Source organism: Amycolatopsis mongoliensis (assembly GCF_030285665.1).
GTDB classification, from domain to species: Bacteria; Actinomycetota; Actinomycetes; order Mycobacteriales; family Pseudonocardiaceae; genus Amycolatopsis; species Amycolatopsis mongoliensis.
On record NZ_CP127295.1, the window covers coordinates 4,550,562 to 4,663,091 of the forward strand.

The following is a 112,530-nucleotide window of genomic DNA, read 5'->3' on the forward strand; positions in this document are numbered from 1 at the left end:
CGCCGCGGTCGCGCCGGGCGACCGGGATCGCGGTCTCCGGCGGCGGCTTCGGCGTCCGGTCCACGAAGCACGTCGCCGCGTCCGGTGCGCCCACGCGTTTCTGGATCACCCGTACCACGTCGAGGATCCTGGTCGTCCCGCCGATGCGCAGGCGGACCTCGTCGCCCGGCACCACGGTGGTCGCGGGCTTGGCCGGCTTGTCGTTGACGCGCACGTGACCGCCCCGGCACGCCGCTGCGGCGTCCGGGCGGGTCTTGGTCAGCCGGACCGCCCAGAGCCAGCGGTCCACTCGGGTCGACTCCACAGTCGTCCATCATGGCCCATTCAGCGGAATCCTCGCGCAACCCCGGGAGGTTACTCGCGGGTATATGTCGACTTGTCTGCATCGCTGAGTTATAACCTGTTCTAATATACCTCAACGGTGAGGACCATCACATGCGTGACGAACCCGTATGGAGAACAGCTTCTGGCACAGTTTCCCGTCGTCTTTTCATTGCAGGAACTGGTTCTATCTTGGCGGCCACGGCCGTAGGGGGTCGGGCAGCCGCCGCGACGTCGTCCGCCACCATCGCGGACGCGGCCCGCGTGCCCGCGCTGGTGATCGGCTCGGGCTACGGCGGCTCGGTCGCCGCGCTGCGGCTCGCCCAGGCCGGCATCGACGTGCAGCTGGTCGAAATGGGCATGGCCTGGGACACGCCCGGCTCGGACGGCAAGATCTTCGCCAACACGACCAGCCCGGACCAGCGCTCCTTCTGGCTGCGCACCAGGACGAAGCAGCCGCTGTCCAACTTCCTCGGGTTCCCCATCGACAAGGACATCCCGAAGTACACCGGCATCCTCGACGCGGAGGAGTTCGGCGGGATCATCGTGTACCAGGGCCGCGGCGTCGGCGGCGGCTCGCTCGTCAACGGCGGCATGGCCGTCACGCCGAGGCGGGAGAACTTCGGCGCGATCCTCCCGACGGTCAACGCCGACGAGATGTACGGCACCTACTACCCGCGCGCCAACGCCGGGCTCGGCGTCGGGCTCGTCGACCCCGGCTGGTTCGACACCGCCGAGTGCTACCAGTACGCGCGGGTCGGCCGGAAGCAGGCGCAGCGGTCCGGGTTCCCGTTCGTCTTCGTCCCGGACGTCTACGACTGGAACTACATGCAGCAGGAGCAGGCCAACACGGTGCCGCGGTCGGCGCTGGCCGGGGAAATCCTGTACGGCAACAACTACGGCAAGAAGTCCCTGCAGAAGACCTACCTCCCGCTGATCAAGGCGACCGGCCGCGTCACCATCTCCCCGCTGCACCGGGTGACGTCGGTGACGCCCGCGTCCGGCGGCGGCTACACGGTCGTCATGGAGCAGCTCAACACCACGGGCGCGGTGACGGCGACGAAGTCCGTCACGGCGGACAAGGTGTTCTTCGCCGCGGGCAGCGTCGGCACGAGCAAGCTGCTGGTGAAGCTGAAGGCCACCGGCGCGCTGCCCAACCTGAACGGTGAGGTCGGCAAGAACTGGGGTGACAACGGGAACGTGATGGTCGGGCGGGCCAACCAGATCTGGGACCCGACCGGCAGCCTCCAGTCGTCCATCCCGTGCGGCGGCATCGACAACTGGGCGGCCGGCGGCGCGTTCGCGGAGGTCGCGCCGCTGCCGACCGGGATCGAGACGTGGGCGTCGTTCTACCTGTCCATCACGAAGAACCCGAACCGGGCCCAGTTCTCGTGGAACCCGGCGACGCAGAACGTGGACCTCAACTGGCAGACGGCGTGGAAGCAGCCGTCGATCGACATGGCGAAGTCCATCTTCGACAAGATCAACGCGAAGGAGGGGACGATCTACCGCACCGACCTCTTCGGCGTGTACAAGATCTGGGGCGACCACCTGACGTACCACCCGCTCGGCGGCGCGGTGCTCGGCAAGGCGACCGACAACTACGGCCGGCTGGCCGGGTACCAGGGCCTGTACGCGATCGACGGGTCTCTGATCCCGGGCAACACGAGCGTGAACCCGTTCGTGACGATCACGGCCCTGGCCGAGCGCAACATCGAAAAGATCATCGCCACCGACTTCTAGAGTCTGCCGCGGCTGTCGTGAGTGTTTAGGGCGGTTCTAACCGCCCTAAACACTCACGACCGGTGGGAGGGCAGGACGCAGACGGTGTCCAGGCCCAAGACGTGGTTCAGGCGGCCGAACGCCAGCCACGCGCCGAGGCTCATGCTCAGCTCGACGATCTCCTGCTGCGTGTACTGCGACGACATCCGCTTCCAGAAGTCCTCGTCCAGGTTGTGGTGGTCGGTCGCGTACCGCTCGGCGTACTCGGCGGCCAGGCGCGTGCGCTCGTCGAAGAGTTCCGTGGTGCGCCACTCCGACACGGCGTCCGCGAACTCCGGCTCGACCTTCACGCCGTCGCGCTCGGTGCGCCAGTCCAGGCAGAAGATGCACCCGTTGATCTGCGCGATCCGCAGCCGCGCGGCTTCGAACTCCCGCAGGCCGAGCGTCGTGTGCGCGTAGACCGCCAGCGAGAACTGCGACGCGGCGATCCCGATGCCGGGCACCATTTCGCCCCACACGTACCCGATCGGGTCCTTGCCCTCGGGGATGTCGATGTTCACGAGCGCCTCCTTCCGAGCTTGCCGGCTGCCGGGCGCAGCGGGACGTCGAGTGCGTCGTACAGGCCGGGTTCCGCCTCGGCCAGCCAGTCGATCGCGCCGACGAGCCGGCCGACGGCGGTCGCGTTGCCGCCCGCCGACCGGTTTTCGCCCTCGTCGCTCGCCTCGATCGTGACCTCGATGCGCGGCCGGCCTTCGATGATCACGCGGTGGGCGCCGTCGCCGCTGGGCGGCGTCGGCCAGTCCGGCGCGCACGACGGGTGGATGCGCGTGACGTGCTCGATGACGATCCGCGGCTCGCCGTCGACGATGCCCTGCACCTCGAACCGCACCGCGCCCTGCGTGCCCTTTTCGAACTCGCCCATCGTCCGCGTCGTCACGGTTTCCTCGAGCGGCCGCCGGTCGAGCGTCTCGCGGAGTTCGTCCACTTCGACGCCGAGGCCGCGCGCGATCAGCCGGACCTGCCCGCCCCAGACCATGGACGGGACGCCGGTCATGAGCATCGGCGGGTCGTAGTCCATCGGCTGGCCCATGCCGACGAGGTACCGCACGGAGTCGGGCTGCTCGTAGGTCGAGTAGTCGAAGATCTCCTGGCAGCGGAGGACGTCGACGTCCGTGCCGAGCCCGCTGATCAGCAGCGGCAGCACGTCGTTGCCCCAGCCGGGGTCGACGCCGGAGACGAACAGCGAGCCGCCGCCCTCCTTGATCGCCGCCAGCACCGGGTCGCGCAGTTCCGGGGGCGCGTTGCGCTGGTCGTAGAGCGGGTAGAGGGCCGGTGTCACGACGACCGCGCCCGTCCCGACCGCGCGGACGATGTCGGCGAGCGCGTCGTCGAACCGGACGTCACCCGAAGCGGCGTAAACGATCGCGCGCGGGCTCGCCGCCAGCATGGCGTCGACGTCGTCGGTGGCGGCGACGCCCAGATCGCCGATGCCCGCCAATGCGCCCGCGTCCTTGCCGACCTTCGCCGGGTCGTGGACGAGCACCGCGGAGAGCTCCAGCGCCGGATGGGCGTCGACGGCCCGGATTGCCGCACGGCCGACGTTGCCCGTGCCCCACACCACTGTGGCGATCATCTGCCCGAGTTTTCGCGGTCGGCCCGGGTCCCGGAAGCGATTCGTTCCGGCCAGCGGACCGCGCGGACGCGGGTAGCATGCAGTGCGTCCGAACGTCGTATCGGAGGGCCCCGCGATGTCGATCGATCCGAAACCCCGCAGCCGCACGGTGACCGACGGGATCGAGGCCGCGCCCGCCCGCGGCATGCTCCGCGCCGTCGGGATGGGGGACGGCGACTGGCGCAAGCCGATCATCGGCGTCGCCAGTTCGTGGAACGAGATCACGCCGTGCAACCTGTCGCTGGACCGGCTGGCGCAGGCGGCCAAGGAGGGCGTGCACGCGGGCGGTGGCTACCCGCTGCAGTTCGGCACGATCTCGGTGTCCGACGGCATCTCCATGGGCCACGACGGGATGCACTTCTCGCTCGTCTCCCGCGAGGTCATCGCCGACTCCGTCGAGACGGTCATGCAGGCCGAGCGGCTCGACGGCTCGATCCTGCTGGCCGGCTGCGACAAGTCGCTGCCGGGCATGCTCATGGCGGCCGCGCGGCTCGACCTGGCGTCGGTGTTCCTCTACGCCGGGACCATCGCCCCCGGCTGGGTGAAGCTCACCGACGGCACCGAGAAGGACGTCACGCTGATCGACGCCTTCGAGGCCGTCGGCGCGTGCCGGGCCGGCCGGCTCAAGACCGATGACCTCGACCGGATCGAACGCGCCATCTGCCCGGGTGAAGGCGCCTGCGGCGGCATGTACACGGCGAACACGATGGCGTCGGCGGCCGAGGCGATGGGGATGAGCATGCCGGGGTCGGCCGCGCCGCCGTCCGCGGACCGCCGCCGCGACCACTACGCGCACCTTTCGGGGGAAGCCGTGGTCGGGCTGCTCGAAAAGGGCATCACCGCGCGCGACATCCTCACGCGGGAGGCGTTCGAGAACGCGATCACCGTCATCATGGCTCTCGGCGGTTCGACGAACGCCGTGCTGCACCTGCTGGCCATCGCGCACGAGGCGAAGGTGGAGCTGACCCTCGACGACTTCAACCGCGTCGGCGACCGTGTCCCGCACCTGGGCGACCTGAAGCCGTTCGGCAAGTACGTCATGAACGACATCGACCGGCACGGCGGCATCCCGGTGCTGATGAAGGCGCTCCTGGACGAAGGCCTGATCCACGGCGACGCGCTCACCGTCACCGGCAAGACCGTCGCGGAGAACCTCGCCGAGCTGGACCCCGACCCGATCGACGGCGAGGTCCTGCGCACCCTGGACAACCCGCTGCACCCGACCGGCGGCATCACCATCCTGCGCGGCTCGCTCGCGCCGGAAGGCGCCGTCGTGAAGTCCGCGGGCTTCGACACTGCCAACTTCGAAGGCCCGGCGCGCGTCTTCGAGCGCGAGCAGGAGGCGATGGCGGCGCTGAACGAAGGCCGGATCGAGGCGGGCGACGTCGTCGTCATCCGCTACGAAGGCCCCAAGGGCGGCCCGGGCATGCGCGAGATGCTCGCGATCACCGCGGCGATCAAGGGCGCCGGGCTGGGCCGCGACGTCCTCCTGCTGACCGACGGGCGGTTCTCCGGCGGCACCACCGGCCTGTGCATCGGCCACGTCGCGCCCGAGGCCGTCGACGGCGGGCCGATCGCGTTCGTCCGGACCGGCGACCGGATCGCCGTCGACATCAAGGGCCGCAGCATCGACCTGCTGGTGGATGCCGCCGAGCTTGCGCGGCGGCGCGAAGGCTGGGAGCCGCTGCCGAACAAGTTCCCGGAAGGGGTGCTCGGCAAGTACGCGAAGCTGGTGCGGTCGTCGTCCTACGGCGCCGTCACAAGCTGAGCGAGCGCGCGTTTGTCGACCTTGCCCACGTCGGTGAGCGGCAGCGCGTCGGCGAAGTCCACGTTCGCCGGGACGTAGTGGTCCTGGCCGAAGGCTGCTCGGGCGTGGGCTTTCAGGTCGTCTTCGGTCACTTCGCTTCTGGTGACGACGACGGCGTGCAGCGTCTGGCCGTCTTCGGTGGCGATGCCGAAAACGGCCGCGCTCCGGACCGCCGGGTGCGTCTCGAGGGCGTGTTCGACGACGGTGGTCGGGACCTTCGTGCCGTGCTCGCCGACCACGACGACGTCGTCGGCGCGGTCGAGCAGGTAGAGGTAGCCCTCGTCGTCGAAGCGGCCGAGGTCGCCGGTGCGCAGCCAGCCGGCGCCGATCTCCGGGCCGCCGAGGTAACCGTCCATCATGGACAGTCCACGGACCTCGACCTCGCCGTCTTCGGTGATCCGCGCCTCCATGCCGGGCACGATCCGGCCGACCGAGCCGAGCCGCTCGGGGTGGCCGATCAGTTCGGCGGCGGAGATGCTCGCGATCATCGGGGCTTCGGTGAGGCCGTAGCCCTGCCCGACGACCGGGCCGAAGACGTCGAGGGCCTGGGCGAGCCGGTACGGCGCCAGCGGCGCGGCGCCGAGGGAGAGCGAGCGGACGCTGCCGAGGTCGGTGCGCTTGCGCGCCGGGTGGTCGAGGACGGCGGCCAGGCGCGGCGGGGTCAGCGAGAGCGTGTCGATGCGGTGCTCTTCGATGGCCCGGAGGACCGCGCCGGCGTCGAACCCGTCCTGGAGCACCACGGTGTCGTGGCGCAGGAGGGCGCCGAGCACGGTGGCGTTGCCGGTCATGTGCGTCATCGGCGCGACGAGCAGCGTGCGGCCGGGGCCGTCGGGATTCGGCTCGAAGATGTACGCCATGCCGTCGTAGATGCCGCTGTGGCGGATGAGCTTCGGGGTGCCGGTGGTGCCACCGGTGGGGAAGAGCAGGCTGACGGTTTCGGGCGGGTTCAGCGGCTCGGGCTCGCCGTCGAGATCGTCGAGGGTGCGGACGTCGCCGCCGGGCCAGTCCCGGGGGCGGTCGGTGACAACGGTGGTGACCCCGGCGGCTTTCACCGCCGCCGGCCGGTCCTGCTCCGGCGCCGAGGCCGGGACGAGGAGCACGGTCGCGCCGCGCAGGAGGGCGGCGAGCTGGACGAGCAGCGTCTCGGGCCGGTTGCGCAGGTCGACGGCCACGGTTCCGGTGTCGCCCAGCCCGGCGTGCAGCCGGCGCAGGCGGTCGCGGGCCTGGTGGTAGGTCGTGACGCCGTCGGAGTGGAACAGGGGACGATCGCCGCCGTCGTCGAGCGCGGCGAGCACTTTCGTCAGGAAGAAGCTCACCGCCGGGACGGTACTCAGTCCTGGTAAGAGAGCTTCGCGAGTTCCTCGTCGAAGTCGAACCAGCCGGTCTCGCTGCCGGCGGGGATGACGTCGTAGGTCCGGTCGAGGAAGGCGGCGATCTCCTTCGCGGGCGCCTCGAGCACGGCGGCGCCGTCGGGGGAGGTGAGCTCCACGACGACCAGGGCGGGGTCGCCGGCGGGCCCGACGCGGACGTCGCCGTCGCCGCAGCGGGCGAGCAGGCCGTCGGCGAGCAGATCGCGCCCGAAGAGCCACCGGACGGCGCTCGGGCCGGCGTGCAGCACCACGGCGACCGCGTAGGGGTCACGGGTGTCGTACTCCAGCTCGGCCGGCACCGGCCGCGGACCGGCCCCGAAGGTGCGCAGGGCGAAGTCGAAGCTGGCGCTGGTCACGCTGTGCGGGTCGGCCATGGGGACCGCCTTTGCTACTCGTCGGTTAACTTCGTCTGGTTCCAGAGATAACGCATCGTGAGGTCAACGCCCAGCGTTCCGAAAAACTTTCACGCTCTGGGGTGATCAAGAAGTGCCCCAGGTCACCGTCGGCGTGGCCGAACGGGCAGTTTCCTTACTCAGGGTAAACAGACGTCCTGGAGCCGGTGCATAAGTGCAGTCGCTACACCTTTGGAGCGGGTGCGCCATCGTGGCCGGTGTACGACTGGATCCACTGCGAAGCTGAAGTGACTCCACCTTCGTACTCGGTGCGCGACTGGGCCCGTCGCATGACTGCAGTGACTTCACTTTCGCAGTCGATCCACGACTGAAGTCGCTCCGACATGTGAGCCGGTGAGCGCCCAGGGCACTGGGAGCGCTGGGAGTCTCGGGGGCGCAGGGAGCCGCTGCGCGCCGGGAGTGCCGCGGCGCTGGGCGTGCGGGGCGTTGTGAGCCGCTGCGTGTTCGGAACGCCCGCCGGGGTTTGCCCTGACGCGAGGTCACCTTCGCTGCGCCAACCCTGCCACTCACATGTCGACGCCAGTCTTTCGGAGCCCTCGCGCCGCCGGATGGGTCCCGGTGCCGGAGTTGCACCGTCCGGGTGGGAAGCGCCACCGCACACCAGTCCGCGGGGCCGTCCAGCCGCGAACGCCTCGCATCAGCAGGGGTGATGTGGAGGGTGCCGGGCATGGGTGAGCGTGGGCGGCTACGGCTGCATCCGGACGAAGAGCCGGTGCCCGCGGCGAGCGCCGAGGAACTGCTCGGGCGCGTCGCGGCGGGGGACGAACCCGCCTTCGCGGCGCTGTACGACCTCGTCGCCGGGCCGGTGCTCGGGCTGGTGACGCGCGTGCTGCGCGACCACGCCCAGGCCGAGGAAGTGGCGCAGGAGGTGCTGGTGGAGGTGTGGCGCAAGGCCACGAGGTACGTCCCGGAGCGCGGCAGCGCGCTGTCGTGGGTGCTGACGATCGCCCACCGCCGGGCCGTGGACCGCGTGCGCTCGCACCAGGCCGTGCTCGACCGAGAGGAGCGGGTGGGCCGGATGGACGTGCGGCGGCCGTTCGACGAGGTCACCGAGTCCACTTTGGCCACTCTCGACCAGCAGCGGGTGCGGCAGTGCCTCGCCCAGCTCACCGATCTCCAGCGCGAGTCGATCGTGCTGGCCTACTACAACGGCTACACCTATCCCGAGGTCGCCGAGGTGCTGAAGGTGGCGCCCGGGACCGTGAAAACCCGCATCCGGGACGGTCTGATCCGGTTGCGTGACTGCCTGGGGGTGGATCGATGACCGCCGAGCTGCACACGCTGACCGGGGCCTACGCGCTGGATGCGGTGTCCGATGTGGAGCGTGCCGGGTTCGAACGGCACCTCGGGGAGTGCGCGGCGTGCCGCCAGGAGGTGGCGGAGCTGCGGGCGACCGGTGCCTTGCTGGGCGTGGCCGAGACCGTGGGGCCGCCACCGGAGCTGAGGGCGCTGGTGCTCGCCGGCGTCGCCCGCACCCGTCAGCTGCCGCCGCGGGTGGCGGCCTCCCGGAAGCCCTTGCGCGCCAAGGCTTTCGGGCTGCGCGTCGCCCTGCTCGGGGCCGCCGCGGCCGCCGTCGTCGCGGTCGGGGTCGGCGTCGTCACGACCTCCGCGCCGCCGGCTCCGGTCGACTCGGTGCTGTCCGCGCCGGACGCCACCGCGATCCAGGGCGCCGGCGAGGGCAGCGCGACGCTCGTCGTCTCCCGCAGCCGGAACCAGGCCGTCCTGCTCGCTTCCGGTCTGCCCGCGCTCGACGCCGGGCACGTCTACCAGGTGTGGATGATCCGCGCCGGCGAGGCGCGTTCGGCCGGGCTCCTGCAGCCTCGGATGCTGATGTCCGACATCCCGCCGGGCACCGACCGGATCGGGATCACCGTCGAGCCCGCGGGCGGCTCGCCCGGCCCGACGACCCCGGCGGTCACCCGGATCTCCCTGACCTAGTGCCACGACTGGAGAACCATGAGCACGTCAACGGCCGAACAGGCCTCGCCGGCGTCCGGCGAGGCGCCCGAGCCCCGGCTGCGCCGCCGGGTGGCCGCCCTCTTGGGCGTCCTGGCGCTCGCGGCGGCGCTGGCGGCGGGACACCTCGTCGCCGGCCTCGTCGGCATCAACGCCTCGCCCTACCTCGCGGTGGGCAACGGCGCCATCGACCTGACCCCGGTGGAGCTCAAGGACTTCGCCGTCCGCACCTTCGGCACGTACGACAAGCTCGTGCTGCTCGCGGGGATGGCCGTGGTCATGGTCGTCGTGGCGGCGGTGGCGGGGCTCCTCTCGCGCCGCACGCCGTGGCCGGGGCTCGTCGTGGTCACCGGGTTCGGCCTGGTCGGCCTCTTCGCCGTGTACGAACGGCCCGACCTCGACACGCCGGCGCTGCTCGCCCCGCTGGCGAGCCTGGTCGCGGGGGTCGCGGTGTTCGCCCTGCTGCACCGCCTGGCCCGGCGCGACGCCGCGCCGGATCCCGCCGAGGGCTCGTCGCGCCGGACGGTGCTGCTGGCCGGCGCCGGGGTGGTCGTCGGCGCCGGGGTCGCCGGGCTCGGCGGGCAGCTGCTCGCCGGCAGCCGGGACGCCGCGTCGTCGCGCGAGGCGGTCGGGCGGCTGGTCCCGGCCCGGACCGCCCCGATGATCCCCGCGGACGCCGACTTCGCGAAGCTGGGCACGCCGACCTTCGTCACGCGCAACGCCGACTTCTACCGCGTGGACACCGCGTTGTCCATCCCGCAGGTGCGGACCGAGGACTGGAGCCTGCGGCTGCACGGCATGGTGGACCGCGAAGTCCGCTACGGCTACGGCGACATCCGCAACCGGCCGCTCGTGGAACGCACGATCACGATGACGTGCGTCTCCAACGAGGTCGGCGGCACCTACGTGTCGACGGCGAACTTCCTCGGCGTCGACCTCGCGGACCTGCTCGAGGAGGCCGGGGTGCGCCCCGGCGCGGAGCAGCTCTTCTCGTCCAGTGTGGACGGCTGGACCTCCGGCAGCCCGGTCGCCGCGGCGATGGACCGCGGGCGCGGCGCCATGCTCGCCATCGGGATGAACGGCGAACCGCTGCCGATCGAACACGGTTTTCCGGCACGGCTGGTCATTCCCGGGTTGTACGGTTATGTGTCGGCCACGAAATGGGTGACCGACCTCGAAGTGACGACTTGGCAGGCTCGCCAGGCATATTGGCTGAAACGCGGGTGGAGCCGGGAAGCGTCGATCAAGACGGAATCGCGCATCGACACGCCGAAGGGGTTCGAAACCGTGCCCGGCGGAAAGGTGCGCGTCGCCGGGATCGCGTGGGCGCAGCACACCGGCATCGACCGGGTCGAAGTGCGGATGGACGACGGCCCGTGGCGCGAAGCCATGCTTTCGCGGCAGGTGAACCTCGAAACCTGGCGCATGTGGTGGATCGAGTTCGACGCCGCGCCCGGCGGTCACCAGGTCGTCTGCCGGGCCACCGACAGAAGCGGCTACACGCAGACCGACATGCGCGCCGGCACCGTTCCCGACGGCGCCACCGGGTGGCACAGCATCAATTTCACCGCCCAGTGACCCGCATCACCCGATCGGATGGCAATCCGATTCGAGTGCAGCCTCGAATGACCCGTAAGAAGAAGTTCACAGCCGCTTTATTGGAGTGATTTTCGTGACCAAGCTTCGTGTCGCCGGAATCGGTTTCGCCGCCGTGGCCGCACTTTCGCTGACCGCGTGCAGCGGCAGCGACACCGCTTCCTCCGGGAGCTCCAGCAGCGCCCCGGCGCCGGCTCCGTCGTCGTCGATGGCCGCGCCGTCGACCGACTCCGCCGCGTCCAACGGCGTGACCACCAACGCCGACGTCTTCGGCCCGGCCTGTTCGCAGCTGCCGCAGGGTTCCGCGCCCGGCTCGCTCGATTCGATGGGCCCGCAGCCGGTCGCGTCGGCCGCGTCGACGAACCCGCTGCTGACCAAGCTGGTGGCGGCCGTCAAGGCCACCAACCTGGTCGACACCCTCAACAGCCAGCAGGCCATCACGGTGTTCGCGCCGGCCGACCCGGCGTTCGCCGCGCTGGGCGACGCGAAGTTCAACGAGCTGGCGGGCAAGCCGGCCGAGCTGGCGCCGATCCTGCAGTACCACGTCGTGGGCAAGCGCTACGACGCCAAGGGCCTCGAGTCGGCCGGCACGCTGGAGTCGCTGAACACCGCCGGCGGCCCGCTGAAGATCGAGGGCTCGGGCGAGAACATGACCGTCAACGGCGCGAAGATCCTGTGCGGCAACATCCCCACGAAGAACGCCACGGTCTTCGTGATCGACAAGGTGCTGACGCCGGGCACCAACAAGTGAGGCTTATTCTGGTTAGGCCGCCGGGACCCGCCCGCACGCGGTTGATCAAGGCAGAAGTCCTGCGGCGGCCGACGGCTGAATAAGCCTCATCAGGTCAGGACTTCCGGCCGAGCTCGGGGGCGAGGCGTTCCGCGATGTCGGTGAGGATCTGCACGTAGTCTTCGTGATCGAAGGTGAACGGCAGGGCGAAAGCCACCTCGTCGACCTCGCGGAACGCCTCGTGTGCGTGCAGCCGCGCGGCGATCTCGGCCGAGCTGCCGACGAAGTCGGGGGAGAACAGCATCCGCGCCGGGCCCTGCGGTTCCGCGGTGCGGGGCAGCCGCTTCTCGGCGTACGCCTCGTATTTCGCGCGCTGCTCCGGCGTCGCGCTGTCGGTCGGGACGACGACCAGTCCCTGCGAAACGCGCGCCGCCTCGCCGGCCGGGTGGTGCTCGCGGAAGGCCCGGATGTGCGACAGCTGGATCTCGGCGAAGTCCCTGCTCTCGCCTTCGGCCTTGACCACGCTGCTGGTCAGGAAGTTCATCGCGTGCTTGCCGGCCCACTCGGCCGAACGCAGGCTCGCACCGCCGTACCACAGGCGGTCGCCGAGCCCGGGTGCCTGCGGCTGGACCCGGTCGGAGAAGACCTCGAAGCCTTCGGTGCCGCTGAAGCCGGTCGCCGGCTCGCCGCGCACGAAGTCCAGCAGCCGGCGTACGCGGTCGTAGGAGAAGTCCTCGGCGTCGGCGGTGTCCGGGTAGAGGGCCCGTTTGACCTCGTCGTAGCGCATCGGCGGGCCGACGCTGATCCCCGGGTTGAGCCGGCCGCCGGAGAGCAGGTCGACGGTGGCCAGGTCTTCGGCCAGCCGCAGCGGGTTCTCCCAGCCGAGCGGGATGACGGCGGTGCCGAGCTCGATCCGGCTGGTCCGCTGCGAAGCGGCGGCCAGCACGGCGACGGGCGAGGAGATGCCGTGCTGCAGGTGCCGGTGCCGCACCCAGGCGCTGTCGAACCCGAGCTGTTCGCCGAGCTCGATGATCCCGAGGGTCGACTCGTGGCCCCGCCGCGGGTCGGCGGGGTCGAACAGGCCGATGGTCAGGAAGCCGAGCTTCCGCAGTGGTCGAGACACGGGTCGATTCTGCCTCCGGCGGCGCGGGTGGCCGCGGGAGTTCCACCAGCTGGGCTCACGCCCGGTCGCGCAGGCGGTCCAGGCCGTCGAGGATGACGTCGAGGCCGAACTCGAACTCGGCCTGGTCGTCGCACCAGCCCAGCGTCGAGTGCGGGTCGTCGTGGGCGATCTCGCTGAGCATCCCCACCAGGTTCGGCAGCTGCCAGGCCAGGTCCACCGGCACGTCGGCCGACTGGCCGGCGCTCGGGTCGAACAGCTCCTGGCTGAACCCGAGCGCACGGCTGCCGAGCGCGTGCAGGGCGTGGTGGACCAGGTCGTAGGAGAACCCGCCGTCGCGCATCAGGCCGACCAGCGCGTCGTAGTAGCGCAGGACCGCGGTGCTCGTCGACGACCTCGTCTCGAACAGCTCCGGCGCCCAGCGGTGCCGGAGGAACACCTGGCGCGCGGTCAGGATCCGCTGCCGCACCGCTTCCTTCCACTCCGGGGACGGCTCGACGCGGGTGACGGCTTCGTTGATCTCCCCGGCGACGACGTCGACGATGCCGTCGAGCACGTCTTCCTTCTTGGCGACGTGGTAGTAGAGCGACATCGCTTCGGCGCCGAGCTCCTCGGCGAGGCGGCGCATCGTCAGCGCGCGCAGCCCGTGTTCGTCGGCGAGCTCGACCGCCGCCCGCAGGACGCGGTCGCGGCTGAGGGGGATCCGCGCGTCGGTGGTCACCCACAAGATCGTACAAGGTAAGGCGCCATTGACGTTCTTACGGTGTACGGCGTACCTTACGCAGTACGACTTACGGCGTAAGAATCGCGGTAGGCGACATGAAAGCCCTGGTCCAGCGCGTGTACGGCGCACCGGAGAGCCTGACCTTCGAAGACGTGCCCGATCCCGTGCCCGCCGCCGGAGAGGTGCTGGTCCGGGTGCGGGCGACCTCGGTCAACCCGTACGACTGGCACTTCATGAGAGGCGAGCCGTACGTCGCGCGGCTGATGCAGGGCGGCTTCGGCCTGCGCCGCCCGCGGGCCGGCATCCTCGGCTGCGACCTGGCCGGCCGGGTCGAGACGGCCGGCACGAGCTTCCGGCCCGGTGACGACGTCTACGCGCTGCTGCCGAACGGGGCCTACGCCGAGTACGTCTGCGTGCCCGAAGACCTGCTGGCGCCCATGCCGGCGAACCTCACCCACGAGCAGGCGGCGGCGATGCCGATGGCGGCCCTCACCGCGCTGGTCGCCCTGCGGGACGTGAAGGCCGGGCAGCGGGTGCTGGTCAACGGCGCGTCCGGTGGCGTCGGCACCTTCGCCGTCCAGCTGGCCAAGGCGCTCGGGGCCCGGGTCGATGCCGTCTGCAGCGCGGCCAACGCCGGCCTCGCCCGCTCGCTCGGCGCGGAGCACGTCGTCGACTACCGCTCGGAGGACTTCACGCGCAGTGGGCGTCGGTACGAGGTCCTGCTGGACATCGCGGGCAGCCGGTCGCTGCCGGCCTGCCGCCGGGTGGTGGACCGGAACGGCAGGTTCGTGGCCGTCGGCGGCCCGGCCGGACGCTGGCTGCAGCCGGCCGCGCACGCGTTCGGGGCACTGGCCGCCGGCCCGTTCGCCCGGAGGCGGGCCGTGCTCGCGGACGCGGTGGGCTGCCGGGACAAGAAGGCGGTGCTGGGTGAGCTGGCCGCTTTGGTGGAGCGTGGCGCGCTCACGCCGGTGATCGACCGGAGCTACCCGTTCGACGACCTGCGCACCGCGATCGCGTACCAGGAAGCCGGGCACACCAAGGGAAAGGTGGTCGTGACGCTGTGACGGTCCGGAAGGCGGCGGGTGCGCCGGCGCCTCCCGGTGTCGTCAGCCGTTGTGCGGGCAGGTGCCCCGATAGTCCGAAATGGACAGACTGGTGCCCGGGATCGGGCAGAGGAACTGTTCGTAGCGGGTGTCGTCGTCGATGAACCGCTTGAGCCAGGACAGGGTGTACTTCGCGATCGTCGTGTTCGGCGAGTTGGGGGCGAAGTGGCTGGCGCCGCGCAGTTCGAGGTACGCCTTGTCCACAGAGGACGGGAGGCTGGTGTAGAAGGGGATCGAGTGCGAGGCCACCGGGGCGACGGTGTCCGCCTCCGCCCCGACGACGAGCGTCGGCACGCGGACCGTCGACCAGGTCTTGGTCAGGTTCCAGCCGGTCGGCGGGATCGCGGCCTGCAGGGACGGCCGGGAGCGCGCGGCTTCGAGGGTGCCGCCCCGCCCATCGAGTGCCCGACGACGCCGGGCCGGCTGCTGTCGATGCGCGACCGGACACTGCTCTGCTGGGTGAGGTAGTCGAGCGAGGCCGGCAGCTGCCTGCCCCGGCTGTCGGGCTGGTCGCTCGTGGTCAGGGTGTCGATGGTGAAGACGACGAAGCCCTGCGACGCGAGCCGCGGGGCCCAGCCAGGCGATGCTCGACTGGAGAGCGGTGAAGCCGGGGGCGATCGAGATGGCCCCGAACGTGCCGGCGGTCGTGCCCGTCGGGTAGTGGATGGTGCCGCCGCCGAAGCCGGAGACGGCCAGCCGCGACACCGTGATGGTGCTGGTCGCGAAGCTGCCGCGGTCGGCCTCGATGCCGGCGGAAGAACGTCGTGCGCGAGATCCCGGGTTCGGCCGCCATCCGGCCGAGGTCGAGGCGGGTTCCGGCGAACAGCAGCTGCGCCGCGTGGCGGACGATGTCGTCGGTCGAGACGGTCACCCGCCCACCCTATCCGCAGGTCGCCGACGGTTACTTTGAAGTGCGTGCCGCCGCGCGGTTAGCGTGGTGCCGTGCGCGTAGACATCTGGTCCGATCTCGTCTGTCCCTGGTGCTATCTCGGCAAACGCCGCTTCGAGCGGGCGGTCGCCGAGCTCGGCGCCGACGTCGAGGTCGTGCACCACTCGTTCCAGCTCGACCCGTCGTTCCCGCGCGGGACGTCCCGGCCGACGCGCGAGGTGCTGTCCGAGAAGTACGGCCGGACGCTCGAAGAAGCCGACGCCATGGAAGCGCAGATGGAGCAGCGCGCGGCCGCCGACGGTCTCGAGTACCACCTCGACGGCGTCCACATGGGAAACACCGTCGACGGCCACCGCCTGGTGCACCTCGCCGGCGAGCGCGGGCTGGCCGACGCCGTCGTCGACCGGTTCTACCGCGCGCACTTCACCGAACGGCGGTCGCTGTTCGACCGCGACTCGCTGGTGGAGCTGGCCGCCGAAGCCGGGCTCGACGCCGCCGAGGCCCGCGCCGTGCTCGAGTCGGACGCCTACGAAGCCGAAGTCGCGGCGGACGGCGAACAGGCCCGGTCGCTCGGCGCGACCGGGGTCCCGTTCTTCGTGATCGACCAGCGGTTCGGCGTCGCCGGCGCGCAGTCGCCCGAGGTGTTCGCCCAGGTGCTGCGGCGCGCGGCGGACGTCAGCGGCGCCGCCGCCGGGTGAACCGCGAGCGGTCGGTCGCGACGCCGGCCAGGTGCAGGGCGACGCACAGCAGCCCGGCGGTGGTCAGCGTCCCGGTCGTGATGACCGGGCCGAGCCCGAACCCGGCGAGCTCCATGATCAGGGCGAGCCCGAAGAGCACGGCGGCGAGGATGGCGAGCATGACGCCTCGTTTCTGCGGCGGCAGGACCGAATGGTCCACGCCGCTGCGACGTTTGCGAAACCGGGGGATCCGGCTTGGTGGCCAGTAATTCCCCCGGCTCAGTGCGGTCAAACGAGAACTTCCGGGCGTGGCGGCGCCCCCCGTCTTCCACGGTACCGGCCGGCACCGACAGTTCCGCCGTGCCGGCGCGGTGCGGGAGGTCAGGCCGGTGGTGGCGCGGTGCTCGACCGGACGATCAGCTCCGTCGGCACCGTCACCGGCTCGCCCGCCTCCGCGCCCGTCTCGATCTCCGCCAGCAGCGCCGAAACCGCGTGGCGGCCGACCGCTTCGAACGACTGGCGGATCGTCGTCAGCGGGGGCCAGAAGCAGGCCGACTCCTCCATGTCGTCGAATCCCACCACGCTCACTTCGTCCGGCACCCGGCGTCCCGTTTCGTGCAGGGCCCGCAACAATCCCAGTGCCATCTGGTCGTTCGCCACGAACACCGCCGTCACCGCCGGGTCGGCCGCCAGCGCCAGCCCCGCCTGGTAGCCCGACGAGGGTGACCAGTCGCCGGTCAGCACCGGGGGGACGAACGCGCCCGCCAGCTCCAGCGTGGCCCGCCACGACTTCCGGCGGCGCTCGGCCGAGTAGGACTGCGGGGGCCCCGCGATGTGCCAGACCGTCTCGTGTCCCAGCTCCAGCAGGTGCCGGGTCGCCGTGGCGGCGCCGTCGGCCTGGTCGGTGTCGACCACCGGGTAGTCGTACCGGGCGCTCGAATCGATGACCACCACCGGAAGCCCGTGCGGCAGCTCGATTTCGCTCTGGTCGAGCTGGTGCTGCTCGATGAGGATGATGACGCCGTCGACGGCCTGCTCGTTCAGCTTGCTGAACGCCCCCGTCACCTCGCCCTGGGTCGGGCGCGTCACCGGCATCAGGATGATCGAAAACCCCTCCGGGACGACCGCCGCCGCGATGGCGTCGAGCGTGCGGCTGTTGCCGAACGTCGGCAGGGCCGAGATGATCACGCCGATGCTGCGGAACTTGCCGTTGCGCAACGCGCGCGCGGCGCTGTTGGGCCGGTAGCCGATCCGGCGCATCGCGGCGAGGACGCGCTCGCGGGTGGCGTCGTCCACGTTGGTCTTGCCGTTCGCCACGCGGGACACCGTCTGGCCGGACACGCCCGCCTCGCGCGCGACGTCCGCCATCGACGGTCCACGACGCGGGGATGCAGCGGTCACGGGAGTCTCCTTGGCGTCCTGGACATGTTTACGTCAACACGTTACCCTCCGACCGTCCATGTTGACGTAAACATCTCGCGATCCACCGGAGGGACGATGACGTCCACAGCGGCCCCGCCGGTCCCGGCGCCGCCCCGCCGGGCGACCCCGGCCCGCCGTTCGCGGCGGCAGTGGCGCGGCTGGCTCTTCGTCGCCCCGTTCGTCCTGGTCTTCGCGCTCACCTTCCTGGCGCCGATCATCTACGCGTTCGGCCTCAGCCTGTTCCGCGACCAGGCGTTCTTCGGCGGCACGGTGTTCGTCGGCGCCGACAACTACGCGCAGGTCCTGCGCGACGCGAAGTTCTGGGAGTCCTTCCTCCGGGTCCTGCTCTTCCTCGTCGTGCAGGTGCCGATCATGCTGCTGCTGGCGCTGGTCGCGGCGCTGGCCATCGACAGCGCCCGGCTGCACGCGGCCGGGTTCTTCCGGGTCGTGATCTTCCTGCCGTACGCCGTGCCCGCCGTGGTCGCCGCCCTGATGTGGGGCTTCATGTACGGCGACCACTTCGGCCTCGCGGCGGACCTCAACCACCTGCTCGGCACCGACGCCGTGAAGCCGCTGTCGGACCACTGGATGCTCGCCTCGATCGGCAACGTCGTCACCTGGGAGTTCGTGGGCTACAACATGCTCATCTTCTACTCGGCGTTGAAGGTGATCCCGAAGGAGCTGTACGAAGCGGCGTCGATCGACGGCGCCGGTGCGTTCCGCACGATCGCCAGCGTCAAGCTGCCCGCACTGCGCGGCTCGATCGTGATCGCGACGATCTTCTCGATCATCGGCAGCTTCCAGCTGTTCAACGAGCCGAACATCATGCGCACGCTGGCGCCGAACGTGATCGGCACCTTCTACACGCCGAACATGTACGCCTACAACCTCTCCTTCGGCGGCCAGCAGTACAACTACTCCGCCACGGTCGCGATCGTGATGGGCGTGATCACCGCGGTCATCGCCTACGTCGTGCAGCTGCGCGGCACCCGGAAGGGGATGTGACGTGGCCACGTTTTCGGTGACGCGCCCCAGCAAGTCGCGCGTGCTCACGGCGGTCATGGCGCTGTACCTGGTCTACACCCTGGTTCCGCTGGTGTGGCTGGTGATCAACGCGACCAAGACCCAGCCCGCGCTGTTCTCCTCGTCGGGGCTGGCGTTCGGCGGCCCGTTCGCGCTGTTCGACAACATCGGGCAGACGTTCACCTACGACGGCGGGATCTTCTTCCGCTGGCTCGGGAACACGGTGCTCTACGTCGTGGTCGGCGCCGGCGGGGCGACGATCCTCGCCACCGCGGCGGGCTACGGGCTGGCCAAGTACCGCTTCCCCGGCCGGCGGGCGGTCTTCGCCGTCGTCCTCGGCGCGGTGGCCGTGCCCGGCACCGCGCTCGCCGTGCCGACGTTCCTGCTGTTCAGCAAGCTCGGGCTGACCAACACGCCGCTGTCGGTCATCATCCCGTCGCTGATCAGCCCGTTCGGGCTCTACCTGATCTGGGTGTACGCCGCCGACGCGATCCCCGACGAGCTCCTGGAGGCGGCGCGGATCGACGGCGCGGGGGAGATCCGGATCTTCCTCACCGTGACGCTGCGCCAGCTGGTGCCCGGGATCGTCACGGTCGCGCTGTTCACGATGGTGCAGACCTGGAACAACTACTTCCTGCCGCTGATCATGCTCAGCGAACCGAAGTGGTACCCGCTGACCGTCGGGCTCAACCAGTGGAGCGCGCAGGCGAACGGCGCCGGCGCGCGCCCGATCTTCAACCTGGTGCTCACCGGGTCGCTGCTCACGATCATTCCCCTCGTCATCGCTTTCCTGCTCATGCAACGGTTCTGGCAATCGGGGCTGAGCGCGGGGAGCGTCAAGCAATGAGCCGTCACACCGTCGTGAAGGGACACTCGATGTCACGCATCCGCAGTCGCGCCAAGGCGTTCGCCGCCGTGGCGCTCGCCGCCGCCCTCGCGGTCGGCTGCTCGTCCGGGAGCCCGTCCGGACCCGCCGCCGCCACCGGCAGCCAGGACTCCGTCGACGCCGCGCTCAAGGCGGGCGGCACGATCACGTACTGGAGCTGGACCCCGTCGGCCAAGGACCAGGTCGCCGCGTTCGAGAAGGAATACCCGAACGTCAAGGTGAACTACGTCAACGCGGGGACGAACAAGGAGGAGTACACCAAGCTCCAGAACGCGATCAAGGCCGGCACCGGCGGGCCGGACGTCGTGCAGATCGAGTACTACGCGCTCCCGCAGTTCGCGCTGACCGATTCGCTGGTCAACCTCGACCAGTACGGCTTCGGCGCGTTCGAAAAGGACTTCAGCGCCTCGACGTGGTCGAGTGTTCGCGTGAACAACGGCACCTACGGCCTGCCGCAGGACTCCGGGCCGATGGCGCTGTTCTACAACAAGGAAGTCTTCGACAAGAACGGCATCGCCGTGCCGAAGACGTGGGACGAGTACCTCGCGGCGGCCAAGAAGCTGCACGCGGCCGACCCCACCAAGTACATCACCTCCGACACCGGTGACCCCGGGTTCGCGCTGAGCATGATCTGGCAGGCGGGCGGGCGCCCGTTCAGCGCCGACGGCCGCAACGTCAAGATCAACCTGGCCGACGCCGGTACCAAGAAGTGGACGTCGACCTGGGACCAGCTGATCCAGGGCAAGCTGCTCGCCCCGATCAAGGAGTGGTCCGACGACTGGTTCCGCGCGCTCGGCGACGGCACCATCTCCACCCTGGTCACCGGCGCCTGGATGCCCGGCAACTTCAAGTCCTCGGTCCCCGGCGGCGCCGGGAAGTGGGCCGTCGCGCCGATGCCGACCTACGACGGGCAGCCGGTCACCGCGGAGAACGGCGGCAGCACGCAGTCCGTGCTCAAGCAGAGCGGCAACCCGGCGCTGGCCGCGGCGTTCGTGCGCTGGCTCAACCACGGCAACGGCGTCAAGCCGTTCATCGAGAGCGGCGGCTTCCCGGCCACCACCGCCGACCTGACGTCGCCGGCGTTCGTCGACGAGGCCGTGCCGTACTTCGGCGGGCAGAAGATCAACCAGGTGCTGACCCAGGCGTCGAAGGACGTCGCGAAGGGCTGGACCTACCTGCCGTACCAGACCTACGCCAACAGCGTCTTCAGCGACACCGTCGGCAAGGCGTACCTCAACGGCACCGGGCTCGACGCCGGGCTGACGGCCTGGCAGCAGGCGCTCGTCGACTACGGCAACCAGCAGGGCTTCACGGTCAGCGCGGGTTGAGCGCGTGAGTGCCGACATCGAGGGCGACGCGGGCGAGGTGATCGGCCCGGTCCCGCGTCGCCTGTTCGGCTCGTTCGTCGAGCACATGGGCCGGGCCGTGTACACCGGGATCCACGAACCCGGTCACTCCACTTCGGACGAACGCGGTTTCCGCGGCGACGTGCTGGAGCTGGTCCGCGAGCTCGGGCCGACCGTGATCCGCTACCCCGGCGGGAACTTCGTCTCCGGCTACCGCTGGGAGGACGGCGTCGGGCCGGAGCGCCCGGTCCGGCTCGACCCCGCCTGGCACAGCGTGGAGTCCAACCGCTTCGGCCTGCACGAGTTCGTCGCGTGGGCCGAAGCCGCGGGTGCCGAGGTGATGTACGCCGTCAACCTCGGCACCCGCGGCATCCAGGAAGCCGCCGACGTCCTGGAGTACTGCAACCACCCCGGCGGCACGGAACTGAGCGAGCGGCGGCGCGCGAACGGCGCCGACCGCCCGTTCGGCTTCAAGCTGTGGTGCCTGGGCAACGAGATGGACGGCCCGTGGCAGATCGGCCACAAGACCGCCGACGAGTACGGCCGCCTCGCCGCGGAGACCGCCCGGGTCATGCGGATGATCGACCCGGGCGTCGAGCTCGTCGTCGCGGGCAGCTCCCACGCGGGGATGCCGACGTTCGGCTCGTGGGAGCGCACGGTGCTGCGCCACACCGCGGCGCTCGTCGACCACATCTCGCTGCACGCCTACTACCAGGAGCTGCACGGGGACACCGACAGCTACCTGGCCAGCTCGGCCGCGCTCGACCGCTACATCGGGACGACGGCCGGGATCATCGACGAGACCCTCGCCGAACTGGGGCTCGACAAGCGGATCGGGATCAGCGTCGACGAGTGGAACGTCTGGGACCTGCGCCGCTGGAACGAGGTCGACCAGGCGCGGCTCGCCGAGGGCGGCTGGCGGGAGCACCCGCGGATCATCGAGGACACCTACACGGTCACCGACGCCGTCGTCGTCGGCTCGCTGCTGAGTTCGCTGCTGCGCAACGTCGACCGGGTCACCATGGCGAACCAGGCCCAGCTGGTCAACGTCATCGCGCCGATCCGCACCGAACCCGGCGGCCCGGCGTGGCGGCAGCCGACGTTCCACCCGTTCCGCCAGGTCGCCACGCTGGCCGGCGGGGTGAGCCTGCGCCTGACCGTCGAAGGCGAGCGCCTGCGCACCGCGCAGCACGGCGAAGTCGACCTCGTCGACGTCGCCGCGACGGTCGAGGAATCCGGACGCGGCGCCGTGTTCCTCACCAACCGGGCCACGGCGTCGCCGACCGAAGTCCGGCTGCGCCTGCGCGGCGCGCGGTACGGCGTGTACGCCGCCGAAACCCTGACCACACCCGACGGCGGGACGCGGCACACCGTCAACACCGCCGACTCACAACCGGTCCGGCCGGTGCCCTTGCCCGGCGCCGCCGCGACGTCCGACCCAGGGGGGACGACCATCACCGTGACACTGCCACCCTTGTCCTGGACCGCGCTCCAGCTGTGCCCGGAGGCGGGCGGCCATGCCTGAGTTCGTGATCGGGGAGACCGACTTCCTGCTCGACGGCCGGCCGTTCCGGATCCTGTCCGGGGCGCTGCACTACTTCCGGGTGCACCCGGACCTGTGGGCCGACCGGATCGACAAGGCCCGGCGGATGGGCCTGAACACCATCGAGACGTACGTCCCGTGGAACGCGCACGCCCCCGAGCCCGGCACGTTCGACCTCTCCGGCGGGCTCGACCTCGACCGGTTCCTGCGGCTCGTCGCCGACGCCGGGATGCACGCGATCGTCCGGCCCGGCCCGTACATCTGCGCGGAGTGGGACAACGGCGGCCTGCCGGCGTGGCTGTTCCGCGATCCCTCGGTCGGGGTCCGCCGGTACGAGCCGCGCTACCTCGACGCGGTGCGCGAATACCTCGCGCGGGTCTACGAAGTCGTCGTCCCGCACCAGGTCGACCGCGGCGGGCCGGTGCTGCTGGTCCAGATCGAAAACGAGTACGGCGCGTTCGGCGACGACAAGCGGTACCTGCGGGCGCTGGCCGAGCACACCCGCGCGTGCGGGGTCACCGTGCCGCTGACCACGGTGGACCAGCCGACGCCGGAGATGCTCGAGGCGGGCAGCCTCGAGGGGCTGCACCGCACGGCGTCGTTCGGGTCGGGCACCGAGGCCCGGCTCGCGATCCTGCGGGCCCACCAGCCCACCGGGCCGCTGATGTGCAGCGAGTTCTGGAACGGCTGGTTCGACCACTGGGGTGCGCACCACCACACGACCTCGGCCGCGGACGCGGCGGCCGAGCTCGACGCGCTGCTCGCCGCGGGCGCGTCGGTCAACCTGTACATGTTCCACGGCGGCACCAACTTCGGGCTCACCAGCGGCGCGAACGACAAGGGCGTCTACCAGCCGCTCGTCACGTCGTACGACTACGACGCGCCGCTGGACGAAGCCGGGGACCCGACGCCGAAGTACCACGCCTTCCGCGACGTGATCGCCCGCTACCACAAGGTGCCGGATTCGGTGCCGCCGCCGGCCCGGCCCGCGCCGGCCCCCGAGTCGGTGCTGCGCGACCCCGTCCGGCTGCTCGACGCCCCGGACCGCTGGGGCACCTGGGAGTTCCACGAGGAACTGCCCGCGTTCGACGACCTGACGCCGATGCCGCGGCTCGCCCTGCTGCGCACGACCGTCTCGGGCGACCGGCCGGGCGTCCTGGCGTTCGGCGAGGTCCGCGACCGCGCGACGGTGTTCTTCGACGGCGATCCGGTGGGCACCCTGCTGCGGGAGCACCACGACCGCGCGCTCGCGCTGCCGCGGGCGCACGGCGAGCTGCTGGTGCTGGTCGAGGACCAGGGCCGGGTCGACTACGGCCCCCGGATCGGCGAGGCGAAAGGCATCATCGGCGGCGCGTCGCTGCACGGCGAGCCGCTCGCGGGCTGGGACGTGCTGCCGCTCGATCTCGACGCGTTGCCGGCGTTGCGGCCGGCGGCCCCGTCGGCGGTCACCGGCCCGGTCGCCGGGCCGGTGCTGCTGCGCGCCGAAGTCGAGGTGGACGCCTCCGCCGACCTCTTCCTCGACACCGGGGAGTGGGGCAAGGGCCTCGCGTGGCTCAACGGGTTCCCGCTCGGCCGGTACTGGCGGCGCGGGCCGCAGCGGACGCTGTACGTGCCGCGCCCGGTCGTCCGCGCGGGCGCCAACGAACTCGTCGTGCTCGAACTGGGCACGATGCTCGACCCGGCGGCCCGGTTCGTGCCGCGGCCGCTGCTGGGACACACCGAGGCCTGAGCAAGTCCCCACCGGAACGAAGGGCAGTTCGACGATGAACCTGCGGCGTTTCCTGACCGTCCTCGCGGTACCCCTGGCCGCGGCCGGGATCACCGTGGCACCGGCTTCCGCGGCCACCGCGGTGACCGTGAAGCCCGACCCCGCCTACCGCCAGCAGCCGTTCGAGGGCTGGGGCTCGAGCCTGGCGTGGATGGCCGAGGCGACCGGCGGCTACCCCGACGCGGTGCGGAACCGGCTGGCCGACCTGGTCTTCGGCGCCGACGGGCTGAACCTGAACATCGCCCGGTTCAACATCGGCGGCGGCAACGCCCCGGACGTCCCGGCGTACCTGCGTCCGGGCGGGGCCGTGCCGGGCTGGTGGAAGGCGCCGGCCGGGACCACCCGCGCCGACAAGGACTGGTGGACACCCGGCGACCCCGCCGAGTTCGATGCCGCCGCGGACCCGAACCAGCGCTGGTGGGTGGACCGCATCAAGAACCGCGTCACGAAGTGGGAGGCGTTCAGCAACTCGCCGCCGTACTTCCAGACCGTGTCGGGGTACGTCTCCGGCGGCTTCACCGCCACCGACGAGCAGCTGCGGCCCGACAAGATCGGCGACTTCACGGCGTACCTGGCGCAGGTGGTGCGCACCTTGGAGCGGGTGCACGGGATCCGGTTCTCGTCGGTGGACCCGCTGAACGAGCCGAACACGAACTACTGGAAGACGACGCTCGGCGCCGACGGGAACCCGGTCGGCGGGCGGCAGGAGGGGGCGCACGTCGGGCCGTCCGTCCAGTCGCAGCTGATCCCGGCGATGGCCGCGGCGCTGCCCGGGAAGGTGGTTTCCGCACCGGACGAAACCAACCCGGACATCTTCGCCGCGGACTGGGCGGGCTGGTCCGCCGCGGCGCGGTCGGCGGCGGGGCGGCTGAACGTGCACACCTACGGCACCGGCAACCGGCCGATCCCGCGTGACATCGCGAAAGGCGCGTCGAAGCCGCTGTGGATGAGCGAGGTCGGCGGTAGCTGGCTGGACCGGCAGGACTTCACCAGCATGGACCCGGGGCTCGGGCTGGCCGGCCAGATCACCGACGACCTGAGGCTGCTGGAACCGAGCGCGTGGGTGAGCTGGCAGCCGATCGAGGACTACGACAACATGAAGCCCGGCGGGGAGAGCGCGGCCGGGATGAACTGGGGCGAGATCCAGGTTCCTTTCGACTGCACGACTTCCGACTGTCCTATTCGGACGAACACGAAGTTCGACACGATGCGGAACTTCACCCACTACATCCGGCCGGGTGACCGGCTGATCGCGTCGAACGACACCGCTTCGACGGCCGCGATGCGCGGGGACGACCTGTCCTCGGTGGTCCACGTCAACCCGGGCACGGCGGAGCAGGACGTCACGCTGGACCTGTCCGGGTTCGGGTGCGTCCGGCCCGGCGCCTCGGTGACGCCGGTCGTCACCGACGTCACCGGTGCGCTTCGCCGCGGCAAGGCGGTCCGGGTGACGTCGGCCCACGCCACCCTGCGGGTCCCGGCGCGGTCGGTGACGACCTTCCTCGTCGACGGCGTCTCGTCGACGGCCGCGGGCACGGGGCTGGGCTCGGGCAAGCCGTTCACCTTCACCGGCGTCCAGAGCGGCAAGTCGCTGTCGGCGGAGGGCGGTTCGCTGGTCCAGCGCACGACGGACGCATCGGCGGCCGCGCAGCGCTGGACGCTGACCGACCGCACGGGCCGCTACGGCAACCGCGACCGGTTCACCGTGACCAACGCCGGCACGGGCCAGGTGCTCAGCACGGCCGGCGGAGCGGTGACGCTGGCACCGCCGGGGACCTCGGACGCGGCCGCGCAGTGGACGGTGTCGACGACGGGCGACGGGACGTGGACGTTCGTCAACGCGGCGGACGGGCAGCTGCTGGACGTCACCGGCGAGTCCCGCGACGACGGCGCCCGCATCGGCCTGTACCGGCCGACGAACGGGCCGAACCAGCGCTGGCAGGCCGTCGCCCGCTGACCCCCAGCGCCCCAATGTGGCGTTCGGTGCGTCAGACGCACCGAACGCCACATTGGGTGCGTGGGACGCAACCAACGCCACATTGGGGCGCTTGACCGGCACTGGGGACAAGCCGGGCGTCACGCGCGGCAGGCGCCGAGATTTGTCGGTGCCTGCCGCTAGCGTGGAAACCGGGGGCTGCTCAGTCCGTCGTGCCGTACGGGCGCTGCGACACGCCCTTGTGGCCCTCGGCCTCGCCGCCCTTGCCGGCCGCGATCTCCTCGCCGCCCTTGCGGTGGCTGTCACCCGAGTCCGGCTCCATGCCGGTCGGGGACAGCGTCCCGCCCGTCGAGTGGTCTCCGGAGCCGCCCGGGTCGCCGCCGCTCGCCGCTCGGGCCTTGTCGCCGGCCTCGGCCGCGGTCGGGTCGTCGCCCGCCACGTCCGGTGCCCAGCCGTGGTGGTTTTCCTGTTCGGCCATGACGGCCTCCTCACCTGCCCCCTGTGCCCGCCCGCGTACCCGCCGGGAGCGGCATCAAACTCGGCTCCGGCGGCCGCTAGAATTCCCGCGGACCCGTTGAAACGCCAGCGGTGGTCTTGGTTGACGCTGCTGGCGAGCTCCTTCCCCTTGCTCGCCACTTGACGCATGGGAGGGGTGGGGCTGTGCCGACCACTGGCGACGGCATGGCGGAGCGGGTCGACGAGCTGAACGCCGTGCTGGCGGACCTCGTCGGAGTCCTCGAATCGGTGTCCGACACGCCGGGCCTGCTCGACGCCGTCTGCGGCGAGGCGGTCCGGGTGGTGCCCGACGCGGACCTGGCGAGCATCGTGGTGGTCCGCGACGGCGTGACCCAGACCGCGGCCTTCACCGACGAGCGCGCCCGGCGCATCGACGACGTGCAGTACGCGGCGGGCGACGGTCCCGGCCTGCTCGCGGCGCTCACCGGCGAGGTCGTGCGGGTCGCGGTCGGGGACACGGGCGAGCGGTGGCCCGAGTTCGTCCGCGCGGCCAAGGAACTCGGCGTGGGCAGCTACCTGGCGGTGCCGCTGCGCGTGGACGACACGCTCGTCGGCGCGATCACGCTGTTCGGCTTCGGCGCCCACGGCTACCACGAGTTCGACACGAAGGTGCTGCGGCTGTTCACGTTGTGCGTGGAAACCGTCCTGCGGCTGACCCGCCGCTACCGCGAGGCCCGCCGGCTCGCCGACGAGCTCCGGAACGCGATGGAGACGCGCGCGGTGATCGAGCAGGCCAAGGGCATGCTCATGCTGATCCACCGGGCCAACGAGGACACGGCGATGCAGCGGCTGATCGTCGAATCGCAGCACACGAACACGAAGCTGCGCGACGTCGCGGCGCGCTTCACGAAGAGGATGAGCTCGGCCGGCGACGGGCGGTCCTAGCCGAAGAGCGCGCCGAGCCCGGCTCGCTCCGGTGCCGCGCCGGCTCGGTCCAGCGCGTCCCGGACCGTGACGGCGGTGGCGGTCAGCACGGGCTTGCCGAGCCGGTCCTCCAGCCCGGCGAGCAACGGCGTGGTGTGGAGCGCGGTTTCGGGGACGAGCACCGCCTGCGCGCCGTCGTGATCGGCCGCGACGGCGAGCTCGGTGATCTTCCGCCCGTCCCACGCGGCGAGGGCGCGGTCGGACGCCGCGTCGGCCGAGACCGAGTGCACCGTCGTCACGCCCGCTTCGGCGAGGAAGCCGGCGAAGACCGCGGTCAGGTCCGGGTGGTAGACGGACGCGAGGGCGACCCGGTCGAGGCTCAGCCGGGCGAGCGCGCCCAGATAGGCCAGGGACGTGCTGCCCGCGGGGACGCCGAGGTGTGCGGTCAGCGCTTCGGCCTGCTCACGGGCGCCCTCGAGGCCGCGGGTGAAGCTGCAGCTGGAGCAGGCCCAGCTGACGACGTCCGGGGTCGCGGCGAACCCGTCCGCGGCCTTCGTGAGGCGCTCGGGCGACCCGAGGTCACGCGGCCGTCTTGCCCGCGGGGTCCAGGTCGTCGACGCGCCCGATGCCCGCGCCCCACTCCACGTAGGCGAAGTCGAGGTCCGCGCCGAGCCGGGCGCACAGCGCGGCGAAGTCGTCTTCGCCGCAGTCGCGGGTCGGGTAGAGGAGGTCGATGCGAGTCATGACCCCAGCATGACGGGCGCTGCGAACACCGGGACCAGCGTCGGGTCGTTGAACGCCGTGATCCGCGCGATCCGGGCGCCCGTCAGCGTCAGCACCTGGACGCCGTGGGCCTCGAACCGGCCGTCACCGGCAGCCGAGTACTCGAGCAGGGCGGGCTGGCCGTTCGCGCGCGTCGGGACCAGCCGCCAGGCTCCCGCGCGCAGCACACGGCGGCCCAAGAACCCGGCCACCGCGTCCCGGCCGGTGAACCACGTCGGGATCGGGGGCATCTCCAGCTCGACGTCGGCGCGCAGCAACATCACCAGCGCGCCCGGGTCGGCGCGGACGAACGCGTCCACGTACCGGTCGAGCAGGGGACCCTGCCCGGCCGGCTCCGCCAGGTCCGCCTCCACCGGGCCCGCCTCGGCGAGCCGGCCGCGGGCCCGCCGCAGCGCGCTGTCGACCGCCGCGGGTGTCGTGCCGAGCATCTCGGCGACCTCGCCGGTGCGGAACGCCAGCACGTCGCGCAGGGTCAGCACGGCCCGCTGCCGGGCGGGCAGGAGCTGCAGCGCGGCGATGAACGCGAGCCGCACGCCGGCGCGTCCGGCCACGACGGCCGCCGGGTCGAGCAGCGCGTCCGGGATCGGCTGGAGCCACGGCACCGACGGGTCCGCGGCCGCGACGGCCACCCGGTGGTCGTCGGCCGGCGCCCCCAGCCCCGACGGCAGCGGCCGCCGGGCCCGGGTTTCCAGCGCCGTCAGGCAGGTCGTGGTGGCGATCTTGTACAGCCAGCGCCGGACCGAAGACCGGCCCTCGAACCCGCCGAAGGCACGCCACGCCCGCAGGTACGTCTCCTGCACCAGGTCCTCGGCGTCGTGGATCGAGCCGAGCAGGCGGTAGCAGTGCGCGAGCAGCTCGGCCCGGAACGGCGCGGTCTCGGTGGCGAAGTCGGGCATGGCAGTCAGAGCGTACGCAGCCCGGTGCCGCTGACCTGGTATTCCGCCGCGTCGCCGGCAACCACCTCGAGGACGGCCTTGGCGACCTGCTCCGGCGTCAGGACCGACTCCATGTTCTTGACGAACGTGTCGCGGTCGACCCCGTTTCGCGCGGCGTAGCCGTCGACACCGGTCGAGCCGAGGCCGGTGAGCGGGGTCAGCTGCGGCAGGAGCGTGGCGAACCGGAGGCCGAGCCCGGCGCGTTCCGACTCGTCGGCGGCGTACGCGCGCAGGTACCGGATCGCGGCCTTCGCGCTGGCGTACCCCCCGCTGAGCGGCGACCCGCCGAGGGCTCGGTGCGAGTTTGTCGTGAGTGGTTAGGGCGGTTAGAACCGCCCTAACCACTCACGAGGGGGTGGACGGGCGGCGGTGCAGGAGGTCGAACCGCGACCACATCGCCTCCGCGGCCTCGATCGACTCGCTCGTCCGCGCCGGGTCGACCGCCGCCAGCTGCGCCACGATCGCCTGGACCAGCGCCATGCCCGCGGTCAGTGACGGGAAGAACGTCACGCCCTCCGCCGGCACCATCAGCACCTGCTCCACCGCGCCCGCCAGGGCCGGGCTGGCCGCGTCCGTCACCGCGAACACCCGCGCGCCGCGGCTTTTCGCCTCGCTCGCCGCCAGGACCGTGCTCTCGTACAGGCGCCAGAAGCTGATCGCCACCAGCACGTCGTCCGAGGTCAGTTTCGCCGTCTGGTTCGCCAGTTCCGCGTCGCCCGCCGTCACCGCGTGGACGTCGTAGCCCGCGAGACGCGCGTTGTGCGCGAAGGCGATGCCGACCGCCGCGTAGCTGCCGTCCGCGATCACCAGCGTCCGGCGCGCCGCGGCGACCGCGCGGGCGACCTCGCGGAGCACCTCTTCGTCGAACCGCCGGTTCAGCAGGGCCAGGCTGTCGAGGTCCCGGCGCAGCGACGCCGACCCCGGTGAGTCGACGCCGCGGTGCTCCTCGGCCACCTGCGGCGCGCTCAGCGACGACATGTACCGGGCCCGCAGCTCCTGCTGCAACGCCGGCCAGCCGGCGAAGCCCAGCGCCTGCGCCGTGCGCGTCACGGTCGCGACGTTGACGCCGGCGAGCTGCGCCAGCTCGGCCGTCGAGCCGAACGAGGCCCGCCTCGGCTGGGAGACCAGCACTTCCAGCACCGCGGCGGACTTCGGCCGCAGTCCGCGTTCGGGCAGCCGGTCCCGCAGCCACGCCTCGAAACCGTCGTCGGTCTCCGTCACTTCGGCCCCTCCTCGGATCGCGTAGACCGTAACGCAGGGAAGTCGGATTGCAATGAACGTTGCAAAACTAAGAAAGTGCAGTATACGTTGTCCGCACTCCCCGGCGCCCGGACACGGAAGGCGTTCCCCCATGACCCTGCTGGCACGACTGGATCGGCTCCCGCTGAGCCGGCCCCACTACAAACTGCTGCTCATCGGCGGGCTCGGCTACACCTTCGACGGCATGGACTCGGCGGTCGTCGCCTTCCTGCTGCCCAGCGCCAAGGCGGCGTGGGGCCTCGACAACGGCCAGCTCGGGCTGATCGGCTCCGCGACGCCGTTCGGCTTCCTCTTCGGCGCGATCGCCGCGGGGCTGCTCGGCGACCGCATCGGCCGCAAGAAGGTCATGATGTACGCGCTGGCCTTCTACGCGCTGTTCTCGGTCATCGCGTCGTTCTCGCCCAACTACGAGATCTTCCTCGGCGCCCGGGTGCTCGCCGGGGCGGGCGCCGGCGCGGAAAGCGCCATCATCGCGCCGTTCCTGTCCGAGTTCGTGCCGGCCAAGCGACGCGGCTGGTTCGTCGGCGCGCTCGCCGGGTTCTTCTCCTTCGGGTTCGTGGCGGCGGCGCTGATCGGCCGGTTCGTCGTGCCGTCGTTCGACGAAGGCTGGCGGATCGCGCAGCTCGTCACCGCGCTGCCGATCGTCATGCTGCTGTGGTGGCGGCGGTCGCTGCCCGAGTCGCCGCGGTTCCTGCTCGCGCAGGGGCGGTCCGCCGAAGCCGAAAGCGTCGTCGCCAAGATGGAGCGCGACGTCGAGAAGGCCACCGGCACGACGCTCCCGCCGGTGCCGCCCGCCGACGCCCAGCCCGCCACCGAGACGCCGAAGGTCAACCTCTTCAGCGCGCTGAAGTTCCTGTGGAGCCCCGCGATGCGGCGCCGGACGGCGGTGATCTGGACCGTCTGGTTCGTGATCACGTTCTCCTACTACGGCTTCTTCTCGTGGATCCCGACGCTGCTCGTCGAACGCGGCATCACCGTGACGAAGAGCTTCGAGTTCTCGATCATCATCTACCTGGCCCAGGTGCCCGGGTACTTCTCCGCCGCGTGGCTGTCCGAACGGCTCGACCGCAAGCACACCATCGCGCTGTACCTCGCCGGCTCGGCGGTGAGCGCGTTCTGGCTGAGCCAGACGAGCGCGCCGTGGTCGATCACGCTCGCCGGGGCGGTGCTGTCGTTCTTCCTCAACGGCACCTACGCCGGCGTGTACTCCTACACGCCCGAGGTGTTCCCGACCTGGATCCGCGCCAGCGGCACCGGCCTGTCCAGCGCGTTCGGCCGGGTCGGCAGCATCCTCGCACCGACGATCATCGGCCTGTCCGCGGCGAGCCTCGGGTTCGCCGGCGTCTTCGGCCTGACCACGGCGGTCCTCGCGGCGGGCGTGCTCTGCGTGCTCGTCTTCGGCCTGTCCACCGCCGGGCGGTCCCTGGAAGAACTGACCGAACACGGCGCGCCCAAGGCCGCCGCGAAGGAGATGACGAAGTGAGTCTGTCCACTGTGGAGGAACGGGTGCGCGACGCGATCGGCGTGCGGCTGTTCACCGTGCTCGCGTGGGTGCCGGAGCGAAAGGCGCTGCGACGGGTGCACAGCAGCCACCCGGCGGAGTACCCGGTGGGCGGGGAGAAGACCGTCGAAGTCGCCGCCGGCTGGCTCGAGAAGTGCATCACCGCACAGCAGCCCTACCTGGGGCCGGACCGCGCGGCCGTGCGCGAGATCTTCGCCGACCACGACCTGATCGAAGGGCTCGGCTGCGGCTCGATCATCAACGTGCCGGTGATCGCCGACGGCCGGACGCTCGGGGTGCTCAACATCCTCGACGCGGAAGGCGCCTACGACGACGATGCGGTGGTGGTGGCCGAATCGCTCGCGCCGCTGGCCGTGTCCGCCCTGCTCGACCTGGAGAAGGAGAACCGGTGACCGGATCCCTGCTGCTGCGCAACGCCCGGCTGCTCGACCCCGTTTCCGGGGAGTACACCGAAGGTGACCTGCGGAGTGCCGACGGCCGCATCGTGGAGGTGGGGCCGGGCCTCACGGCGGCCGACATGCCTTCGGTGGACGTCCGGGGCGCGGTCGTCCTGCCCGGGCTGGTCGACGCGCACGTGCACGTCACGGCGTCGACGGCGGACCTGGGCTCGCTGCCGTCGTCGTCACCGTCCTACGTGGCCGTGCACGCGGCCCGCACGATGGGCCGGATGCTCGACCGCGGGTTCACCACGGTCCGCGACGCGTCGGGCGCCGACTACGGCCTCGCGGACGCCCAGGCCGAGGGGCTGTTCCGCGGGCCGCGGCTGCTGTTCTGCGGGCGGGCGCTGAGCCAGACCGGCGGGCACGGCGACAGCCGCACCCGCGGCACGCACGCGAAGGACGACCACCCGTGCTGCGCGGGCCTCGGCCGGGTGGCCGACGGCGTCGACGCGGTCCGCGCGGCCGCCCGTGACGAGCTGCGCAAGGGCGCCCACCACATCAAGGTGATGGCGTCGGGCGGCGTGGCGTCCCCGACCGACCGCATCGACTCGACGCAGTACTCGGCGGAGGAGCTGAGCGCGATCGTCGAGGAGGCCGAAGCGGCGAACCGTTATGTGGCCGCGCACGCGTACACCGCCCGCGCGGTGAACCGGGCGCTGGAGCTGGGCGTGCGGTCGATCGAGCACGGCAACCTGCTCGACGACCGCAGCGTTTCGCTGTTCCTTTCGCAGGAGGCGTTCCTGGTGCCGACGCTGGTGACGTACTGGGCACTGAAGGAGGAGGGCCGCGAGCACGGGCTGCCTGAGTCGAGCTGGCGCAAGGTCGACGAGGTCCTCGGCGCGGGCATGGCGGCACTGGAGCGCGCGGCTCGTGGCGGCGTGAAGCTGGTGTACGGAACGGATCTGCTGGGCGGGATGCACCGGCACCAGAACCACGAGTTCCGCCTGCGCGGCGAAGTCCAGTCACCTCTGGAGGTGATCCGCTCGGCGACGTCGACGGCGGCCGAGCTGCTGAACCTGACCGGCGAGATCGGGACGCTGGCCGTGGGTGCGCACGCGGACCTGCTGGTGGTGGACGGGGATCCGCTGGCGGACCTCGGGGTGCTGGCGGAGCCGAAGCACTTCCGCCACGTCATCCAGGGCGGCGAGGTGGTTTCCGGCTGACCGGGGTGCGCGGAGCGGCGGGTGCCGCTCCGCCCCCGTTCACCAGTTCCGCACGGCGGGCGCGTAGCCGTCCGGCTTGTCGCCCACCTTCGTGTCCGGCGTGACGATCCAGTTCTGGTACTGGGCCGTGAACATCCGGTACACCGACGCCGGCGGCACCGCGCTCGCTTCGTCGAGCTGCGCGCGAAGCTCGAGCGGGATCTCGAAGTCCAGCGCGGCCATGCTCTTGCCCAGCTGCTCGGCGCTGCTCGCCCCGACGATCGCCGACGCGATGCCCGGCTGGGTCGCGACCCAGTTGATCGCCACCTGGGCCATCGTGACGCCCAGCTTGCCCGCGACCTCTTCCAGGGGCTTGAGCAGCTGCCAGTCGCGTTCGGTCCACGTCTGCGCGTCGCTGAGCCGGCCCGCGCCGCCGTCGCGGTACTTGCCGGTGAGGAAGCCGCCGGCCAGCGGGCTCCACGCCGTGACGCCGAGGCCGAGGTGCCGGCCCATCGGGACGTGCTCGGTCTCGATTTCGCGCTGCACCAGGGAATACGGCAGCTGGAGGTTGATCATCGGCGTGAGTGAGTGCGCCTCGGCGATGCTCTGGGCGCGCGCCGCGTACCAGGCCGGGACGTCCGACAGGCCCGCGTACCGGATCTTGCCGGCGCGGACGAGGTCGTCGAGCGTGTGCACGACCTCCTCGACCGGGGTGAGCCGGTCCCACGTGTGCAGCAGGAAGAGGTCGACGTAGTCCGTGCCCAGCCGCCGCAGCGACGCTTCGAGCGCGCGGACCAGGTGCTTGCGGCCGTTGCCGCCCGCATTGGGGTCGCCGGGGTCGACGCTGTTGGTGAACTTCGTGGTGAGCACGACGCGCTCGCGCACGTTCGCCTCGGTGACGAGCCGGCCGAGGATGGTCTCGCTCTCGCCCGCGGTGTAGAAGTCCGCGGTGTCGAGGAAGTTGCCGCCCTCGTCGAGGTACTTGCGGAAGATCGGCCGGACCTCGTCCTCGGTCTTCCCGTAGGCGGCGTGGAACCCGCCGGTGCCGAAGTTCATGGTCCCGAGCGCGAGCCGGCTGACGCGCAGCCCCGAGCGGCCGAGGAGGTAGTACTGGTCGAGAGGCATGGAAGTGCTCCTGTGACAGGGAAAATCAGGGGACCTCGTCAGCGTGCCTCGCGTTTTTTGGACCTGCAAGTCCAGTCCGGGAGCGCCCCAATGTGGCGTTGGTTGCGTCTCACGCACCCAATGTGGCGTTCGGTGCGTGGGACGCACCGAACGCCACATTGGGGCGCTGGGGGTCAGCGGCAGCGGTAGCTCGACGCCGTCGCCGGGTCGCCGCCCGTGTAGCGCGAGACCGACGGGAGCGGGCACAGGTTCCGGGTCTTCCCGTCGGCGGATGCCGCCGCGAGCGTGGCCGGGGCCTTGCCGTGCTCGACCCAGTCGACCAGCTGCCCGAGCGCGTTCGTCGGCTCCGGGCCGCCGCCTCCGAAGCAGTGCTCGACGCCCGGCGCGAGGAACAACCGGTAGAAGTCGTTCACCCGCTGCGCACCGCCCATCGTCCGCTCGACCTGCTTGCGGTAGGACAGCGTGCCGCCCGGCGGGATCAGCTGGTCGTTCGCGCCCACGAACGTGATCAGCTTGCCGCCGGCGCGGCGGAACGCCGACAGGTCCGGGTCGGACGTGCCGATGACGTCGTCGTACTCCCGCACCGACTGGCGGAACAGGTCGGCGAACTGGCCGTACGTCAGCTTCGAGGTGTCGAAGCCGGGCTGCTTCTCCAGGAACGACTGCACCCAATGGACGGCCACCGGGAAGCCCGGCGCGAAGAGCGTCCCGTCGTCACCGGCCTTCGTGCCGGCCAGCCAGGTGTAGTCCGCGCCCTTGGGGAGCCCGGCCCACAGCCGGCGGCCGCGCTCGTCGGTCGGGCCCGCCCAGATCTTGCGCATGACCTCGGCGTCCGCCGCCGTGACGGTGAACTCGTGGCCGTCGCAGACCACCTTCGTGCCGACCAGGCTGCGCGGGTCGTAACCGCATTCGTCCGGCCGGTCGACGATGCCGTTGGTGACGCCGTCACGCGCGTCGCACGCATGGACCGCGGCCGCCCGGAACGCCGAAAGCACGCAGGTGCTGGGGAAGTCGTGGCTCTGGTTCATGACGATCTGCGGCCACAGCGTCGCGACGGCGAACTGCGTCCAGTCGACGGCCGGCGCGTCGGCCAGGATGCCGTCGAAGTCGCCGGGGTACTTCTGGGCTTCGGAGTAGCCCTGCCGGCCGCCGGTCGAGCAGCCGGTCCAGTACGAGTACACCACCGGGCGGTGGTAGTACCGCTGCGTGACGGCCTTTCCGATGAGGGCTTCTTCGTGCACCGCACGGGTGGCGAAGTTGGTCAAGAGCGTCCGGTCGACGGTGCCGTCGGCGGTCACCGCCCACGACGTGTCGAGCCCGTTCAGGGACACGCCCGCGTCGGTCGTCACGGCGGTGTAGCCGTCCTTGACGGCCTGGGCGAGCCCGTCGAAGTTCCCGGCGGCGTAGGCGCTGCCGCCGAGGGCCTGCAGCCGCCCGGTCCAGCCGGTGTCGGGCAGGGCGACGGCGACCTTGACGTGGTCGGTGCCGGAGTGGGTCAGCGTGACGGTGAGCCGGCAGTACGCGGTTTCGTGTTCGGCGGTGACCGACTCGATCTTCGCGCCGGCCGGGGCGGGCACCGAGACGGCGGCGCAGGCCGGTGTCGCGGCCGCGGCGCTCGGTGCGAGCGGCACCAGGCCGGTCAGCAGCAGCGGCACGGCGGCCGCCAAGAACTGGGGGATGCGTCTCATCGGTTCCTCTGGTCGCTTTCGTCCGATGTGGACATGGCGCTGCCGAAGCTAGGCGGCGGGGTGCGGTGCCCGCGCCCGTCGGATGACGCTGCCGGTGTACGTCACTCGGCCGTGAGCTGCGGAAACGGGCGTTGGGTAAGGTCGGTTCCATGGCGCTGCACGGGCGGGAAGCCGAGCTGAAGGAGCTGGGCGAGCTCGTCGACGGTCCCGAGGACCGCAGCGGCGTCGTCCTCCGGGGCGAGGCGGGCATCGGGAAGTCGGCGCTGGTGGCCGAGACGGCGGCCGCGGCGTCGGTCGCCGGGCTGCGCGTGCTGCGGACGACCGGGGCCGAAGCCGAGCGGAACCTCGCGTACGCCGGGCTGCACCAGCTGCTGCACCCTGTCCGGGCGGGCGTGGCGGAGCTGCCGGCGCCGCAGCGGGACGCGCTGCGGACCGCGCTGGGGCTGGCGGCCGGCGCCGAACCCGGCGCGTACCTGGTCGGGCTCGCCACGCTGACGCTGCTGGCGGAGGAAGCGGCCGCGAAGCCGTTGCTGCTGGTGGCCGAAGACGTGCACTGGCTGGATCGCGCGAGCGCGGACGTCCTGGCGTTCGTGGCGAGGCGGATCGAGACCGAGCCGATCGTCCTGGTGGCGACGCTCCGGGACGGCGCCTCGTCCCCGCTGCTCGATGCCGGGCTGGCGCCGATGGTCCTGGACCGGCTGGGGCCGGACGAGGCGGCGGACCTGCTGGACGCGGTCGCGCCGCGCCTGGCCCCCGCGGTCCGCACGCGGCTGCTGACGGAGGCGGCGGGCCATCCGCTGGCGTTGACGGAGCTGCCGCTGGGACTGGCGGACCTCGACGGGCTCGACCCGGTGCTGCCGCTGACGGAACGCCTGGAACGGACGTTCACGGCCCGGGTGACGGGCCTGCCGCCGGCGACGCGGACGGCGCTGCTGGTGGCGGCGCTGAACGAGACGACTTCGCTGGCCGAGACCTTGACGGCGACGGGCGCGCTCCTGGGCGCGGACGAGGGCGGGGTGCCGGCCTCGGGTGGTGATGCTCGGCTGGGCGGGATGCTCGGCGCGGAGCCGGTGCCGGGCAGCGGTGCCGGGCCGGAATCCGGGCTCCCGCCCCACGATCGCCCGTCCGCCCCTTGCCTCCGCGTCGAGCCTGAAATCCTTGCTCCCGCAGTAGAAGCGCGGCTCGTCGAACTCTCCGCCGGAGCCGTCACCTTCCGCCACCCGCTCATGCGCTCGGCCATCCCCGCGGCCGCCACCCCCACCGAACGGCGGCGCGTCCATCTCGCCCTCGCCGAAGCCCTCCACGACCAGCCCGACCGGCGTGCCTGGCACCGAGCCGCCGCGACCGCCGGGCCCGACGAGACCGTCGCCGGCGAACTCGACCGCACCGCCGACCGGGCGCGCTACCGGGGCGGGGCCGCCGCCGCCATCGCCGCGCTCGAACAGGCCGCGCGGCTGAGCGAACGTCCCGAGCACCGGACCGAACGGCTGCTGAAAGCCGCCGAGCTGGCCGTCGACTCCGGGCGGCGCGAGACCGCCGAACGCCTGGTGCACGCGGCGAAACCGGTCGGCAAGAGCCACCGGGCCACCGCGAGCCGGCTGCTCAGCGAGTTCGAAGACGGCCTTCGTGAAGACCCCGCCCGGGTGGCCGAACTCGCGGTCACCGCGGAGGCCGTCGCCGCCGACGGGGAAACCGCCGCCGCCCTGCGGATCCTCTGGAGCGCCGCCATGCGGTGCTTCTGGACCGAACCCGGCGGCGCGGCCCGGAAGGCCCTGCTCGACGTCGCCGACCGGCTGCCGGTCCCGGCCGATGACCCGCGCGTCGTGGCCGTCACCGCCTATGTCGCGCCGTTCGAGCGCGGCGAAGTCGTCCTAGCCCGGCTCAAGAAGCTGGCCGGGGCCACCGGCGCCGATCCCGAGGTCGACCGATACCTGGGCAGCGCCGCCCTGCAGGTCGGCGCCTTCGACCTCGCCGCCCGGTTCTCCGCGGCCGCCGCGCCCGGGCTGCGGGCCCAGGGCCGCCTCGGGCCGCTGCCGCGGGCGCTGGCCGTCCAGGCGTGGAGCCGCGTCCGGCTCGGCGACCTCGCCGCGGCCGTGCCGGTCGCCGCCGAAGCCGCGCGGTTCGCCCGGGAGACCGGCCAGCCGTTCATGTACGGCCTGGCCACGGCCGTCCAGGCCGAGATCGCCGCCCTGCGCGGCGAACACCGGCAAGCGAAGACGCTGGCCGACGAGGCCGAACGCGCCGGGCTCGCCGCGGGCGCCCGGCCGGTGCTCGCCACCGTCCAGCTCACGCGCGGCCTCACCGCGCTGAGCGAAGGCCGCTTCGAGGACGCCTTCGCCGACCTGCGGAGACTGCTCGACCCGGCCGACCCCGCCTACCAGCTGGCCCTGCGCGCGTACTGCGTCGCCGAGCTCACCGAGGCCGCGGTGCGCGCCGGGCAGACCGACGCGATGCGCGACATCCTCGCCGAGCTGGAGCCGCTGGCGAAAGGCACGCCGTCGCCCGCGCTGCACGTCGGGCTGAGGTACGCCCGTGCCGTGCTCGACCCGGCCGACGAGCGGTTCGCCGAGGCACTGCGGGCCGATCTCACCGGCTGGCCCGCCGAACGCGGCCGCGTCCACCTGGCGTTCGGCGAGTGGCTGCGGCGGCAGCGGCGGGTCGTCGAATCACGGACGCACCTGCGCACCGCCCGCGAGACGTTCGACGCCCTGGGCATGACGGCCTGGGCCGAGCGGGCGCGGCGCGAGCTGCGCAGCGCCGGGGAGTCGAGCCCGAACCGCGGGCCGGACGCGCGGGAGAAGCTGACCCCGCACGAGCTGAGCATCGCGCAGCTGGCCGCCGACGGGCTGACCAACCGGGAGATCGGGCAGCGGCTGTACCTTTCGCACCGGACCGTCGGCACCCACCTGCACCGGATCTTCCCCAAGCTGGGCGTGAGCTCCCGCGCCGACCTCGCCGGGATCTTGAAGACCCTGGAAGGGTGACTTACACCGGCTGCGTCACCTGACGGGCGCGAAGATCACCGGACCGGCTCTAACGTCGTGAAAGTCCCACGGTCTTTCGCACAGGAGCCAAGATGATCAGCAGGAGAAGGTTCGGGCAGGCGTTCGCGGCGGGACTGGCGGCGACGTCCTTGGCCGCCTGCTCGTCGGAGGCCGCCGCACCCGCCGTGTCCACGACCCCTGACCTGCGCGCCGGCTCCGGCGAGCACACGTCGCTCGGCGAGCTCAAGCACGCCGACGCCGGGGTGCTGACCATGGCCTACGCCGAGTTCGGGCCGGCCGGCGGGCAGCCGGTCGTGCTGCTGCACGGCTGGCCGTACGACCCGTACAGCTACGCCGACGTCGCGCCGATCCTGGCCGCGGCCGGCCACCGGGTGATCGTCCCGTTCCTGCGCGGCTACGGCCCGACGACGTTCAAGTCGGCGCAGACCGTCCGCAACGGGCAGCAGGCGGCGGTCGCCCTCGACGTCGTCGCCCTGATGGACGCGCTCAAGATCGACAAGGCGGTCCTCGGCGGCTACGACTGGGGTTCGCGGACGGCCGGCATCATCGCCGCGCTCTTCCCGGAACGCTGCCAAGCCGTCGTCGCGGTGAGCGGCTACCTCGTCACGAACCTGGTGGCGAACCAGAAACCCCTGGCGCCGCAGGCCGAACTCGGCTGGTGGTACCAGTACTACTTCGCGACCGAGCGCGGCCGCGCCGGCTACGCGGCCAACCGCCACGACTTCAACAAGCTGATCTGGAAGACGGCCTCCCCGGCGTGGCACTTCGACGACGCGACCTACGACCGCAGCGCGGCGGCGTTCGACAACCCCGACCACGTCGACATCGTCATCCACAACTACCGCTGGCGCCTGGGCCTCGCCCCGGGCGAGCCGCAGTACGAGGAGTACGAACGGAAACTCGCGACCGGCCCGGCGATCACGGTCCCGGCGATCACGATCGCCAGCGACTTCGACGGCGCTGCCAAGGACGGCAAGGCCTACCGCGCGAAGTACACCGGCAAGTACGAACACCGGATCCTCGACGGCATCGGGCACAACGTCCCGCAGGAAGCCCCACGCCCGTTCGCCCAGGCGATCCTGGACGCCGCCCGCCGGTAAACCGTCGTGAGTGTTCAGGGCGGTTCTAACCGCCCTGAACACTCACGAGACTTGCGCCGGTGCTCAGGCGACCGTGGCGTCGAGGGTGACTTCGATGTTGCCGCGGGTCGCCTTCGAGTACGGGCACACCTGGTGCGCGCCGGCGACCAGGTCGTCGGCCGTGGCCTGGTCGATACCCGACGCCTCCAGGTGCAGCACCGCGCTCAACCCGAACTCGCCCGCCTCGGTGTCGTGGTGCAGGGTGACTTCGGCGACGACCGCGAGATCGTTCAGCGGCACCTTCTTCGCGCCCGCGACCCGGCGCACCGCGCCGACGAAGCACGACGCCCAGCCCGCCGCGAACAGCTGCTCCGGGTTCGTCCCGTCGCCCGCGCCGCCGAAGGCCTTGGGCACGGCGAGGGTGACGTCGAGCGCGCCGTCGTCGGAGGTCGCGCGGCCGCCGTTGCGGCCCTCCGCGGTGGAGGTGGCGACGGCGGTGTAGGTCACTTCGGACATGTTCTTCCTTTCGGCGGGTGAGGTCACCACGCTAGGAATCCGGAAGGGGCCGCGGCGACCGTCGCGCGACGTCACCCTTGTACGTCACCGTCTTCCAGCCGCAGCCACCGGTCGATCCCGATCCGGTCGAGGAAGCGCTCGTCGTGGCTCACGACGACGAACGCGCCGCGGAACGCCGTCAGCGCGCTCTCCAGCTGTCCCGTGCTGACGAGGTCGAGGTTGTTCGTCGGCTCGTCCAGCAACAGCAGCTGCGGCGCGGGTTCGGCGAACAGGACGCAGGCGAGCGTGGCGCGCAGCCGTTCCCCGCCCGAGAGGACACCGACCGGCAGGTGCACCCGCGAGCCGCGGAACAGGAAGCGCGCCAGCAGGTTCATCCGCTGCGCCGGCGGCAACGCGGGGGCGGCCGCGGCCAGGTTCTCGGCCACCGTGCGGTCGTCGTCCAGGAGGTCGAGACGTTGGGAGAGGAACGCGATCCGGCCGTCCGCCCGCGACACGGAACCGCTGTCGGGCACGAGATCGCCCTTCACCAGGCGCAGCAGCGTGGACTTCCCGGCGCCGTTGGGGCCGGTGAGCGCGATCCGCTCGGGGCCGCGGATCGCCAGGTCGACGCCGGCCGGGAAGAGACCGCGCACCCGCAGGCCCTCGCCGAGGAAGAGCGTGCGGCCTGCCGGGACCTCCGTCCGCGGGAGCTCCAGGCCGATCTTCTGCTCGTCCCGCCGGGCCCGCTCGGCCTGGTCGAGCTTCGCCTTGGCCGCGCCGACGCGCGCCGCGTGCGTGCCGTCCGCCTTGGCCGCCGACTCCTGGGCGTTGCGCTTCATGGTGCCCGCGAAGATCTTGGGCAGCCCGGCGTTGCCGAGGGTGCGCGACGCGGTGCTCGCGCGGCGGGCGGCGCGCTCGCGGGCCTGCTGCATTTCCCGCTTCTCGCGCTTGACCTCCTGCTCGGCGTTGCGGATGTTCTTCTCGGCGACTTCACGCGCGGCGTCGACGGCCTCGACGTAGGAGGTGAAGTTCCCGCCGTGGAACCGGATCTCGCCCCGGTCGAGCTCGGCGATCCGGTCCATCCGGTCGAGCAGCGCGCGGTCGTGGCTGACCACGACGAGGCAGCCGGACCAGTCGTCGAGCACGGCGTACAGCTTGCGGCGGGCCTCGAGGTCGAGGTTGTTGGTCGGCTCGTCGAGCAGCAGCACGTCCGGCCGCTTGAGCAGCTGCGCGGCCAGGCCCAGCGAAACGATCCGGCCGCCGGACACCGTGCTCAGCGACCGGTCCAGGGTCAGCTCGGCGAGGCCGAGCCGGCCGAGCTGGGCGCGCGTGCGTTCCTCGATGTCCCAGTCGGTGCCGATGGCGGTGAAGTGCGCTTCGGCGGCGTCACCGGACTCGACGGCCGCGATGGCCTGCAGAACCGGTGCGATACCGAGGACTTCGGCGACGGACGGCTCCCCGCTCAGCGGCAGGTCCTGCGGCAGGTAGCCGAGGACGCCGTCGGCGGTGACGCTGCCCGCCGACGGCTTCAGCACGCCGGCGACGAGCTTCAGCAGCGTCGTCTTGCCGGAGCCGTTCGGGGCGACGAGCCCGGTGCGGCCGCCGGGGAAGGTGGCGGACAGGCGGTCGAAGACGGGGGTGTCGTCCGGCCACGAGAAGGACAGGCCGGACAGGACGATTTCGGGCATGGCGAAGACCTCGATGTGGCGCGAAGAAAAAGGGGGACGTCGAACGCGGCCCGCACCGGCACTGCCGGGGGCCTGCGTGCTCCGGAGCTACCCGGAGATGTCGACGTCACCTGCCACGAGGGTCTCCTCCCGAGATCTTCACTGCGAAGATAGCACTCGAACTTCTTCGAGCACGCGGCGCAGCGGCTGCCCGGTGGCCTCCGCCGCGGCCTTCACTTCCTCGTACTCCGGCTGCGCGGTCACGACGACCCCGTTCAGGAACCCGCGCTTCACGCTCACCGGCCGCCCGCGGTAGTCCACTGTGACGCTGTCGCGCGGCAGCGACCGCCGTTCGACGGGAGACAGCCGCACCCCCAGCGTCGAGGTGTGGGCGAACACCGCCGCGCAGACGCCGTCGACGCGGTCGTCCGCCGCCAAAGCCGTCAAGACCATGCCCGGCCGGCCCTTCGGGGCGGTCACCGGCGCGCACCACGCGTCCGCCGCGCCCGCGCCGCGCAACGCGGCCAGGACTTCCGGCCAGAGCCGGGGATCGAGGTCGTCGACCGTGGTCTCGACGACGGTCATCGTCGCGCGCACCCACGTCCGGTCCGGCTCCACGGCCGAGCCGACGACCACGCGGACGATGTTCGCGTGCCCGGGCGCATCGGCCGTGCCCGCGCCGACGCCGACCTTGACCGGCACGCAGGCCGGCATCGGGCCGTACGCGCCGGCCAGCGTGACGAGCAGCGCGGCGCCCGTCGGGGTGCACAGCTCGCGGGCCGCCGGGTGCGCGGCGACCGGGGCGCCCGCGGTGGTGAGCAGCGCGAGCACCGCGGGCGGTGGCACGGTGAGCCGGCCGTGCGCCGCGGTCACCGTGCCACCGCCGACGGCGATCGGCGAGACCGTCACGCCGGCATCCAGCAGGCCCAGCAAGTCCAGGCCGAGCGCGCAGCCCACGATGTCGACGATCGCGTCCAGCGCGCCGACTTCGTGGAAGTGCACGTGATCCCGCTCGATGCCGTGCACGGCGGCCTCCGCGTCGGCCAGCGTGCCGAACACCTTGGTGGCGAAGCGTTCCACGGCGGCGGGCAGTCCGGCAGACCCGATCAGGCCGAGGATCTCCGGGAGGTGACGGGCGTGTCGCGTCTCGGGCGCCTCGACGACGATCCGCCGTGCCCGCAACCCGTGGCGCCGCACCACCTCCTCGGTCAGCCGGACGTCGTCGACGCGCAGCCGGGCCAGTCCTTCGCCGATCACGTCGAAGTCCGCGCCCGCGTCGACCAGCGCGGCCAGCAGCATGTCGCCGGCACAGCCGTTGCCGGCGTCGATCCACGCGACGGTCACGGTGCCACCGACTGCCGGGCGACGCGGGCCGCGGCGACGCCCGCGCCGAAGCCGTTGTCGATGTTGACCGTCACCACACCCGGGGCGCAGCTGTTCAGCATCGTGAGGAACGCGGTCAGGCCGTCGAGGTGCCAGCCGTAGCCGACGCTCGTGGGCACGGCGATCAGCGGCGTGCCGCACAGGCCACCGAGGACGGTGGGCAGCGCGGCCTCCATCCCGGCGATCGCCACGACGGCGTCCGCGCTCGCGATCCGGTCGCGTTCGGCCAGCAGCCGGTGCAGCCCGGCCACGCCGACGTCGACGACGAGATCCGGCTCCGCGCCGAAGACCGCCACCGTCGTCGCGCATTCGCGGGCGACGGGCAGGTCCGAGGTCCCCGCGCACACGACGGCCACGCGGCCCCGTGGCGGCGGCACCGTCCCCAGCGTCACCGTGCGGCCGGCGTCGTCGATACCGGCCTCCGGCAGGCGTTCCCGGCACAGCTGCCGCGCCTCTTCGCCGACGCGCGTGGCGAGCACCGCGCGTCCGGGATGGGCTTCGTGCAGCCGCGCGAGTGCGGCCGTGATCTGTTCGGGCGTCTTTCCCGCGCCGAACACCACTTCCGGATCCCCCGTCCGGACGGCGCGGTCGAGGTCCAATCGCGCGAATCCCAGATCGGCGGTCTCCGCCGCCGTAACCCCAGTCGATACCACCTTCGACACGTTAGCCTTCCGGCGCGTCGTATGTAAACTGTTCCCGGGGGATGCCGCACGAATACGGCAATGGGTTGACTGGGTGGACCCGTCGCGATCGACTTACCGTACGCAAGACGCCTCGAGCGGAGGACAAGTGCTGTTCTTTTGCCGAAATTGGATCACCGCGCCCGCACGACCAGCGGGGACGGCGTAATGGCCACCGGAATCGAAGAGCGGCTGCTGGCCGAGGTCCGCGCGCTCGGGAGCGTGGCCATCGCGTTCTCCGGCGGCGTCGACTCGGCGGTCGTGCTGGCCGCGGCCGTGCGGGCGCTGCCCGCCGGGCGCGTGCTGGCCGCGATCGCCGACTCGCCCAGCCTCGCGCGGGCGGAACTCGTTGCCGCGCGGGGGATCGCGGCCGGCCTCGGGGTCGAGCTGGCCGAGGTCTCGACCGCCGAGCTGGCCGTTCCCGGATACCGGGACAACGCCGGCGACCGCTGCTACTTCTGTAAACAGGCGGTACTGGGCGCGATCGGCGGGCTCGCGCTCCGGCGCGGGTTCGCGCACGTGGCGACCGGGACGCACGCCGACGACCACCGCGCCCTGCACCGCCCCGGCCTGCGCGCGGCCCGTGAGCTGCGCGTGGTCGAGCCGCTGGCCGGGGCCGGCCTGGGCAAGCACGACGTCCGGGCGCTGGCCGCCGCATGGTCGCTGCCCGTGGCCGACAAGCCGTCGACGCCTTGCCTGGCGTCACGTATCTCCGTGGGCGTGCCCGTCTCTTTAGGGAGGTTGGGACTGGTGGAACGCGCCGAGATCGCGGTGGGCGCGCGGTTGGCCGAGGCGGGGATCCGCCCTCGTGACCTGCGCGTCCGCCTGCTGGGCCGGGGATTCCGGGTGGAGGTGGATGGCCCTTCGCACACGGCCGTCGAAGCGCGGCCGGGGCTCGCCGCCGCCGTGGTGGGTGAGCTGACCGGCCTCGGCCTGAGCGGGCCGGGGGTGGTCGCGGCCTACCGCGCGCCCGCGCTCGCGCCGCCGCCCTAGGCTATTCGCGCGCGCGTTCACCGTGGTGAATTATGCCGCCGCCGAACGGGGTATGAAAAAACCACATACCGAACCCGCGGGTATCGCGTTGGATTTGTTCGGCGGCCAATTGCGACGATTCGTGTACGGTCCGAGTCGATCATTCGCGGATGCCGTGCCGAAAGCATCGTTTCGGTTATTCGGCCTTGCCGAGCGCATTTTTCGGCTATGTTTTCCCGGGTTCGGCGCGCGGCTGCTGCGAACGGTAGCCGGGCGCGTACGGTGGGGGAGGATCGAATGTACTTCGAGTTGCTCGGCACCTTGCGGGTCCAGCGTGACGGCGAGCGGGTGGACCTCGGCGGCCTGCGCCAGCAGCGGCTGCTGGTGATGCTGCTGCTCAGCGCGAACCGGGTGGTCGGCGCCGACCGGCTGCTGGAGGCCATGTGGGACGGCGAGCCGCCGGTGACCGCGCGAAGACAGCTGCACAACGCCGTCGCCGCGCTGAGACGCAGCTTCGGGGCGGCCAAGCACATCGTCGTCAAGGACGGTCCCGGCTACCGCATCACGGTGGACCCGCAGGACGTCGACGCGCACCGGTTCACCGCGATGGTCGCGTCGGCCTCCGCGGCGTCGGCCGCCGGCCGCGCCACTGCGGCCATCGAGCTCCTGGAGGCCGCGCTCGCGCTGTGGAACGGGCCCGCGCTGTCGGGGCTGAACAACCCGGTGTTCGAGATCGTCGCCGCGCGGTTCGAGGAGAACCGCTTGGCCGCGACCGAACGGCTCATCGGGCTGCGCCTGGACGGCGGCGAGGCGTCGGCGCTCGTGCCGCAGCTGGGCGAGCTCGTCTCGCGGCACCCGCTGCGGGAGGAGACGCGCAAGCTGCTGATGCTGGCCCTGCACCGGTGTGGCCGCACGCCCGATGCACTCACCGTGTACGAGCAGGGCCGGCGGAAGCTGCGTGACGAGCTGGGTGTCGACCCCGGGGCGAGCATCCGGGAGCTGTACGAACGGATCCTGCGCGACGACCGGCCGAAGCGCCGGCCCGAACCCGCGCCGGGCCGGTCGTTCCTGCCGTACGACACCGCCCACTTCACCGGCCGCGCCGAGGAGCTGCGGTCCCTGTCCGCGACCCGGCCGGCGGGCACCGCGCTGAGCATCCTGGCGATCGACGGGATGGCGGGCGCGGGCAAGACGACGCTGGCCGTCCGGCTCGCCCACCAGCTGGCGCACCGGTTTCCGGAGGGACACCTCTACATCGACCTGCACGGGCACACGGCGGGCCAGGAGCCGCTCGACCCGGACGCGGCGCTGGAGCGGCTGCTGCTCGACTTCGGGCTGGCGCCGGACCGGATCCCCGGGGACAGCAGGCAGCGCGCGGCGCGCTGGCGCGCGGAGCTCGCCGAGCGGCGGGTCCTCGTGGTGCTGGACAACGCCCTCGACGCGCGGCAGGTCCGCCCGTTGCTGCCCGGCACGGGGAAGGCGCAGGTGATCATCACCAGCCGCCGTCGCCTGGCCGGCCTCGACGGGGTGACGTCGCGGTCGCTGGACGTGTTCACGCCGTCGGAGGCGGCGGCGCTGTTCGTCCGGATCGCGGGTACGGACCGCACGGCGGCGCGGCCGGACGCGGTCGCGGAGGTCGTGGAGCTCTGCGGGTACCTGCCGCTGGCCGTCGCGATCGCGGCGTGCCGGTTCCACAACCGTCCGGCGTGGTCCCTCGACGACCTGGCGTTCCGGCTGCGTGACCGCGTCACGCGGCTCGCCGAGCTGAGCCTCGAGGATCGCAGTGTGGCGTCGCGGTTCGAAGTGTCCTACGAGCGGTTGCCGGCCGCGCAGCGCCGGTTGTTCCGGGCGTTGGGCGCGTTCGCCGGTGAGGAGCTCGACGCGGCCGACGCGGCACTGCTGCTGGGAGAGCCGGTGCCGGAGGCGGAGCGGTTGCTGGAGGAGCTGTTCGACGCGCACGTGCTGCGCCAGCGGGCCGCGGGGCGGTACCACTTCCACGACCTGGTCCGCGAGCACGCGCGCGCGAAGGCGGCGGAGCACGAGTCGGTGCTGACGACGTTCGGCCGGACGGCGCTGACCCCGGTCGCCGAGCTGGAGTGCAGCGTCGGCTGAACCGCTTTCCCCGCCGGCATTCCGCCGTACCCGCACGGACGGCACGGTGCCGGACGCCGTGTCGTCCAGTCGTCCGCACCCCGGCGGGAAAGCCGCCGTCGGTGACCGCGTGACCCCGCTTCGTCACGGCAATATCCGTTGTCCCGCAACGCCATCGCCGCCGATGCAGCACCGATGCGTCGCCGATGGACCGGACCGGCATCCTCGGTCGTGGAGTCGGAAGCCGCGGTCCCGCAGCAGAAAGTGATGCCATGGAGTTCACCCACAAGACTGTCCTGAGCCCCGAGCTGCGCGCCCGGGTGCTCGCCGATCCGAGCATCGGCGGGGGAAACCTGCTGCCCGCGATGCTCGAGCTCAACCCGTACCCGGACGAGCCCTTCATCCACTCGCTCACGCCGATCCCGTACACCGACGGCGGAACGAAGCACTGGTTCAGCCTGCGGGACCTCGACCACCTCGTGCAGAGCTGGTCGGTCTGGTACCTCGAGCAGGGCGTGCGGCCGCACGACCGGGTCGCCGTCTTCCCGCCGGACTCCATCCAGTACTTCCTGCACCTTTCGGCGCTCGCGCAGATCGGCGCGATCTCCATGCTGATCAACAGCAACGCGAAGCGCGACAGCGCGGCCGCCCTGATCGAGCGCAGCGGCGCGATCGGCCTTTACACCGACGCGGAGCGCCTCGCCCGGGTCGCGCCGGACCTCGACCGGCTGAACCTCGAGTGGGTCCACACCGACCAGGCGGGGCCGCCGCCGGCGGTCCTGCCGGACGCCGACCGGTTCCGCCATCACCCGGACGACCCCGTCGGCCTGATGCACTCCTCCGGCACCACCGGCCTGCCGAAGCCCGTCATCCACACCAGCAAGACCATTTTGGACGGCCCGAAGTGGCGGGCGGTGAACTACCGGGAAGAGCCGGACGCGCTCATCCTGAACGCGCTTCCCCAGTCGCACCAGGGCTGTGTGTCGTTCAACGCCTACGCCGTGCTGGGCGGCCAGCCGATGGTCGTGCACCGGGACGTCACCGGCGCCGAGCTCGCCGAGGCCGTCGAGACGCACAAGCCGAGCATGGTCATGGCGTTCGGCCACGCCTACCCGGAGCTCGCGGCCATCGAGACACCGAAGGGCGCGCTCGACTCGGTCAACATCTGGGTGTCCATGGCGGACGCCATCCACGAGCGGCACCTGAAGAACATCCTCGGCCGCCGGTCGCCGGAGCTGCCGCCGGCCGCGTTCCTCGACCGGCTCGGCACCACCGAGCTGGGCTGGGGCGTGCTCATGCAGCCGCGCACCCTGGCGACCGAGCGCAACGACCGCTGCGTCGGCAAGTCGGTCGGGTACGCCGAGGTCGCGATCGTGCGGGAGAACGGCACGCTCGCCGAACCCTACGAATACGGCTTCCTCGGCGCGAAACCGCCGTCGATGACCGTCGGGTACTGGGGCAACCAGGACACCTACTACCGCAGCAAGCTCGCCGGGTACTGGCTGACCGGGGACGTCGCCTACCGGGACGAAGAGGGCAACTTCTACCAGGTCGACCGCGCGGTCGACGTCGTGCACACGGCCGCCGGGCCCGGTTACTCGGTGCAGATGGAAGAGCTCATCCTCAACGAGGTCGCCGGCGTCGAGGACTGCACCGTCGTGGCCGGCGGCTACGGCGGGGAAAAGGTGGCCGTGGCCGTCGTGACCGGCCGGGACGTGGACGCCGAGAAGGTGCTGTTCGCGGCCAACGAAGCCCTGCGGGCGCACGGGAAGCCCGAGCTGTCCGTCGTCGAGGTCGCCACCGGCGGCGACGACTTCCCGCTCGGGGTCACCGGGAAGTCGCTCAAGCGCTTCCTCCGGGACAAGTACAAGGACCTCGCCGTCCACGTCCGTGACCGCCGGGGCAAAAGCCTCGCCACCAGCGACGCGCTGGTGTGAGCCTCCTTCGAGAAGAGAAGATCGCCGTGACCGACCAAGACGCCCTGCTCGTGTTCGATGAGACCGTGACCCGCGCCCGGGTCGACGGCTGGCTGCGGTACCTGGAGTCCGCGGGTACGCCGACGCAGATGTACCGGCTCGGTGCCAGTCACGTCCTGCCGGTGTCCGGAGTGGACAATGCCGATCTGCTCGCCGCGGCGGCGGACCTGCCGGTCCCGACCCGGCGCGTGCCGCGGGGCGGTGAGCCGTGGCTGGGCCGCCGGGAGATCCGCCCGGCCGGCACCGAGGTCGCCCTCGGCCCCACCACGATCGGCGACGGCTCGGTCGTGGTGATCGCCGGCCCGTGCGCGGTCGAGACGCCGGAGCAGATGCTCGCCACGGCGGAGCTCGTCGCCGAGTACGGTGCCGTCGGCCTGCGCGGCGGGGTCTTCAAGCCGCGGACGTCGCCACACTCGTTCCAGGGCCTCGGGTTCACCGGGCTCGAGCTGCTCGTCGAGGCGCGGAAGAAGACGGGCCTGCCGTTCGTGACCGAGGTCGTCGACCCCGAGCACGTCAAGCGGCTGGCCGAAGTCGTGGACGGCTTCCAGATCGGTGCGCGGAACATGCAGAACTTCGCGCTGCTGAGCGCGGTGGGCCAGAGCGGCCTGCCGGTCGTGCTCAAGCGCGGGTTCGGCTGCACCGTCGAGGAGACGCTCGCCGCCGGGGAGTACCTGCTCATGGAGGGCAACGACCAGGTGGTGCTGTGCGAACGCGGCATCCGCACGTTCGAGCCGTCGTCGCGGTTCACGCTCGACCTGACGGCGGTGGCGCTGTGGAAGCAGCGCACCCACCTGCCGGTCATCGTCGACCCGAGCCATTCGGGCGGCCGGCCGGAGCTGGTGGAACCGCTGTCGCTCGCCGCGATCGCGGCCGGGGCGGACGCGCTGCTCGTCGACGTCCACGTCCGGCCGGAGGAGGCCTTGTGCGACGCGAAGCAGGCGCTGCGGCCGGAGCAGTTCGCCGGGCTGATGACCCGGCTCGCCGGCGCCGCGGCCGGGCTGGGCCGGAGCCTGCAGAGACGCTGACCAACCGTCGTGAGTGGTTAGGGCGGTTCTAACCGCCCTAACCACTCACGACCCGTACGGGAGCAGGAGACAGTGTTCGGGGAGACGTCGGAGATCGCCGTGGTCGGGCTCGGCCCGCGTGGGCTGTCGGTCGCGGAACGGCTGAGCGCCAACGTGGGCGCGCTCGTGCCGCGGGGCCACCGGCTCGTGGTGCACCTCGTCGACCCGCGGCTGGCCGACGGCGGCCAGGTGTGGCGCAGCACGCAGGACCGCCTGCTGCTGATGAACACCGTCGCCGGCCAGGTGACGATGTTCGTCGACGAGACCGTCGACTGCGCGGGTCCGGTCGTGCGTGGCCCGAGCCTGTACGAGTGGGCGCGCTCGATCGCCCTGCTCGGCAGCCCGGCCGTGCCGGACGCCGTCCGGGCCGAAGCGGAGGCACTGGGCCCGGACGACTACCCGTCGCGGGCGTTCTACGGCAGCTACCTGCGCTGGACGCGGCGGCGGATCACCCGGACCGCACCGCCCTCGCTGCGGTTCGTGGCCCACCAGGCGCTGGCGGTGGACGTCCGGGACGCCCCCGACGGCCGGCAGGACGTCCTGCTGGACGACGGCACGACCGTCGGCGGGCTGGCCGCCGTCGTGCTCGCGCTGGGGCACCAGCCGCACGAGCTCAGCCCGGCCGAAGCGGACCTGAACGGGTACGCCGAGCGGCACGGCCTGCGCTACTTCCCGCCGGGCAACCCGGCCGACGAACCGGCGGACGTGCCCGCGGGGGAGCCGGTGCTCCTGCGCGGGATGGGCCTGAACTTCTTCGACCACCTGGCCCTGCTCACCCTCGGGCGCGGCGGCGAGTTCACCCGCGAGCCGGGCGGCACGCTGAAGTACGTGCCGTCCGGCCGCGAACCGCGGCTGGTCGCCGGGTCGCGGCGCGGGGTTCCGTACCAGGCCCGCGCCCGCAACGAGAAGGGTGCTTCCGGCCGGCACGAACCGCGGTTCCTCACGGCCGAGGTGATCGGCAGGCTGCGGGACGGTGCCGACTTCCGCCGCGACGTCTGGCCGCTGATCGACCAGGAGGTCCGCACGGTCTTCTACGCGGCCCGAGTGCGCGAGCGGGGGTGCGCCTGCGACGCCGGGGAGTTCACCGAGGCGTTCGCGGCGGCCGGGCCCGCCGAGGTGCCGCTCGAGGGCGACCCGCTGGCCGTGCGGGAGACCGAGGCCCAGCGGATCGTCCTGGCCAAGTTCGGGCTCGACCGCGGCTGGGACTGGCGGCGGATCGCGAGGCCCTACCCGGCCGCCGACCTCGCGTCGACGGCGACCTTCCGCGCTTGGCTGCGGTCCTCTGTGGACACCGAGCTGGCGGAGGCGCGCAAGGGCAACGTGACCGGCCCGCTCAAGGCGGCCACGGACGTCCTGCGCGACCTGCGCAACGAGATCCGGCTGGTCGTCGACCACGGCGGGATCACCGGCGCCTCCTACCGCGACGACCTGCGGCGGTGGTACATGCCGCTCAACGCGTACCTGTCGATCGGGCCGCCCGCCGAGCGCGTCGAGCAGTTCGGCGCGCTCCTGGACGCGGGCGTGCTCGAAGTTCTCGGCCCGGACCTGCGGATCGAGGGCTCCGGCGGCCGGTTCGTCGCGCGGTCGGCCGCGTGCCCCGACGTCGTCGTCCGTGCGAAGGCGCTAATCGAGGCCCGCCTGCCGGACACCGACCTGCGGCGGACGACGGACCCGCTGCTGCGTGCGTTGCTGGCGCGCGGGGAGTGCCGCCCGTACCGCATCGGGGAGTTCGAGACCGGCGGCCTGGCGGTCACGCGCCGGCCGTACCACGTACTGGACGCCGGCGACCGCCCGCACCCGCGGCGGTTCGCGTTCGGCGTGCCGACGGAAGCCGTGCACTGGGTGACCGCGGCGGGCATCCGGCCCGGCGTCAACTCGGTGATCCTCGGCGACGCGGACGCGATCGCCCGCTCGTGCCTGCGCATCGCCGCGGCGCGCGCCGACCTGGAGAGGACCGCATGAGTGAGCTGCTCGCCCCCGCGTGGGCCGCGACCGGCGCCGCCGAGCTCGTCGGTGAGCGTGCGCTGCTGACCGCGATGCTCGACACCGAGGTCGCGCTCGCCGAGGCTCAGGCCGAGCTGGGCGTGATCCCCGAAACCGCGGCCAAGGCCATCCGCGCCGCCGCCGTCCCGGAGAACCTGGACGCCGCGGCCATCGCCGAGGGCGTCCGGGAGACGGCGAACCCCGTGGTCGCGTTCGTCGCCGGGCTCACCGCGGCGGTCGACCCGGCCGCCGCCGAGTACGTGCACCGGGGCAGCACCAGCCAGGACATCCTCGACACCGCCCTGATGCTGCTGTGCGCGGCCGTCCTCGACCGCGTCGAGCGCGATCTGCTGACCACCGCGCGGAGCCTGGCCGGGCACGTCCGGGCGCACCGGGACACGCCGATGGCCGGGCGCACGCTGACCCAGCACGCCGTGCCGGTCACGTTCGGGCTCAAGGCGGCGACCTGGCTGCACCTCGTGCTCGACGCCGTCGAGCGGGTGCGCCGGGCCCGAGCGGGCCTGCCGGTCTCGCTGGGCGGCGCGGCGGGGACGCTCGCCGCCTACCAGGAGTACGGCCCCGGCTCGCCGGAGCTGCCCGACCGCGTGGCGGAAAAGCTGGGGCTGGCCCCGCAAGTGCTGCCGTGGCACGGGATCCGGACACCGATCGCGGACGTCGCGTCGGCGCTGCTGGTCACCACCGGCGCGCTCGGCAAGATCGCCGCGGACGTCCTCGTGCTGTCGCGCACCGAGATCGGCGAGGTCGGCGAGGAGCGGGTGCCGGGCCGCGGGGCGTCCTCGGCCATGCCGCAGAAGCACAACCCGGTGTTCGCGACGCTGGTGGCGACCGCGGCCCGGCAGCTGCCGCCGCTCGCCGTCGTGCTCTTCCAGTCGATGACCGCCGAGGACGAACGCTCGTCCGGCGGCTGGCACGCGGAATGGCAACCGCTGCAGGACGCCCTGCGCATCGCGGCCGGCGCCGCCGCGAACGCCGTCCGCCTGGCCGAAACCCTGCGGGTGCGCCCCGAAGCGATGGCGGCGAACCTGCGGCTCACCCGGGGCGCGATCGTCTCCGAGCGCGTCAACGCCGTCCTGGCGCCGAAGCTCGGCAAGGCCGCGGCGAAGCGCCTGCTGGCCGAGGCGTCCGCCGAAGCCGAACGCACCGGGGCGGACCTGGCCGACCTGCTCGGCGTCGGCGTTCCCCCGGGCCTGCTGGACCCGGCGGCCTACACCGGGCTCGCCGGCCCCCTGGCCGACCGGGCCCTGGCCCGCTACGAACGCGAGGAGCGCTCATGACCAGCCTGGAGTTCGCGCCCGAGCGCGTCGAGCCGATGCCCGCCGAACAGCGCGAAGAACTGCTGCGCATGCCCGGCTTCGGCTCGCTCTACTCCGATCACATGGTGACCGCGCGGTGGAGCGCCGCCCGCGGCTGGCACGACGCCCGGACCGGGCCGCTCGCCGCGTTCACCCTGCACCCCGCCACCATGGCGTTCCACTATGGACAGACGATCTTCGAAGGGCTGAAGGCATTCTGGCGCGCGGACGGGCGGCGGGTGCTCTTCCGGCCCCGCGACCACGCCGCCCGGTTCGCGCGGTCGGCCCGCCGGATGGCCATGCCCGAGCTGGCCGAGGCGGACTTCGTCGCGGCGGCGGAGGCGCTGCTGCGCGTCGACGGCGACTGGGTGCCGGGCGCGCGCGGCCACAGCTTCTACCTGCGGCCGTTCATGATCGCGGCCGAGACGCACCTGTCCAACCGGCCGGCCGAGGAGTACCTGTTCGCCGTGATCGGCAGCCCCGCCCGGCCCGCCGCGGCCGAGCCGGCCCCGATCCGGCTGTGGGCGTCGCCGGAGTACGTCCGCGCGGCCGGCGGCGGCACCGGCACGATCAAGTGCGGCGGAAACTACGGCGGGTCGTACGTCGCGCAGCGGGAGGCTGCCGAACACGGCTGCCACCAGGTCGTCTGGCTGGATGCGCGCGAGCGCCGGTACGTCGAGGAGGTCGGCGGCTCCAACCTGTTCTTCGTCGAGGGCGACCGGCTCGTCACGCCGCCGTTGAGCGGCACGCTGCTGGCCGGCATCACCCGCGACTCGATCCTGCGGCTCGCCGGGCGGCTCGGCCTGAGCGTCGCCGAAGAGCCGGTCGCCCTCGACGACTGGGCGCGCGGCTGCCGGGAGGGGCGCATCACCGAGACGTTCGCGTGCGGTACCGCGCGCGCCGTCACGCCGGTCGGGCACGCCGTGACCCCGGACGGCGAGTGGGCGGTCGGCGACGGCACCACCGGCCCGGTCACCCGCCGCCTGCTGAACGCGCTGCTCGACGTCCAGTACGGCCAGGCGCCCGACGAGTTCGGCTGGCTGCACGCCGTCACCCCGGGTCGTGAGTGAGAAACGGTGTTCCAACCCTGTTTCTCACTCACGACCCCTGCACCGAGAGGAACCCCGTGTCCCCCAGAGTCGACTTCTACTTCGACCCGGCCTGCCCGTTCGCCTGGATCACCTCGCGGTGGATCCTCGAAGTCGAACGGCAGCGTGAACTCGCCCTGCGGTTCCGGGTGATGAGCCTCGGCGTGCTCAACGAGGAGCGCGAGATCGAGCCGTGGTACCGCGAGTTCTGCGACCGCTCGTGGGGCCCGGTCCGCGTCTGCGTCGCCGCCGCCCAGCAGCGCGGCGAGGAGGTCCTGCGCGACCTCTACACCGCGCTCGGCACGAGGATCCACAAGGGACGCGACAAGGACTTCCCCGGCGTCGTCGCGCAGGCGCTGGCCGAGGTCGGCTTGCCCGCCGGGCTCATCGACGCGATGGAGAGCACCGAGTACGACGAGGCCCTGCGCAAGAGCCACGCCGAGGCGCTGGCCCCGGTCGGCGCGGACCTCGGCACCCCGGCGATCCACGTCGACGGCACCGGCTTCTTCGGTCCCGTGCTCAACGCCATCCCGCGGGGCGCGGACGCGGTGGACCTCTTCGACGGAGTGGTCGCGCTCGCGCGGAACCCGCACTTCTTCGAGCTGAAGCGCGCCCGGACGCCGGGCCTGAGTTACGAGTGAGGGAACGGACATGAGACGTATCGGGTTCGTCGAGTCGAACCGGTCCGGATCCGGGTTCGACGCCCTGCGGGCGGCGCGCGCACTGGGCCTGCACGTCACCTTCTTCAGCTGCGGGCTGGACCGCTACCACGCGACGCCGGGCGGCACCGAGGTACTGGAAACGTGCGTCGACGAGGTCGTGTCCTGCCCGACCCACGAGCTGGAACCGCTGCTGGAGGCGGTCAAGGCCGTCGACGCCGCCAAGCCGCTCGACGCCCTGCTCTCGGTGGCCGAGTACGAAGTCATCCAGGCCGCCGAAGCGGCCCGCCAGCTCGGCCTGCCCGGGCCGGACCCGGCCGCCGTCCGGATCGCCCGCGACAAGGCCGCGCAACGGCGTCGCTGGGCCGGACGCGGGGTGCCCGTGCCGGAGTTCCGCGTCGTCACCACCGCCGAGCAGGCTGCACGCGCCGCCGAAGAGATCGGGCTGCCGTGCGTGGTGAAGGCGGTCGACGAAACCAGCGGCGCGCACGTCGTCCGCTGCACCACGCCGGACGAGGTGACCGGGACGTTCACGGCGATCCGGTCCGCGACGACCAACCGCCGCGGCCAGGCCCGCTCGCCCGAGGTGCTCGTCGAGGAGTGCCTCGTCGGGTTCGAGGTGAGCGTGGAGGTGCTGGCCGAAGCGGGGACCGTCCGCGTGCTCGGGGTGACCGACAAGATCCTCGGCGGCCGCAACCGGTTCGTCGAGCTGGGGCACAGCTTCCCGACGGCGCTGCCGGACCCGGTCCGGCTCGAGCTGGAGGAGGCCGCGGTGGCCGCGACCACGGCGGTCGGCTTCGACCTCGGCATCGCGCACGTCGAGATCAAGTACACCGGCGCGGGCCCGAAGCTGATCGAGATCAACCCGCGGCCGGCCGGTGACCGGATCACCGAGCTGATGGACCTCAGCTTCGGGGTGTCCACGATGGAGCTGCTGCTCCGCCAGTACCTCGGCGAGCCCGCCGGCGACGTCGTCACCGAGCCGGCGGGCGGTGCGGCGATCCGCTACCTGACCGCCGATCCCGGCGTCGTGACGGAAGTGAGCGGACTGGACATCGCCGCGGCGCTGCCCGGGGTCCGCGAAGCCGTCGTGTCCGTCGGACCCGGCGGGCGGGTGGATCCGTTGCGGGTGAACGAAGACCGGGTCGGGCTCGTCCTCGCGACGGCCTCCGACGCCTATTTGGCGGGCCGGATCGCCGAGGCCGCCGCCCAGCAGGTCGTCGTCGGCACCCGCGCCGATGCGCCGCCGATGGTCCGCTGATGGCCGCGTCGGCGAAGCTGGGGACACCGATGCCCGGACAGGGAGAGAAGACATGCCGAACCTCGTGATGGTGATGCCGTACAAGGCATACCTCGGCAAAGCGCGGGCGGAGGGCTTCCGGATCACGGCGATCTGGGACGCGGCCGAGGCGACGCGGCTGTTCGGCGCGGACGCGCCGGCGTACCTCAAGGAGGTCGAGAGCCTCGCCGAGAGCCTGTGGCTGGTCGACTTCACCGACCGCGCCGCCTACGCCGAAGCGATCCGCGCGGCCGTTCGGGAAACCGGCGCCCGCCACGTCTGGCACGTCGGCAGCGAGGAGAGCATGCAGCTCGCCTACGAGGTCGCCGACAAACTGGGCGCGGCGGTCAACTCGCCGCACTCGGTGTTCCTGCTCAACGACAAGCTCGCCATGCGCACCCTGTTGCGCGACAAGGGCATCTCGACGGTCCGGTTCGCCACCGCGGACCGCTGGCAGGACGTCGAGCCGCTGCTCGCCGGCTTCACGCTGCCGGTCGTGGTCAAGCCCGCCGCGCTGTCGGCCAGCCGGGGGACGCGGCTGCTCACCGACCCGGCCGAGCTGCCCGCCTGGGGCGACGAGCTGGCCGCGCTGGCCTACTCCGGGCCGCTGCTGGTCGAGGAGTACCTGCGCGGCCCCGAGTTCAGCGTCGAGACGATGACCGTGCGCGGCGAGCACCACGTCATCGGCGTGACGCGCAAGCTGCTCGGCCCGCTGCCGCACTTCGTCGAGCGAGGGCACCTCTTCGGCGAGCCGGAAACGGCGGAGACACGGGAGGTCGCCGCGCTCGCGGTCGAACTGCTCGACGCCGTCGGCTACCAGTGCGGCCCGGCGCACACCGAGGTCATCCTCACCGCCGACGGGCCGCGGATCGTCGAGTCGCAGGCCCGGCTGGGCGGGGACAAGATCCCGGACATCATCCGGCACGCCCGCGGCTTCGACGTCAAGCGCGCGATGTTCGCCGCGCTCGCCGGGCGGACGTCCCTGCCGGAGCCGGACGGCTCGGTGGGGCACATCGCGTACTTCTCCTTCCCCACCGGAGTTCTGCGAAAAGTGACCGGTCTCGAGCAGGCCCGCGCACTGGACTATGTGGACACCCTGAGCTTCCCCTTCGCCCCCGGAGACGTCCTGCCGGAGACAGTCAGCTCCAAGACCCGGCACGGTTTCGTGATCCTCACCGGCTCCGAAGACGCCGGACAGGCCCAAGCCCGCGCGGACCACGTCCGCTCCCTGATAGAGGTGGAGGTTCGATGAGGAGCTTCTTCGCCCTGCACCGCAACGTCCGGATCCGGATCGGGCTCGCGTTCGTGCACAAGCTGATCGACGCGATGATCCTCACGTTCATCGCGATCTACCTCGCGGCGCACGTGGGCGTCGCCGTGGCCGGCGCGCTGATCCTGGTGTTCGCCGCGTTCGCGGTGGTCGGCATGCTGGTGGGCGGGCACCTGTCCGAACGCTGGGGACGCCGTCCGGTGCTCGTCATCGGCGACGTCGTCGGCACCGGGTTCCTCGCGCTGATGGCCGTCGCCCACTACTCCGGCTGGGGCGCGCTCGCCGTCTACTTCAGCTACGCGATCGTGAAGTTCGGGACTAACCTCGCGCTGCCCGCCAACGACGCGACGATCATCGACGTCACCCCGCCGGACCAGCGCAAGTTCGTCTACACGGTCAACTACTGGGTGATCAACCTCGCGCTCGGCACCGGCGCGCTGCTCGGTGCCTTCCTGTACAGCTCGCACTTCGGCGCGGTGATCCTCGGCGGCGCGATCGGGATGGCCTTCGCCCTCACGATCACCGTGACGATGGTGGCGGAGACCAAGCCGGAGATCCCCCGGCCGCCGGTCAAGCTCACCGGGATCGCGCAGTTCGCCCAGGGCTACAAGGTGGTGCTGGCCGACTCGACGTTCCGCCGGCTGATCATCGCCGCCACGCTGATCCTGACCCTGGAAGGGCAGCTGAGCACCGCGATCGGGATCCGGCTGTCGACGGACTTCCCGGTCCAGCCGGTGTTCCCGTTCGGGACCGTCGACGGCGTGGAGATGCTCGGCATCCTCAAGGCGGTCAACACCGTCCTGGTCGTCGCGTTCGCGCTGGTCGTCAACACGCTGCTGAAGCGGATGCCGGACCGCGCGCGGTTGTACGCGGGCATCACGTTGTACGCGGGCGGGTTCGCGGTGCTGGCCGTCACCGACGATGCGTGGCTGCTGCTCGTCGCCGTCGTCGTGCTGACCGTCGGGGAGCTGATGAACCTCCCGGTGCAACAGGCGCTGCTGGCCGAGCTGGCCCCGGACGACGGCCGGCCGCGGTACCTGGCCGCGTACTACCTGCACATCCGGTTCGGCCAGATCGTCAACTCGATCCTGATCAGCCTGAGCGCGGTGGTGAGCATGGCCGGGATGGCGGGGATCTACCTGGCCTTCGGTGTCGTGATCATCCTGCAGTACCGGGCGATCCTGGCCCGGCGCGAGACCCGCGTCGCGGTCTCCGCCTGAATCCACTGGGAAGGTAACCATGTCGGCACGGTCCGAGCGGATCACCAAGGCCTACCTCGCCGGGTGCGAGGAGGCGGACAGCCCGCTGCGCCACGCGCGGGCGAGCCTCGAGCTGTCGGAGACCAAGCGCCTGTCCTGGCCCCGGCTGCTGCCGCGGCCCATCGTGGTCGACGAGGCGGAGTACCGGGCGTTCGGCCGGGACCTCGTCACCGTCTACGAGCTCGTCGGCAGCCTGCCGCGGCGCCTGTTCGACGGCGACTTCGACCGGTTCCGCCGGTCGCTCGGCATCGACGACCGGCACGCCGCGCTGATGACCCGGCTGCTCGGCGAGGAACCGCCGCCGCTCTACGGCCGCGCCGACGTCTACTACGACGGCTCGGCGTTCAAGCTGCTGGAGTACAACATCGGCAGCGCGCTCGGCGGCCTGGACATGGTGGGCACGCTGCCCAAGGCGTACCTGCGGGTCCCGGCGGTCGCGGAGTTCGCCGCCGAGCACGGGCTCGGGTTCCTCGACATGGGCTCCGACCTCGCCGAGGCCCTGCGCAACGCGGGCAAGACGATCGGGGCCGGCGAGCCGGTGGTGGCGATCGTCGAAGGCCCCGGCGGGATGACGACGTACGGCCACCAGCGGCGCGCGATCGCCGAGCTGCTGGAAGAAAACGACGTCGCCTGCCGCGTCGGCGAGATCGGCGACCTGGAGTTCCGGTCCGGGAAGCCGTACCTCGACGGCACCGCGGCCGACGTCATCCTGCGCTACTACGGCCTCGAGGAGATGCTGGAGCACCCGGACTGCGACGCCCTCCTGGAACCGGTCTTCCGCGCGCACGAAGCCGGCCAGGTCGTGGTCTGGACGCCGACGAACGTGTTCAGCAACAAGGGAACGCTGGCGATGCTGTCCGAGTTCGTGGACCTCTTCGAGCCGGCCGAGCGGGCGGCGATCGAGCGCGTGCTGCCGTGGTGCCGGATGCTCGGCCGCCCCGGCGCCGGCCCGGACGCCGGGCGCATCGAAGAGTGCGTGCGGCGCCAGGACCAGCTGGTGTTCAAGCCGACCGGCCTCTACGGCGGCCAGGGCGTCGTCATCGGCCCGGAGGTCGACGCGGCGACCTGGCGGGAGACCCTGGAAGCCGGTTCGCGGACCGGGTCCCTCGTCCAGGAGATCGTGCGGCCCAACCTGGAAACGGTGATCGACCCCGAGACCGGGGAGCGGTCCGAGTGGTACGCGCTGTGGGCGGCGTTCATGACCCCGGCCGGCCTCTCCGGCGGCGGCGTGCGCGCGATCCCGCCCGGCGGCACCACCGTCATCACGATGATCAACAACCCCGACGTCCGCAACACCTGCCTCTTCACCTGCTGAGCAAGGAGAACCCGGTGCCCCGACTCGTCGACCTCACCCACGGCTTCTACGACGGAATGCCGTCCTACCCCGCCGACTGGTTCCCGAAGTTCGTCAGCGAACGCTCGATGACGCCGGAGACCGACCCGTACGGCACCAAGCGCACCTTCTCGTACCTGCACGTGTTCCCGCACAACGGGACGCACATGGAGTACAAGCTGCACTTCTACCCCGGCACCGAAGGCATCGACGAGGTCCCCCTCGGCACGCTGATCGGCCGCGCCTGCGTCGCCGACCTCTCGCACAAGGGCGAGCTGGACGAGGTGACCGGCGAGGACCTGGAGAAGGCGCTGCGGCCGGTGTGGCAGCGCGGCGACCGGCTGCTCATCCGCACCGACTGGCTGCGGCACAACTGGGGCCGGCCCGACTACTGGGACCGCCCGCCCTACCTGACGCCGTCGGCCGCGCAGTGGGCCATCGACAACGGCGCGTGCCTGATCGGCTTCGACTGCCTCACCGAACGGCCCGGCGACGCCGAGTCCCCGGTGCACCACGCGCTGCTCGCCGCCGGGATCCCGCTGCTGGAGTACGTCACCAACATGCACGAGCTGACCCAGCAGGTGGTGCAGCTGATCGCGCTGCCGACCAAGGTCGCCGGCGCCGAAGCCGCCCCGGCGCGCGTCATCGCGATGGAGGACACCCATGTCTGAGCAGCAGGTCGCGCTCACGGCGGTCGGTGGTGACGCCGACGTGCCGGACGGCCTGGCCCGGATGCTCGACCTGCTCGGCGACCCGCTGTCCGGCCTGCCGTCGGGCGCGGAGGTGCTGATCAAGCCGAACCTCTTCCAGACCGCGCCCGGGTTCCACGTGCGGCCGGCGCTGCTGGCCGCGATCGCCCGCGCCGTCGCCGAGCACGGGGCGCGGCCGGTGATCGCCGAGCGCACGCACGCGATCTACGAAATCCTGCGCGACCACGAAGCCGGGAAGTACGCCCGCGTCGTCAGCTTCGACGACCTGCCGCTGCGCATCACCGGCATCCCCGGGGCGACGTCGCTGCGGGTGCCGATCGCCGTCCCCGAGCTGATTCTGGACTGCGACTACTTCATCGGCGTCCCGCAGCTGCGCACCCACGCGAGCGTCGTCTACTCGAACGCGATGAAGAACCTGGTCGGGCTGCTGCCCGGGTACACGACCCGGATCGTGCACATGGCGGGCGTCGACGAGTCCACTGTGGACCTCAACCTGATGCGCCCGCAGGACCTGGTCGTGTGCGACGGGACCACGGTGATCGAGGGCAACTACCCGATGGACGGGCAGGCCCGGGAGGTCGGCTTCCTGGCCGCGAGCCGCAACGCCGTCGCGCTCGACGTCGCCGTCGGCACGCTGGCCGGCTTCGCCCCGGACAGCGTCGCGTACCTGCGGGACGCGCACGCGCGGGGGATGGGCCCCCTTGAGCTCGAAGACATCGAGCTGCTCGGCACACCCCTCGAAGAGCTGGCGTTCGACATGGTGAAGGCGCCGGTCGAGATCGTCGTGCCCCGCGAGGGCATCCACGTCTACGCCGACAACGCCTGCCCGGCGTGCAGCCGGTTCGTCGCCGGGGCCATGCGGGCGCTGGCCGGGGAACTGTGCGAGTGGGACGGCGAGCTGACGGTCATCTCCGGGCCCCAGGTCGAGGTGCCGCCGTTGCGTGGCGAAGTGGTGCTCGTCGGCAACTGCCTGTACGAGAGCCGGGACCTCGGCATCTTCGTCGAAGGCTGCCCGCCGCGGGCGATCCAGCTCGCCGCGTTCCGCTACGCCATGGGCAAGCCCGTCGGCGACCACGAGCGGACGCAGTTCCGGGTGCCGGCGGTCGCGCGATGATCACGTCCGCGCTGTCGCCGGGTGCCCGGCTGCACCGCCACGTCGTCCCGTTGGCGACCACAGTGGACCCGGTGGCGGCCGCCGCCGCCCTGCGGCCTGCCGGGCGCGTCATGCTCACCGCCGGGCCGGGCGGCCGCGACGCGGTGCTGGCCGCGGGCGAGCTCGCCGTCCTGTCGCACCCCGGCGGCGACGGGCCCGCCCCGCTCACCGCGGCGGTGGACCTGCTGGCCGGGCTGGACCTGCCGCCGGACACCACCGGCGCCGAGGCGGCCTGGTACGGGTTCCTGGCCTACGACGCCGCGCGCGACTTCGAGCGGCTGCCCAGCCGGCACGCGGCGAGCGGGCGTCCGGTGTACGAGTTCTTCCTGCCCGAGGTGCTGGTCGCCGAGGGCCGGGTGATCGGCCGGGGCACGACCCCCGCGGCCGCCCGCAGGGCGGCCGAGCAGGTCGCCCGGACACTCGACCGGCTCGTCGTCACCCCGCTCGGCGCCGTCGCGGTCGGGACCGGGACGTTCGGGTTCGAGTACGACGAGTACGTCCACGCCCTGCGGTGCGCCCAGCAGCACATCCTGGACGGCGACGTCTTCCAGCTCGTGCTGTCCAACCCCTGGACAGCACCGGCCACCGTGGACGGGCTGGCCGTCTACAAGCGACTGACCGAGATCAACCCGTCCCCGTACCACTTCTGGTACGGCGGACCGGAGTTCGAGGCCGTGGGGGCGTCGCCGGAGCCGTGCCTGACGCTGGCGAACGGCCGGGCGCTGATCCGCCCGCTCGCCGGCACCCGCCCGCGGGGCCGCGACGGCCGCGCCGACCGGCTCGCCGAGGACGACCTGCGCTCGTCGGTGAAGGAGCTGGCGGAGCACCGGATGCTGGTCGACCTGGCCCGCAACGACCTGGGCCGGGTCTGCCGCCCGGGCACCGTCTCGGTGGAACGGCTGATGGCGGTCGAGCGGTATTCGCACGTCATGCACCTGACGTCCGACGTGTGGGGCGAGCCCGCCCGCGAGCGCGGCACCGCCGAGCTGATCCGGGCGACGTTCCCGGCGGGCACCATGACCGGCACGCCGAAGGTGCGCGCGATGGAGATCATCGACGACCTGGAGCCCGCGCGGCGCTGGCTGTACTCGGGCGCGGTCGGCTCGTTCGGGGTGTCCCACGTGGACCTGTACCTGACGATCCGCAGCATGGTGTGGTGCGACGGCGAAATCCGGCTGCAGGCGGGCGGCGGCATCGTCCACGACTCCGACCCGGCCGAGGAGTACGCGGAGTGCCTGGCGAAGCTCGGGTCCGGGGCGCGGGCCCTCGGCGTGACCATGGAGGGGGCGGCGGCGTGATCTGCGTGCTCGACAACTACGACTCGTTCGTCTACAACCTCGTGCAGTACCTGGGAAACCTCGGCGCGTCATGCGAGGTCTACCGCAACGACGAGGTCTCCGTGGCCGACGTCGTGGCGCTCGAGCCGGAGCTGGTGCTGATCTCGCCGGGCCCCGGCGACCCGGTCGACGCAGGCATCTCGGTCGAGCTGGTCCGCGGCCTGGCCGGGCGCGTGCCGATCTTCGGGGTCTGCCTCGGCCACCAGGCGATCGGCGCGGCGTTCGGCGCCCGCGTCGTGCACGCGGCCGAGCCGATGCACGGCAAGTGCTCACCCCTGGTCCACGACGGTCGCGGTGTCTTCGCCGGCCTGCGCAACCCGCTGACCGTGGCGCGCTACCACTCCCTGGTGCTCGACCCGGCCACCCTGCCGGCCGACCTGGTCGTCACGGCCTGGTCGTCGACGGGGGAGGTGATGGGCGTCCGGCACCGCGAGCTGCCGATCGAGGGGGTGCAGTTCCACCCGGAGTCGCTGTTCACCGAGGAAGGCGTGGCGATGGTCGCGAACGCGATGCGCTCGCGGACGCTGGTGCGGAGTTAGGCGAGCTCGGCCGAAACGATCGCAGGCAGCTCGCGCAGCCGGTCGAGCAGGGGCCCGGTCTCCTCGGCGGCCAGCAGGACGGCGCAGGCCATGCTGCTCTCGCGGACGCCGTCCTTGATGTCGACGGACAGTTCGTGGACGAGGTGGCCGTCGAGCGCGCGGACGAGCGCCGGGATCTCTTCGGCACCGCCGACGAAGTAGGCGGCGATGCGGCGCCGCAGCAGCATGGCCGAGCGGGGCGCGGGAACGGCGAAAGAGGTGGACATGGCGGATCTCCCGAGTCGAAGAAGGAACGAGATCGGGGCCAGGTCCCGGGAAAACGCGATCGACGACGCTGCGCGCCGGCGACCTGGGTTCAGCCGGCGCGCCGGGTTACGAGTCGCGAGGACGTCATGAGGCGCTGCACGGCGACAGGCTAGCACGCGCGCCGCTCACCGGGGCAACACCCGATCGAGGAGGCTGGTCACGGTGTCGCGGTAGCGCTGCGGGTCGAGGTCGGGCTCCCACGAGCGCTGGAGCAGGAAACCCTGGATGAGCGCGAGCAGGACGCGCGCGAACATGTCCGGCTCGACGCCGTCCGGCAGGCCGGTGCCGGCCAGCGCGCGGCCGACGTCGCCGAGCGGGGCGAGTCCCTCGGTGACGATCCGGCGGAGCCGCTCGTCGTGCTGGGCGCGGGCCCAGACGTGGACGGTGACGCGCCGCCGTCGCGCCTCCTCGGGGTCGGCCACCCAGTCGAAGTAGGCGTTCAGGAACTGGTTCAGCGCCTCCGGGCCACCGGTGGCGATCGCGGCGCGGACCAGCTCCCGCTCGTGCTCGTGCCGGTCGGCGGCGACCGCCTCGATGATCGCCTCCTTGCCGTCGAAGTAGCGGTAGATGGCGCCGGCGCTCATCCCGGACTCGGCGACGATGTCCTGCATGGAGGCGCCGTCCGGACCGGCCTTTTCGAAGCAGGTCATCGCGGCGTCGAGGATCCGCCGGCGTTGCGCCTGGCGGCGCTCGTCACTGATGCGGGGCACGCGCGCTCCTCTTGGCGATCGCGATCCGGTAGAGCCGGGAGCCGCCGCCGGCGTCGTGGGCCGAGACGTCCTTCTCCAGGTCGAAACCGCGTACGGCCAGGAAACCCCCGGTTTCGCCGGGGAGCAGCCCGAACGTCCACGGCTCGCCGGACCGCGCGACGGCCCGCACCCACCGGCGGGCCTCGGGGAAGGGGCTCGGCTCGTGCAGGGCCCGGACGTCGACGTAGGTGAAGATGAGGTCGCCGCCGAGCCCGTGCACGGCGGCGAGGGTCGCGTCGACGGCGTCGGCGGTGAGGTAGTTGGTGACGCCCTCCCAGCCGAAGACACTCGGTTTCCGCAGGTCGAAGCCGCTTTCGACGAGCTTGCCGGCGAGGTCGTCGTGTTCGAAGTCGACGGGCACGTAGCGGGGACCGGTACCCAGGACGGCCCGCTTCCTGGCCTGGGTGGCGGGGTGGTCGACCTCGAAGACGACCCGGCCGGCGAGCGCGGCCAGCCGGTGGGCGCGCGTGTCGTAGCCGGCCCCGAGGAGGACGCACTGCGTGTCGCCGGTCATGGCTTCGGCGAGGGCGTCGTCGATGACCTTGGTCCGCACGATGCCGGAGGCGCGCGGCCCCGGCCCGGCGACGGCGTCGTAGAGGCCGGTGGCGAGGTGCCTGACCAGCGGGAGCCTCGCCGCCTCGGCGAGGACGCGCAAGGACGGGCGGAGGAAGGCGGTCGCGTAGGGGTCGTCGAAGAGCCGCCGCCCGGGTGGGCGGTGGGATTCGAACGCCCGCTGCAGGGCCATCGTCTCGGCGGTGAAGCTGGCTCGGGACTCCATAGCGAATAATTGTTCGCTTTGGCGGGCGGGTCGCGCAAGCCCCCGGCGTGCCGTCCGGTGCGGTGCCTCCGCGGGCCGGTGTCAGCTGGCCCGGATGACGCCCAGTCCCAGCGGCGTGATCTCGTGGATCTGCGACTTCCCCGACCGGGCGGTGGTGATCAGCCCGCTGGCCCGCAGCACCGACGCGTGCTGGCTGGCCGTCGCCAGCGAGACGCCCGTCAGCTCGGCCAGTTCGCTGGTGTTGCACCGCGTGATCGCGACCGTCATCAGCACCCGCGCCCGCGTCTGGCCGAGCAGCGCCGCCAGCGACGGCCCGGGCTCCGCGTCGCTGTCGAAGCGCGTGTGGCCGATCGAGTAGACCAGCACCGGCGGGAGGCTCGGGTCCTTGTACGTCGTCGGCATGCCGTGCGCGAAGAACGTGGGGATCAGGCGGAGGCCGCGGCCGTCCAGGTGGAGCTCCTGCTCGATCGGGAAGCGCACCCGCAGGACCGGCGGTGACCACGTGATGTCCGGGTGCACCGTCGAGAGCAGCAGCTGCGGCCCGCCGCGGTCCAGGTTCGACTGCAGCCGGCGGCGGTCGCGGGCCACCACGCGGCGGACCGTCGCCCAGTCCGGGGCCACGCACTGGCGGTAGTAGTCGTGCAGGGCCGTGCCGAGCCGGTGCAGTTCACGGGTCTCGCCGCCGGCCAGCCGGTGCAGCCACGGCGTCACGCGCGTGCCCTGGGCCGCCAGCTCGGCGACGTCGGCGGTCAGCGTCGCGGCAGGTGTCTCGAGGACCGCCGAGACGCCGTCGCCGATCGTGGCGCGCGCGGCGGGGGTGAGGAAGTCCGGGCAGTACCCGTACGGCGGAACGGCGGACATCACCAGCCGGCCGGACTCGGGGACCGCGGACCGCGACCCCCTGCGCCACCGGCCGAAGAACGGCTCGCCCTCCGGACGCCGGATCCGGTAGCTGCTCATGAGCAGCTCCCACATCGGATCGGCGTCCTCGGCGATCGTCAGCTTCGCCAGGTCCGCGTCCGTGAAGTGAATCTTGAGCATCGACTTACCGCCCTTTCCCGGGCGAGGATAGCCGCCGGTGGCGCGGCGTCCCGCCGCACTGTGACCTGCGACGTTTCGAGCAGGTGCGAAACGTTTCCGTGCCGGTTGACGCGGCTCGCGCGCCGCTGGCACCTTCATGCCCGCACGGCCGCGATGACATCGCGTGCCGGGTGCGGACCGGCTGGGGGTCGGTCCGGCCACTGGTCCTAAATGGACAATTCGCGGCGGCGCGGGGAGAAATTCACGGAATCCCCGGGGTTTTCCGCGCGATCTTGAAGGTTCGCTCACCGTCCGCAAAGGTAAAGAGCCGGGCTGTCGAAGCTCACCCTGTGTAGCTGGTGCGTATGGGGGAAACGGCCGGTGTTCCTTGACAGCGCTGCCGTCGCCGGGGTTATGTCTCCGGTCTGAATTCCGTGGAAAAAAATCCCGGAAATCGTTCTCGGGCCACAGGTACGAATCGAGCCACGCCACCGATGAAAGAAGACGAACCGCTTCACCGTCGTTCCACCGCGTCGTGGAATCCCGGCACCTGGCGGCTGCGCACCAAGATCTCCGTCGTGTTGTTGCTGCCCGTCCTCGTCGCGCTGCTGCTGGCCGGTGGGCGCGTGCAGGCCGAGCTCGGCCAGGCGGGCGAGCTCAGTGCGGTGCGCGACCAAATGCCGGTCGTGCAAGGGATCGCCGAGCTCACCGGGCTGGTCGACGACGAGATGATCCACGACGGCGGGGCCGCGCAGACCGCCGCGGTCGACGCGAAAGCCGCCGTCATCCGCCACGACGCCGAATTCGCGCAGCTGAGCCCGGAGATTTCGCGGACGCTGGAAGATCAATTGGGAAAATTGGCCGGCCTGCGCCAGCAGAGCGGTTCCGCGGGGGGTAAAACCCCTGCTTACCACGACTTCGTCGTCTCCCTCAGCGAAGTGATCCCCGGCATCGTCGATCAGGCCGGGAATGCCGATCTCGACGCTTCGGCCGATATCACGAAAGCGTTGATGCAGCTGAGGACGACGCTTGCCGGGCAGGAGGTGCCGGACGGGAGGTCGGCGGATACGCTCGCGGCAACCGTCGCCGAGGAATCGGTGCTCACCGGGCAGATCCGCCGGGCGCTGCCGGCCGGCGCGGTGGCCGCGCGGTTCGCCGCCGCCACCATCCCCGGCGCCGGCGGACCCGCGGCCAAGCGCGCGGCGCTCGGGAGCATCCTCGCCGAGCAGGTGAAGGCGCTTTCGGACGCGGTCGGCGCGCGGACCAACCTCGCCCGGTCCGACGCCCTGCGCGACGCCGCGCTGGTGCTCGCCTCGCTGCTCGGCGCCCTGGCCATCGCGCTCGCCGTGGCCCGCTCGGTGGTCGCCCCGATCCGGCGGCTGCACGCGGCCGCGCTCGACACCGCGCGCCGCCGGCTGCCCGGCACCATCGAGCGGATCCGGGAAGGCGAGGACGTCGACTGGCGGGCGGTCGAGCGGCTCCCCGTCGACTCCGAGGAGGAGATCGGCCAGCTGGCCCGTGCGTTCGACGACATGCACCGGCAGGCGGTGCGGCTGGCCGTCGGCGAGCAGGCCGAGATGCGCATCCAGGTCAGCGAGATGTTCATGACGCTGTCGCGGCGCAGCCAGTCGCTGGTGGAGCTGCAGCTGTCGGTGATCGAGGACCTCGAAGCCGACGAGCAGGACCCGCAGCGGCTGGCCGAGCTCTTCCAGATCGACCACATCGCCACCCGGCTGCGGCGCAACGGCGAGAACCTGCAGGTCCTCGCGGGCGGGCGGCCGGTGCGCCGCGACGTCGGCCCGGTCGCGACGGTCGAGCTGCTGCGGGCTGCGACGTCGGAGGTCAAGGACTACCAGCGGGTCACGCTCGGCAACGCGCCCCGCGGGTCGGTGCAGTCCGAGGCCGCGGCCGACGTCGTGCACATCCTCGCCGAACTGCTGGAGAACGCCATCCGGTCGTCCCCGCCGGACGAGCCCGTCGTGCTCACCGCCGACCGCGGCTTCGACGGCGGCGTGCTGATCGAGGTCGTCGACGTCGGCCTCGGCATGACCCGCGAGGACCTCGAGGCGGCGAACGCCCGGCTCGCCGCCGGCGCGTCGGTGAGCCCGGAGACCACCCGCCGGATGGGCCTGTTCGTGGTGAGCAGGCTGGCGGCGTCGCACGGGATCACCGTGCGGCTGCGGCCCACGACCACGCGGACCGCGAGCGCCGGCATCACCGCCAGCGTGCACGTCCCGGGCGTGCTGATCCTGGTCGACCTGCCGGCGCGGCCCGGGTTGCCGGGGCTGCCGGCGCCGGCCGTCAACGGCACCGTCCGGCACGAGCCGGAGCCCCGGTGGCCCGCCGAAGAACCCCCCGCCGTCGCGGAGAACTCGCCGATGCCGACGCCGATCTTCGACCAGATGCTCTCGCACTGGTTCGCCGAGACCCCCGCGAAACCGGCTCGGCCCGGCGGGTGGGCGACCCCGGCCGACGACGTCCGGCAGGCCGCCGAAGCCGCGGTCGGCACGCTGGACGACCTCGAGTTCACCGACTCGGGCCTGCCGACCCGGCAGCCCGGTGCACAGCTCGCCCCGGGCTCGGTCGCCCCGCGTCAGCCCCAGCCGGCCGATACGTCGTTCCGGGACCCGGCCGCGGTGCGGAACAACCTTTCCCGGCACTACAGCGGCATGCGCGCGGCCCGGCACCGGGTCGCGCCCGACCCGAAGGGCCAGTGATGATCGCGCGACAGGAAGGAGCGGAAGTGGTCGACCAGTCCCGGAGCTGGCTGGTGTCGGCGTTCACGCAGGAAGTGCCCGGCGTCGCGCACGCGGCGCTCGTCTCGGCGGACGGCCTGCTCGTCGCGGCGAACGACTCGATGCCGCGCGACCGGGCGGACCAGCTCTCGGCGATCGCGTCGGGCCTGTCGAGCCTCGCGCTCGGCACGGCCGACCTGTTCACCGCGGGCCGGGTCGTGCAGTCGGTCATCGAGATGGAGCAGGGCTTCCTGATGCTGATGAACGTCGGCGACGGTTCGAACCTGGTGGTGCTGGCCAACCCCGGCTGCGACATCGGCCTGGTCGGCTACGAGATGACGCTGCTCGTCGACCGGGTCGGCAAGATGGTCGAGACACCCGCGCGGCCCGCGGCCGCCCCGGGAGTGAGCAGGTGACCGAAGGCCGCCGCCGCGAAGGCGGGCGGCACGCGGCGTCGCTGGCCCGCCCGTACGCGTGGACCGCCGGCCGCACCCGGCCGAGGGTCGACCTGGCGGTGGAAGCCCTCGTCGAAACGACGGCGGAGGGACGGAAGGCGCCCTTCAGCCCGACCAACCCGCTGGCCACGGTGACCCAGCTGTGCCTGCGCCAGCGCTCGGTGGCGGAGGTCGCCGTGCACCTGGGCGTGCCGCTCGGCGTGGCCCGGGTGCTCATCGGCGACCTGCTGGTCGCCGGCCAGGTGTCGATCCGCGACACGCTCACCGCGGACGCCTCCTTCGACGAACGCAACGACCTGCTCGAAAGGGTCCTCAGTGGACTACGTGTACTCTGACAAGCGGATCACCTCGGCCAAGATCGTCGTCGCCGGCGGGTTCGGAGCCGGCAAGACGACCTTCGTCGGCGCCGTCTCGGAGATCGACCCGCTGCGCACCGAAGCCGTGATGACGGCCGCGGCCGTCGGCGTCGACCGGACCGAAGCGGTGCCGGGGAAGGTCGCCACGACGGTGGCGATGGACTTCGGCAGGCTCACGCTGGCCGACGACCTGATCCTCTACGTGTTCGGCACGCCGGGCCAGCACCGGTTCTGGTTCATGTGGGACGACCTCGTCTGCGGCGCGGTGGCGGCGATCGTCCTGGTCGACACGCGCCGGCTGGCGGACTGCTTCGCGTCGATCGACTTCTTCGAGTCGCGCGGGCTGCCCTTCCTGGTGGCCGTCAACCAGTTCCAGGACACCCTCCAGCACCCGCCGGAGCAGGTGCGCGAAGCCCTCAAGATCCCGGCCGAGGTCCAGGTGATCACCTGCGACGCGCGGTCACCGGAGTCGACGAAAGAGACCCTCATCGCCGCGGCGGAGCACGCCCTCAAGGAACTGCACGCACCGCGCCGGCGGCAAGCCTGACAGGAGCACGGAAAATGCACATGGACCACGACGACTTCGCGATGGGTCACTGGCTCGTCGTGCTCGCGTACCTGACTTCGGTGGTGGGCTGCGCGCTCGGGCTCGCCTGCACGCTGCAGGCGCGGACCACGGACAACGCACGCACGCGGCTGACCTGGCTCGCGCTCGCGGCGGTGTCGATCGGCGGCGTCGGCATCTGGGTCATGCACTTCATCGCGATGCTCGGGTTCTCCACGCCCGGGCTGCCGGTGCGCTACGACATCGTGCGCACGGCGCTGTCCGCGCTCCTGTCGGTGGTGGCGGTGTTCTGCGGGCTGCTGGTGTTCGGCGTCCGCAACCGGTTCGCCTGGAAGCGCCTGCTGCTCGGCGGGCTGCTGACCGGGCTCGCGGTGAGCGGCATGCACTACACCGGGATGTGGGCGGTCCAGATCAAGGGGACGATCGACTACGACCCGACGCTGGTGGTGCTGTCGGTGGTGATCGCGGTGGTCGCGGCGACGGCGGCGCTGTGGTTCACGGTCGGGCTGGACAAGCTCCTGCCCCGCCTGGCGGCGGGCCTGGTGATGGCCGCGGCGGTCAGCGGCATGCACTACACGGGCATGGCGGCGATCCGCCTCCACCTCGACCCGGGGGCGCCGGACCCGTCCGGCACGGAGGTGTTCTCGTTCCTGTTCCCGGTGTTCGTGCTCGCGGCGCTGGCGATGGCGGTGCCGATCTGCGCGGTCCTGATGACTTCGTCGAATTCGGAGGCCCGCCACACGACGATGGTTCCGTGAGGTCGTGAGTGAGAAACAGGGTTAGAACCCTGTTTCTCACTCACGACCAGCCGCGGCAGACTGCTCGGCGGGCGCCGGGCTTCAGTCCGATGTGGGCACCGGGAACCGGTCGGCGCTGAAGTGCACCAGGATCGCCTTCGCGGTGGCGCAGACGACGCCGCCGGCTTCGAGGGTCCCGGTCGCGTGCAGCTTCCGCCCGTCGCGGCGTTCCAGCCGGCCCGCCGCGGCGAGCGGCACGGCGTACGGCGTGCCCCGGTGGTAGTCGATCGTCAGCGACGCCGTCATCCCGGGGAAACCGGCCGCCGCGGTCGCGCGGCCCAGGACGTGGTCCAGGACCGCCGCCACCCAGCCGCCGTGCACGCGCCCCGGCGGTCCTTCGTGCGCCGCGCCGAGGAGGACGTCGGCCCGGGCCTCGTCCGGCCCGATGTACGTCCAGTTCAGCGGCGGCGCCAGCGGGTTCCCGGGTCCTTCGAGGGGGTTGTTGACGCTGAGGTGGCCGCCGCCTTCGAGCGCGGCCAGCAGCAACGGCTGCGCGCCGCCGGCGGTGCGCAGGGCGGCGGTGACCGCTTCGACCTGACGCGCGGCGGCGGCGAAGTCGGCGTCGCCGCCCACGCACACGGAAGCCTCGATCAGCTCCCGGATCCGGCTGCCGAGCAGCGCGCGCCCGGGCGGCACGCCGTCGACGATCGGGAAGGTCATCGCACCCCCAGAAACTAGAACGTGTTCCACGTTACCAGGTCGGCCGGGCCGTGACGCCGCCGTCGACGGCCAAGTCCTGTCCGGTGATCCAGGACGCCAGCGGAGACGCCAGGAAGACGCACGCGTTCCCGACGTCCGACGGTGTCCCCAACCGGCCCAGCGGAGCCGCGCGGCGCCAGCGTTCGACGCCCTCCGGCCAGTCCTCTTCCAGCCCCGGTCGCGAGATCAGGCCGGGAGACACCGTGTTGACGCGGATCCCGCGCGGCCCGTACTCCAGCGCGGCCCCGCGGGCGTGCATCACCAGGGCGGCCTTCGCCGAGCTGTAGTGGACGTGCCCGGGCGCGGGCTGCCGGGCCTCGATCGAGGCGATGTGCGTGACGCTCCCGCCGTCGCCCATCAGCCGCGCGGCCGCCTGGGTGCAGGAGAACGCGCTGGTCAGCGTCGCGTCCAGCATCGCCCGCCAGCGTTCGGCCGTCAGGTCGGCGAGCGCTTCGACCGGCTGGACGCCGGCGTTGTTCACGAGCGCGTCGAGCCGCCCGCCCCAGTCCGCGACGGCGGCCAGCAGCGCGTGACACGCGCCGTCGTCGGTCAGGTCGGCGGCGAACGCGCGTGCCCGGCCGCCCGCGGCTTCGATCGCCGCGACGACGTCGTCACCCGCATCGGGCCGGCGGTGGTGCACGGCCACCGCGCTGCCCGCTTCGGCGAACCGCAGCGCGATCCCGCGGCCGATCGTGCCGGACGCGCCGGTGACGCAGGTGACCGTGCCGGCGAGGTCGGGGAGGTGGCTCGGCACCCGCCGATCGTAGCCCGGGCGCGAACGGCGGGCGTTTTCTCCGGATTTCGCGGGTATCGTGCCCGCATGATCTCGCCGGTGCCGACCGCACTCGCCCCAGCCGCACCGGTTCCGGGACCCGCGCCCTGGTGGGGCGGTCCGGTGATCGCCGGGAGCTTCCTGCTCGCGGGTGCGCTGCTCGCGTTCCTCGCGATCGCGGTGAGCGACCGCCGGAAGCTGAACCGGGAAGACCGCCGCCGGTGGGACCGGGAGATTCGCGACACCTACCTCGAGATCACCCGGTACCTCGCGCGGATCACCGCCTACCGCTACCAGGTGCTCACCGACGAGGACGACCGCCGCCTGCGGTACCAGGCCGGCGCCGACGCGCTCGCGGGCATGCGCGAACAGGTCGCGATGCTGGAGGTGATCGGGACGCCGGTGCTGATCGCCCGGGCGCACGAGCTGGAGGACCGCAGCGGCGTGGTCGTTTCGCTGTGGCACGAGCTGATCAACCCCGGAAAGCCCGAGTACCGGGCCCTGAACACGGCCCGGAACGAGTTGCTGGACGCGGTGAAGGACAGCATCCGGGTGGAGCAGTACCAGCCCCGCAAGTGACGCGGCCGACGGGTGCGCGGGGCCAGCCGGGCGCCGTACCTTGTGGGGCATGGCCGACACCCAGCGTTCGAAGTTCTCCGAACTCCTGCAGGCGCAGATCCGGCACGAGTTCACCGCCGCGCAGCAGTACGTCGCGCTCGCCGTCTGGTTCGACGCGCGCGACCTGCCCAGGCTGGCGAAACGCTTCTACCGGCAGTCGCTCGAGGAGCGCAACCACGCGCTGGCGATGGTCCAGTACCTGCTCGACCGGAGCCAGCCGGTGGCCATCCCGGGCAGCGGCGAAGTCCGGAACGACTTCTCCGGCGTGCACGAGGCGATCGAGCTGGCCCTCGACCAGGAACGGGCGGTGACCGCCGACATCGAGGCGATGGCGAAGGCCGCGCGGCTGGAGGAGGACTACCTCGGCGAGCAGTTCGTGGCCTGGTTCCTCAAGGAGCAGGTGGAGGAGGTGGCCCAGATGTCCACGCTGCTCACGGTCGTCGAGCGGGCCGCGGACAACCTCTTCGAGGTCGAGAACCACCTGTACCGCGAGGCGGCCGCGGGAGTCGAGGACGCGCCGGACATGCCGCCGGTCGCCGGCGGGAAGCTCTGACGGCCGCACGGAGGCGGGCGGCCGTTTTCGCCAGGACGGCGGAAGCGGCACACCCCCACGCGTGCCGCTTCCGCCGTGCTCAGTGGCAGAACGAGACTTCCGGGTACCCCGGCGAGTCGAGCACCGGCCGTGCTTCACCCCGCAGGTGCCGGTCGAAGAAGGCGTTCACGTAGGCCCGGGCGATCTCCTGGGCCCGCAGCGCGCTCGTGGTCGCGCCGTAGTCGACGCCGAGTTCGTCGCCGACCAGGCCCACGTCGGTGAACGACGCGTGCTGTGCGCCCTTCACCTCGGCCCAGCGCTTCCAGCCGGTGAGCTGCGCCCAGTCCCGCTCCCACGTCGGGTCTCCCGCTGTGCACGCGGTTTCCCCGAGCTGGTGGCCCAGGAACATGAACGGCCGGGACAGCCCGGGCGGGTTCAGCCCGGTGTGGGTCGTGCCGTCGATGTCCATCCCGGCCTTGATGCGGGCGTCGGCGACCATCGTGGGGAGCGTGCTCGCGCCGCCGACGGAATGCCCGGCCATGCCGATCCGGGCCGGGTCGACGAGCGACGTCCACTTCGAGCGAGTCAGCGAGTCGAGCACGAACGAGACATCGGCGGCCCGGCCGAGCTCCAGCTTCTCCCAGAACGCGCCATCGTGCGGGACATCGCAGGATGCGCACCCGGCGAAGCGCCCGTCGGGGAAGCTCTGGCCGGCGTTCTCGTACGTGTGGCCGACCACGGCGACGGCGTATCCGTGACTCGCCAGGTCCTCGGCCAGCGCGGTGAGCGTGGCACGGGGCTTGGTGTAGCCGGGCGAGAGCACCACCAGGGGCAGCCCGTGCCCGGCCGGCCGGGCGCCGGCCACCGAGTTGGTCACCATCGTGGTGAGCAGGTCCGGCGGCACGCTCAGGCCGCTGTCCTTCAGCAGCGCCGCGGACTCCGCCGCGGTCAGGTACTGCGTCTTCGGTCCCTGCGACGAGGAAGCCGGGTAGAAGAGCGAGACCATCAGCTCCCGGTAGGGCACCGACGGCACCCACGGGTCAGGCCGCGAAGTGTCCTTCAGGTACACGGATGCGCTGCCCACCGGCCGGTCCCCGGTCGGGGCGGGCAGGTACGGCGTCGACGTCATGGCGAAGCTGACCTCCGGGTAGTGCGAAGACGGCTGGTCGAGCAGCGGCTGCGCCCGGCCGTTCAGGTGCTGGTCGAAGAACGCGCGGACGTACGCCGCGGTGACGGCCTGGCCGCGCGCGGCCGGGGTCGTCGCGCCGAAGTCCAGGCCGAGCTGCTCGCCCACCAGGCCGATGTCGGTGAACGACGGGTGCGCCATGCCGGCGACGACGAGCCAGCGCTTCCACCCCTTCAGCTGGTCCCAGTCCCGTTGCCACGTGCCGGATTCGACGCCGGTGCCCGGCGTGTACGTGCCGGCCCGCCCGAGGAACAGGAACGGCCGGTCGAGGCCGGGTGCGAGCAGCGGGTCGTCCGTGGTGCCGTCGATGTCGATCCCGGCCTTGATCCGGGGGTCGGTCACCATGGCGTCGATCGTGCTCGCGCCGCCGACGGAGTGCCCGGCCATGCCGATCCGGGACGCGTCGACGAGCGACGCCCACTTCGAGCGGGTCAGCGAATCCAGCACGAACGACACGTCCTTCGCCCGGCCCCGCTGCAGCTTCTGCCAGAAGGCGTCGTCGTGGTTGCCGCAGGCCGCGCAGCCGGTGACCCGGCCGTCGGGGAACGTCGTGGCCACGTTCTCGTAGGTGTGGTCGACCACGGCGACGGCGGTGCCGTGGCTCGCCAGGTCCTCGGCCAGCGACGTCAGCTCGGCGCGGGGCCGCTTGAAGCCGGGGGACAGGACGATCAGCGGCAGCCCGCGCCCCGCCGGCCGCCCGTCGACGACGGCGTCGGTGTGGACGGTCGTCAGCACCGATGGCGGAACGCCGGTGACGCCGGCCTCGTCGAAGACGGCTTTCGCTTCCGCCTCGGTCATGAACTGCTTCTTGGGTCCCTGCGAGGAAACCGCCGGGTAGAAGAGGGAAACCATCAGCTCGCGGTAGGGCACCGACGGGACCCACGGGTCGGGGCGCGAGGTGTCCTTGAGGTACAGGGAAGTCGTGCCCACCGGCTGGTCGCCGGTCGGCTTCGCCAGCGTGAGCGCCGGGTCCGCCGAAGCGGACGACGGCGTCAACGCGAGCGTGAGCGCGGTGATGACCGTGATGCTCTTGATTCTCATCCGATGAACGTCACTTCCGGGTAGGCGGGCGACGGCGCGGTCAGCAGCGGTTGCGGACGGCAGCGCAGGTTCCGGTCGAAGAAGGCGCTCACGTAGTTCCGCGTGATCGCCAGCGCCCGATAGGCGTCGATCGACGCGCCGAGGTCGACCCCCAGCTGGGCGGCGAGCACGCCGAGGTCGGTGAACGACTGGTGCGCCGTGCCGGACACCATGAGCCAGCGCTTCCAGCCGGTCAGGTGCGTCCAGTCCGTCTCCCAGTCGTCGTACGGACCGGGCGTGCCCGGCGTGTAGTCGTCCATGCTGCCCAGGAACAGGAACGGCCGCGACAGCCCGGACGCCGGGAGCGGCACGTGGATGGAGCCGTCGATGTCGGCCCCGGCGCGGATGCGGGGATCGGCCAGCATCGCCTGTGTCGTGATCGCGCCGCCCGCGGAGTGCCCGGTCATGCCGATGCGCTGCGGGTCGATCAGCGCGCCCCACTTCGGTGAGCGCAGCAGCGAGTCGAGCACGAACGACGTGTCCTTCGACCGCACCTGCGCGAACTTCTCCCAGAACCCGGGCTGGTCGTCGACCGCGCAGGCGTCGCACCCGGTGACGTGGCCGTCGGGGAACGTGGTGGCGCGGTTTTCGTAGGTGTGGTCGATCGCCGCCACGGCGTACCCGCGGCTGGCGAGGTCCTCGGCCAGCGCGGTGAGTGTGGCCCGCGGTTGCGTCCAGCCCGGAGACAGCACGACCAGCGGGAGGCCGTGCCACCGCCCGGCCGGCTTCGCGTCGACGACGGCGTTCGTCCGGACGGTGCTCAGGACGTCCAGGGGCAGCCCCGGGATGTTCTGCCGTTCGAGGTTGCGTTCCGACTCGAGCGGCGTCATGTACTGCTTCGTCGGCCCGTTCGCCGACGTCGCCGGGTAGAAGACGGAGACCATCAGCTCCCGGTAGGGCACCGACGGCACCCAGGGGTCCGGACGCGAAGTGTCCTTGAGGGACAGTGAGGTGACACCGACGGGTTCGTGGCCGGTCGGGCGGGGCAGGTAAGGCGTGGTGCTCGCCGAAGCGGGCGAGGCGGCGAGAGTGAGCGTCAAGGCGGTGGCTACCGCGAGAGTGCGCATGATTCCCCCAGGAACCGTGATCAGGAAAGGTGGCGGACGCGGCGGAAGCAGAACCAGGTGAGCAGGGCGGTCATCGCGAGGTACAGCGCGAGTTCGAGCCACTGCAGCGGCCAGAACCGCGAACCGGGCTGGTAGGTCAGGCGCTGCTGGTAGCCGTGCGTGCCCAGCTGCGCCATGCACGTTTCGATCGTGCCGCGCTCCGGCGGGCCCTGGTCCGGCCTCGGGGCGCACGTCTGGATGAACGACGGCAGCGGATCGGCCACGGTGCCCGCCGAGTCCACGGTTTCGTTCGCCAGCACCCACGCGCCGGCCGGGTTCCGCATGCCGATCTCCAGGATCCCGTGGGTGTCGTCGCCGGTGATGTTCGTGATGTCCCGCGAGACGATCGGGATCGTCGTCTGCTCGGGCGGGATGAGGTACGGACGCACGAAGTTCGGCACCAGGAGCAGCACGGCGGCGAGCGCGACCAGGGTGACGGCCATGGCCGCCACGGTCCGCTTCAGCAGCATCCCGACCGCGACGCCGAGCGCGAGGGCGAAGGCCGCGTAGCCGATCGGGACGATGCCGCGCGCGCCGAACACGACCGGTGCCATGCGCGAGAGCATCCCGCGATCGGTCTGCTGCGCCGCGAGCGCGTCGATCGGGCTCGCCCACCACGACACCGCCCAGCCGAGCAGGCCGGCCGCGACCATCGCGGTCAGGATGCCGAACCCGAGCTTGGTGGTGAGCCACCGCTTGCGCGTGACGGTCTGGTTCCACACCAGGCTGTGCGTGCCGCTTTCCAGCTCGCGCGTGATCATCGGGACGCCCCAGAAGACGCCGATGACCGCGGGCAGCAGGTACAGCGCCAGGATCGTGCCGCTGAAGAGGACGTCCTGGTCGGAGAAGTTGGTGCGCCCGACCAGCTCCGGCCCGGTGATCGCGAGCACGACGCCGATCAGGACCAGCGCGGCGGACACGGACAGCGCGGGGACGCGGAACTGGCGCCAGGTCAGCCAGGTCATCGCAGGACCTCCAGGGCGGGGCGGGCGGCGGCGGGGTTGCTCATGTACTCGAGGACGAGGTCCTCGAGGCCGATCTGCGCGACCGTCCACGCGGGGTCGAGGATCGGCGCCTCGGTGCGGACGAGCACGGTGGTCTGGCGGTCGGTGTGCTTCGCGGAGACGACGTGCTGGTCGGCCGGCAGCGAGTCGACCTCGCGGCGCGGCCCGGAGAGCCGGTGGTGCGTGGCGAGCAGCTCTTCGACGTCACCCATCACCCGGACCTGGGAGTCCACCAGCACGATGAGGTGGTCGCAGACCCGTTCCAGGTCGTTGACCAGGTGCGAGGACATCACGACCGACAGCTCGTGCTCGGCGACGGCCTCCATGAGGTCCTGCAGGAACTCCCGGCGCGCCAACGGGTCCAGCGCGGCGACCGGCTCGTCGAGCAGCAGCAGCTCGGGGCGCTTGGCGATGCCGAGGGTGAGCGCGAGCTGCGCGCGCTGGCCGCCGGACAGCTTGCCGGCGGGCTGCTTCGGGTCGAGCCCGAGCCGTTCGACCCGCTTGGTGGCGAGCGAGTCGTCCCACCGCGGGTTGAGGTGCGCGCCGAGCCGCAGGTGCTCTTCGATGGTCAGCCCGGTGTAGACGGGCGTGCTCTGGGCGACGTAGCCGACCTTCGCCAGCTGGTCCGGGCCGCTGCCCGGCACACCGCCGCACACCTCGACCGAGCCGGTGGTCGGTTCCAGCATGCCGGAGGCGATGTTCAGCAGGGTGGACTTGCCGGCGCCGTTGGGGCCGACGAGCCCGGTCACGTGGCCGGCCTCGATCTCGAGGGTGCAGCCGGTCAGCGCCCACTTGCGCTTGTACTTCTTGCCCAGTCCCTGGGCACGCAGGACGGTCACGCTATGTCCTCTCTGGCGGAGTCGCGAAACGTGGACATCAGCAGGGCCTCGATGCTCTCTTCGTCGAGACCGGCTTTGCGGGCCTTGCCCAGCCAGCGGCGCAGGTCCTGCCGCAGGGGCCCGAGTACGGCGAAAGAAGTGCCGCCGTTCAGCGTCGCGGTCACGAAGGTGCCGACGCCGGGGCGGGCCGAGACGAGGCCGTCGTGCTCCAGTTCGCGGTAGGCCTTCAGCACGGTGTTCGGGTTGATCGCGAGGTCGGCGACCACGTCCTTGACCTTCGGGAGCTGGTCCCCCTTTTCGAGCAGGCCCAGCCGGAGGGCGTGCCGCACCTGCTGGACCAGCTGCTGGTACGGCGAAAGGCCCGAACGGGCGTCGAGGTGGAACTCGATCATCGGCAACTCCATTTAACTAGGTACCTAGTACTATAGCTAAGGAGGGGAAGTCGGCGCCAGGGTCTTTTCGGGAACCCCCGCCGGGGGTACCGCGAATGACTTGTGGAACCTCGGCAGGCGCCCGGCGTCTGTAGTGGTGATCGTTTTCTCCGACGAAAGGGCTCTTCGTGCGTCGTCTTACTGGGGGAGGTCTCGTGCGCGGCTTGGTCGTCGCGCTCGGGGCCTCGCTGGCCGTCGTGGCCGGACCGGCGGTGGCTTCGGCTTCCGTCGACAGCGTTCCCACTCCGAAACTGAGCTGGACCGGCTGCGAAGACGGCTTCCAGTGCGCCACCGCGTCGGTGCCGCTGGACTACGACCGGCCCTCGGGCGCGAAGATCGACCTCGCGCTCATCAAGCTGCCGGCCACCGATCCCACGCACCGGATCGGCACGCTGTTCGTCAACTTCGGCGGCCCCGGCGCGTCCGGCCTGCAACGCCTGCGGGAGCGCGGGAAGTGGCCGTGGCTGTTCTCCGACGAGCTGCGCGCGCGGTTCGACGTCGTCTCGTGGGATCCGCGCGGGATCGGGAACAGCACGGCCGTCCGGTGCTTCGACACCCTCGCCGAGCAGGAGTCGTTCTTCGGTTCCTTCCCGGAGATGCCGGGCGACCCGAGCGGCAACGCGGCCTTCTACGCCAAGTCGAAGGAACTCGCGGACCGGTGCTCGGCGAAGGCCGGCCCGATCCTCGAGCACGTCTCGACGGCCGACACCGCACGCGACCTCGAGCTGCTGCGCCGCGCGGTCGGCGACGCGAAGCTGACCTACCACGGCATTTCCTACGGGACCCAGCTCGGGGCCACGTACGCGAACCTGTTCCCGGATCGCATCCGCGCCATGGTGTTCGACGGCACGATGGACTTCGCCGGCAACGCCACCGGCCACGACGGCGCCGGCCACAGTGTCCCGCTGGACACCCGCCAGGACGTCGCCACCGGCATCTCGCAGACGTTCGACCAGTTCCTGCGCCTGTGCACGGAAGCCGGCCCGAAGTGCGCGTTCTCCTCGGGCGACCCGAAGGCGAAGTGGGCTTCGATCACGGCGCGGGCCAAGCAGGCCCCCATCACCGTGGACGGCGAAACGTGGACGTACTCCGGGATCATCAACTCGGCGGCGGACCTGTCCGACTCGCGGGGCTGGCCGGACATCGCGTCGCTGCTGCAGCGCCTGTACGACGCTCCCGCCACGGTTTCCGCGCTCAAGGCGGGCGAGCCGTACACGTCCAACCGCACCGAAGCCTTCAACGCCATCCAGTGCAGTGACAGCGACGTCCCCACCGACCCGGCGATCTACAGCCGGTACGCGGAGTCGGAGGACCAGCGGGTCCCGTACTTCGGCCGGATCGCCGTGCTGGACATGATGAGCTGCGCGTTCTGGCAGGCGAAGGCCGCGGACCGGTACACCGGCCCGTGGAACCGCCCGACGTCGGCGGAGATCCTGGTGCTGAACAACCGCTACGACCCGTCGACGCCACTGGCCGGGGCCCGCGACGGGGCCGCGGAACTGGCTCGCGCCCGGGTGTTCGTCACCGAGGGCTACGGGCACTCGTCGATGTACGTGCCGAGCACGTGCACCGAGCAGGTGAAGCGGGACTACCTGGTTTCCGGGGCGTTCCCGGCGGCGGGCAAGACCTGCGCGATCGACGCGAGCCCGTTCGCGGGCTGAGGCCTGAGGGGGCCGCACTTACCCGGGAAAGTGCGGCCCCTGAGGCTCAGCCGGCCAGTTCGACGAGCCGCTTCGCGGCCACCGTCGCGCCGTCGGGACGGATCTCGCCGCCCACGGCCTTCGCCCGGCTTTCCGCGGCGAGCGCCGTGTCCAGCGCGGCGGTCAGGGACTCGACCGTCGGTGCCGGGTCCAGGTGCGCCGCGCCGATGCCCAGCTCGGCCACTCGCGCCGCCCAGTGCGGCTGGTCCGCGATCCGCGGCACGACCAGCTGCGGCGCGCCGGCCCGCGCCGCCGTCGTGGTGGTGCCGGCGCCGCCGTGGTGCACGACCGCTGCGACCCGCCGGAACAGGGCCTGCTGGTTCACCTCCCCGACGGCGAAGCAGTCGCCGGCGTCGTCGATCGGGGCCAGTCCCGCCCAGCCGGCGGCCAGCACGATCCGGCGGCCCCGCGCACGGACCGCCTCGATGGCGATCCGCGCGATGCCCTGCGGCGCGTACGCGGCCATGCTGCCGAAGCCCACGTAGACCGGCGGCTCGCCGTCGTCGAGGAACTCCTCGAGCCCGTCCGGGAGCGGCCGGTCGTCGGGCATGATCCACGCGCCCGTCTGCACGATGTCGAGGTCGGTCTTGCCCTCCGACGGGCACAGCAGCGGGTCCGCGGCCAGCCACGGCTGGTCGGTGAAGACGTAGTCTCGGACGTTGTCCACCGGCGGCAGGCCGAGCGCCGCGCGGTGGCTCCGCACGGCCGGGCCGTACAGGGCGTCGACCCGCTCGGCGTCCTGCTGCCACAGCACCCGGTTGTCGGTCTCGTCCGGCGAGGACGGCGTGCCCGGCCGCGCCCCCGGCGGGAAGTGCCGCGACGGCAGTCCGAGCAGGTGGAAGCACGCGAACACGTACGGCAGGCCCAGGTGGTCCGCCACGTCCCGCGCGCCGGCCGGCATCAGGCCCGTCGCCAGCAGCGCGTCACACCCTTCGGCCGCCGCGGTGAGCGTCTCGAACCGCGCGTCGACCAGCCGGGGCGCGAGCTTGAACGCGTCTTCGGCCGTCGGCGGCTTCGGACCGGCGACGACCGAGCGCACCGTCGGGCCCAGCGGCACCAGCGGCACCTCCGCCCGGGCCAGCAGCCGGCCGAAGTCGTCGTCCGGCGGCGCGCACACCACCGCGTCCGCGCCCTGGTCCCGCAGGGCCACCGCGAGCCCGGCCAGCGGCTCGACATCCCCTCGCGAACCCCATGTCGTCAGCAGCACCCGCATCGAGCGTTCCCCCGTTTTCCCTGGTGGTGGCCTACGGCGGGCCATTCTGGGGGATCACCCCCGCCTTGCCGCAAGCCCCGGGTTCGGCTATACCTTGAAGGGGGCGGGGAGATCTTCCGGCTGGGCACCGCCGCCGACGAACGCGTCGCGCGGGTGCTGCACCGAAGCCAGCGACAGGATGTCGCGCCCGAACAGCGCCGCCGTCAGCCACACCGCGAGCACGCGGACCTTGCGCTCCCAGCTCGGCACCGCCAGCACGTGGTAGCCGCGGTGCATGAGCCACGCCGGCAGTCCGGTGATCACCAGGCGCCGGTATTGGAAGATGCCGCGGCCGAGGCCGAGTGTCGCGATCGAGCCGAGGCTGCGGTGGACGTACGGCTTCGGCTCGCGGCCGCGCAAGGTCGCGATGATGTTGCGCGCCAGCAGTTTTCCCTGCCGGTAGGCGTGCTGCGCGTTGGGCACCGTGCGCGCGCCGGGGACCGGCGAGGCGAGGTCGGGCACCGCGGCGGCGTCGCCGGCCGCCCAGGCGCCGGGCACGCCCTCGACCCGCAGATCCGGCCGCACGACGACCAGCCCGCGCTCGTCGACCGGCAGGTCGGTGTGCTTGCCGATGACGGGGTTGGCGCCGTTGCCGGCCGTCCACACGATCAGCTCCGAGTCGAACTCCTCACCCGTCGAGAGGGTCACGTGCCCGCCGGCCGCCGACGTCACCAGCGTGCCGAGGTGGACGCGCGCGCCCCGCCGTTCCAGCTCGCGCACGACCCAGCGTCCCGGCCGGTCGGTGACCTCGGGCAGGATGCGGCCCGACGCCTCGACGAGGTGGAACCGCAGCTCGTCGCGGCGCAGCTCCGGGTAGCGCTTGAGCAGCGCCGTCGCCAGCGACAGCAGCTCGCCGAAGCCCTCGACGCCCGAGAAGCCGCCGCCGACGAAGGTGACGGTGAGCAGCTTCCGGCGCAGCGGGCCTTCGGGCAGCACCGCGGCGCGGTCGAACGAGGTGAGCAGCCGGTCGCGGATCGCGACGGCCTCTTCGACGTGCTTGAGGCCGATCGCCTGCTCGGCGACGCCGGGCACGGGCAGCTTCCGGGTGACGGCCCCGGCGGTGACGACGACGAGGTCGTAGCCGAACTCGAAGGCGGCGCCGTCGGTGGGCCGCACGGTGGCGACGCGGTGCGCGTGGTCGAGGGCGGTCACGGTCCCGGCGATGACGTGGGTGCGGCGCAGGTGCCGCCGCAGCGACACGGCCGCGTGCCGGGCTTCCACGGCCCCGGCGACGACTTCGGGCAGGAAGGGCTGGTAGGTCAGGTAGGGCCGCGGATCGACGAGGGTGACCATGGCTTCGCCCTTGCGGAGTTTCTTTTCCAGCTTCCAGGCGGCGTAGAACCCGGCGTAGCCGCCGCCGACGATCAGGATCCGGTGCATCTCTTCCTCTTTTCTCGCTTCACCTCCTGGACGAGGTGGCGGACGAGGACGTGACGGGGATCCGCGTCACAGCGAGGACCCGCTCGCGGTGGTGTTCTTCGTGCAGATCCCGCCGCCGGGCGTGCAGGAGCTGCGCCAGCGTCACGACTCCGCGCACCCGGGCCGGTTCTTCGCGGTCGACCACCACCGCCTGCGTCACGTGGCCCGTCGCGAGCTTGTTCGCCACCTCCCGGAGCGTGTCGTCCGGGTGGCACGTCGCGTGGGCGGGCGTCGTCGCGTCCGCGACGGTCCGGCCCGCGCACGTCAGCAGCGCGTGCCGGGTGGTCACGCCGATCAAGCGGTCCTGGCCGTCCACCACGGGGTAGAGCGTCGCGTGGCGGGAGTGCGGCAGCGTCTCGTACACCGTTTCGCCGCGGGTCAAGACGACCGGGTTGGCCGTCATCACCTCGTGCGCGAAGAACGTCTCCAGCGGGTCGGTCGTGTACTCGCGCGTCAGGTGCAGGCGGCGGCGCGCGATCTTCTCGGTCAGCACCGACCGCTTGAGCAGCAGCACGGACACCGCGTACGCCGACACCGACGCGACCACCAACGGCAGCAGGTCGTTCCAGGCGTGCGTCAGCTCGAGGGTGAACACGATGCCCGTCAGCGGCGACCGCATGACGCCGCCGACCACGGCCGCCAGGCCGCACACCGCCCAGAACCCGGCCGTCACGTGGGGGAGCAGCCCGCCCTCGGCCGCGCCGAGCGCCGCGCCGATCATGAACACCGGGGCCAGGACACCGCCGGACGTGCCCGAGCCCAGCGACAGCGACCAGATGAGCGTCTTCACCACCAGGACGCCGACGATCAGCGACGTCGTGGCCCGGCCGGTCAGCAGCTGGTCGATGACGTCGTAGCCGACGCCGAGCGCGCGCGGCTCGATCAGGCCGCCGGCGCCGATGGCGAGCCCGCCGATCGCCGGCCACCACATCCAGTGGATCGGCAGCCGGGCGAACCCGTCCTCGGCGAGGTAGACCAGCGCGGTCGCGGCGATGGCGAGCAGGCCGCCGGTGATGCCGGGCACGAGCGCGAGCACGTCGGCCGCCGCACCGGGCGCCGGTGCGGCGGGCAGACCGAAGACCGGGTCGGTGCCGAGGAGGAAGCCGCGGCAGAGCGTGCTGGTCAGGACGGCGGCCGCGACCGGGACGAAGCTGCGCGGCCGCCATTCGAACAGCAGCAGCTCCACCGCCAGCAGGATCGACGCCAGCGGGGCGTTGAACGTCGCCGCCATGCCGCCCGCGGCGCCGGCCACGAGCAGCGTCTTGCGTTCGTCCGCCGAGAGGTGCAGCAGCTGCGCGAGGATCGACCCGACAGCGCCGCCGGTCATGATGATCGGGCCCTCGGCGCCGAACGGGCCGCCGGTGCCGATGCTGACCGCGGCCGACACCGGCTTCAGCACGGCGACGCGCGGCGCGATCTTGCTCTCCCCGGTCAGGATCGCCTCGATCGCCTCCGGCATGCCGTGCCCGCGGATCTTCTCCGAGCCGAACCGGGCCATCAGGCCGATCACCAGCGCGCCGGCGACCGGCGCGAAGAGCACCAGCCACCAGGGGTGCGCGGCGGCGCCCGGCGCGACGAGCGCGGTGTCGAACCGTTGGTAGAACACGAGGTTCGTGATCAGGCCGATGAGCTTCAGCAGGGCCAGCGCGGCCAGGGCCGCGGCGCCGCCGACCGGGACCGCGAGCAGGGCGATCAGCAGCATGCGCGGCCGGACCTGGAAGTCGCCCAGGTGCGTGGCGCGGGGCTGCGCGGGCGTACCGCCGCTCATCGGGCCTCCCTCTCGGACTACGGGTATTGCAGTCAGCAATACTTGTAGTAGCGAACAGTCGAGGTCAAGTCGAGACGCGCTGGAGTGGCCGGGTTCACCGTGGTGGCGCTCGGGTCCCGGCTGGGGCAGGATCCCGCGGGTGACCTACACCACCCGGCCGCTGGACGCCTCGACGTGGGCCGCGTTCGCGGAACTGGCCGAGCGCAACAACGGCGTCTTCGGCGGCTGCTGGTGCCTCGGGTTCCACCCGGAAGGCAAGGTGCGCGGGAAGGTCCGCCGGGAGCTCAAGGAGGAGCGGGTGCGCACCGGCGGCGCGCACGCGGCGCTCGTGGTCGACGGCGACGGCGTCGCGCAGGGGTGGTGCCAGTACGGCGATCCGGACGAGTTGCCCCGCATCAAGCACCGGCGCGAGTACGGCAAAGCTGCGCCGCCGCGCCCGGACTGGCGGATCACGTGCTTCTTCGTCGACCGGAAACACCGGCGCGGCGGCGTCGCCCGCGCGGCGCTGGAAGGGGCGCTGGCGCAGATCGCCGCGGCCGGCGGCGGGCTCGTCGAGGCGATCTCCGAGGTGACGGCCGGCCGGGACGCGCCGGGGCGGTTCCTGTTCAGCGCCACCGTCGAACTGTTCGAGGAGTTCGGGTTCGAGCGCGTGCGCCGGGTCGGCACGCACGCGTGGATCGTGAGCCGCGTGGTCTGAGGATCAGCCCCAGCTGCCTTCGGCGGCGGGCGGTTCCCCGCCGGCTTCGGCGAAGGCGGTGAGCGCGTCGACGAGCCCCCGCCGGCTCTCCTCCGGCATCCGGGCGACGATCTTGGCGATCTCCTTGCGCCGCCGGGTCGTCACCTGCCGGACGATCCGGGCGCCCTCGCGGGTGATCTCCAGCACGATCTCGCGGCGGGACACCGGGCTGTGCCGGCGGTCGACCAGTCCGCCGGCGACCAGCTTGTCGACCATGCGGCTGGCGGTGGACGGCGTGACCCCGAGGTGCTCGGCGAGCGTCGCGTGCTTGAGCGGCCCGCGCGTGTGCAGCACCACGAGGAGCCGGAACTGCGGCAGGGTCAGGTTGTCCTCGGCCGCGGCGATCGACCGGACGGACACCGCCACCAGGAGCCGGGACGCGGTGAGGACCGCGTCCGTCAGCGTGTCGACACTCGCGGCGTCGATGCCCGGGTTCGCGCGGGTCATGCCGTCCAGTGTGCCGGAACGACCCTGCCCCGGCGGGGTGACCCCCGGCTTGACAGCGGGCCGCCCGTCTCGCACTATGCGAACAAGTGTTCGATGACTTTCTGGGTTCGCCCGGTACGAGTACGTGGTGCTGGAGGTGAGCGGTGGTGGCGGTGCCGGAGGCGCTGGCCGGGCTCACGGCGATCCCGGGGGTCCGCACGGCGGCGCAGCTGAGTCCGGGCCCGGCCGCGCCGGAGCTGTTGACGGTGCTGCCGCCGTTGGCGAAGTTGCTGCCGGGCGGCGGGTTGCGTCGCGGCAGCACGGTGGCGGTGGGCGGCGCGATGTCCCTGGTACTGGCCCTGCTGGCGGCGGCGACCCGCGACGGTTCCTGGGCGGCGGTGACGGCGCTGCCCGAGCTGGGCCTGGCCGCGGCGGCGGAGTTCGGCGTCGACCTGGAGCGGATCGCGCTGGTGCCGCACCCCGGTGCGGAGCTGACGGGCGTGTTGTCGGCGCTGGTCGACGGGTTCGACCTGGTGGTGCTCGGACCGGTCGGCATCCAGCCCCAGCTCGCCCGCCGGCTGGCGGGCCGGGTGCGCAGCCGGGGAACGGTGCTGCTGACGGTGGGCCCGTGGCCGGGCGCGGACGTGGAGCTGCGAGTTTCCCGACGCCGCTGGCACGGTCTGACCCCGGACGGCTACGGGCACTTGAGGTCGCGCGAGGTGGTGGCGACGAGCCGCGGCCGAGGGGCGGCGACCAGGCCGTCGTCGGTGCGGCTGCAGCTGCCGGGACCAGGCGGCGCGGTGGCGGCGGTCGAGTCACCGGAGCGGCGCTTGGCCGAGGTGGCCGGGTGAGCCGTGGCGCCGGGGGGCGCGCTGACCGGCGGGCCGGGGGCCTCGTATCGACCAGGCCCGCGCGATGAGCCAGTTGTCGGCCACGGCGGCCGGCTGTTCTGCTGCGACCACGCGATGAGCCGGAAGCCGTTCGCCACAGCCGGTTTCTCTCCCGCGGCCGCGGGATGAACGGTCCGCCACGGCTGCTCGTGCTGTGGTGCCCGGACTGGCCGGTCGTCGCCGCCGGGGCCGCCGCGGGCACCTCGCCCCTCGCTCCCGCCGCCGTCTTCTCCGGCAACCGCGTCGTCGCGTGCTCCGCCGAAGCGCGCCGCAGTGGTGTCGGGCGCGGGATGCGTCGCCGCGATGCCCAGTCCCGGTGCCCGGAACTCGTGGTGCACCAGCACGATCCGGACCGTGACGCCCGGCTCTTCGAACCCGTCGCCGCCGCCGTCGAAGCGCAGGCCGTCGGGGTCGAGGTCGTGCGGCCCGGCATCGTCGCCGTGCCCGTCACCGGTGCCGCCGGGTACTTCGGCGGCGAAGAAGCCCTCGCCGAACTCCTCATCAACGAGGTCGAAGCCCAAGCCGGCGTCGAGTGCCAGATCGGGATCGCCGACGGCCTCTTCGCCGCCATCCTCGCCGCCCGCCGCTCGGCCGTCGTCCCGCCCGGCGACACGAAAGCCTTCCTCGCGCCCCTCTCGATCGCCGAGCTGAACCAGCCCGGCGACGACCGCGGCGAGCTCGTCGACACGCTCCGCCGCCTCGGCCTGCGCACCCTCGGCGCGTTCGCCGCCCTGGCCGAACACGACGTCGCCGGTCGCTTCGCCAAGGACGCCGTCACCGCCCACCGCCTCGCCCGCGGCCTCGCCGAACGCCCGCCGTTGCGGCGCGCCCTCCCGCCGGACCTGACCGTCACCGAAACCTTCGACGACCCCCTCCGGCGAATCGACGAAGCCGCGTTCGTCGCGAAGACCCTGGGCGAACGCTTCTTCGCGGGCCTCGCGAACCACGGCCTCGCCTGCACCCGCCTGGCCATCGTCGCCGTCACCGAAGCGGGCGAAGAGCGCGTACGCGTCTGGCGCTGCGCCGAACCCCTCACCGCCCGCGCGACGGCGGACCGCGTGCGCTGGCAGTGCGAAGGCTGGCTCACCGCCCGGGACCGGCCCACCGCCGGGATCGTCCGGCTGCGCCTGGACCCCGAAGAAGTCGTCGGCGGGCAGGCGCTGCAGCTGCAGCTCGGGTCGATGGGCCGCGACGCCGACGCCGCCGAGCGCGCCGGCCGCGCCCTCGTGCGCATCCAGGGCCTGCTCGGGCCCGACGCCGTCGTCACGCCGCTGCTCGACGGCGGCCGCGGCCCGGCCGAGCGCGTCCGCCTGGTCCCGTGGGGCGAGCCGCGGCGCCCGGTGACCGAGGACCGGCCGTGGCCGGGCCGCCTGCCCGCCCCGTCGCCGGCCCGCGTACCGCCCCGGCCCCCGGCGGCGCTGGTGCTCGACGCGGTCGGCGACGCGGTCCGCTGCACCGAGCGCGGCGAGCTCAGCTACCCCCCGGCCACGGTCGCGATCGACGGCCGCCCGCCACGCCGGGTCCTCGGCTCGGCGGGGCCGTGGGTGGTGCACCCGTCGACGGCCCGCGTCCAGGTGGTGCTGGAAGGCGAGGACGACGACCTGGCGCTGCTGCTCGAAGCCACGGTCGGCGACAATCCACAGTGGACGGTGGAGGGCATTTACGACTAGTCCTTTGTGACCGATGCGACTCCCGAGTTGACACCGGCCGCCTCCCGGCTCAGGATCGAGGCACCGTAGTCGTCCGCGTGTTCGAACCGTAGTCGCTGGCTTCCCCACAGCGAACTCCTTGTGGGGAGCGGAGTTGTGGCGTTCAACAATCCGAGTGTGCCGTGGTCCGAAGTGGAGCGGATCGCCTCCGGGCGACCGCCGGCTCCCGGCGACGGCAACGACGCCCCGGCGTGGTCGCGCAAACGCGAAGGGTACGCCGGGGCGCCCGCGGACCTGCGGGACCGGAAGACCCGGGACGACGCCGGCGACCGGATCCGCGCCCCCTACGCCGAGCTGCACGTCCACTCCAACTTCAGCTTCCTCGACGGCGCGAGCCATCCCGAGACGCTCGTCGAGGAGGCCGCGCGGCTCGAGCTCGACGCCCTCGTCCTCACCGACCACGACGGCATGTACGGCGCCGTCCGGTTCAACGACGCCGCCCGCGAGCTCGGCGTCCGGGTCGGGTTCGGCGCCGAGCTGTCGCTCGACCTGCCCGGGCCGCAGGCCGGCGAACCGGACCCGGCCGGGTCGCACCTGCTGGTGCTCGCCCGGCAGCAGGAGGGCTACCACCGGCTCTGCAAGGTCATCTCCCACGCGCAGATCGCGGGCGGGGAGAAGGGCCGGCCCGTCTACGACCTCGAGGAGCTGGTCGACGAGCTGGCCGGGCACGTCGTCGTGCTCACCGGGTGCCGCAAGGGGCCGGTCCGGAGGGCGCTCGCCGCGCACGGGCCCGCCGCCGCGCGGGCCGAGCTGGGCCGGCTCGCCGACTGGTTCGGGCCGCGGCACGTCGCCGTCGAGCTGATCGACCACCGGCTGCCCCTCGACGACGCGGCCAACGACCACCTCGCCGCGATGGCGAAGGAGCTGCGGCTGCCGACCGTCGTCTCGAACAACGCGCACTACGCCCGCCCGGAGGACGCCGCCGTGGCCGACCTGGTCGCCGCCGTCCGGGCGCGGCGGTCGGCCGAGGAGCTCGAAGGCTGGCGGCCGCCGTCGGGGCAGGCGTTCCTGCGCTCCGGGATGGAACAGCGACGCCGCTTCGAGCGACGCTATCCCGGCGCGGTCGGGCGCGCCGCCGTCCTCGGCGTCGAGGTCGCGTTCGACCTGAAGCTCGTCGCCCCCGACCTCCCGCCGTTCCCGGTGCCGCCCGGCCACGACGAGATGTCGTTCCTGACCGAGCTGACCTGGCGCGGCGCGGGGAAGCGCTACGGGTCGCGGGAGGAGAACCCGAAGGCCTACGCCCAGCTCGACCACGAGCTCGCCATCATCGAAAAACTCGGCTTCCCCGGCTACTTCCTGGTGGTGTGGGACATCGTCCGGTTCTGCAAGGAGGCGGACATCCTCTGCCAGGGCCGCGGCTCGGCGGCGAACTCCGCGGTCTGCTACGCCCTGGAAATCTGCCACGCCGACCCGGTGAAGTGGAACCTGCTGTTCGAACGCTTCCTGGCGCCGGAGCGGGACGGGCCGCCGGACATCGACATCGACATCGAGTCCGGCCGCCGCGAGGAGGCCATCCAGTACGTCTACGAGAAGCACGGCCGCTTCCACGCCGCGCAGGTCGCCAACGTCATCACCTACCGGGCGCCGTCGGCGATCCGCGACGCCGCGAAAGCCCTGGGACACAGTCCCGGGCAGCAGGACGCCTACAGCAAGCTCGTCGACCGCTGGGGTGGCACGAAGCAGCAGACGGCCGGCGAGATCCCCGCCGACGTCCTCGACCTGGCCGCCCGGATCGAGGACTTCCCGCGCCACCTCGGCATCCACTCCGGCGGCATGGTGATCTCGAAACAGCCGGTCTCCGAGGTGGTCCCGGTCGAATGGGCGACCATGGCCGACCGCAGCGTCCTGCAGTGGGACAAGGACGACTGCGCGACCGTCGGCCTGGTCAAGTTCGACCTGCTCGGCCTCGGCATGCTGTCCGCGCTGCACTACACGATCGACCTCGTCGCCGAGCACCACGAGTCTACTGTGGACATGGGCAAGCTCGACCTGGCCGACCCGAACGTCTACGACATGCTCTGCGAGGCCGACGCGGTCGGAGTGTTCCAAGTGGAGTCACGCGCGCAGCTGGCGACGTTGCCGCGGTTGCGGCCGAGGAAGTTCTACGACCTCGTCGTCGAGGTCGCGCTGATCCGGCCCGGCCCGATCCAGGGCGGCTCGGTGCACCCGTACATCCGGCGCCGCCGCGGGGAAGAGGAGTGGCAGCACGCCCACCCGCTGCTGGCGTCCAGCCTGGACCGGACGCTCGGGGTGCCGCTGTTCCAGGAACAGGTGATGCAGATGGCCGTCGACGTCGCGAGCTTCACCCCCGCCGAAGCCGACCAGCTGCGCCGCGCCATGGGCGCCAAGCGGTCCAGCGCGAAGATGAAGGCGCTGATGGCGCGGTTCTTCGCCGGCTGCGAAGCCAACGGTCTCGACCGCGAACTGGCGACGCGCATCTTCGAGCAGATCCACGCCTTTTCCGGCTACGGCTTCCCCGAAGCGCACTCGATGTCGTTCGCGTTGCTGGTGTACGCGTCAGCGTGGTTCAAGCGCTACTACCCGGCCGCCTTCTGCGCCGGGCTCCTGCGCGCCCAGCCGATGGGCTTCTACAGCCCGCAGTCCCTGGTGGCCGACGCGCGCCGCCACGGCGTCCGCGTCCGGGAGCCGGACATCGACGCCAGCCTCGCACACGCCACCCTCGAACCCGACCCCGACAGTACCGGCGGCGTCGCGCTTCGCCTGGGCCTCGCCGGGGTCCGGCACCTCGGCGAGGACACCGCGGACCGGATCGTCGCCGAGCGCGACGCGAACGGCCCGTACGCCGGGGTCGGCGACCTCACCCGCCGCGTCGGGCTGAAGAAGAACGCCGTCGAAGCTCTGGCCACCGCGGGCGCGTTCGGCGGCGACCGGCGCCAGGACCTCTGGGCCGCGGGCGCCGCGGCGGCCACCCGGCCCGGGCACCTGCCCGGCCTGGCCCCGGGCCTCGACGCGCCCGCGCTGCCGGGCATGACGCGGCTGGAGGTCACCGCCGCGGACCTGTGGGCCACCGGCGTCTCCCCGGACAGCCACCCCGTCGAATACCTGCGCGGGCTGCTCACCGCGCGCGGCGCGATCACGACGGCCGAGCTCACGCGGGTGCCGGACGGGACACGGGTGTGGGTCGGCGGCGCGGTCACCCACCGGCAGCGCCCGGCGACCGCCGGCGGGATCACCTTCCTCAACCTCGAGGACGAGACGGGCATGGCCAACGTCCTCGTCTCGCCCGGCCTGTGGCAGCGGCAGCGCCTGGTCGCCCGCACCAGCGCCGCGCTGCTCGTCCGCGGGCAGGCGCAGGCCGCCGAAGGTGTCGTCACGCTCGTCGCCGACCGCCTCGAAACCCTCGATCTTTCGATGCGGCCGGGGCCGTCCCGGGACTTTCGTTGACTTCCGGGCCGCACACTGGTTCGCTGCTCTGAGAGCGCTCTCAGCCATCCGTACGTCTCGACGAGTGAGGATGGACATCCATGACAGCTCGACGTCTGCGCTGGGCCGCGTGGCCGGTGGCCGCCGTGCTCGCGGCGGCCGTGCCGGCGGCCGCGGCGGCGACCCCGCCCGAAGCGACCGTGACGGTCAACGCGCGAGCGGGGCTGGCCACCGTGCCGGACACCGCCCTCGGCGTCAACCACGCGGTGTGGGACAGCCAGCTCGGCACCGATGCCGTGGCCGACCTGCTCGGCGGCGCCGGGGTCCGCACGATGCGCTACCCCGGTGGCTCCTACGGCGACATCTACCACTGGAAGGACAACACCGCGCCGGGCGGCTACGTGGCACCCGGCACGGACTTCGACACGTTCATGGGCGGCGTCCGGCGGGCCGGTGCCCAGCCGATCGTCATCGCCAACTACGGCACCGGGACGCCGCAGGAAGCCGCCGACTGGGTGCGGTACGCCAACGTCACGAAGGGCTACGGCGTCCGGTACTGGGAGATCGGCAACGAGCTCTACGGCAACGGCCACTACGGCGCGAACTGGGAGGCCGACAACCACGCGGACAAGAGCCCGGCCGCGTACGCCGCGGGGGTCGTGGCCTACGCCGACGCGATGAAGGCCGTCGACCCGTCGGTGAAGATCGGCGTGGTGCTCACGACGCCGGGGAACTGGCCGGACGGCATCGTCGCGGCGGGGGACACCGGCACGTGGAACCGGACGGTGCTGTCGATCGCGGGCCCGCACGTCGACTTCGCCGTGCTGCACTGGTACCCGAGCGGGTCGACGGCCGCGGAGGCGCTCACGAAGACCGAGCAGGTGGACGACATGATCTACCTGGCGCGCGAGCAGATCACGCAGTACGCGGGCCGGCCGCTCGGCATCGCCCTGACCGAAACGAACACGCCGGTCGGCATGAACACCCAGCCGGGCGCGCTGTTCGCGGCCGAGGCGTACGCGTCCCTGCTGGAGAACGGCGTGTTCACGGTCGACTGGTGGGACACGCACAACGGCGCGACCGCACTGTCCACAGTGGCCGGTTATCCGGACTACGGCGACTTCGGCCTGCTGTCCAGCGCGACCTGCCTCGACGGCGGGTGCGAGCCCGCGCTCAACACGCCGTTCGCGCCCTACTACGGGCTGAAGATGCTGAGCACGTTCGCGCGGCCGGGCGACCAGTTCGTGCGGGCCGGCGCGGACGACCCGCTGCTCGACGTGCACGCGGTGCGCCGTCCGGGCGGGGACCTCGCGGTCCTGATGGTCAACAAGGATCCTTCGCAGGCCCGCGCGGTGACCCTGGACTACGCGGGTTACCCGTCTTCTTCCGTCTCCGACGTCTTCACGTTCACGAACGGCGCGACGTCGATCAGCCACGCGTCTTCGTGGGACCGGACGCTCCCGCCGTACTCGCTGACGACGGTGGTGCTGCACTCGGCCCCGGCCGCCTTGGCGGCGCCCGGCCAGCCGACCGCGACGACGACCGACACGACGGCCACGATCAGCTGGCCCGCGTCGGCGCCCGGCGTGAAGTACGAGGTGTACCGGCAGGCGGGCGTGGTCAGCGAGCAGTGGGGCGAGACGACGGGAACATCGTTGACGGCCGGGAACCTGCTCCCGGGCACGCGCTACACGGTGAACGTGCTGGCGCGAGACGCGGCGGGGAACGTGTCGTGGGCTTCACCGCCGTTGACTCTCACGACCGGAGCGCCTGCCGCGAGCAGTTGCACGGTCCGGCTGACGGACGTGAACGACTGGGCGAGCGGGTTCGTGGGCGGGATCCACGTGGTCTCCACCGATCCGACGACCGACTGGACGTTGACGTTCACGTGGCCGACCGCGCGGCAGCGGATCACCAGCGGCTGGAACGGGACGTGGACGCAGGAGGGTGCCGCGGTGAAGGTGACGTCGTCGGGGTCGCTGGCGGGCGGAGCGGATGTCGGGTTCGTCGCGGACTACGGCGGGCCGAACATCCTGCCGACGGCGTTCCGGCTGAACGGAACCGTCTGCTCGGTGGGCTGACGGCGACGCGGGTGGCGGGCTCGGTCCGCCACCCGCCGGTCTCGCGCCCCGGGTCGTGAGTGGGAAACAGGGTTGGAACCCGTTTCCCACTCACGACGAGCCACGGCAGACCACCCACTTCACCCGTCGACGAACCTCAGGCGCGCGACACCGGGTCAGTCCGGCTGGGCCAGGTGGGCCAGCCCCGTCCGCAGCCCCCGCCGCTCCTCCGGGCTCAACCCCGCCAGCAGCCGCTCCTCCACCACCCGGATCGCGTCCCGCACCGCCGCGTGCCGCCGGATCCCGGGTTCCGTCAGCCGGACCACCCGGGCCCGGCGGTCCGACGGATCCGGCGAACGGCTCACCAGCCCCTCCTCGACCAGCCCGTCCAGCAGCGCGATCAACCGCGTCTTGTCGTAGTGGATCTGCTGGGCCAGCGCCAGCTGACTGGGGGCCGCCCCCGGGGAGAGCGCCGACAGCACCACGTACTGCCACATCGAGAGGCCGTGCTCCTCCAGCACCGGGCGTTCGGCCTCGGCCAGTGCGCGGGCCGCTCCGGCGCACAACGCCCCGAGATCCTTGGTCACCGGCCAGATCTTACGCGTGGACATATCATACGCAGCTGCGTATCGTTTACCTCATGACATCATTCGAACCGGGACGCGCCGAGACGCGCACCATCTCCCTGGCCACCCCGCCCGAGCGGGTCTTCGCCTACCTCGCCGACGCCCGCCACCTCCCCGAGTGGGCGCCGGGCTTCGCCCCGGCCGTCGAGCACGACCACGGCGACGTCTGGCGCATCCCCGACGAACGCGGCCCGCGGCACGTCGCGGTCAAGGCCGCGAAGGAGCAGGGCGTCGTCGACTTCGTCAGTCCGGACGCCCCGAACCTCGGCCTCTTCGCGCGCGTGGTGCCCAACCTGACCGGCGCCGAGCTGATCTTCAGCCTCTTCTTCCCCGAGGGAACCGAACCGGCGGCCGTCGACGCGCAGATGGCGGTCGTCGACCGGGAACTCGAGGCCGTGCGAGAGCGCGTCGAAGCGTGAACCGGGACATCCGGTCGGTCGACGACTTGCTGCGGATGTTGGACGGCTTCTTCCGGGACATCGAGTGGGACGGCTTCTACGAGGATCGTGACCACCCCGTCCCGTTCTTCGCCGACCAGCCCGACGAGAACCTCGACGCCTGGCTCCGCGAGGGGCCGCTGACCGGCGGCCGCGCCCTGGAGCTGGGCTGCGGGCCCGGCCGCAACGCCTTCCGGCTCAAGGCGGCGGGCTACGACGTGGACGCGGTCGACCGCTCGCCGGCCGCGCTCGCCTGGGCGGCCGAACGCGGTACCGGCGTGCGCTTCCACCAGGCCGACATCTTCGCCGTGGACCTGCCCCACGAGACGTACGACCTGGTCTACGACTCGGGCTGCCTGCACCACCTCGCGCCGCACCGGCGGATCAGCTACCTGGCCCTGCTGGACCGCCACCTGAAACCGGGCGGCCACTTCGGCCTCGCCTGCTTCGCCGCGGGCACCGGCGATCCCGGCTCCGGCACCGAGCTCCCGGACGCGCAGCTCTACCGCGACGGCAGCCTCCACGGCGGCCTCGCGTACACGCCGGACGAGCTGCGCCGGCTGTTCGACGGCTACACCGAGGTCGAGCTGCGCCCGATGAAGGCGGACACCGGCCGGTTCGGTGTGCCGTTCCTACTCGTGGCGCTGTTCCGGAAGGAGTGAGAACCCCGGCGGCAGCCGCACTTCCGTCACTTCGCCGGCAGCGTCGATCGTGATGTCCACAGTGGACCCGGCCAGCGGCAGGCCTCGGACCCGCAGCGCCCCGACCGGGCTCGGCCGGGGCGGGTCCAGGGTGACCGTCCCGGCGGGGACGTCGACGTCCAGGCCGAGGAACGCCACGAGCAGGCTCACCGCGGCCGCCGCCGACCACGCCTGCGGGCGGCACGACGCCGGGTAGGGGAGCGGCGACGACGTCTCCGCGAGGTCGTGGCCGGAGAACAGCTCGGGCAACCGGTAATCGAACGCCGGAGCGGCCGAAAGCAGTTGTGTCGCCAAGGAAGCCGCGCGCGAACCCTGCCCCGACCGCTGCAGGCCCCGGACGACGATCGCCGTGTCGTGCGGCCAGACCGAGCCGCAGTGGTAGCTCAGCGGCGAATAGCCGCCCGAGGACGAACTCATCGTGCGCAGGCCGAACCCGGACGCCAGCGACGGGCCCAGCAGCAGGGCCCCGATCTCCGAGCTCTCCGGACCGGACAGCAGGCCGGTGCCGAGGAGGTGGCCGATGTTGCTCGTCAGGGCGTCCACCGGCCGCTTGTCGCCGTCCAGGGCCAGGGCCGGGTAGTGGCCGTCCGAAGTGGACACCCAGAACCGGTCGCGGAAGCGGGTCCGCAACGCCGAAGCCCACTCGGCAAGACCGTCGGCGGGCTCGCCGAGAGCTGTCAGCAAGGAAGCTGCGCGCACGACGGCTTCGTGCTGGTACGCCTGGACTTCCCCAGGGCGATCGGCGGTTTCGCCTGCTCGCCGTCGCGGAAGCGGACGGCGTCCCCGGAGTCCTTCCACCCCTGGTTGGCCAGGCCGTGCCCGCTCTCGTCGCGGTACTCGGCGAACCCGTCGCCGTCGGAGTCCGCGGCGCCGGTGATCCAGGACAACGCGAACCGCAGCGTCGGCAGCAGGTCGCGGACCTCGTCTTCGGGCAGGCCCCAGCGCCAGGCGTCGTGCAGCAGGCAGACCCACAACGCGGTCGCGTCGACGGTCCCGTAGTACTCGGCGGGCAGCGACGCGCCGAGGGCCGTCTCGAAGCCGTCGCGGCGCCGCTCGTGCAGGATCTTGCCCGGCGCCTCGCCCGTCTCCGGGTCGTGCCGGGTGCCCTGCGCCCGGGCGAGCGTCCGGAGCGTGCCGCCCGCCAGGTCCACCGACAGCGGCAACGCCAGCCGCGCGGCCCAAAGGCTGTCGCGCCCGAACAGCGTGAGGAACCAGGGCGCGCCGGCACCGGCGAACGCGTCGCCGGGGTGCTCGGGCTCGGCGAGCAGGAGGCCGTCGAGGTCGTCGAGGGCGCGGCCGAGCAACGCGGTGAACCGGCGGTCGTCGGCGTGCACCTCCGGCCGCGACAGCCGGGTGCCGGCCGGCACGAACAGGGCCCGCTCGTCGGACACCGCCAGTGACCAGCGCAAAGTCGTGGTGCCGGCCAGCGTGACCGGCCAGCGCAGCCGGAGGCGGGGGCCGTCGGCGACGACTTCGGCACCCTCGGCCGTCACCTCGGAAACGGCCGAGTCCGCGGCCCACCGGGTGCCGCCGGGCGCCACCGGGGCGCGGCGGCCGCCCGACTTGATCTCGTCGATCGGCGCGAAGTCGGCCGCCAGCACCACTTCCACGACGCAGCGGCGGGTCACCCCGTCGGTCGAGACGAGCGAAAGCTCTTCGGTCATCCCCGACCCCGTGACGTGGCGCTCGCGGCGCAGCCACACCGTCGGGTCGGGGCCTGGGCCGCCGAGCGGGCGCAGCAGCCCGGTGAACCGCGCGCGGTCGGCGCCCGGCTCGTCGCTCCCGATGGGCTCCGGCTCGTGGCCGTCGACCGTCACCACGGCTTCGCTGAGCAGCCGGAGATCTCCGTGAAGGAGGCCCTGCGTCCCGCCGCCGCGGATCTGCCCGTCGCGGCCGGACAGGACGACGGTCGGGGCGTGCAGGGCGATCGCGAGGTCGTGGAGCAGGGGCTGGAGGTCGGCCATGACTATGATTGGATCGATCAAAACACAGAATGTCAACTGCATTCGTGGTCTTGACAGCTCAGCGCCACGGGTTCAGAGTTGCCGCCAGTTGAACGTTCAAAACGGAGGCGAAATGGGACGGCCCACGCTGAACTCGGTGGCCGAAGCGGCCGCGGTGTCGCGCCAGACCGTGTCCAACGTGATCAACTCGCCCGAGGTGGTCAGCCCGGAGACGCGGGAGCGCGTCCAGGCCGCCATCGAGAAGCTGGGCTACCGCCCGAACACCGCGGCCCGGCAGATGCGCACCACGCGGTCGCAGATCATCGGGCTGTGCATCCCGCCGTCGGGCAACGGCGTCAGCGGCGTCGTGCTCGACCAGTTCCTGCACTCGCTCACCGCGACGGCCGAGCGCTACGACCACCGGATCATGCTCTTCACCGCGGCCGACGACGAAGCCGAGACCCGCGCCTACGCCGACCTCATCGCCTCCGTCGGGATCGACGGCTTCGTGCTGACCAGCACCCACCACGACGACCTGCGCACCCGCTGGCTGCTCGAGCGCGAGCTGCCGTTCGTGTCGTTCGGCCGGCCCTGGGGTGTAGAGGACACGCACCCGTGGGTCGACGTCGACGGCGCGGCGGGAACCCGGCTGGCCACGGATCACCTCGTGCGCCAGGGGCACCGCCGGATCGCGTTCGTGGGCTGGCCGGAGGGCTCGGGCAGCGGCGACGACCGCCGCGCGGGCTGGGCGGCGGGGCTGGCCGCGGCCGGTCTCGGCGCAGGTCCGCAGGTCGCGGTGTTCGACGGGGTGGAGGGCGGCCGCTCGGCCGCGGCCCGGCTGCTGGACGCCGGCGGGCCGGCCGGGGACCCGTTCCTGCCCGGCACCGGCGCGCCCACCGCGTTCGTCTGCGCCAGCGACTCGCTCGCCCTCGGCGTCACCGCCGAACTGCGCGATCGCGGCATCCGCCCCGGCGCCGACGCCGCCGTCATCGGCTTCGACGACACCCCCACCGCCTCCGTGCTCGGCCTGAGCAGCGTCGCGCAGCCGATCGCCGATGTCGCCGCCGAGTGCGTCCGGCAGCTGCGCGGGATCCTGCGCGGCGAAGCCCCCGCCGAACCCGCGACCACCCTCTTCACCCCGCACCTCGTGCTGCGCACGACCTGAACCCGCAGTCCCCGCGCGATCAAGGAGGATCGATGCTTCCCCGCCGAACTGTGGCCGCCTTCGCGGCGGCCGGCCTGCTGCTCCCGCTTTCCGCCTGCGGCAGTGGCTTCGACGACTCGGCCCGGCCCGCGACCCAGCAGGCCGGGCCCGCCACGCTCAAGGTGATGATCGCCGCGAGCGGCGGCGCCGAGCTCAAGGCGATGCAGGACGCCGCCGCGGCCTGGAGCTCCGCCGGCGGTGGCTCTAAGGCCGAGGTCGTGAGCGCCAACGACCTCCCGCAGCAGCTGAGCCAGGGCTTCGCCGCGGGCAGCCCGCCGGACGTCTTCGCCGTGGACGCCACCAAGTTCGAGGGCTACGCCGCCGAGATGCTCCCGTACGGGGACGCGCTGTCCTACAAGGACGACATCTATCCGACGCTGAGGAAGACCTTCACCCGGGACGGCAAGCTGTACTGCGCCCCCAAGGACTTCTCGACGCTGGCGCTGGCGATCAACACCGACGACTGGACGGCGGCCGGGCTCACCGACAACGACGTCCCGAAGACGTGGGACCAGCTGAAGACCGTCGCGCAGAAGCTGACCACCGGCGGCCGTACGGGGCTGGTCTTCAACGACACCCGCGACCGGATCGGCGCGTTCCTGGTGCAGGCCGGCGGCTGGGCGGTCGACGCCGACCAGAAGAAGGCCACCGCGGACACCCCGCAGAACCTCCAGGCCCTGACCTACGTCCGCGACCTCCTCGCTTCCGGCACCGCGAAGTACCCGAAGCAGATCGGGGCCGGCGACTCCAGCGAGGCGTTCGGCCAGCACAAGGCGTCGCTGAGCATCGACGGCAACTGGCTGGTCGGCGGTATGAAGAAGGACTACCCGAACGTCAAGTACCGCGTCGTCGCGCTGCCCGCCGGTCCGGCCGGGCCCGGGACGCTGTCGTTCACGCAGTGCTGGGGCATCGCGGCCAAGAGCAAGTTCCAGGAGCAGGCCAAGCAGCTCGTCGACTCGTTCATGCAGCCGCAGCAGCAGCTCGCGTTCGCCGAGGCGTTCGGCGTGATCCCGTCGCGGCAGTCCGTGCGAGCGCAGTACGAGCAGAAGTTCCCGGCCCAGTCGGCGTTCGTCGCCGGCGCCGACCACGCGCACGGCCCGGTGACCCTGGGCAAGATGGACCCGGTGCTGACCGACTTCGACGCCCAGCTGCAGCAGCTGCCGGGCGCCGACCCGAAGCGGATCCTGCAGCAGCTGCAGCAGAACACCGCGGCCGCGCTGGGGCAGTGACGCCATGGGCACGCTGCTCACCGAGCCGGTGGCCCCGGGTACCGCACCCCTGCGCGGCACCCGGGGCCGCCGCCCCCTCCGGCGCGACGGCCGGGCCGGCTGGCTGTTCCTCGCCCCGACGCTGATCGTGCTCGGCCTGTTCATGGTGCTGCCGATCCTGATGGCGCTCTGGGTGAGCGTCAGCGACTGGACCGGCAACGGCAGCCCGTTCTCCTCGCGGGTGAACTCCGTCGGCGGGGACAACTACGCCGCCCTGCTCACCGAACCCGGGCTGACCCGGCAGAACTTCGCCACCAGCGTCCGGAACAACGGCTACTTCGTGCTCTTCGTGGTGCCGCTGCAGACGGCGTTCGCGTTGTTCCTCGCGCTGGTCCTGCACCAGAAGAAGCTGAAGGGCCGCCAGTTCTTCCGGACCGCGTTCTACTTCCCGACGGTGACCAGCTCGGTCGCGATCTCCGTGGTGTTCCTGTTCCTCTTCTCCAGCACCGGCACGGTGAACGCCGCGCTGAAACTGTTCGGAGTGGACGGCCCGAGCTGGTTCGCCGACCCGCGCGGCATCTTCCACCTCGCGCTCGGCGACCCGGCGAACCCGCCGTCCGCCCTGGTGGGCCACGGTTTCCTCGGGCTGTCCTGGTGGGACTGGCTCTCCGGCCCGAGCGTGGCGATGTGCTCGATCATCGTGCTCGTCGTCTGGACCTCCACCGGGGGGTTCATGCTGATGTTCTACGCGGCGCTGCAGAACCTGCCGCCGTCCGTCGACGAGGCCGCTCTCATCGACGGCGCCACGGCGTGGCAGCGCTTCTGGCGCGTCACGCTGCCGCAGCTGCGCCCGACGCTGTTCCTGGTGCTCACCCTCGGCCTGATCGGCACCTGGCAGGTCTTCGACCAGGTGTACGTGCTCAGCCGCGGCAACCCCGCCAACACCACGCTCACCCCGGCGTACCTGTCGTACTCGTCGTCGTTCATCGGCCACCAGTGGGGCCAGGGCGCGGCGATCGCGTTCCTCCTGTTCGTGGTGATCGTGGCCTTCACGCTGGTGCAGCGCTGGGCCCTGCGGGAGCGCCGATGAAGCGCCGTTGGCTGGGCTACGCGGTGCTCGTGCTGGTCGCGGCGCTGTACATCTACCCCTTCCTCATCCAGCTCGCGACGGCGTTCAAGACCGACGCCGACGCCACCGCGAACCCGCTCCTGCCCTGGCCGCGGGACTGGTCGTTCTCGGTGTTCCGGACGCTCGCCGAGCAGGACTTCCCGCGCTGGGCGGCGAACTCGGTGTTCGTCTCGGTGGCGATCACCGTCGGGCGGGTCGTGTTCGACTCGCTCGCGGGGTACGCACTGGCCCGGCTGCGCTTCCGCGGCCGTCGCGCGGTCTTCGGCGCCGTCCTGGCGGTCATCGCCGTTCCGAGCGTGGTGCTGCTGATCCCGAAGTTCCTGGTGCTGAACCAGCTCGGCATGTACGACAGCTACGCGGGGATGATCGTCCCGCTGCTCGTCGACGGCGCCGGCGTGTTCATCATGAAGCAGTTCTTCGAGACCGTGCCGGTGAGCGTGGAGGAGGCCGCGCGCATCGACGGCGCCGGCCCGCTGCGCACGTTCTGGTCGGTGGTGCTGCCGATGTCGAAACCCGCGCTGATCACCGTGACCATCCTGTCGTTCCAGGGATCCTGGAACGAGCTGCCGCACTTCATCGTGTCGCGGCAGGACCCGGCGCTGAACACGCTGACCTCCGGGGTGGCGACGCTGGTGTCCGGCCAGCTCGGCCAGGGCAACCAGTTCCCGCTGAAGCTCGCCGCGGCGCTGCTGATGACGGTGCCGGTGGCGGTGGTGTACTTCGTGTTCTCGCGCCGGTTCACCCAGGGCACCTACGAAGGAGCCGACAAGTAGGGTCGTGAGTGAGAAACAGTGTTCTAACCCTGTTTCTCACTCACGACCAGCTGCGGATCAGCTCGTCGGCGACCCACCGCACGACGCCGTCAGGGTACGGGTTCGCCAGGCCGAGGACGATGTGCCCGAACCCGGCGCCGGCGGCCTCGGCGATCTTTTCCTTCGTGAGCGCGGGCTTGTCGTAGTCGACCGGCAGGAAGATCGAGCGGGTGATCTCCTGGGGGTCGCGGCCGATTTCGGCGCAGTACCGGTCGAGCAGCCTGCTGCGGGCGGCGAGGTCCTCGATGTCGCCGCCGCCGGGGATGTTCCACAGGTCGGCGTGCTCGGCGACCACGCGCAGCGTCGCGCTCGCCCGGCCGCCGATCATGATCGGCGGGTGCGGGCGCTGCACCGGCTTGGGGTTGCCGAACGCCCCTTTCAGCTCGACGTGCTCGCCTTCGAAGTCGAACGGCTCATCTTCCGTCCACAAGCGACGGATCACCGTGCAGGCCTCGGCGAGCGCGGCGACGGCGTCGTCCTGGGAGTGGTAGGGCAGGCCGTGACCGTCGTACTCCCGGCGGGCCAGCGGGTGGCTCGGGCGCGAGCCGGCGCCGATGCCGAAGTCGAGGCGCCCGCCCGACACGATGTCGACGGTCGTCGCGATCTTCGCCAGCATCGCGGGCGGCCGGAAGCGGTTGCTGGTGACGAGCAGGCCGAGGCGCATCCGCCGCGTCTGCGCGGCCAGCGCCGCGAGCAGCGTCCAGCCTTCGAAGATCGGGCCGTCCGGGTCGCCGCCGATCGGCATGAGGTGGTCGAACAGCCACGCGTGCTCGATCTCCGGGACGGTGTCGGCTTCGCGCCAGACCCGCAGGATCTCGTCGTAGCCGACGTTCATCGGCGCGGTCAGGATGCCGAAACTGGGGGTCATCAACGCCTCCGGAGGGACGGGTCGAGCAGGGCGGGCGGGGTGTCGAGCTTCTCGTGCGCGGCCAGGTCGACGCCAGGAGCGACGACGGCGTCGATCTCGTCGAGCACGTCGGCGGGCAGCACCGTGTCGGCGGCCGCCAGCTGCGACTCGAGGTGGCCGAGCGTGCGGGGGCCGATGAGCGCGCTGGTCACGGCCGGGTGCGCGGTCACGAAGCCGAGCGCCAGCTGGATCAGCGAAAGGGCCGCCTGGTCGGCGAGCTTGGCGAGCTTCTCGACGGCGTCGAGGCGGGCGCGGTTGGCGGGGTCGGTGAGGTCGAAGCGCTGCGGCAGGACCTGCGAACGGTTGGTCGTGATCTCCCGGCCGGCGCGGACCGCGCCCGACAGCCAGCCGGAGGCCAGCGGACTCCAGGCCAGCACGCCGAGGCCGTACTCCTGCGTCACGGGCAGGACGTGGGTCTCGACGCCGCGTTGCAGGATCGAGTAGCTGGGCTGCTCGGTGACGTACCGGCCCAGGTGGTTTTCCCGCGCGGCCCACTGGGCCTGCACGATCCGGTAGGCCGGGAACGTCGACGAGCCGAAGTAGCGGATCTTGCCCGCGCGCTGCAGGTCGGTCAGCGCGGAAAGCGTTTCCTCGTCGCTCGTGGCGGGGTCCCAGCGGTGGACCTGGTAGAGGTCGACGTGGTCGACGTCCAAGCGCCGCAGGCTGTCGTCGAGCGCCCGGACCAGCCAGCGGCGCGAGCTGCCCCGGTGGTTGCGCTCGTCGCCCATCGGCATGGTCGCCTTTGTGGCCAGGACGAGGTCGTCGCGGCGGCCGGCGATGGCCTTGCCGACCATCTCCTCGGACTCGCCCCGGCCGTACATGTCGGCGGTGTCGACGAGGTTGACCCCGCCTTCGAGTGCGGCGTCGACGATGGCGGTGGCCTCGTCCTGGGTGGTGCGCCCGATCGCGCCGAAGTTCATCGCGCCGAGCGCGAGGGAGCTGACCTGGACGCCGGTGCGGCCCAGGGTGCGGTACTGCATTTCGGTGGCCTCCGTGACAAGATGGCAAGCGGAACATTGCTCCGCTAACGATACGGAGCAATGTTCCGTTTAGCAACCCCGGGAGGTGTGATGGGCAAGCCCAAGCGAGCCGACGCGCAGCGCAACGAGAAGGCGCTCCTCGACGCGGCGGCCGCGGTCTTCGTCGCGTCGGGCGTGGACGCGCCGGTGCGCGACATCGCGGCGAAGGCCGGCGTCGGGATGGGCACGATCTACCGCCACTTCCCGACGCGGGCGGACCTGATCATCGCCGTCTACCGGCACCAGGTGGAGGCCTGCGCCGAGGCGGGGCCCGCGTTGCTGGCGGCTTCGGACTCCCCGCACGCGGCGCTGGCCCAGTGGATCGACCTGTTCGTCGACTTCCTGGTGACCAAGCACGGGCTGGCCGGTGTCCTGCAGGGCGACGGCTTCGACACGCTGCACGCGTACTTCCTGGAGCGGCTCGTCCCGGTGTGCGCGCAGCTGCTCGAAGCGGCCGGGCTGACCGCGCGGGTGCGTCCCCTCGAGCTGATGCGCGGGGTGGGCAACCTGTGCATCGGCGCGGAAGACAACCCGGACTACGACGCGCGCCGCCTGGTGGGGCTGCTCATCGCGGGGCTGCGGGCGTGATCGAGCAGCTCACCGCCGATCCGTACCCGCTGCTCGCCCGGCTCCGCGCGACCGAGCCGGTGGCGTGGCTGCCGGAGCTGGACGGCTGGCTGGTCACGCGGCACGATCTCGCCCTGCGGGTGATGCGCGACGCGGCCGCCTTCACCGTGGACGACCCGCGCTTCTCGACGGCGCGGGTCGTCGGCCCGTCGATGCTCTCGCTGGACGGCGGCGAGCACACCCGGCACCGGACGCCGTTCGCCCGGCACTTCCGGCCCCGGGAGATCGAGGACCGGTTCGCCGGGTTCGTCCGCGCCGAATGCGCCCGGCTGGTCGACGGGTTCGCCGCGGCCGGGCGGGCGGAGCTGCGCCGCGCGCTGGCCGGGCCCCTCTCCGTCGCGGTGGTGGCCGGCGCGCTGGGCCTGGACGACACGGACACGGCGCGGGTACTGGCCTGGTACGACGCGATCGTGTCCACAGTGGACGACATCTCGGCGGGCCGTCCGCCGGGTTCCCGGGGTGGTGAGGCGTTCGGTGAACTGCGGGCGCACATCGAGGGTGCGGTCGGCCGGCGCTCGCTGCTGACCGAGGCGGCGGAAACCCTGGCGCTGCCGGAGGTCGTGTCGAACGCGGCGGTGCTGATGTTCGGCGGCATCGAGACGACCGAGGGCATGATCGCCAACGTCCTGCTGCACCTGCTGCGCGAGCCGGCGCCCCTGGACCGGGCCCTGGTCCCGGCGGCGATCGAAGAGTCGCTGCGGCTCGAACCCGCGGCGGCGGTGGTCGACCGGTACGCGACCCGCGACGTCTCGCTCGCGGGCGCGTCGATCACCCGGGGCGACCTCGTCACGGTGTCGCTCACCGCCGCCAACCGCGATCCCGCGGTGTTCCCGGACCCGGACGTCTTCGACCCGCGCCGGCCGAACCTGCGCAGGCAGCTGGCGTTCGCGCACGGCCCGCACTTCTGCCTCGGCGCCGACCTCGCCCGGCTGGAGACGCGGATCGCCGTGGAAACCGTGCTCGACCGGTTGCCGGGACTCGCGCTGGCGGAGCCGGCCGCGGCGTCGGGGCTGGTGTTCCGGAAACCCGCGGCGGTCCACGCGCGGTGGCTGACATCATGACCGCATGACGGCGTGGCGTGAGTTCGAAGCGGCGGAACCGGAGTTCGCCCGGCGCGTGCAGGGGTTGTTCGACGCGCACCGGCACAAGACGATCGCGACCCTGCGGGCCGACGGGTCACCGCGGATCTCCGGCATCGAGACGAAGTTCGCCGGCGGCGAGCTGACGTTCGGCTCGATGCCGAAAGCCCGCAAGGGCGCGGATCTGCAGCGGGATCCCCGGCTGGCGCTGCACAGCGCGACGGTGGACCCGGTCGAGGGTGAAGAGGCGAAGTGGCCGGGGGAGGCGAAGATCTCCGGCCGGGCGGTCGACACGGGCGAGGGCTTCCGCGTGGACGTCGCCGAGGTGGTGCACACGCACCTGAACCCGGAGGCGACGCTGCTGGTCGTGGAGTGGTGGACGCCCGAGGCCGGCCTCCGCAAGGTCGAGCGCGAGTAAAGCGCCCCAATGTGGCGTTCGGTGCGTGGGACGCACCGAACGCCACATTGGGTGCGTCAGACGCAACCAACGCCACATTGGGGCGCTCTGGACCAGAATTTAAGTCAAGCGTTTGACGTAATCGGGTTTCGTCGCCATGCTCGTCGCAGGGTCATTCACCAACGAGGAGTCCGACATGACGCAAAGCCACGCCGAGCTGCCGCGCTTCCCGTTCCACGCGGAGACCGCGCTGGCGCCGCCGGCCGAGTGGGCGGAGTTCCGGGTGAAGTGCCCCGTCGCGCACGTGCAGCTGGCCAGCGGGGACGAGGCCGCCCTGATCACCCGCTACGCCGACGTCAAGAGCGTGCTCTCCGATCGGCGGTGGACCCGGCCCACACCGGCCGACAACGCCGCCCGGGTCGCCGACACCGAGTCCGGCGGGGTCTTCAACAGCGAGATGGCCACCGTCCTCCCGCAGCACGGCGAGGCCCACCTGACCTGGCGGCGCGCCCTCGGGAAGTGGTTCACCGCCAAGCGGATGAACGCCCTGCGTCCCGGCATGGCGGCGATGTCGGCTGAGGCTCACTCGACCGTGACGGACTTGGCGAGGTTGCGCGGCTTGTCGATGTCGTAGCCCAGGGTCAGCGCGGCGTGGTAGGCGAGCAGCTGCAACGGGATCGTCAGCAGGATCGGGTCGAGCTCCGGCTCGGTCCGGGGCACGACGATCCGCGGGACGTCGAGCTCGCCGAAGTCGACGTCGTCGTGCGTGATCGCGAGGACGGCCCCGCCGCGGGCGCGGATCTGCTGCATCGCGGCCAGGTTGCGGTCGGCCAGCTCGTCGGCGGGCACGATCGCGACCGTCGGGAGCGACTCGTCGATCAGCGCGAGCGGGCCGTGCTTCAGCTCGGACGTCTGGTACGCCTCGGCGTGGCGGTAGGAGATCTCCTTGAACTTCTGCGCGCCTTCGCGGGCCACCGGGAAGCCGCGGACGCGGCCGATGAAGAACAGGCTGTTCGCGGCGGCCGCGACCTTGGCGTGCTCGGCGATCCGGTCCTCGGTGGCCAGGACCGTCCGGATCTGGCCCGGGAGCGCGCGGATGGCCTCGATGATCCGCTGTCCGTCCGCATTGGACAGATCGCGCACGCGGCCGAGCGACAGCGCGATCAGCGCGAAGCCGACGGCCATGTTCGTCAGCGCCTTGGTCGAGGCGACCGCGATTTCCGGGCCGGCGTGCAGGTAGACGCCGCCGTCGCAGGCGCGGGCGATGGTCGAGCCGACGACGTTGACCAGGCCCACGACCCGGCCGCCCTTGCGCTTGATCTCCTCGACGGCGAAGGCGGTGTCGATCGTCTCGCCGGACTGGCTGACCGCGATGTAGAGCGTGTCGGCCTCGATGATCGGGTTGCGGTAGCGGAACTCGGACGCGGCTTCGGCGTCGGCCGGGATCCGGGCCAGCTCTTCGATCATCGTCGCGCCGATCTGGCCGACGTAGTAGGCGGAGCCGCAGCCGAGGATCTTCACGCGGCTGAACCCGCGCAGCTCCCGCGGCGTCAGGTTGAGCCCGTCGAGGCGGGCGACGCCGAACCGGTGGTCCAGGCGGCCGCGGATCATCCGCTCCACGGACTCGGGCTGCTCCTGGATCTCCTTGGCCATGTAGTGCGGGTAGCCGCCGAGGTCGAGGTCTTCGGCGGCGATGTCGATCTCGGTGGCGGGCTTGGTGGTGTCGCTCTCGTCGACGGTGAAGGTCCGGTAGCCGGTGGCGAAGACGGTCGCGAACTCGCCGTCGTCGAGGTGCGCGACCTGCGAGGTGTGCCGGACCAGGGCGGCGAGGTCGCTGGCGACGAACATCTCGCGCTCGCCGACGCCGATGATCAGCGGCGAGCCGTTGCGGGCGATGACGAGGCGGTCCGGGTGCGCGGAGTCGGTGACGGCGATCGCGTACGTGCCGGTGATCCGCGAGACCGCCTCGACGACGGCGTCTTCGAGGGTGTCGGCGCCGGACCGTGCGATCAGGTGGGCGAGGACCTCGGTGTCGGTCTCGGAGGTGAGCTTCACGCCGGCGTCGGCGAGCTGGGCGCGCAGCGCGTCGGCGTTGTCGATGATGCCGTTGTGGACGACGCACACGCGGCCGTCTTCGGACGTGTGCGGGTGCGCGTTGTCCTCCGACGCGGGCCCGTGCGTGGCCCACCGCGTGTGCCCGATGCCGACCTTCCCGGCGAGGCGCTTGGGCAGCGCGGCCGCGAGGTTGCGGACCCGGCCGACGACGCGGTGGACCTGCGTGGTGTCCTTGGGGCCGAGGACGGCGATGCCCGCGGAGTCGTAGCCGCGGTACTCGAGCCGGGTCAGGCCCTCGAGGAGGATGGGGGCGGCGTTCTGGCCGCCGATGTAGCCGACGATCCCGCACATGGCGAACCTTCTTCCGTGGCTGTTTCAGCCGTAGACGATGCGGCGCAGCTGGCGCTCGGACAGGTCGGGCGCGGCGACGAGCCGGCCCCGGAGCTCGGCGGCGATCAGCGGGAAGATCTCGGGGTTCTTCCGGCCCTCGGCCTGCAGCTCGGCGTGCCTGCGGCGCACGTACTGCTCGGTGGGTGTCCGGTAGAAGGCGAGGACGTCGTCGACGACGCGGGCGGCGACGCCCGGCGGCAAGCCGGTCGACGCGGCGACGCGCTCGACGATGTCGGTGTCTTCCACGTCGGCCATCATGCCCCGCCGGTGTCGTGAACTTCAAATTCTTGCCCGAAATCGGGCAAGGCTTAAATGGTTGGACAGTTTCAGGGGTTGCGCCGAAGGTGGATCGCGTGCGTCAGGAAGACCTTTGGGACGTCGAAACGGCCGAGCGCTACGACACCCCGGGCCGTGGCATGTTCGCGCCCGAGGTCGTGGAGCCCGTCGTCGACCGCCTCGCCGCGTTGGCCGCGGGCGGGCGGGTGCTGGAGTTCGCGATCGGCACCGGCCGGGTGGCCGTCCCGCTCGCCGCCCGAGGCGTGTCCGTCACCGGCATCGAACTGTCCGAGCCGATGCTGGGGCAGCTGCGGAAGAAGGCCGACCTCCCGGTGGTCGTCGGCGACATGGCGACGGCCACGGCCCCGGGGCGGTATTCGCTGGTGTACCTGGTCTACAACACGATCGGGAACCTGCTCACCCAGGACGAGCAGGTCGAGTGCTTCCGCAACGCGGCCCGTCACCTGGATCCCGGCGGCCGGTTCGTGATCGAGCTGGGCGTCCCCGAACTGCGGCGGCTCCCACCGGGGCAGGACGCCGTGGTCTTCACGGCCGAGCAGGGATACCTCGGGGTGGACACGTACGACACGGTGCGCCAGCACCTGGTGTCGCACCACTTCACGTTCGGCGAGGGCAGGCAGGCGCGGCTGGGCCGCTGTCCGCAGCGCTACATCTGGCCGGCCGAGCTGGACCTGATGGGCCGCCTGGCCGGGTTCGAGCTGGAGTCCCGCCACGCGGACTGGACCGGGTCGGAGTTCACGACGGAGTCCTCGTCGCACGTGTCGGTCTACCGCCGGTCGTGAGTGTTTAGGGCGGTTCTAACCGCCCTAAACACTCACGACCAGCCGCGGCAGAACCGGTTGCTCGACCAGCGGGAGGCGGACCGTCGCGTGCGGGATGACCCCGAGTTCGGCCAGCGCGGCCTTGGCGGCCGTCGTTCCGGGGCCCGCGCGCATGATGGTCTCCACCAGCGGGAGCAACGACTGGTTGATCGCCCGCGCCGACTCCAGGTCGCCGCGGCGGACGGCGGCGATCAGAGCGGCCGTGCGGTCCGCCGCCACGTTGGCCACGACGCTCACCACGCCCGCCGCGCCGCACGCGAGGTACGGCAGGTTCAGCTCGTCGATGCCGCAGTAGTACGCCAGTGACGTGCGGGTCATCACCGTCATCGCCTCGAACAGGTCGCCCTTGGCGTCCTTGACCGCCCGGATCCGGGGATGGGCGGCGAGCTCGGCCAAGGTCGATGGCGTCATCGCGATGCCGGCCCGCGCCGGGACGTCGTAGAGCATCACCGGCAGCTCGGTCGCGTCGGCCACCGCCAGGCAGTGGGCGATCACCCCGGCCTGCGTCGGCCGGGAGTAGTAGGGGCAGACGAGCAGCAGCCCGTCCGCGCCGGCCGCCTCGGCTTCGCGGGCCCGGCGGATGCTCGCGGCCGTGTCGTAGGTGCCGATGCCGGCGATCACGCGCGCCCGGTCGCCGGTCCGCGCCACGACGCTCCGGACGAGCCCGGCGGCTTCGGGTTCGGTCAGGGTGGGGGACTCTCCGGTGGTCCCGCCGACGACGAGGCCGTCGCACCCGGTGGCCAGCAGGTGGTCGACGAGGTTCGCGAGGCCGGGTTCGCTGAGCGTCCCGCCGGGCTGCATGGGGGTCACCATCGCGACGAGGTTGGCGCCGAAGTCGGTCATGGCCGGAACTCTGCCCGGCTCGACTGGTG

The 112,530-nt window shown here is 72.1% G+C and carries 101 protein-coding genes and 3 pseudogenes (1 of these 104 cut by a window edge); 60 read left to right on the forward strand and 44 right to left on the reverse strand.

Features of this window, described 5'->3' with window-relative positions; translation table 11 throughout:
• Nucleotides 1-304: the 5' portion of an RNA-binding S4 domain-containing protein gene (locus tag QRX60_RS22230; RefSeq protein WP_286002688.1), read on the reverse strand. It extends 62 nt beyond the left edge of the window; the window shows 304 of its 366 coding nt (coding positions 1-304); its start codon is at nt 302-304; the stop codon falls past the left edge of the window.
• Between the two features lie 209 nt (nt 305-513).
• Here QRX60_RS22230 and QRX60_RS22235 point away from each other — a divergent pair, with 209 nt between their 5' ends.
• A complete protein-coding gene (locus tag QRX60_RS22235) occupies nt 514-2,064 on the forward strand; it encodes a GMC oxidoreductase (protein WP_286002689.1) in 1,551 nt (516 codons plus the stop codon).
• Between the two features lie 53 nt (nt 2,065-2,117).
• Here the strand turns inward: QRX60_RS22235 and QRX60_RS22240 are convergent, their stop codons facing one another.
• Together QRX60_RS22240 and QRX60_RS22245 are read right to left on the reverse strand one after the other, a co-directional pair.
• Nucleotides 2,118-2,603: a carboxymuconolactone decarboxylase family protein gene (locus QRX60_RS22240; protein ID WP_286002690.1), complete on the reverse strand. Its 486-nt coding sequence runs from the start codon at nt 2,601-2,603 to the stop codon at nt 2,118-2,120.
• Nucleotides 2,600-3,676 carry an NAD(P)H-dependent amine dehydrogenase family protein gene (locus QRX60_RS22245; RefSeq protein ID WP_286002691.1) on the reverse strand — a complete coding sequence of 359 codons (1,077 nt, stop codon included), beginning with the start codon at nt 3,674-3,676 and terminating at the stop codon, nt 2,600-2,602. The genes QRX60_RS22240 and QRX60_RS22245 overlap by 4 nt, the downstream gene beginning before the upstream one ends.
• Before the next feature lie 115 nt (nt 3,677-3,791).
• On the opposite strand from QRX60_RS22245, the gene ilvD reads away from it, so the two are divergent.
• The gene (gene ilvD, locus QRX60_RS22250) at nt 3,792-5,483 is read left to right on the forward strand and encodes a dihydroxy-acid dehydratase (protein WP_286002692.1); all 1,692 of its coding nucleotides are present in this window, start codon (nt 3,792-3,794) and stop codon (nt 5,481-5,483) included.
• Here the strand turns inward: ilvD and QRX60_RS22255 are convergent.
• Nucleotides 5,462-6,838 (reverse strand): class I adenylate-forming enzyme family protein, encoded by a 1,377-nt coding sequence (locus QRX60_RS22255; protein WP_286002693.1) that lies wholly within the window; start codon nt 6,836-6,838, stop codon nt 5,462-5,464. The genes ilvD and QRX60_RS22255 overlap by 22 nt on opposite strands.
• A 14-nt stretch (nt 6,839-6,852) precedes the next feature.
• Nucleotides 6,853-7,266, reverse strand: coding sequence for an SsgA family sporulation/cell division regulator (locus QRX60_RS22260; RefSeq protein WP_286002694.1), 414 nt, complete (start codon nt 7,264-7,266; stop codon nt 6,853-6,855).
• 706 nt (nt 7,267-7,972) lie between these two features.
• Here QRX60_RS22260 and sigK point away from each other — a divergent pair.
• The 4 genes from sigK (at nt 7,973) to QRX60_RS22280 (ending at nt 11,608) form a co-directional block, all read left to right on the forward strand.
• Nucleotides 7,973-8,569 (forward strand): ECF RNA polymerase sigma factor SigK, encoded by a 597-nt coding sequence (gene sigK, locus QRX60_RS22265; protein WP_286002695.1) that lies wholly within the window; start codon nt 7,973-7,975, stop codon nt 8,567-8,569.
• On the forward strand, nt 8,566-9,243 hold the full coding sequence (locus QRX60_RS22270; protein ID WP_286002696.1) for an anti-sigma factor: 678 nt from the start codon (nt 8,566-8,568) through the stop codon (nt 9,241-9,243). The genes sigK and QRX60_RS22270 overlap by 4 nt, the downstream gene beginning before the upstream one ends.
• An 18-nt stretch (nt 9,244-9,261) precedes the next feature.
• Nucleotides 9,262-10,839: a molybdopterin-dependent oxidoreductase gene (locus QRX60_RS22275; RefSeq protein ID WP_286002697.1), complete on the forward strand. Its 1,578-nt coding sequence runs from the start codon at nt 9,262-9,264 to the stop codon at nt 10,837-10,839.
• Nucleotides 10,840-10,933: 94 nt separating this feature from the next.
• A complete protein-coding gene (locus QRX60_RS22280; RefSeq protein WP_286002698.1) occupies nt 10,934-11,608 on the forward strand; it encodes a fasciclin domain-containing protein in 675 nt (224 codons plus the stop codon).
• A 94-nt stretch (nt 11,609-11,702) separates the two neighbouring features.
• Here the strand turns inward: QRX60_RS22280 and QRX60_RS22285 are convergent, their stop codons facing one another.
• Together QRX60_RS22285 and QRX60_RS22290 are read right to left on the reverse strand one after the other, a co-directional pair.
• On the reverse strand, nt 11,703-12,710 hold the full coding sequence (locus tag QRX60_RS22285; RefSeq protein ID WP_286002699.1) for an LLM class flavin-dependent oxidoreductase: 1,008 nt from the start codon (nt 12,708-12,710) through the stop codon (nt 11,703-11,705).
• Nucleotides 12,711-12,765: 55 nt separating this feature from the next.
• Nucleotides 12,766-13,428 (reverse strand): TetR/AcrR family transcriptional regulator, encoded by a 663-nt coding sequence (locus tag QRX60_RS22290; RefSeq protein ID WP_286002700.1) that lies wholly within the window; start codon nt 13,426-13,428, stop codon nt 12,766-12,768.
• Nucleotides 13,429-13,526: 98 nt separating this feature from the next.
• On the opposite strand from QRX60_RS22290, the gene QRX60_RS22295 reads away from it, so the two are divergent.
• Nucleotides 13,527-14,495, forward strand: coding sequence for an NAD(P)-dependent alcohol dehydrogenase (locus QRX60_RS22295; RefSeq protein ID WP_286002701.1), 969 nt, complete (start codon nt 13,527-13,529; stop codon nt 14,493-14,495).
• Between the two features lie 42 nt (nt 14,496-14,537).
• Here QRX60_RS22295 and QRX60_RS22300 read toward each other — a convergent pair.
• Nucleotides 14,538-15,284, reverse strand: a pseudogene (locus QRX60_RS22300) (alpha/beta hydrolase family protein); the annotation flags it as partial.
• Between the two features lie 204 nt (nt 15,285-15,488).
• On the opposite strand from QRX60_RS22300, the gene QRX60_RS22305 reads away from it, so the two are divergent.
• Nucleotides 15,489-16,121: a DsbA family oxidoreductase gene (locus QRX60_RS22305; protein ID WP_286003669.1), complete on the forward strand. Its 633-nt coding sequence runs from the start codon at nt 15,489-15,491 to the stop codon at nt 16,119-16,121.
• On the opposite strand, the gene QRX60_RS22310 is transcribed toward QRX60_RS22305, so the two are convergent.
• Together QRX60_RS22310 and QRX60_RS22315 are read right to left on the reverse strand one after the other, a co-directional pair.
• The gene (locus QRX60_RS22310; protein WP_286002702.1) at nt 16,099-16,320 is read right to left on the reverse strand and encodes a hypothetical protein; all 222 of its coding nucleotides are present in this window, start codon (nt 16,318-16,320) and stop codon (nt 16,099-16,101) included. The two genes, QRX60_RS22305 and QRX60_RS22310, sit on opposite strands and share 23 nt — an antisense overlap.
• A 161-nt stretch (nt 16,321-16,481) precedes the next feature.
• Entirely contained in the window at nt 16,482-17,468 is a 987-nt protein-coding gene (locus QRX60_RS22315) for a LacI family DNA-binding transcriptional regulator (protein WP_286003670.1), read from the reverse strand.
• 129 nt (nt 17,469-17,597) lie between these two features.
• Here QRX60_RS22315 and QRX60_RS22320 point away from each other — a divergent pair, with 129 nt between their 5' ends.
• From QRX60_RS22320 to QRX60_RS22345, 6 genes are read left to right on the forward strand one after another with little or no spacing between them, the layout of a single operon-like run.
• Nucleotides 17,598-18,527, forward strand: a complete 930-nt coding sequence (locus QRX60_RS22320; RefSeq protein WP_286002703.1) for a carbohydrate ABC transporter permease — start codon at nt 17,598-17,600, stop codon at nt 18,525-18,527.
• Nucleotide 18,528: 1 nt separating this feature from the next.
• Nucleotides 18,529-19,392, forward strand: a complete 864-nt coding sequence (locus QRX60_RS22325) for a carbohydrate ABC transporter permease (RefSeq protein WP_286002704.1) — start codon at nt 18,529-18,531, stop codon at nt 19,390-19,392.
• Nucleotides 19,393-19,421: 29 nt separating this feature from the next.
• Nucleotides 19,422-20,759 (forward strand): ABC transporter substrate-binding protein, encoded by a 1,338-nt coding sequence (locus QRX60_RS22330; RefSeq protein ID WP_286002705.1) that lies wholly within the window; start codon nt 19,422-19,424, stop codon nt 20,757-20,759.
• Between the two features lie 4 nt (nt 20,760-20,763).
• On the forward strand, nt 20,764-22,302 hold the full coding sequence (locus QRX60_RS22335; protein ID WP_286002706.1) for an alpha-N-arabinofuranosidase: 1,539 nt from the start codon (nt 20,764-20,766) through the stop codon (nt 22,300-22,302).
• Nucleotides 22,295-24,049, forward strand: a complete 1,755-nt coding sequence (locus tag QRX60_RS22340; protein ID WP_286002707.1) for a glycoside hydrolase family 35 protein — start codon at nt 22,295-22,297, stop codon at nt 24,047-24,049. The genes QRX60_RS22335 and QRX60_RS22340 overlap by 8 nt, the downstream gene beginning before the upstream one ends.
• Before the next feature lie 34 nt (nt 24,050-24,083).
• Nucleotides 24,084-26,045 carry an RICIN domain-containing protein gene (locus QRX60_RS22345; protein ID WP_286002708.1) on the forward strand — a complete coding sequence of 654 codons (1,962 nt, stop codon included), beginning with the start codon at nt 24,084-24,086 and terminating at the stop codon, nt 26,043-26,045.
• A gap of 181 nt (nt 26,046-26,226) precedes the next feature.
• Here QRX60_RS22345 and QRX60_RS22350 read toward each other — a convergent pair whose 3' ends face one another.
• The gene (locus tag QRX60_RS22350; RefSeq protein WP_286002709.1) at nt 26,227-26,502 is read right to left on the reverse strand and encodes a hypothetical protein; all 276 of its coding nucleotides are present in this window, start codon (nt 26,500-26,502) and stop codon (nt 26,227-26,229) included.
• Nucleotides 26,503-26,705: 203 nt separating this feature from the next.
• On the opposite strand from QRX60_RS22350, the gene QRX60_RS22355 reads away from it, so the two are divergent.
• Nucleotides 26,706-27,425 (forward strand): ANTAR domain-containing response regulator, encoded by a 720-nt coding sequence (locus QRX60_RS22355; protein ID WP_286003671.1) that lies wholly within the window; start codon nt 26,706-26,708, stop codon nt 27,423-27,425.
• Here the strand turns inward: QRX60_RS22355 and QRX60_RS22360 are convergent.
• The 4 genes and pseudogenes from QRX60_RS22360 to QRX60_RS22375 form a co-directional block, all read right to left on the reverse strand.
• A pseudogene (locus QRX60_RS22360) lies at nt 27,422-27,874 on the reverse strand (aspartate racemase/maleate isomerase family protein); the annotation flags it as partial. The gene QRX60_RS22355 and the pseudogene QRX60_RS22360 sit on opposite strands and share 4 nt — an antisense overlap.
• 109 nt (nt 27,875-27,983) lie before the next feature.
• Nucleotides 27,984-28,148 (reverse strand): hypothetical protein, encoded by a 165-nt coding sequence (locus QRX60_RS22365; RefSeq protein WP_286002710.1) that lies wholly within the window; start codon nt 28,146-28,148, stop codon nt 27,984-27,986.
• Entirely contained in the window at nt 28,145-29,083 is a 939-nt protein-coding gene (locus QRX60_RS22370; protein ID WP_286002711.1) for an RNA polymerase subunit sigma-70, read from the reverse strand. Before QRX60_RS22370 ends, QRX60_RS22365 begins: the two co-directional genes overlap by 4 nt.
• 384 nt (nt 29,084-29,467) lie before the next feature.
• Nucleotides 29,468-30,343 carry a MurR/RpiR family transcriptional regulator gene (locus QRX60_RS22375; RefSeq protein WP_286002712.1) on the reverse strand — a complete coding sequence of 292 codons (876 nt, stop codon included), beginning with the start codon at nt 30,341-30,343 and terminating at the stop codon, nt 29,468-29,470.
• 130 nt (nt 30,344-30,473) lie between these two features.
• On the opposite strand from QRX60_RS22375, the gene QRX60_RS22380 reads away from it, so the two are divergent.
• The 3 genes from QRX60_RS22380 to QRX60_RS22390 are packed head-to-tail and all read left to right on the forward strand — an operon-like array spanning nt 30,474 to nt 33,507.
• Nucleotides 30,474-31,865, forward strand: coding sequence for an MFS transporter (locus QRX60_RS22380; protein WP_286002713.1), 1,392 nt, complete (start codon nt 30,474-30,476; stop codon nt 31,863-31,865).
• Entirely contained in the window at nt 31,862-32,296 is a 435-nt protein-coding gene (locus QRX60_RS22385) for a GAF domain-containing protein (RefSeq protein WP_286002714.1), read from the forward strand. Before QRX60_RS22380 ends, QRX60_RS22385 begins: the two co-directional genes overlap by 4 nt.
• Nucleotides 32,293-33,507 (forward strand): metal-dependent hydrolase family protein, encoded by a 1,215-nt coding sequence (locus tag QRX60_RS22390; protein WP_286002715.1) that lies wholly within the window; start codon nt 32,293-32,295, stop codon nt 33,505-33,507. The genes QRX60_RS22385 and QRX60_RS22390 overlap by 4 nt, the downstream gene beginning before the upstream one ends.
• A gap of 39 nt (nt 33,508-33,546) precedes the next feature.
• Here the strand turns inward: QRX60_RS22390 and QRX60_RS22395 are convergent, their stop codons facing one another.
• On the reverse strand, nt 33,547-34,611 hold the full coding sequence (locus QRX60_RS22395) for an aldo/keto reductase (RefSeq protein WP_286002716.1): 1,065 nt from the start codon (nt 34,609-34,611) through the stop codon (nt 33,547-33,549).
• A gap of 173 nt (nt 34,612-34,784) precedes the next feature.
• Nucleotides 34,785-36,299 carry a tannase/feruloyl esterase family alpha/beta hydrolase gene (locus tag QRX60_RS22400; RefSeq protein ID WP_286002717.1) on the reverse strand — a complete coding sequence of 505 codons (1,515 nt, stop codon included), beginning with the start codon at nt 36,297-36,299 and terminating at the stop codon, nt 34,785-34,787.
• Nucleotides 36,300-36,448: 149 nt separating this feature from the next.
• On the opposite strand from QRX60_RS22400, the gene QRX60_RS22405 reads away from it, so the two are divergent.
• Nucleotides 36,449-39,283: an AAA family ATPase gene (locus QRX60_RS22405; RefSeq protein WP_286002718.1), complete on the forward strand. Its 2,835-nt coding sequence runs from the start codon at nt 36,449-36,451 to the stop codon at nt 39,281-39,283.
• Nucleotides 39,284-39,375: 92 nt separating this feature from the next.
• On the forward strand, nt 39,376-40,404 hold the full coding sequence (locus tag QRX60_RS22410) for an alpha/beta fold hydrolase (protein ID WP_286002719.1): 1,029 nt from the start codon (nt 39,376-39,378) through the stop codon (nt 40,402-40,404).
• Nucleotides 40,405-40,467: 63 nt separating this feature from the next.
• On the opposite strand, the gene QRX60_RS22415 is transcribed toward QRX60_RS22410, so the two are convergent.
• From QRX60_RS22415 to larB, 4 genes are all read right to left on the reverse strand, one after another.
• Nucleotides 40,468-40,899 carry an organic hydroperoxide resistance protein gene (locus tag QRX60_RS22415; RefSeq protein WP_286002720.1) on the reverse strand — a complete coding sequence of 144 codons (432 nt, stop codon included), beginning with the start codon at nt 40,897-40,899 and terminating at the stop codon, nt 40,468-40,470.
• Nucleotides 40,900-40,970: 71 nt separating this feature from the next.
• Nucleotides 40,971-42,566 carry an ABC-F family ATP-binding cassette domain-containing protein gene (locus QRX60_RS22420; protein WP_286002721.1) on the reverse strand — a complete coding sequence of 532 codons (1,596 nt, stop codon included), beginning with the start codon at nt 42,564-42,566 and terminating at the stop codon, nt 40,971-40,973.
• 138 nt (nt 42,567-42,704) lie between these two features.
• Nucleotides 42,705-43,889, reverse strand: a complete 1,185-nt coding sequence (larC, locus tag QRX60_RS22425; protein WP_286002722.1) for a nickel pincer cofactor biosynthesis protein LarC — start codon at nt 43,887-43,889, stop codon at nt 42,705-42,707.
• Nucleotides 43,886-44,581: a nickel pincer cofactor biosynthesis protein LarB gene (gene larB / locus QRX60_RS22430; RefSeq protein WP_286002723.1), complete on the reverse strand. Its 696-nt coding sequence runs from the start codon at nt 44,579-44,581 to the stop codon at nt 43,886-43,888. The genes larC and larB overlap by 4 nt, the downstream gene beginning before the upstream one ends.
• 195 nt (nt 44,582-44,776) lie before the next feature.
• Here larB and QRX60_RS22435 point away from each other — a divergent pair, with 195 nt between their 5' ends.
• The 16 genes from QRX60_RS22435 to QRX60_RS22510 all read left to right on the forward strand — a co-directional run bounded on the left by QRX60_RS22435 (nt 44,777) and on the right by QRX60_RS22510 (nt 64,634).
• A complete protein-coding gene (locus QRX60_RS22435; RefSeq protein ID WP_286002724.1) occupies nt 44,777-45,601 on the forward strand; it encodes an adenine nucleotide alpha-hydrolase family protein in 825 nt (274 codons plus the stop codon).
• A gap of 276 nt (nt 45,602-45,877) precedes the next feature.
• Nucleotides 45,878-47,692, forward strand: coding sequence for an AfsR/SARP family transcriptional regulator (locus tag QRX60_RS22440; RefSeq protein ID WP_286002725.1), 1,815 nt, complete (start codon nt 45,878-45,880; stop codon nt 47,690-47,692).
• Between the two features lie 251 nt (nt 47,693-47,943).
• Nucleotides 47,944-49,608: a class I adenylate-forming enzyme family protein gene (locus tag QRX60_RS22445; protein WP_286002726.1), complete on the forward strand. Its 1,665-nt coding sequence runs from the start codon at nt 47,944-47,946 to the stop codon at nt 49,606-49,608.
• Nucleotides 49,609-49,634: 26 nt separating this feature from the next.
• Nucleotides 49,635-50,672: a 3-deoxy-7-phosphoheptulonate synthase gene (gene aroF, locus QRX60_RS22450; protein ID WP_286002727.1), complete on the forward strand. Its 1,038-nt coding sequence runs from the start codon at nt 49,635-49,637 to the stop codon at nt 50,670-50,672.
• A gap of 72 nt (nt 50,673-50,744) precedes the next feature.
• A complete protein-coding gene (locus QRX60_RS22455) occupies nt 50,745-52,673 on the forward strand; it encodes an FAD/NAD(P)-binding protein (RefSeq protein WP_286002728.1) in 1,929 nt (642 codons plus the stop codon).
• Nucleotides 52,670-53,989 (forward strand): class-II fumarase/aspartase family protein, encoded by a 1,320-nt coding sequence (locus QRX60_RS22460; protein ID WP_286002729.1) that lies wholly within the window; start codon nt 52,670-52,672, stop codon nt 53,987-53,989. Before QRX60_RS22455 ends, QRX60_RS22460 begins: the two co-directional genes overlap by 4 nt.
• On the forward strand, nt 53,986-55,077 hold the full coding sequence (locus QRX60_RS22465; protein WP_286002730.1) for a branched-chain amino acid aminotransferase: 1,092 nt from the start codon (nt 53,986-53,988) through the stop codon (nt 55,075-55,077). The genes QRX60_RS22460 and QRX60_RS22465 overlap by 4 nt, the downstream gene beginning before the upstream one ends.
• A gap of 56 nt (nt 55,078-55,133) precedes the next feature.
• Nucleotides 55,134-55,736 carry a mycothiol-dependent nitroreductase Rv2466c family protein gene (locus tag QRX60_RS22470; RefSeq protein ID WP_286002731.1) on the forward strand — a complete coding sequence of 201 codons (603 nt, stop codon included), beginning with the start codon at nt 55,134-55,136 and terminating at the stop codon, nt 55,734-55,736.
• A gap of 10 nt (nt 55,737-55,746) precedes the next feature.
• On the forward strand, nt 55,747-57,015 hold the full coding sequence (locus QRX60_RS22475; RefSeq protein WP_286002732.1) for an ATP-grasp domain-containing protein: 1,269 nt from the start codon (nt 55,747-55,749) through the stop codon (nt 57,013-57,015).
• A 52-nt stretch (nt 57,016-57,067) separates the two neighbouring features.
• Entirely contained in the window at nt 57,068-58,285 is a 1,218-nt protein-coding gene (locus tag QRX60_RS22480; RefSeq protein ID WP_286002733.1) for an ATP-grasp domain-containing protein, read from the forward strand.
• Complete coding sequence (locus QRX60_RS22485) at nt 58,282-59,523, forward strand: MFS transporter (protein ID WP_286002734.1); 1,242 nt, start codon at nt 58,282-58,284, stop codon at nt 59,521-59,523. Before QRX60_RS22480 ends, QRX60_RS22485 begins: the two co-directional genes overlap by 4 nt.
• Nucleotides 59,524-59,542: 19 nt before the next feature.
• A complete protein-coding gene (locus QRX60_RS22490) occupies nt 59,543-60,877 on the forward strand; it encodes a glutathionylspermidine synthase family protein (RefSeq protein ID WP_286002735.1) in 1,335 nt (444 codons plus the stop codon).
• A gap of 14 nt (nt 60,878-60,891) precedes the next feature.
• Nucleotides 60,892-61,566: a cyclase family protein gene (locus QRX60_RS22495; RefSeq protein ID WP_286002736.1), complete on the forward strand. Its 675-nt coding sequence runs from the start codon at nt 60,892-60,894 to the stop codon at nt 61,564-61,566.
• Nucleotides 61,559-62,719: a DUF362 domain-containing protein gene (locus tag QRX60_RS22500; RefSeq protein WP_286002737.1), complete on the forward strand. Its 1,161-nt coding sequence runs from the start codon at nt 61,559-61,561 to the stop codon at nt 62,717-62,719. The genes QRX60_RS22495 and QRX60_RS22500 overlap by 8 nt, the downstream gene beginning before the upstream one ends.
• Nucleotides 62,716-64,056, forward strand: a complete 1,341-nt coding sequence (locus QRX60_RS22505) for an anthranilate synthase component I family protein (protein ID WP_286002738.1) — start codon at nt 62,716-62,718, stop codon at nt 64,054-64,056. The genes QRX60_RS22500 and QRX60_RS22505 overlap by 4 nt, the downstream gene beginning before the upstream one ends.
• On the forward strand, nt 64,053-64,634 hold the full coding sequence (locus tag QRX60_RS22510) for an anthranilate synthase component II (protein WP_286002739.1): 582 nt from the start codon (nt 64,053-64,055) through the stop codon (nt 64,632-64,634). The genes QRX60_RS22505 and QRX60_RS22510 overlap by 4 nt, the downstream gene beginning before the upstream one ends.
• Here the strand turns inward: QRX60_RS22510 and QRX60_RS22515 are convergent.
• From QRX60_RS22515 to QRX60_RS22530, 4 genes are all read right to left on the reverse strand, one after another.
• On the reverse strand, nt 64,631-64,900 hold the full coding sequence (locus tag QRX60_RS22515; protein WP_286002740.1) for a hypothetical protein: 270 nt from the start codon (nt 64,898-64,900) through the stop codon (nt 64,631-64,633). The genes QRX60_RS22510 and QRX60_RS22515 overlap by 4 nt on opposite strands.
• A gap of 165 nt (nt 64,901-65,065) precedes the next feature.
• A complete protein-coding gene (locus QRX60_RS22520) occupies nt 65,066-65,650 on the reverse strand; it encodes a TetR/AcrR family transcriptional regulator (RefSeq protein WP_286002741.1) in 585 nt (194 codons plus the stop codon).
• Nucleotides 65,634-66,467, reverse strand: coding sequence for a class I SAM-dependent methyltransferase (locus QRX60_RS22525; RefSeq protein ID WP_286002742.1), 834 nt, complete (start codon nt 66,465-66,467; stop codon nt 65,634-65,636). Before QRX60_RS22525 ends, QRX60_RS22520 begins: the two co-directional genes overlap by 17 nt.
• Before the next feature lie 81 nt (nt 66,468-66,548).
• The gene (locus tag QRX60_RS22530; RefSeq protein ID WP_286002743.1) at nt 66,549-67,508 is read right to left on the reverse strand and encodes an ArsR/SmtB family transcription factor; all 960 of its coding nucleotides are present in this window, start codon (nt 67,506-67,508) and stop codon (nt 66,549-66,551) included.
• Nucleotides 67,509-68,065: 557 nt separating this feature from the next.
• Between QRX60_RS22530 and QRX60_RS22535 the strand changes: the two genes are divergently transcribed.
• From QRX60_RS22535 to QRX60_RS22555, 5 genes are read left to right on the forward strand one after another with little or no spacing between them, the layout of a single operon-like run.
• Complete coding sequence (locus QRX60_RS22535) at nt 68,066-70,204, forward strand: HAMP domain-containing sensor histidine kinase (RefSeq protein WP_286002744.1); 2,139 nt, start codon at nt 68,066-68,068, stop codon at nt 70,202-70,204.
• On the forward strand, nt 70,204-70,638 hold the full coding sequence (locus QRX60_RS22540; RefSeq protein ID WP_286002745.1) for a roadblock/LC7 domain-containing protein: 435 nt from the start codon (nt 70,204-70,206) through the stop codon (nt 70,636-70,638). Before QRX60_RS22535 ends, QRX60_RS22540 begins: the two co-directional genes overlap by 1 nt.
• Entirely contained in the window at nt 70,635-71,012 is a 378-nt protein-coding gene (locus QRX60_RS22545) for a DUF742 domain-containing protein (protein WP_286002746.1), read from the forward strand. The genes QRX60_RS22540 and QRX60_RS22545 overlap by 4 nt, the downstream gene beginning before the upstream one ends.
• Nucleotides 70,993-71,580 (forward strand): GTP-binding protein, encoded by a 588-nt coding sequence (locus QRX60_RS22550; protein ID WP_286002747.1) that lies wholly within the window; start codon nt 70,993-70,995, stop codon nt 71,578-71,580. Before QRX60_RS22545 ends, QRX60_RS22550 begins: the two co-directional genes overlap by 20 nt.
• 20 nt (nt 71,581-71,600) lie before the next feature.
• A complete protein-coding gene (locus QRX60_RS22555) occupies nt 71,601-72,356 on the forward strand; it encodes an MHYT domain-containing protein (RefSeq protein WP_286002748.1) in 756 nt (251 codons plus the stop codon).
• Nucleotides 72,357-72,437: 81 nt separating this feature from the next.
• Here QRX60_RS22555 and QRX60_RS22560 read toward each other — a convergent pair whose 3' ends face one another.
• A complete protein-coding gene (locus tag QRX60_RS22560; protein ID WP_286002749.1) occupies nt 72,438-73,055 on the reverse strand; it encodes a PaaI family thioesterase in 618 nt (205 codons plus the stop codon).
• Nucleotides 73,056-73,086: 31 nt separating this feature from the next.
• Nucleotides 73,087-73,848 (reverse strand): SDR family NAD(P)-dependent oxidoreductase, encoded by a 762-nt coding sequence (locus QRX60_RS22565; protein ID WP_286002750.1) that lies wholly within the window; start codon nt 73,846-73,848, stop codon nt 73,087-73,089.
• A gap of 66 nt (nt 73,849-73,914) precedes the next feature.
• On the opposite strand from QRX60_RS22565, the gene QRX60_RS22570 reads away from it, so the two are divergent.
• Both QRX60_RS22570 and QRX60_RS22575 read left to right on the forward strand, forming a co-directional pair.
• Nucleotides 73,915-74,445: a hypothetical protein gene (locus QRX60_RS22570; RefSeq protein ID WP_286002751.1), complete on the forward strand. Its 531-nt coding sequence runs from the start codon at nt 73,915-73,917 to the stop codon at nt 74,443-74,445.
• 49 nt (nt 74,446-74,494) lie between these two features.
• Complete coding sequence (locus tag QRX60_RS22575; RefSeq protein WP_286002752.1) at nt 74,495-75,037, forward strand: ferritin; 543 nt, start codon at nt 74,495-74,497, stop codon at nt 75,035-75,037.
• 79 nt (nt 75,038-75,116) lie between these two features.
• Here QRX60_RS22575 and QRX60_RS22580 read toward each other — a convergent pair whose 3' ends face one another.
• Genes QRX60_RS22580 through QRX60_RS22600 form a run of 5 tightly spaced genes read right to left on the reverse strand, consistent with a single transcriptional unit; the run spans nt 75,117 to nt 80,623 of the window.
• Nucleotides 75,117-77,243, reverse strand: coding sequence for an alpha/beta hydrolase family protein (locus tag QRX60_RS22580; RefSeq protein ID WP_286002753.1), 2,127 nt, complete (start codon nt 77,241-77,243; stop codon nt 75,117-75,119).
• The gene (locus QRX60_RS22585) at nt 77,240-78,349 is read right to left on the reverse strand and encodes an alpha/beta hydrolase family protein (RefSeq protein ID WP_286002754.1); all 1,110 of its coding nucleotides are present in this window, start codon (nt 78,347-78,349) and stop codon (nt 77,240-77,242) included. The genes QRX60_RS22580 and QRX60_RS22585 overlap by 4 nt, the downstream gene beginning before the upstream one ends.
• Before the next feature lie 20 nt (nt 78,350-78,369).
• Nucleotides 78,370-79,353, reverse strand: coding sequence for a transporter (locus QRX60_RS22590; RefSeq protein ID WP_286002755.1), 984 nt, complete (start codon nt 79,351-79,353; stop codon nt 78,370-78,372).
• A complete protein-coding gene (locus QRX60_RS22595; protein ID WP_286002756.1) occupies nt 79,350-80,231 on the reverse strand; it encodes an ABC transporter ATP-binding protein in 882 nt (293 codons plus the stop codon). Before QRX60_RS22595 ends, QRX60_RS22590 begins: the two co-directional genes overlap by 4 nt.
• Nucleotides 80,228-80,623: a GntR family transcriptional regulator gene (locus tag QRX60_RS22600; RefSeq protein ID WP_286002757.1), complete on the reverse strand. Its 396-nt coding sequence runs from the start codon at nt 80,621-80,623 to the stop codon at nt 80,228-80,230. Before QRX60_RS22600 ends, QRX60_RS22595 begins: the two co-directional genes overlap by 4 nt.
• A 194-nt stretch (nt 80,624-80,817) precedes the next feature.
• On the opposite strand from QRX60_RS22600, the gene QRX60_RS22605 reads away from it, so the two are divergent.
• On the forward strand, nt 80,818-82,323 hold the full coding sequence (locus QRX60_RS22605) for an alpha/beta hydrolase (protein ID WP_286002758.1): 1,506 nt from the start codon (nt 80,818-80,820) through the stop codon (nt 82,321-82,323).
• A gap of 46 nt (nt 82,324-82,369) precedes the next feature.
• Here QRX60_RS22605 and QRX60_RS22610 read toward each other — a convergent pair whose 3' ends face one another.
• The 3 genes from QRX60_RS22610 to QRX60_RS22620 form a co-directional block, all read right to left on the reverse strand.
• Nucleotides 82,370-83,575, reverse strand: a complete 1,206-nt coding sequence (locus QRX60_RS22610) for a glycosyltransferase (protein ID WP_286002759.1) — start codon at nt 83,573-83,575, stop codon at nt 82,370-82,372.
• Between the two features lie 87 nt (nt 83,576-83,662).
• Nucleotides 83,663-84,994, reverse strand: a complete 1,332-nt coding sequence (locus QRX60_RS22615) for an NAD(P)/FAD-dependent oxidoreductase (protein WP_286002760.1) — start codon at nt 84,992-84,994, stop codon at nt 83,663-83,665.
• A 19-nt stretch (nt 84,995-85,013) separates the two neighbouring features.
• Nucleotides 85,014-86,801 (reverse strand): chloride channel protein, encoded by a 1,788-nt coding sequence (locus QRX60_RS22620; protein ID WP_286002761.1) that lies wholly within the window; start codon nt 86,799-86,801, stop codon nt 85,014-85,016.
• A 139-nt stretch (nt 86,802-86,940) separates the two neighbouring features.
• Here QRX60_RS22620 and QRX60_RS22625 point away from each other — a divergent pair, with 139 nt between their 5' ends.
• Nucleotides 86,941-87,498 carry a GNAT family N-acetyltransferase gene (locus tag QRX60_RS22625; protein WP_286002762.1) on the forward strand — a complete coding sequence of 186 codons (558 nt, stop codon included), beginning with the start codon at nt 86,941-86,943 and terminating at the stop codon, nt 87,496-87,498.
• Nucleotides 87,499-87,501: 3 nt separating this feature from the next.
• On the opposite strand, the gene QRX60_RS22630 is transcribed toward QRX60_RS22625, so the two are convergent.
• On the reverse strand, nt 87,502-87,984 hold the full coding sequence (locus QRX60_RS22630; RefSeq protein ID WP_286002763.1) for a MarR family winged helix-turn-helix transcriptional regulator: 483 nt from the start codon (nt 87,982-87,984) through the stop codon (nt 87,502-87,504).
• A 146-nt stretch (nt 87,985-88,130) separates the two neighbouring features.
• Between QRX60_RS22630 and QRX60_RS22635 the strand changes: the two genes are divergently transcribed.
• The 4 genes from QRX60_RS22635 (at nt 88,131) to QRX60_RS22650 (ending at nt 96,027) form a co-directional block, all read left to right on the forward strand.
• Nucleotides 88,131-88,814 carry a hypothetical protein gene (locus QRX60_RS22635; protein WP_286002764.1) on the forward strand — a complete coding sequence of 228 codons (684 nt, stop codon included), beginning with the start codon at nt 88,131-88,133 and terminating at the stop codon, nt 88,812-88,814.
• A 164-nt stretch (nt 88,815-88,978) separates the two neighbouring features.
• On the forward strand, nt 88,979-90,523 hold the full coding sequence (locus QRX60_RS22640) for a DNA polymerase Y family protein (protein ID WP_286002765.1): 1,545 nt from the start codon (nt 88,979-88,981) through the stop codon (nt 90,521-90,523).
• 135 nt (nt 90,524-90,658) lie between these two features.
• Nucleotides 90,659-93,967: an error-prone DNA polymerase gene (locus QRX60_RS22645; protein WP_286002766.1), complete on the forward strand. Its 3,309-nt coding sequence runs from the start codon at nt 90,659-90,661 to the stop codon at nt 93,965-93,967.
• An 80-nt stretch (nt 93,968-94,047) separates the two neighbouring features.
• A complete protein-coding gene (locus QRX60_RS22650; protein WP_286002767.1) occupies nt 94,048-96,027 on the forward strand; it encodes a cellulose binding domain-containing protein in 1,980 nt (659 codons plus the stop codon).
• A gap of 155 nt (nt 96,028-96,182) precedes the next feature.
• Here QRX60_RS22650 and QRX60_RS22655 read toward each other — a convergent pair whose 3' ends face one another.
• Entirely contained in the window at nt 96,183-96,593 is a 411-nt protein-coding gene (locus QRX60_RS22655; RefSeq protein WP_286002768.1) for a MarR family winged helix-turn-helix transcriptional regulator, read from the reverse strand.
• 53 nt (nt 96,594-96,646) lie between these two features.
• Between QRX60_RS22655 and QRX60_RS22660 the strand changes: the two genes are divergently transcribed.
• Both QRX60_RS22660 and QRX60_RS22665 read left to right on the forward strand, forming a co-directional pair.
• Nucleotides 96,647-97,051, forward strand: a complete 405-nt coding sequence (locus tag QRX60_RS22660) for a hypothetical protein (RefSeq protein ID WP_286002769.1) — start codon at nt 96,647-96,649, stop codon at nt 97,049-97,051.
• On the forward strand, nt 97,048-97,731 hold the full coding sequence (locus QRX60_RS22665) for a class I SAM-dependent methyltransferase (protein WP_286002770.1): 684 nt from the start codon (nt 97,048-97,050) through the stop codon (nt 97,729-97,731). The genes QRX60_RS22660 and QRX60_RS22665 overlap by 4 nt, the downstream gene beginning before the upstream one ends.
• Here QRX60_RS22665 and QRX60_RS22670 read toward each other — a convergent pair.
• Both QRX60_RS22670 and QRX60_RS22675 read right to left on the reverse strand, forming a co-directional pair.
• The gene (locus QRX60_RS22670) at nt 97,702-98,469 is read right to left on the reverse strand and encodes an amylo-alpha-1,6-glucosidase (protein ID WP_286002771.1); all 768 of its coding nucleotides are present in this window, start codon (nt 98,467-98,469) and stop codon (nt 97,702-97,704) included. The two genes, QRX60_RS22665 and QRX60_RS22670, sit on opposite strands and share 30 nt — an antisense overlap.
• Nucleotides 98,448-99,734 (reverse strand): amylo-alpha-1,6-glucosidase, encoded by a 1,287-nt coding sequence (locus QRX60_RS22675; RefSeq protein WP_286002772.1) that lies wholly within the window; start codon nt 99,732-99,734, stop codon nt 98,448-98,450. The genes QRX60_RS22670 and QRX60_RS22675 overlap by 22 nt, the downstream gene beginning before the upstream one ends.
• Before the next feature lie 112 nt (nt 99,735-99,846).
• Between QRX60_RS22675 and QRX60_RS22680 the strand changes: the two genes are divergently transcribed.
• The 4 genes from QRX60_RS22680 to QRX60_RS22695 are packed head-to-tail and all read left to right on the forward strand — an operon-like array spanning nt 99,847 to nt 104,027.
• Nucleotides 99,847-100,878: a LacI family DNA-binding transcriptional regulator gene (locus tag QRX60_RS22680; protein WP_286002773.1), complete on the forward strand. Its 1,032-nt coding sequence runs from the start codon at nt 99,847-99,849 to the stop codon at nt 100,876-100,878.
• Nucleotides 100,879-100,910: 32 nt separating this feature from the next.
• Nucleotides 100,911-102,146: a sugar ABC transporter substrate-binding protein gene (locus QRX60_RS22685; RefSeq protein WP_286002774.1), complete on the forward strand. Its 1,236-nt coding sequence runs from the start codon at nt 100,911-100,913 to the stop codon at nt 102,144-102,146.
• A gap of 4 nt (nt 102,147-102,150) precedes the next feature.
• Nucleotides 102,151-103,215: a carbohydrate ABC transporter permease gene (locus QRX60_RS22690; protein WP_286002775.1), complete on the forward strand. Its 1,065-nt coding sequence runs from the start codon at nt 102,151-102,153 to the stop codon at nt 103,213-103,215.
• Entirely contained in the window at nt 103,212-104,027 is an 816-nt protein-coding gene (locus tag QRX60_RS22695) for a carbohydrate ABC transporter permease (protein ID WP_286002776.1), read from the forward strand. Before QRX60_RS22690 ends, QRX60_RS22695 begins: the two co-directional genes overlap by 4 nt.
• A gap of 40 nt (nt 104,028-104,067) precedes the next feature.
• On the opposite strand, the gene QRX60_RS22700 is transcribed toward QRX60_RS22695, so the two are convergent.
• Both QRX60_RS22700 and QRX60_RS22705 read right to left on the reverse strand, forming a co-directional pair.
• Nucleotides 104,068-104,934 (reverse strand): LLM class flavin-dependent oxidoreductase, encoded by an 867-nt coding sequence (locus QRX60_RS22700; RefSeq protein ID WP_286002777.1) that lies wholly within the window; start codon nt 104,932-104,934, stop codon nt 104,068-104,070.
• A complete protein-coding gene (locus tag QRX60_RS22705; protein WP_286002778.1) occupies nt 104,934-105,953 on the reverse strand; it encodes an aldo/keto reductase in 1,020 nt (339 codons plus the stop codon). Before QRX60_RS22705 ends, QRX60_RS22700 begins: the two co-directional genes overlap by 1 nt.
• Nucleotides 105,954-106,043: 90 nt before the next feature.
• Here QRX60_RS22705 and QRX60_RS22710 point away from each other — a divergent pair, with 90 nt between their 5' ends.
• The 4 genes and pseudogenes from QRX60_RS22710 to QRX60_RS22725 form a co-directional block, all read left to right on the forward strand.
• The gene (locus QRX60_RS22710; RefSeq protein ID WP_286002779.1) at nt 106,044-106,580 is read left to right on the forward strand and encodes a TetR/AcrR family transcriptional regulator; all 537 of its coding nucleotides are present in this window, start codon (nt 106,044-106,046) and stop codon (nt 106,578-106,580) included.
• On the forward strand, nt 106,577-107,680 hold the full coding sequence (locus tag QRX60_RS22715; protein WP_286002780.1) for a cytochrome P450: 1,104 nt from the start codon (nt 106,577-106,579) through the stop codon (nt 107,678-107,680). The genes QRX60_RS22710 and QRX60_RS22715 overlap by 4 nt, the downstream gene beginning before the upstream one ends.
• Nucleotides 107,681-107,684: 4 nt before the next feature.
• Nucleotides 107,685-108,116 carry a pyridoxamine 5'-phosphate oxidase family protein gene (locus QRX60_RS22720; RefSeq protein WP_286002781.1) on the forward strand — a complete coding sequence of 144 codons (432 nt, stop codon included), beginning with the start codon at nt 107,685-107,687 and terminating at the stop codon, nt 108,114-108,116.
• A gap of 175 nt (nt 108,117-108,291) precedes the next feature.
• Nucleotides 108,292-108,675 (forward strand): annotated as a pseudogene (locus QRX60_RS22725) (cytochrome P450); the annotation flags it as partial.
• 2 nt (nt 108,676-108,677) lie between these two features.
• On the opposite strand, the gene glmS reads toward QRX60_RS22725, so the two are convergent.
• Together glmS and QRX60_RS22735 are read right to left on the reverse strand one after the other, a co-directional pair.
• Nucleotides 108,678-110,501 carry a glutamine--fructose-6-phosphate transaminase (isomerizing) gene (gene glmS / locus QRX60_RS22730; protein WP_286002782.1) on the reverse strand — a complete coding sequence of 608 codons (1,824 nt, stop codon included), beginning with the start codon at nt 110,499-110,501 and terminating at the stop codon, nt 108,678-108,680.
• Nucleotides 110,502-110,525: 24 nt separating this feature from the next.
• The gene (locus tag QRX60_RS22735) at nt 110,526-110,798 is read right to left on the reverse strand and encodes a hypothetical protein (protein ID WP_286002783.1); all 273 of its coding nucleotides are present in this window, start codon (nt 110,796-110,798) and stop codon (nt 110,526-110,528) included.
• A gap of 158 nt (nt 110,799-110,956) precedes the next feature.
• On the opposite strand from QRX60_RS22735, the gene QRX60_RS22740 reads away from it, so the two are divergent.
• Nucleotides 110,957-111,619 carry a class I SAM-dependent DNA methyltransferase gene (locus tag QRX60_RS22740; RefSeq protein WP_286003672.1) on the forward strand — a complete coding sequence of 221 codons (663 nt, stop codon included), beginning with the start codon at nt 110,957-110,959 and terminating at the stop codon, nt 111,617-111,619.
• 24 nt (nt 111,620-111,643) lie between these two features.
• On the opposite strand, the gene dapA is transcribed toward QRX60_RS22740, so the two are convergent.
• The gene (dapA, locus tag QRX60_RS22745; protein WP_286002784.1) at nt 111,644-112,501 is read right to left on the reverse strand and encodes a 4-hydroxy-tetrahydrodipicolinate synthase; all 858 of its coding nucleotides are present in this window, start codon (nt 112,499-112,501) and stop codon (nt 111,644-111,646) included.
• Between the last annotated feature and the right edge of the window lie 29 nt (nt 112,502-112,530).

What these genes read in the sequence shown, in the direction of transcription:
- QRX60_RS22380 (WP_286002713.1), top strand. Translation starts at nt 30,474, where the DNA reads ATGACCCTGCTGGCACGACTGGATCGGCTCCCGCTGAGCCGGCCCCAC.
- QRX60_RS22585 (WP_286002754.1), bottom strand. Translation starts at nt 78,349, where the DNA reads ATGCGCACTCTCGCGGTAGCCACCGCCTTGACGCTCACTCTCGCCGCC.
- QRX60_RS22420 (WP_286002721.1), bottom strand. Translation starts at nt 42,566, where the DNA reads ATGCCCGAAATCGTCCTGTCCGGCCTGTCCTTCTCGTGGCCGGACGAC.
- QRX60_RS22500 (WP_286002737.1), top strand. Translation starts at nt 61,559, where the DNA reads ATGTCTGAGCAGCAGGTCGCGCTCACGGCGGTCGGTGGTGACGCCGAC.
- dapA (WP_286002784.1), bottom strand. Translation starts at nt 112,501, where the DNA reads ATGACCGACTTCGGCGCCAACCTCGTCGCGATGGTGACCCCCATGCAG.
- QRX60_RS22465 (WP_286002730.1), top strand. Translation starts at nt 53,986, where the DNA reads ATGACCAGCCTGGAGTTCGCGCCCGAGCGCGTCGAGCCGATGCCCGCC.
- QRX60_RS22365 (WP_286002710.1), bottom strand. Translation starts at nt 28,148, where the DNA reads ATGACTCGCATCGACCTCCTCTACCCGACCCGCGACTGCGGCGAAGAC.
- QRX60_RS22650 (WP_286002767.1), top strand. Translation starts at nt 94,048, where the DNA reads ATGACAGCTCGACGTCTGCGCTGGGCCGCGTGGCCGGTGGCCGCCGTG.
- QRX60_RS22475 (WP_286002732.1), top strand. Translation starts at nt 55,747, where the DNA reads ATGAGACGTATCGGGTTCGTCGAGTCGAACCGGTCCGGATCCGGGTTC.
- QRX60_RS22270 (WP_286002696.1), top strand. Translation starts at nt 8,566, where the DNA reads ATGACCGCCGAGCTGCACACGCTGACCGGGGCCTACGCGCTGGATGCG.
- QRX60_RS22245 (WP_286002691.1), bottom strand. Translation starts at nt 3,676, where the DNA reads ATGATCGCCACAGTGGTGTGGGGCACGGGCAACGTCGGCCGTGCGGCA.
- QRX60_RS22445 (WP_286002726.1), top strand. Translation starts at nt 47,944, where the DNA reads ATGGAGTTCACCCACAAGACTGTCCTGAGCCCCGAGCTGCGCGCCCGG.
- ilvD (WP_286002692.1), top strand. Translation starts at nt 3,792, where the DNA reads ATGTCGATCGATCCGAAACCCCGCAGCCGCACGGTGACCGACGGGATC.
- QRX60_RS22440 (WP_286002725.1), top strand. Translation starts at nt 45,878, where the DNA reads ATGTACTTCGAGTTGCTCGGCACCTTGCGGGTCCAGCGTGACGGCGAG.
- QRX60_RS22435 (WP_286002724.1), top strand. Translation starts at nt 44,777, where the DNA reads ATGGCCACCGGAATCGAAGAGCGGCTGCTGGCCGAGGTCCGCGCGCTC.
- QRX60_RS22735 (WP_286002783.1), bottom strand. Translation starts at nt 110,798, where the DNA reads ATGATGGCCGACGTGGAAGACACCGACATCGTCGAGCGCGTCGCCGCG.
- QRX60_RS22295 (WP_286002701.1), top strand. Translation starts at nt 13,527, where the DNA reads ATGAAAGCCCTGGTCCAGCGCGTGTACGGCGCACCGGAGAGCCTGACC.
- QRX60_RS22610 (WP_286002759.1), bottom strand. Translation starts at nt 83,575, where the DNA reads ATGCGGGTGCTGCTGACGACATGGGGTTCGCGAGGGGATGTCGAGCCG.
- QRX60_RS22355 (WP_286003671.1), top strand. Translation starts at nt 26,706, where the DNA reads ATGGCGGAGCGGGTCGACGAGCTGAACGCCGTGCTGGCGGACCTCGTC.
- QRX60_RS22575 (WP_286002752.1), top strand. Translation starts at nt 74,495, where the DNA reads ATGGCCGACACCCAGCGTTCGAAGTTCTCCGAACTCCTGCAGGCGCAG.
- QRX60_RS22690 (WP_286002775.1), top strand. Translation starts at nt 102,151, where the DNA reads ATGGGCACGCTGCTCACCGAGCCGGTGGCCCCGGGTACCGCACCCCTG.
- QRX60_RS22615 (WP_286002760.1), bottom strand. Translation starts at nt 84,994, where the DNA reads ATGCACCGGATCCTGATCGTCGGCGGCGGCTACGCCGGGTTCTACGCC.
- QRX60_RS22515 (WP_286002740.1), bottom strand. Translation starts at nt 64,900, where the DNA reads ATGTCCACCTCTTTCGCCGTTCCCGCGCCCCGCTCGGCCATGCTGCTG.
- QRX60_RS22685 (WP_286002774.1), top strand. Translation starts at nt 100,911, where the DNA reads ATGCTTCCCCGCCGAACTGTGGCCGCCTTCGCGGCGGCCGGCCTGCTG.
- QRX60_RS22315 (WP_286003670.1), bottom strand. Translation starts at nt 17,468, where the DNA reads ATGGCGGACGTCGCGCGCGAGGCGGGCGTGTCCGGCCAGACGGTGTCC.
- QRX60_RS22330 (WP_286002705.1), top strand. Translation starts at nt 19,422, where the DNA reads ATGTCACGCATCCGCAGTCGCGCCAAGGCGTTCGCCGCCGTGGCGCTC.
- QRX60_RS22460 (WP_286002729.1), top strand. Translation starts at nt 52,670, where the DNA reads ATGAGTGAGCTGCTCGCCCCCGCGTGGGCCGCGACCGGCGCCGCCGAG.
- QRX60_RS22710 (WP_286002779.1), top strand. Translation starts at nt 106,044, where the DNA reads ATGGGCAAGCCCAAGCGAGCCGACGCGCAGCGCAACGAGAAGGCGCTC.
- QRX60_RS22680 (WP_286002773.1), top strand. Translation starts at nt 99,847, where the DNA reads ATGGGACGGCCCACGCTGAACTCGGTGGCCGAAGCGGCCGCGGTGTCG.
- QRX60_RS22705 (WP_286002778.1), bottom strand. Translation starts at nt 105,953, where the DNA reads ATGCAGTACCGCACCCTGGGCCGCACCGGCGTCCAGGTCAGCTCCCTC.
- QRX60_RS22350 (WP_286002709.1), bottom strand. Translation starts at nt 26,502, where the DNA reads ATGGCCGAACAGGAAAACCACCACGGCTGGGCACCGGACGTGGCGGGC.
- QRX60_RS22415 (WP_286002720.1), bottom strand. Translation starts at nt 40,899, where the DNA reads ATGTCCGAAGTGACCTACACCGCCGTCGCCACCTCCACCGCGGAGGGC.
- QRX60_RS22405 (WP_286002718.1), top strand. Translation starts at nt 36,449, where the DNA reads ATGGCGCTGCACGGGCGGGAAGCCGAGCTGAAGGAGCTGGGCGAGCTC.
- QRX60_RS22275 (WP_286002697.1), top strand. Translation starts at nt 9,262, where the DNA reads ATGAGCACGTCAACGGCCGAACAGGCCTCGCCGGCGTCCGGCGAGGCG.
- QRX60_RS22570 (WP_286002751.1), top strand. Translation starts at nt 73,915, where the DNA reads ATGATCTCGCCGGTGCCGACCGCACTCGCCCCAGCCGCACCGGTTCCG.
- QRX60_RS22675 (WP_286002772.1), bottom strand. Translation starts at nt 99,734, where the DNA reads ATGGCCGACCTCCAGCCCCTGCTCCACGACCTCGCGATCGCCCTGCAC.
- QRX60_RS22630 (WP_286002763.1), bottom strand. Translation starts at nt 87,984, where the DNA reads ATGACCCGCGCGAACCCGGGCATCGACGCCGCGAGTGTCGACACGCTG.
- QRX60_RS22400 (WP_286002717.1), bottom strand. Translation starts at nt 36,299, where the DNA reads ATGAGACGCATCCCCCAGTTCTTGGCGGCCGCCGTGCCGCTGCTGCTG.
- QRX60_RS22490 (WP_286002735.1), top strand. Translation starts at nt 59,543, where the DNA reads ATGTCGGCACGGTCCGAGCGGATCACCAAGGCCTACCTCGCCGGGTGC.
- QRX60_RS22560 (WP_286002749.1), bottom strand. Translation starts at nt 73,055, where the DNA reads ATGACCTTCCCGATCGTCGACGGCGTGCCGCCCGGGCGCGCGCTGCTC.
- glmS (WP_286002782.1), bottom strand. Translation starts at nt 110,501, where the DNA reads ATGTGCGGGATCGTCGGCTACATCGGCGGCCAGAACGCCGCCCCCATC.
- QRX60_RS22555 (WP_286002748.1), top strand. Translation starts at nt 71,601, where the DNA reads ATGGACCACGACGACTTCGCGATGGGTCACTGGCTCGTCGTGCTCGCG.
- QRX60_RS22720 (WP_286002781.1), top strand. Translation starts at nt 107,685, where the DNA reads ATGACGGCGTGGCGTGAGTTCGAAGCGGCGGAACCGGAGTTCGCCCGG.
- QRX60_RS22600 (WP_286002757.1), bottom strand. Translation starts at nt 80,623, where the DNA reads ATGATCGAGTTCCACCTCGACGCCCGTTCGGGCCTTTCGCCGTACCAG.
- QRX60_RS22540 (WP_286002745.1), top strand. Translation starts at nt 70,204, where the DNA reads ATGATCGCGCGACAGGAAGGAGCGGAAGTGGTCGACCAGTCCCGGAGC.
- QRX60_RS22340 (WP_286002707.1), top strand. Translation starts at nt 22,295, where the DNA reads ATGCCTGAGTTCGTGATCGGGGAGACCGACTTCCTGCTCGACGGCCGG.
- QRX60_RS22740 (WP_286003672.1), top strand. Translation starts at nt 110,957, where the DNA reads ATGTTCGCGCCCGAGGTCGTGGAGCCCGTCGTCGACCGCCTCGCCGCG.
- QRX60_RS22640 (WP_286002765.1), top strand. Translation starts at nt 88,979, where the DNA reads ATGAACGGTCCGCCACGGCTGCTCGTGCTGTGGTGCCCGGACTGGCCG.
- QRX60_RS22395 (WP_286002716.1), bottom strand. Translation starts at nt 34,611, where the DNA reads ATGCCTCTCGACCAGTACTACCTCCTCGGCCGCTCGGGGCTGCGCGTC.
- QRX60_RS22590 (WP_286002755.1), bottom strand. Translation starts at nt 79,353, where the DNA reads ATGACCTGGCTGACCTGGCGCCAGTTCCGCGTCCCCGCGCTGTCCGTG.
- QRX60_RS22480 (WP_286002733.1), top strand. Translation starts at nt 57,068, where the DNA reads ATGCCGAACCTCGTGATGGTGATGCCGTACAAGGCATACCTCGGCAAA.
- QRX60_RS22260 (WP_286002694.1), bottom strand. Translation starts at nt 7,266, where the DNA reads ATGGCCGACCCGCACAGCGTGACCAGCGCCAGCTTCGACTTCGCCCTG.
- QRX60_RS22505 (WP_286002738.1), top strand. Translation starts at nt 62,716, where the DNA reads ATGATCACGTCCGCGCTGTCGCCGGGTGCCCGGCTGCACCGCCACGTC.
- QRX60_RS22660 (WP_286002769.1), top strand. Translation starts at nt 96,647, where the DNA reads ATGACATCATTCGAACCGGGACGCGCCGAGACGCGCACCATCTCCCTG.
- QRX60_RS22695 (WP_286002776.1), top strand. Translation starts at nt 103,212, where the DNA reads ATGAAGCGCCGTTGGCTGGGCTACGCGGTGCTCGTGCTGGTCGCGGCG.
- QRX60_RS22700 (WP_286002777.1), bottom strand. Translation starts at nt 104,934, where the DNA reads ATGACCCCCAGTTTCGGCATCCTGACCGCGCCGATGAACGTCGGCTAC.
- QRX60_RS22345 (WP_286002708.1), top strand. Translation starts at nt 24,084, where the DNA reads ATGAACCTGCGGCGTTTCCTGACCGTCCTCGCGGTACCCCTGGCCGCG.
- QRX60_RS22530 (WP_286002743.1), bottom strand. Translation starts at nt 67,508, where the DNA reads ATGCTCAAGATTCACTTCACGGACGCGGACCTGGCGAAGCTGACGATC.
- QRX60_RS22410 (WP_286002719.1), top strand. Translation starts at nt 39,376, where the DNA reads ATGATCAGCAGGAGAAGGTTCGGGCAGGCGTTCGCGGCGGGACTGGCG.
- sigK (WP_286002695.1), top strand. Translation starts at nt 7,973, where the DNA reads ATGGGTGAGCGTGGGCGGCTACGGCTGCATCCGGACGAAGAGCCGGTG.
- QRX60_RS22320 (WP_286002703.1), top strand. Translation starts at nt 17,598, where the DNA reads ATGACGTCCACAGCGGCCCCGCCGGTCCCGGCGCCGCCCCGCCGGGCG.
- QRX60_RS22485 (WP_286002734.1), top strand. Translation starts at nt 58,282, where the DNA reads ATGAGGAGCTTCTTCGCCCTGCACCGCAACGTCCGGATCCGGATCGGG.
- QRX60_RS22525 (WP_286002742.1), bottom strand. Translation starts at nt 66,467, where the DNA reads ATGGAGTCCCGAGCCAGCTTCACCGCCGAGACGATGGCCCTGCAGCGG.
- QRX60_RS22620 (WP_286002761.1), bottom strand. Translation starts at nt 86,801, where the DNA reads ATGAGCGGCGGTACGCCCGCGCAGCCCCGCGCCACGCACCTGGGCGAC.
- QRX60_RS22370 (WP_286002711.1), bottom strand. Translation starts at nt 29,083, where the DNA reads ATGCCCGACTTCGCCACCGAGACCGCGCCGTTCCGGGCCGAGCTGCTC.
- QRX60_RS22580 (WP_286002753.1), bottom strand. Translation starts at nt 77,243, where the DNA reads ATGAGAATCAAGAGCATCACGGTCATCACCGCGCTCACGCTCGCGTTG.